General features: G+C 57.3%; 79 protein-coding genes, 1 tRNA gene and 8 pseudogenes (1 of these 88 only partly in view). 47 read left to right on the top strand and 41 right to left on the bottom strand.

The genetic code is table 11. The features are described from left to right. From uvrC to ACZ3HH_RS00585, 10 genes are all read left to right on the top strand, one after another. On the top strand, window positions 1-1482 hold the 3' portion of the coding sequence (gene uvrC / locus ACZ3HH_RS00630; RefSeq protein WP_008066868.1) for an excinuclease ABC subunit UvrC. 342 nt of this gene lie to the left of the window's left edge; the window shows 1482 of its 1824 coding nt (coding positions 343-1824); its start codon lies beyond the left edge, outside the window; its stop codon occupies window positions 1480-1482. Between the two features lie 33 nt (window positions 1483-1515). Continuing rightward, window positions 1516-2076, top strand: a complete 561-nt coding sequence (gene pgsA, locus ACZ3HH_RS00625) for a CDP-diacylglycerol--glycerol-3-phosphate 3-phosphatidyltransferase (protein WP_052964322.1) — start codon at window positions 1516-1518, stop codon at window positions 2074-2076. Between the two features lie 63 nt (window positions 2077-2139). Then, window positions 2140-2215: transfer RNA gene (locus ACZ3HH_RS00620), tRNA-Gly, on the top strand. Window positions 2216-2388: 173 nt separating this feature from the next. Further along, window positions 2389-2709, top strand: coding sequence for an Arm DNA-binding domain-containing protein (locus ACZ3HH_RS00615; RefSeq protein WP_465802155.1), 321 nt, complete (start codon window positions 2389-2391; stop codon window positions 2707-2709). A 330-nt stretch (window positions 2710-3039) separates the two neighbouring features. Next, window positions 3040-6315, top strand: a complete 3276-nt coding sequence (locus ACZ3HH_RS00610) for a non-ribosomal peptide synthetase (RefSeq protein WP_465802153.1) — start codon at window positions 3040-3042, stop codon at window positions 6313-6315. A 45-nt stretch (window positions 6316-6360) separates the two neighbouring features. Next, window positions 6361-8025 (top strand): cyclic peptide export ABC transporter, encoded by a 1665-nt coding sequence (locus tag ACZ3HH_RS00605; protein ID WP_465802152.1) that lies wholly within the window; start codon window positions 6361-6363, stop codon window positions 8023-8025. Window positions 8026-8125: 100 nt separating this feature from the next. Continuing rightward, window positions 8126-10354, top strand: coding sequence for a TonB-dependent siderophore receptor (locus ACZ3HH_RS00600; RefSeq protein ID WP_465802151.1), 2229 nt, complete (start codon window positions 8126-8128; stop codon window positions 10352-10354). Between the two features lie 89 nt (window positions 10355-10443). After that, window positions 10444-10755 carry a hypothetical protein gene (locus ACZ3HH_RS00595; protein ID WP_465802150.1) on the top strand — a complete coding sequence of 104 codons (312 nt, stop codon included), beginning with the start codon at window positions 10444-10446 and terminating at the stop codon, window positions 10753-10755. Continuing rightward, window positions 10755-12302: a PepSY-associated TM helix domain-containing protein gene (locus ACZ3HH_RS00590; RefSeq protein WP_465802149.1), complete on the top strand. Its 1548-nt coding sequence runs from the start codon at window positions 10755-10757 to the stop codon at window positions 12300-12302. The genes ACZ3HH_RS00595 and ACZ3HH_RS00590 overlap by 1 nt, the downstream gene beginning before the upstream one ends. Then, a complete protein-coding gene (locus tag ACZ3HH_RS00585) occupies window positions 12295-12606 on the top strand; it encodes a DUF3325 family protein (protein ID WP_465802148.1) in 312 nt (103 codons plus the stop codon). Before ACZ3HH_RS00590 ends, ACZ3HH_RS00585 begins: the two co-directional genes overlap by 8 nt. Before the next feature lie 49 nt (window positions 12607-12655). On the opposite strand, the gene ACZ3HH_RS00580 is transcribed toward ACZ3HH_RS00585, so the two are convergent. From ACZ3HH_RS00580 to ACZ3HH_RS00555, 6 genes are read right to left on the bottom strand one after another with little or no spacing between them, the layout of a single operon-like run. Next, window positions 12656-17287, bottom strand: coding sequence for an amino acid adenylation domain-containing protein (locus tag ACZ3HH_RS00580; RefSeq protein ID WP_465802147.1), 4632 nt, complete (start codon window positions 17285-17287; stop codon window positions 12656-12658). 56 nt (window positions 17288-17343) lie between these two features. Next, entirely contained in the window at window positions 17344-18396 is a 1053-nt protein-coding gene (locus ACZ3HH_RS00575; RefSeq protein ID WP_465802146.1) for a TauD/TfdA family dioxygenase, read from the bottom strand. Window positions 18397-18399: 3 nt separating this feature from the next. Then, complete coding sequence (locus tag ACZ3HH_RS00570) at window positions 18400-23166, bottom strand: amino acid adenylation domain-containing protein (protein ID WP_465802144.1); 4767 nt, start codon at window positions 23164-23166, stop codon at window positions 18400-18402. Window positions 23167-23189: 23 nt separating this feature from the next. Beyond that, window positions 23190-26306, bottom strand: coding sequence for a non-ribosomal peptide synthetase (locus ACZ3HH_RS00565; RefSeq protein ID WP_465802142.1), 3117 nt, complete (start codon window positions 26304-26306; stop codon window positions 23190-23192). Window positions 26307-26314: 8 nt separating this feature from the next. Further along, complete coding sequence (locus ACZ3HH_RS00560) at window positions 26315-35248, bottom strand: amino acid adenylation domain-containing protein (protein WP_465802141.1); 8934 nt, start codon at window positions 35246-35248, stop codon at window positions 26315-26317. 1 nt (window position 35249) lies between these two features. Next, window positions 35250-36236, bottom strand: a complete 987-nt coding sequence (locus ACZ3HH_RS00555) for a TauD/TfdA family dioxygenase (protein ID WP_465802140.1) — start codon at window positions 36234-36236, stop codon at window positions 35250-35252. Between the two features lie 200 nt (window positions 36237-36436). On the opposite strand from ACZ3HH_RS00555, the gene ACZ3HH_RS00550 reads away from it, so the two are divergent. Beyond that, window positions 36437-36652: an MbtH family protein gene (locus tag ACZ3HH_RS00550; protein WP_007895672.1), complete on the top strand. Its 216-nt coding sequence runs from the start codon at window positions 36437-36439 to the stop codon at window positions 36650-36652. A 26-nt stretch (window positions 36653-36678) separates the two neighbouring features. Further along, a complete protein-coding gene (locus ACZ3HH_RS00545; protein ID WP_465802139.1) occupies window positions 36679-38079 on the top strand; it encodes a diaminobutyrate--2-oxoglutarate transaminase in 1401 nt (466 codons plus the stop codon). 158 nt (window positions 38080-38237) lie between these two features. Here the strand turns inward: ACZ3HH_RS00545 and ACZ3HH_RS00540 are convergent, their stop codons facing one another. Then, complete coding sequence (locus tag ACZ3HH_RS00540) at window positions 38238-38666, bottom strand: hypothetical protein (protein WP_465802137.1); 429 nt, start codon at window positions 38664-38666, stop codon at window positions 38238-38240. A 52-nt stretch (window positions 38667-38718) separates the two neighbouring features. Here ACZ3HH_RS00540 and ACZ3HH_RS00535 point away from each other — a divergent pair, with 52 nt between their 5' ends. From ACZ3HH_RS00535 to ACZ3HH_RS00520, 4 genes and pseudogenes are all read left to right on the top strand, one after another. Next, window positions 38719-39300, top strand: coding sequence for a tyrosine-type recombinase/integrase (locus tag ACZ3HH_RS00535; RefSeq protein ID WP_465802135.1), 582 nt, complete (start codon window positions 38719-38721; stop codon window positions 39298-39300). Continuing rightward, a complete protein-coding gene (locus ACZ3HH_RS00530) occupies window positions 39267-39962 on the top strand; it encodes an MFS transporter (RefSeq protein WP_465802134.1) in 696 nt (231 codons plus the stop codon). The genes ACZ3HH_RS00535 and ACZ3HH_RS00530 overlap by 34 nt, the downstream gene beginning before the upstream one ends. A gap of 4 nt (window positions 39963-39966) precedes the next feature. After that, window positions 39967-40233, top strand: a pseudogene (locus ACZ3HH_RS00525) (DUF2946 domain-containing protein); the annotation flags it as partial. Between the two features lie 266 nt (window positions 40234-40499). Beyond that, window positions 40500-40851, top strand: a pseudogene (locus tag ACZ3HH_RS00520) (tyrosine-type recombinase/integrase); the annotation flags it as partial. Window positions 40852-40864: 13 nt separating this feature from the next. Here ACZ3HH_RS00520 and ACZ3HH_RS00515 read toward each other — a convergent pair. After that, the gene (locus ACZ3HH_RS00515; RefSeq protein WP_465802133.1) at window positions 40865-42142 is read right to left on the bottom strand and encodes a sugar MFS transporter; all 1278 of its coding nucleotides are present in this window, start codon (window positions 42140-42142) and stop codon (window positions 40865-40867) included. Window positions 42143-42427: 285 nt separating this feature from the next. Between ACZ3HH_RS00515 and ACZ3HH_RS00510 the strand changes: the two are divergent. The 4 genes and pseudogenes from ACZ3HH_RS00510 to ACZ3HH_RS00495 all read left to right on the top strand — a co-directional run. Next, window positions 42428-42634 (top strand): annotated as a pseudogene (locus ACZ3HH_RS00510) (transposase domain-containing protein); the annotation flags it as partial. Window positions 42635-42703: 69 nt separating this feature from the next. Then, entirely contained in the window at window positions 42704-43111 is a 408-nt protein-coding gene (locus tag ACZ3HH_RS00505; protein ID WP_465802131.1) for a DUF3224 domain-containing protein, read from the top strand. A gap of 294 nt (window positions 43112-43405) precedes the next feature. Further along, window positions 43406-43666, top strand: a complete 261-nt coding sequence (locus ACZ3HH_RS00500; protein WP_465802129.1) for a DUF6988 family protein — start codon at window positions 43406-43408, stop codon at window positions 43664-43666. 155 nt (window positions 43667-43821) lie between these two features. Beyond that, window positions 43822-44292, top strand: a pseudogene (locus tag ACZ3HH_RS00495) (transposase); the annotation flags it as partial. A 2-nt stretch (window positions 44293-44294) separates the two neighbouring features. Here the strand turns inward: ACZ3HH_RS00495 and ACZ3HH_RS00490 are convergent. Then, window positions 44295-44588: pseudogene (locus tag ACZ3HH_RS00490) on the bottom strand (MFS transporter); the annotation flags it as partial. Between the two features lie 175 nt (window positions 44589-44763). On the opposite strand from ACZ3HH_RS00490, the gene ACZ3HH_RS00485 reads away from it, so the two are divergent. Genes ACZ3HH_RS00485 through ACZ3HH_RS00475 form a run of 3 tightly spaced genes read left to right on the top strand, consistent with a single transcriptional unit; the run spans window position 44764 to window position 47355 of the window. Next, window positions 44764-45198 carry a nuclear transport factor 2 family protein gene (locus ACZ3HH_RS00485; RefSeq protein WP_465802128.1) on the top strand — a complete coding sequence of 145 codons (435 nt, stop codon included), beginning with the start codon at window positions 44764-44766 and terminating at the stop codon, window positions 45196-45198. Between the two features lie 16 nt (window positions 45199-45214). Then, window positions 45215-46702: an FAD/NAD(P)-binding protein gene (locus ACZ3HH_RS00480; RefSeq protein WP_465802126.1), complete on the top strand. Its 1488-nt coding sequence runs from the start codon at window positions 45215-45217 to the stop codon at window positions 46700-46702. After that, entirely contained in the window at window positions 46699-47355 is a 657-nt protein-coding gene (locus tag ACZ3HH_RS00475) for a glutathione S-transferase family protein (RefSeq protein WP_465802125.1), read from the top strand. Before ACZ3HH_RS00480 ends, ACZ3HH_RS00475 begins: the two co-directional genes overlap by 4 nt. 16 nt (window positions 47356-47371) lie before the next feature. Here ACZ3HH_RS00475 and ACZ3HH_RS00470 read toward each other — a convergent pair whose 3' ends face one another. Beyond that, window positions 47372-48100, bottom strand: coding sequence for an ArsR/SmtB family transcription factor (locus tag ACZ3HH_RS00470; RefSeq protein WP_465802124.1), 729 nt, complete (start codon window positions 48098-48100; stop codon window positions 47372-47374). A gap of 140 nt (window positions 48101-48240) precedes the next feature. On the opposite strand from ACZ3HH_RS00470, the gene ACZ3HH_RS00465 reads away from it, so the two are divergent. From ACZ3HH_RS00465 to ACZ3HH_RS00440, 6 genes are all read left to right on the top strand, one after another. Next, window positions 48241-49614, top strand: coding sequence for an MFS transporter (locus ACZ3HH_RS00465; protein WP_465802123.1), 1374 nt, complete (start codon window positions 48241-48243; stop codon window positions 49612-49614). A 98-nt stretch (window positions 49615-49712) separates the two neighbouring features. Beyond that, window positions 49713-51053, top strand: coding sequence for a lysine N(6)-hydroxylase/L-ornithine N(5)-oxygenase family protein (locus ACZ3HH_RS00460; RefSeq protein WP_465802122.1), 1341 nt, complete (start codon window positions 49713-49715; stop codon window positions 51051-51053). Window positions 51054-51069: 16 nt separating this feature from the next. Then, window positions 51070-51423 (top strand): cupin domain-containing protein, encoded by a 354-nt coding sequence (locus ACZ3HH_RS00455; RefSeq protein ID WP_460145630.1) that lies wholly within the window; start codon window positions 51070-51072, stop codon window positions 51421-51423. 23 nt (window positions 51424-51446) lie between these two features. Beyond that, window positions 51447-52547 carry an NAD(P)/FAD-dependent oxidoreductase gene (locus tag ACZ3HH_RS00450; protein ID WP_465802121.1) on the top strand — a complete coding sequence of 367 codons (1101 nt, stop codon included), beginning with the start codon at window positions 51447-51449 and terminating at the stop codon, window positions 52545-52547. A gap of 4 nt (window positions 52548-52551) precedes the next feature. Then, a complete protein-coding gene (locus ACZ3HH_RS00445; protein WP_465802119.1) occupies window positions 52552-54174 on the top strand; it encodes a methionine--tRNA ligase in 1623 nt (540 codons plus the stop codon). Further along, window positions 54167-55297, top strand: coding sequence for an NAD(P)/FAD-dependent oxidoreductase (locus tag ACZ3HH_RS00440; RefSeq protein WP_465802117.1), 1131 nt, complete (start codon window positions 54167-54169; stop codon window positions 55295-55297). Before ACZ3HH_RS00445 ends, ACZ3HH_RS00440 begins: the two co-directional genes overlap by 8 nt. Window positions 55298-55466: 169 nt before the next feature. Here ACZ3HH_RS00440 and ACZ3HH_RS00435 read toward each other — a convergent pair whose 3' ends face one another. Further along, window positions 55467-56687 (bottom strand): HEAT repeat domain-containing protein, encoded by a 1221-nt coding sequence (locus tag ACZ3HH_RS00435; protein ID WP_465802115.1) that lies wholly within the window; start codon window positions 56685-56687, stop codon window positions 55467-55469. A 464-nt stretch (window positions 56688-57151) separates the two neighbouring features. Between ACZ3HH_RS00435 and ACZ3HH_RS00430 the strand changes: the two genes are divergently transcribed. From ACZ3HH_RS00430 to ACZ3HH_RS00420, 3 genes and pseudogenes are all read left to right on the top strand, one after another. Next, complete coding sequence (locus ACZ3HH_RS00430; RefSeq protein WP_465802114.1) at window positions 57152-57307, top strand: hypothetical protein; 156 nt, start codon at window positions 57152-57154, stop codon at window positions 57305-57307. Window positions 57308-57657: 350 nt separating this feature from the next. Then, window positions 57658-57908: pseudogene (locus ACZ3HH_RS00425) on the top strand (Arm DNA-binding domain-containing protein); the annotation flags it as partial. A 461-nt stretch (window positions 57909-58369) separates the two neighbouring features. Further along, window positions 58370-59002, top strand: a complete 633-nt coding sequence (locus ACZ3HH_RS00420; RefSeq protein ID WP_465802112.1) for a LysE family translocator — start codon at window positions 58370-58372, stop codon at window positions 59000-59002. An 83-nt stretch (window positions 59003-59085) separates the two neighbouring features. On the opposite strand, the gene ACZ3HH_RS00415 is transcribed toward ACZ3HH_RS00420, so the two are convergent. The 4 genes from ACZ3HH_RS00415 to ACZ3HH_RS00400 all read right to left on the bottom strand — a co-directional run bounded on the left by ACZ3HH_RS00415 (window position 59086) and on the right by ACZ3HH_RS00400 (window position 63851). Then, window positions 59086-60342, bottom strand: coding sequence for an aminotransferase-like domain-containing protein (locus ACZ3HH_RS00415; RefSeq protein WP_465802720.1), 1257 nt, complete (start codon window positions 60340-60342; stop codon window positions 59086-59088). 63 nt (window positions 60343-60405) lie between these two features. Further along, window positions 60406-61551 (bottom strand): trans-sulfuration enzyme family protein, encoded by a 1146-nt coding sequence (locus ACZ3HH_RS00410; protein ID WP_465802110.1) that lies wholly within the window; start codon window positions 61549-61551, stop codon window positions 60406-60408. Next, on the bottom strand, window positions 61548-63032 hold the full coding sequence (amrS, locus tag ACZ3HH_RS00405) for an AmmeMemoRadiSam system radical SAM enzyme (RefSeq protein WP_367375300.1): 1485 nt from the start codon (window positions 63030-63032) through the stop codon (window positions 61548-61550). Before amrS ends, ACZ3HH_RS00410 begins: the two co-directional genes overlap by 4 nt. Window positions 63033-63131: 99 nt before the next feature. After that, the gene (locus ACZ3HH_RS00400; RefSeq protein WP_465802107.1) at window positions 63132-63851 is read right to left on the bottom strand and encodes a YczE/YyaS/YitT family protein; all 720 of its coding nucleotides are present in this window, start codon (window positions 63849-63851) and stop codon (window positions 63132-63134) included. 198 nt (window positions 63852-64049) lie between these two features. On the opposite strand from ACZ3HH_RS00400, the gene ACZ3HH_RS00395 reads away from it, so the two are divergent. Further along, window positions 64050-64481, top strand: a complete 432-nt coding sequence (locus ACZ3HH_RS00395) for an Lrp/AsnC family transcriptional regulator (RefSeq protein WP_367375302.1) — start codon at window positions 64050-64052, stop codon at window positions 64479-64481. A 46-nt stretch (window positions 64482-64527) separates the two neighbouring features. On the opposite strand, the gene ACZ3HH_RS00390 is transcribed toward ACZ3HH_RS00395, so the two are convergent. Together ACZ3HH_RS00390 and ACZ3HH_RS00385 are read right to left on the bottom strand one after the other, a co-directional pair. Continuing rightward, window positions 64528-64716, bottom strand: coding sequence for a hypothetical protein (locus ACZ3HH_RS00390; RefSeq protein WP_465802105.1), 189 nt, complete (start codon window positions 64714-64716; stop codon window positions 64528-64530). 10 nt (window positions 64717-64726) lie between these two features. Then, window positions 64727-64936: pseudogene (locus ACZ3HH_RS00385) on the bottom strand (TolC family protein); the annotation flags it as partial. A gap of 2 nt (window positions 64937-64938) precedes the next feature. Between ACZ3HH_RS00385 and ACZ3HH_RS00380 the strand changes: the two are divergent. The 4 genes and pseudogenes from ACZ3HH_RS00380 to ACZ3HH_RS00365 form a co-directional block, all read left to right on the top strand. Next, window positions 64939-65440 (top strand): annotated as a pseudogene (locus ACZ3HH_RS00380) (phage integrase central domain-containing protein); the annotation flags it as partial. Between the two features lie 125 nt (window positions 65441-65565). Continuing rightward, window positions 65566-66828, top strand: coding sequence for a serine hydrolase domain-containing protein (locus tag ACZ3HH_RS00375; protein WP_465802104.1), 1263 nt, complete (start codon window positions 65566-65568; stop codon window positions 66826-66828). Between the two features lie 117 nt (window positions 66829-66945). Then, on the top strand, window positions 66946-68283 hold the full coding sequence (locus ACZ3HH_RS00370; protein ID WP_465802102.1) for an alginate export family protein: 1338 nt from the start codon (window positions 66946-66948) through the stop codon (window positions 68281-68283). A 39-nt stretch (window positions 68284-68322) separates the two neighbouring features. Next, complete coding sequence (locus ACZ3HH_RS00365; RefSeq protein ID WP_465802100.1) at window positions 68323-69426, top strand: polyamine ABC transporter substrate-binding protein; 1104 nt, start codon at window positions 68323-68325, stop codon at window positions 69424-69426. Window positions 69427-69978: 552 nt separating this feature from the next. Here the strand turns inward: ACZ3HH_RS00365 and ACZ3HH_RS00360 are convergent. The 7 genes from ACZ3HH_RS00360 to ACZ3HH_RS00330 form a co-directional block, all read right to left on the bottom strand. After that, complete coding sequence (locus ACZ3HH_RS00360) at window positions 69979-70239, bottom strand: aldo/keto reductase (protein ID WP_465802099.1); 261 nt, start codon at window positions 70237-70239, stop codon at window positions 69979-69981. A gap of 150 nt (window positions 70240-70389) precedes the next feature. Then, a complete protein-coding gene (locus ACZ3HH_RS00355) occupies window positions 70390-71001 on the bottom strand; it encodes a TetR/AcrR family transcriptional regulator (RefSeq protein WP_465802098.1) in 612 nt (203 codons plus the stop codon). 312 nt (window positions 71002-71313) lie between these two features. After that, window positions 71314-72684, bottom strand: coding sequence for an OprD family porin (locus ACZ3HH_RS00350; protein ID WP_465802097.1), 1371 nt, complete (start codon window positions 72682-72684; stop codon window positions 71314-71316). A 117-nt stretch (window positions 72685-72801) separates the two neighbouring features. Then, window positions 72802-73806 (bottom strand): MBL fold metallo-hydrolase, encoded by a 1005-nt coding sequence (locus ACZ3HH_RS00345; RefSeq protein WP_465802095.1) that lies wholly within the window; start codon window positions 73804-73806, stop codon window positions 72802-72804. 71 nt (window positions 73807-73877) lie between these two features. Next, a complete protein-coding gene (locus tag ACZ3HH_RS00340) occupies window positions 73878-74531 on the bottom strand; it encodes a hydrolase (RefSeq protein ID WP_030130686.1) in 654 nt (217 codons plus the stop codon). Window positions 74532-74978: 447 nt separating this feature from the next. After that, complete coding sequence (locus tag ACZ3HH_RS00335; protein WP_465802719.1) at window positions 74979-75341, bottom strand: response regulator transcription factor; 363 nt, start codon at window positions 75339-75341, stop codon at window positions 74979-74981. A 44-nt stretch (window positions 75342-75385) separates the two neighbouring features. Further along, the gene (locus ACZ3HH_RS00330) at window positions 75386-76378 is read right to left on the bottom strand and encodes a response regulator (protein ID WP_465802092.1); all 993 of its coding nucleotides are present in this window, start codon (window positions 76376-76378) and stop codon (window positions 75386-75388) included. 353 nt (window positions 76379-76731) lie between these two features. Here ACZ3HH_RS00330 and ACZ3HH_RS00325 point away from each other — a divergent pair, with 353 nt between their 5' ends. Beyond that, window positions 76732-81783 carry a trifunctional serine/threonine-protein kinase/ATP-binding protein/sensor histidine kinase gene (locus ACZ3HH_RS00325; RefSeq protein ID WP_465802718.1) on the top strand — a complete coding sequence of 1684 codons (5052 nt, stop codon included), beginning with the start codon at window positions 76732-76734 and terminating at the stop codon, window positions 81781-81783. A 56-nt stretch (window positions 81784-81839) separates the two neighbouring features. Here ACZ3HH_RS00325 and ACZ3HH_RS00320 read toward each other — a convergent pair whose 3' ends face one another. The 6 genes from ACZ3HH_RS00320 to ACZ3HH_RS00295 form a co-directional block, all read right to left on the bottom strand. Then, window positions 81840-82337 (bottom strand): helix-turn-helix domain-containing protein, encoded by a 498-nt coding sequence (locus ACZ3HH_RS00320; RefSeq protein ID WP_465802091.1) that lies wholly within the window; start codon window positions 82335-82337, stop codon window positions 81840-81842. A 187-nt stretch (window positions 82338-82524) separates the two neighbouring features. Next, window positions 82525-83463: a carbohydrate kinase family protein gene (locus ACZ3HH_RS00315; RefSeq protein WP_465802717.1), complete on the bottom strand. Its 939-nt coding sequence runs from the start codon at window positions 83461-83463 to the stop codon at window positions 82525-82527. 130 nt (window positions 83464-83593) lie between these two features. After that, complete coding sequence (locus ACZ3HH_RS00310; RefSeq protein WP_465802089.1) at window positions 83594-84232, bottom strand: nucleoside/nucleotide kinase family protein; 639 nt, start codon at window positions 84230-84232, stop codon at window positions 83594-83596. A 165-nt stretch (window positions 84233-84397) separates the two neighbouring features. Next, window positions 84398-85324 carry an ABC transporter substrate-binding protein gene (locus ACZ3HH_RS00305; protein WP_465802087.1) on the bottom strand — a complete coding sequence of 309 codons (927 nt, stop codon included), beginning with the start codon at window positions 85322-85324 and terminating at the stop codon, window positions 84398-84400. A 45-nt stretch (window positions 85325-85369) separates the two neighbouring features. Then, complete coding sequence (locus ACZ3HH_RS00300; RefSeq protein WP_465802086.1) at window positions 85370-86392, bottom strand: ABC transporter permease subunit; 1023 nt, start codon at window positions 86390-86392, stop codon at window positions 85370-85372. Beyond that, window positions 86389-87948 (bottom strand): sugar ABC transporter ATP-binding protein, encoded by a 1560-nt coding sequence (locus tag ACZ3HH_RS00295; protein ID WP_465802085.1) that lies wholly within the window; start codon window positions 87946-87948, stop codon window positions 86389-86391. Before ACZ3HH_RS00295 ends, ACZ3HH_RS00300 begins: the two co-directional genes overlap by 4 nt. 517 nt (window positions 87949-88465) lie before the next feature. Between ACZ3HH_RS00295 and ACZ3HH_RS00290 the strand changes: the two genes are divergently transcribed. From ACZ3HH_RS00290 to ACZ3HH_RS00270, 5 genes are all read left to right on the top strand, one after another. Further along, window positions 88466-89476, top strand: a complete 1011-nt coding sequence (locus ACZ3HH_RS00290; protein WP_008073818.1) for a LacI family DNA-binding transcriptional regulator — start codon at window positions 88466-88468, stop codon at window positions 89474-89476. A 333-nt stretch (window positions 89477-89809) separates the two neighbouring features. Further along, window positions 89810-91474, top strand: coding sequence for a glucose-6-phosphate isomerase (pgi, locus tag ACZ3HH_RS00285; RefSeq protein WP_465802084.1), 1665 nt, complete (start codon window positions 89810-89812; stop codon window positions 91472-91474). A 239-nt stretch (window positions 91475-91713) separates the two neighbouring features. Then, window positions 91714-92940, top strand: a complete 1227-nt coding sequence (locus ACZ3HH_RS00280) for a carbohydrate porin (RefSeq protein ID WP_465802083.1) — start codon at window positions 91714-91716, stop codon at window positions 92938-92940. Between the two features lie 665 nt (window positions 92941-93605). Beyond that, window positions 93606-94625: a substrate-binding domain-containing protein gene (locus ACZ3HH_RS00275; protein ID WP_465802716.1), complete on the top strand. Its 1020-nt coding sequence runs from the start codon at window positions 93606-93608 to the stop codon at window positions 94623-94625. Next, window positions 94613-97630 (top strand): EAL domain-containing protein, encoded by a 3018-nt coding sequence (locus ACZ3HH_RS00270; protein WP_465802082.1) that lies wholly within the window; start codon window positions 94613-94615, stop codon window positions 97628-97630. The genes ACZ3HH_RS00275 and ACZ3HH_RS00270 overlap by 13 nt, the downstream gene beginning before the upstream one ends. Before the next feature lie 11 nt (window positions 97631-97641). Here the strand turns inward: ACZ3HH_RS00270 and ACZ3HH_RS00265 are convergent, their stop codons facing one another. Then, window positions 97642-98295: a LysE family translocator gene (locus tag ACZ3HH_RS00265; protein ID WP_465802080.1), complete on the bottom strand. Its 654-nt coding sequence runs from the start codon at window positions 98293-98295 to the stop codon at window positions 97642-97644. Between the two features lie 97 nt (window positions 98296-98392). Here ACZ3HH_RS00265 and ACZ3HH_RS00260 point away from each other — a divergent pair, with 97 nt between their 5' ends. Continuing rightward, the gene (locus tag ACZ3HH_RS00260) at window positions 98393-98614 is read left to right on the top strand and encodes a hypothetical protein (RefSeq protein ID WP_465802079.1); all 222 of its coding nucleotides are present in this window, start codon (window positions 98393-98395) and stop codon (window positions 98612-98614) included. A gap of 145 nt (window positions 98615-98759) precedes the next feature. Here ACZ3HH_RS00260 and ACZ3HH_RS00255 read toward each other — a convergent pair whose 3' ends face one another. Then, a complete protein-coding gene (locus tag ACZ3HH_RS00255) occupies window positions 98760-99344 on the bottom strand; it encodes an anthranilate synthase component II (RefSeq protein WP_465802078.1) in 585 nt (194 codons plus the stop codon). Continuing rightward, window positions 99341-100810 (bottom strand): anthranilate synthase component I family protein, encoded by a 1470-nt coding sequence (locus tag ACZ3HH_RS00250; RefSeq protein WP_465802077.1) that lies wholly within the window; start codon window positions 100808-100810, stop codon window positions 99341-99343. Before ACZ3HH_RS00250 ends, ACZ3HH_RS00255 begins: the two co-directional genes overlap by 4 nt. A 657-nt stretch (window positions 100811-101467) precedes the next feature. On the opposite strand from ACZ3HH_RS00250, the gene ACZ3HH_RS00245 reads away from it, so the two are divergent. The 3 genes from ACZ3HH_RS00245 to ACZ3HH_RS00235 are packed head-to-tail and all read left to right on the top strand — an operon-like array spanning window position 101468 to window position 103853. Beyond that, entirely contained in the window at window positions 101468-102820 is a 1353-nt protein-coding gene (locus tag ACZ3HH_RS00245; protein ID WP_465802076.1) for a phenylacetate--CoA ligase family protein, read from the top strand. A gap of 8 nt (window positions 102821-102828) precedes the next feature. Further along, entirely contained in the window at window positions 102829-103251 is a 423-nt protein-coding gene (locus ACZ3HH_RS00240; RefSeq protein WP_465802075.1) for an alpha/beta fold hydrolase, read from the top strand. Next, complete coding sequence (locus ACZ3HH_RS00235) at window positions 103239-103853, top strand: acyl-homoserine-lactone synthase (RefSeq protein WP_465802073.1); 615 nt, start codon at window positions 103239-103241, stop codon at window positions 103851-103853. The genes ACZ3HH_RS00240 and ACZ3HH_RS00235 overlap by 13 nt, the downstream gene beginning before the upstream one ends. A 436-nt stretch (window positions 103854-104289) precedes the next feature. Here ACZ3HH_RS00235 and ACZ3HH_RS00230 read toward each other — a convergent pair whose 3' ends face one another. The 8 genes from ACZ3HH_RS00230 to ACZ3HH_RS00195 form a co-directional block, all read right to left on the bottom strand. Further along, complete coding sequence (locus ACZ3HH_RS00230) at window positions 104290-104988, bottom strand: outer membrane protein (RefSeq protein ID WP_465802072.1); 699 nt, start codon at window positions 104986-104988, stop codon at window positions 104290-104292. 84 nt (window positions 104989-105072) lie between these two features. After that, window positions 105073-105549 (bottom strand): SRPBCC family protein, encoded by a 477-nt coding sequence (locus tag ACZ3HH_RS00225; protein WP_465802071.1) that lies wholly within the window; start codon window positions 105547-105549, stop codon window positions 105073-105075. A 59-nt stretch (window positions 105550-105608) separates the two neighbouring features. Then, on the bottom strand, window positions 105609-109031 hold the full coding sequence (locus ACZ3HH_RS00220) for a beta-ketoacyl synthase N-terminal-like domain-containing protein (RefSeq protein ID WP_465802070.1): 3423 nt from the start codon (window positions 109029-109031) through the stop codon (window positions 105609-105611). Between the two features lie 84 nt (window positions 109032-109115). Then, on the bottom strand, window positions 109116-110201 hold the full coding sequence (locus tag ACZ3HH_RS00215; RefSeq protein WP_465802069.1) for an acyl carrier protein: 1086 nt from the start codon (window positions 110199-110201) through the stop codon (window positions 109116-109118). A 117-nt stretch (window positions 110202-110318) separates the two neighbouring features. Further along, window positions 110319-112082: an FAD-dependent monooxygenase gene (locus ACZ3HH_RS00210; protein ID WP_465802067.1), complete on the bottom strand. Its 1764-nt coding sequence runs from the start codon at window positions 112080-112082 to the stop codon at window positions 110319-110321. 3 nt (window positions 112083-112085) lie between these two features. Further along, entirely contained in the window at window positions 112086-112697 is a 612-nt protein-coding gene (locus tag ACZ3HH_RS00205) for an HAD-IB family hydrolase (RefSeq protein ID WP_465802066.1), read from the bottom strand. Then, window positions 112687-114207: a class I adenylate-forming enzyme family protein gene (locus ACZ3HH_RS00200; RefSeq protein WP_465802065.1), complete on the bottom strand. Its 1521-nt coding sequence runs from the start codon at window positions 114205-114207 to the stop codon at window positions 112687-112689. Before ACZ3HH_RS00200 ends, ACZ3HH_RS00205 begins: the two co-directional genes overlap by 11 nt. An 80-nt stretch (window positions 114208-114287) precedes the next feature. Further along, a complete protein-coding gene (locus tag ACZ3HH_RS00195; RefSeq protein WP_465802063.1) occupies window positions 114288-115301 on the bottom strand; it encodes an SDR family oxidoreductase in 1014 nt (337 codons plus the stop codon). Window positions 115302-115343: the final 42 nt, after the last annotated feature.

The following is a 115343-nucleotide window of genomic DNA, read 5'->3' as shown; positions in this document are numbered from 1 at the left end:
TTGAGCATCCATCGCGGCGCGAAAAAGGCCAAGGGCAAATATTTCGGTCCTTATCCCAGCGCCGGTGCGATTCGCGAAAGCCTGAGTCTATTGCAAAAGGCTTTTTTTGTTCGTCAGTGTGAAGACAGCTTTTACAAGAACCGCGCGCGACCTTGTCTGCAATACCAGATCAAGCGCTGCAAGGCGCCGTGTGTGGGGTTGGTGGAGCCCGAGGTGTATGCCGAAGATGTACGCCACTCGGTGATGTTTCTTGAAGGGCGCAGCAACGCCCTGGCGGACGAGTTGTCTGCGGCCATGGAGGAGGCGGCGGTCAACCTTGAGTTCGAGCGCGCCGCCGAGCTGCGTGACCAGATCTCATTGCTACGTCGGGTCCAGGACCAGCAGAGCATGGAAGGCGGGACGGGCGATGTCGATGTGATTGCGGCGTTCGTCAATCCAGGTGGCGCCTGCGTACACTTGATCAGTGTGCGCGGTGGCCGGGTGTTGGGGAGCAAGAACTTCTTTCCACAGGTGGGTATTGAGGAAGACGTTTCCGAAGTCATGGCAGCGTTTCTCGGCCAATACTTCATCAGCAGTCCCGAGCGCGACTTGCCGAGCGAGCTGATCGTCAACGTGGTTCACGAAGACTTTCCGACCCTGATCGCAGCCATCGAAGAGCTGCGCGGTCGTGAATTGACCATCAGCCATCGAGTACGCGGCACCCGAGCGCGCTGGCAGCAATTGGCGGTCACCAATGCCGAGCAAGCGCTGGGCGCACGTCTGGCTAACCGACAACACGTTGCGGCACGTTTCGATGCCTTGGCCGAAGTGCTGAAACTGGACGAACCGCCGCAACGTCTCGAGTGCTACGACATCAGCCATTCCAGCGGCGAGGCCACTGTAGCGTCCTGTGTGGTGTTTGGCCCGGAAGGCCCGATCAAATCCGACTACCGCCGCTATAACATTGAAGGCGTCACCCCGGGCGATGACTATGCCGCGATGCACCAGGCCCTGACCCGACGCTTCAGCAAATTGAAGGACGGCGAGGGCAAGTTGCCGGATATTCTGCTGGTCGACGGCGGTAAAGGTCAGCTGTCCATGGCGCGTGACGTGCTTAATGAACTGGCCGTGCCCGACCTGATTCTCTTGGGTGTGGCCAAGGGCGCGACGCGCAAGGCCGGTTTCGAAACCCTGTACCTCAACGACGCGGCCCATGAATTCACCTTGCGCGGCGATTCTCCCGCGCTGCATTTGATCCAGCAGATCCGCGACGAAGCCCACCGTTTCGCCATTACCGGGCACCGCGCACGTCGTGGAAAAACTCGCCGTACGTCTACGCTTGAGGGCGTTGCCGGCGTCGGACCGACACGTCGACGCGATTTGTTGAAACATTTTGGTGGATTGCAGGAGCTGTCTCGTGCCAGCATCGAAGAGATCGCCAAAGCACCCGGAATCAGCAAAAAGCTCGCAGAGTTGATTTATGCAAATCTGCACAGCGAGTAGAATGCCCAACTCACCTCGTAGCCAGTTGTGCCGATGAATATCCCTAATCTGATTACCGTTCTACGCGTCCTGCTCATCCCGATCTTCATTTTGCTGTTTTACTTGCCTTACCACTGGAGCTATTTGGCGTCCGCCTCGGTCTTCGCATTTGCCGCCGCGACCGACTGGCTCGATGGGTATCTGGCCCGTCGTCTGGAACAAAGCACACCGTTCGGGGCCTTCCTCGATCCTGTTGCGGACAAGCTGATGGTCGCCGTTGCGCTGGTTCTGCTGGTGCAAGAGCATGGCAACCTGTGGCTCACGCTGCCGGCCGCCGTTATCATCGGTCGCGAAATTGTCGTCTCGGCACTGCGCGAGTGGATGGCCGAACTTGGTGCCCGCGCCCATGTAGCGGTGTCAAACCTGGGCAAATGGAAAACCGCCGCGCAAATGCTGGCGCTGGTGATCCTGCTGGCCAACCCTTCGGACTTCACCTTCTGGGTCCTGATGGGTTACGCCTTGCTGCTGGTGTCTGCTGGCCTGACGTTGTGGTCCATGGTCCAATACTTACGGGCTGCCTGGCCGCATCTGAAGACGGACGTGGAAAAGAAATAAAACTTTTTTGAATCAAGGGGTTGACGGGGCATCAGGATTCTATAGAATGCGCCTCACCAAGACGCGGGAATAGCTCAGTTGGTAGAGCACGACCTTGCCAAGGTCGGGGTCGCGAGTTCGAGTCTCGTTTCCCGCTCCAAGCATTAAAAATGGATCTCTGAAAAGAGGTCCATTTTTTTTCGCCTAAAGAAAAGTCTTTCTTTGACTTTTGCCGCGCCCCCCCCTGAAAACACTCAGATCCAGCCCCAATGGGCACATTTTCCAGTACATCAATCCGGTGCTCGGCCGATCGGTTTTCTCGTGGCGTGTGCGATGGCTTTCACCAAGACCGCGGTCCGACACGCCAAGCCCGGAGCCAAGGACTACACCCTCCCTGACTACAACGGCCTCGCCCTTTTCGTGAATACGAAAGGCGCCAAGTGCTGGCACTTCCGCTTTTCCTGGGCGGATAAGCAACCCCGTATTTCTCTCGGTACCTACCCTGAAATTAGCTTAGGAGATGCTCGTGCTCTGCGTGATGTTGCGCGGGCACTGGTCGCCAGGGGCATCGATCCGCGTGTCCATCGGCAGCTGGAGCGTAATGCCAGGCGCCTGGCCACGGAAAACGCCTATGAAGCAGTTGTTCAGCATTGAAAGTGGTACGCAAAGTTGAACATCGTGTTTCTGGAATTGTGCTGAAGTAGGGCGCCATCTGTCACCTGCCCGAAGAGCTGCTTCCCTCTCTCATCATTGGCAGGCGGAAAGCTATTCCCGGGCGTGGTTATCCGGAAGAGTCCGCAAACGACCCGGAGCCTATCGGGACCTATTTACAAGCTTTGTCTGAAGATCTGTCAGCAGGGTTTAGTGATCTGAGCTGCAAATGAGCATGAAAACCTTTCACTGCAATTGACATTAATTATCATTGGCACCTAGTATTCATTCCCCTTTGTGCCGGTCGGACCGTATAAGGATATAGAAGCGCCGATGAAAGACTTTGATGATGCTTTGCTTGCCTTGCTCCAGGATGACGAATTACAGCTGCCAGACAGCCTCCAAAGGCAGTCAGGTGGTGGGCCGCAAGTCCTTTCCTTCGCTCAGCAGCGTCTCTGGTTCCTGCAACGCCTGGAACCGAATGCCACGGCTTACAACCTGTCCCGCGCTTTTCTGTTCACGGGTACCTTGAACGTCTCGGCATTGCGTCTGGCATTCGAGGCGCTGATCAAGCGACATGGGGTATTGCGCACACGATTTATCGAAGTCGATGGCGAGCCTCGGCAAGAGCTGCTGGATGATGTGGTGTTCGTCATGCAAGAGCGTGAGGTGCCTGGAGTCGATCGCGCCTCACGGCATGAGCATCTGGCGTCGTTGCTGGCGATTGAGGATCAGTCGGCGTTTATTCTTTCCCAGGCGCCCCTGCTCGAGGTCAAGCTGATTCGCTATGACGAATTCAGCCACGCTCTTCTCTTGAAAATGCATCACATCGTGACTGACGCCTGGTCCAATCCGATTCTCGTGCGCGATCTGGCGACGGCGTACAGCCAAGCCATCCGAGGTGAAGCCCCGACGCTGCCCCCATTGCCCGTGCAATATGTGGACTACGCGGTTTGGCAGCGTCGTCGCTTGCACACTGACGTGGTGCAGGCTGATCTTGAGTACTGGAAAAACTATCTCGGCGCGTCGGTACCGGTGTTGGAGTTGCCCACCGATTTTCTGCGCCCCGCGCAGCAAAGTCAGCGCGGACAACGGCTGCGGTTCGCACTGGACGATGTACAGTCCGCCCGGATCCACGCGTTCTGTCGCGATTACGCATCGACCCCTTTTGTCATCCTCCTGGCGGCCTGGCAGCTGCTGTTGGCGCGCTATAGCGGCCAACAGACATTTGCCGTGGGCGTTCCCCACGGCGGGCGCAGCCGTGAAGAGCTGGAAGAGTTGCTGGGCTTTTTCGTCAATACACTGGTTTATCGCGTTCAGCTGGACCCGCAACTGACAGGCCGTGCGCTATGCCATCGTTTGCGCGGTGAGTCGCTGTCTGCACTGCAGCACGCCGAACTGCCGTTTGAGTTGTTGCTCGAGAATCTCGCGATCGAGCGTGACGTCAGCCGCACACCGGTGTTCCAGGCGATGTTCAACTTGAGTACGGGGTCGGCAGTCAACCTTGCGTTACCCGGGCTTGAGGTCGAACGTGTATTGCCGACGCAAGACAGCGCCAAATTCGATCTCACCCTGGACGTAGCGGTTCGACCAGACGGTGTGTATTGCGAGCTGGAATACAACCTGGACCTGTTCTCGCCTGCCACCGCCGAGCGTCTCGCCGGATGTTATCGTCAGTTGCTTAACGGGTTGTTGACCCAACCTGACGTGCCGGTCTGGCATCTGCCGATGCTTGATGAGGTTCAGCGCTTGCAGCAGCTGGATACCTGGAACCAGACTGAGCGAACTCTGTTACCGAATCAGGACATGCTGGGCTTGTTCGAGCGACAGGTCAGTGCAAATCCTGATCGCTGCGCGTTGATCAGCGGCGAGCAACAGTTGAGCTACGCAGCGCTCAACGCCCGTGCCAATCGACTGGCCCATTGGCTCATGGCGGCCGGTGTTGTCGGGGATCAGCGGGTAGGCGTTTGCCTGGATCGCGAAGCTGATTTGCTCGTGACGTTGCTTGCCATTCAGAAAAGCGGCGGCGCCTATCTGCCGATCGACCCCGGACAACCAGCTGCACGCAATGCCGATATCATCGAGCAAGCCCGACCGGGCCTGGTGCTGACCCGTGAGGCTCTGCGGGGCGTCGTCGGTTCCGCCGCGCGGGTGGTCACCCTCGAAACGCTGGCCGATGCATTGCCGGCGTTGCCCGATACCAACCTGGCGCTGGCCACTCATCCACGACAACTGGCCTATACCCTTTATACCTCCGGCTCTACAGGACGACCCAAGGGCGTCGACATTGAACGCCAGGCGTTTATCAATTTCCTGCTGGGCATCCAGGAACATGTGCAACTGACCGACACCGATCGGCTCCTTGCGGTGACTACCCTGGGCTTCGATATCGCCGGGCTGGAACTGTTCCTGCCGCTGATTCAGGGCGCGACGGTGGTATTGGCCAGTCGTGAAGCCAGCCTGGACCCACGGGCATTGATCGACTTGCTCGAGCGTCACGCCATCAGTGTCATGCAGGCGACACCTGCCACCTGGCAAATGCTGGTCGATCACGACTCACCCGTCTGGAAAGGGCTGCGAGTGCTCTGCGGCGGCGAAGCACTGGGGTCAGAACTGGCCGAACGCCTGCTGGCGCGCCAGGTCAGGCTGCTGAATGTCTACGGGCCCACGGAAACCACAGTGTGGTCGGCGGTGCATGCGGTAGAGCAGGTGGACAGTGCTGTCATCCCCATCGGCCAGCCCTTGGCCAACAATCGCCTGTATGTCCTGGATGAGTTTCTTGAGCCCCAGCCGGTTGGCGTTGCCGGTGATCTGTACATCGGCGGCAGTGGTGTCGCCCGAGGGTATGCCGATCGGCCTGAGTTGACCGCCGCGTCCTTCGTTCCCAATCCATTCGTACAGCCTCATGCACCGGGCGTCCAGGCAGGCAGTCGGTTGTACAGGACGGGTGATCGTGCGCGTTATCGCAGTGACGGTAGCCTGGAGTTCCTGGGGCGCAGCGATTTTCAGGTCAAGCTGCGCGGCTTTCGCATCGAGCCAGGTGAGATCGAGGCGGCATTGTCCGCGTTGCCTGGCGTGGCTCAGGCGGTGGTGGTGTTGCGATGCGGCCCCGGCCATCAGGATGTTCTGGTGGCGTATCTGTGCGGTGAAATCACCGAGGTGGACAGCGCTGCCGTTGGGCAGCGACTGCGTGAACGGCTACCGGCCTACATGGTCCCGGGAGCGTTTGTCGTTTTGGCGAAGCTGCCACTCAATGCCAACGGCAAGGTCGATCGCAAGGCGCTGCCGGAGCCGCTCTGGAGTGCCGGGGAGCCGGGCGAGGAACCGGTAGGGCCGTGGCAGACCAGCCTCGCCGAGATCTGGAAAGAAGTGCTCGGGGTCTGGCCCATCGCATCTGATGCCGATCTGTTCCGATTGGGCGCCCAATCGCTGCAACTGGTCAGGATTCAGGCTCGGATCAGGCACCAGTTTGGTTGTGAAATCGCACTTGCGCAGTTGTTCGCTCACCCGGTGCTCAGTGATATGGCCGCGTTGATCGAGCAAGCCTGCGGTAAACCTGAGGTTGATGAACTGACCGCTATTGAAAATCTGTTGCTGGCCTTCGAATAAACCATTCGATCCGCCGCACGCGAGTGCTGCCTGCGAGGAATTTGCATGACCCTGTTCTTATCTCTGCTCAAGCGTCACCGTACGTTGTTGAGTCTGGGCCTGCTGGCCAGCCTTGTCAGCGCCGCTGCCGGCATTGGACTGCTCAATGAGATCAATCGCCTGATTTCAGGCACTGCCATCATGAACACGCTGCTGGCCGCACAGTTTCTTGGTTTACTGGTGCTGCTGTTTGCCTGCGGTTTCGGTTCTCAGGCCTTGTTGACCGCGCTGGGCCATCGAGTGGTTTACGAGTTGCGCTTGCAAATGGTCAAGCGCTTGCTGGACACCTCCATCGAACAGCTGGAGAAAATCGGCGAAGCCAGTCTGTATGCGACCTTGAGCAAGGACATCGAAAGCATCGGCCAGGCCTTCAACCGCCTGCCGTTCGTGTTCTACAACACCGTCCTGATGCTCGGCGGTTGCCTGTACATGGCCTGGCTGTCCTGGCAGCTGTTGCTGATCTGCGTCGTCGGCTTGAGCCTGGGAACCTGGTTGGCCCATGGCTGGTTCACCAAGATGCGCCAGTTGATGAAGCGCGTACGGGAAACCGACGACCGCTTGTACGCCGCCTATCAGGGCGCGATCGAGGGGCGCTTCGAACTGGCACTCAATGCCCGGCGCAAGGAGCGTTTCTATTCACTGGATCTGCAGCCTGCTGCGGAATATGCCCGGCGCAATGAGGTGCACGCCGATCGTTACTGGACCTTGAGCCTGAACTGGACGGTGACCCTGATCCTTGCACTGGCGGGCGGCTTGTTCGCTGCCGGGGCCTGGTTGGGTCTGAGCAATGGCATCATCGCCGCGTTTGTTCTGGTGCTGATGTTTTTGCGCATGCCCCTGAACGACCTGATCGGCAGCCTGCCGACCCTGGTGGCGGGCAATGTCTCGCTGGCCAAGATCGAGACCCTGTCCTTTGCCGATTACCGTACCGAATTTTCGACCCGGACCGGTCAGCCGGATGTCCGGCAGCCGATGCTCGAACTGCAGGGGCTGGGCTATGACTATCCCCATGCTGCCGACGAGTACGGATTCCGTCTGGGCCCTGTGGACCTGAGTGTCGCGAAGGGCGAGATCCTGTTCATCGTCGGGGGCAATGGCAGCGGCAAGTCGACCCTGGCCAAATTATTGACCGGGCTGTATGAGCCCAGCACCGGGACCCTGCGTCTGCAAGGCGTGGAAATCACCCCTGAGTTGCGGGACTGGTACCGGGCACATTTCTCCACGGTGTTTTCCAGCTTCTATCTGTTCGAGCGGCTGGTCGGTCCGAACGGCGACTTCGACATGACCCTGGCCCAGGCATGGCTTGAGCGTTTACGCATGGAATGCAAGGTCACGATCGATGAACAAGGTGGCCTTTCCACCACTCGCTTGTCCCAAGGACAGCGCAAGCGGCTGGCGCTGCTGGTGGCGTTGGTGGAGGAGCGGCCGATCCTTTTGCTTGATGAGTGGGCCGCTGACCAGGATCCCGGTTTCCGTGGGTTTTTCTATCAAGAGCTGCTGCCTGAACTGAAGGCTCAGGGGAAAACCATCATCGCGATCAGTCATGACGATCGTTACTTCTCCATCGCCGATCGGGTCCTCAAATGCGATGGCGGTCAGCTCTATCCGTTCGATCATGCCGGGACAGATATCGGACAGCTTTCCGAGCAGGAGCATTGCATTCCTGTTTGAACGGTTTTCTCTGCATTGTTTCTTGGCGAGCAGTGGTTTTGCACCACAACAAATTAAAAAAATGATGGCCCTGAAGGGGCCACACATAGGAGCGAGCGGCATGCAACAACGGGGTAAAGGTCGGCCAACGGCCAAGATGGGGAATCTGCTGTTGGTGCCGATAGTGAGCGGGGGCATGTTGCTCACGCCGTCGGCATGGGCGCAAGAGAACGAAGCCGGGCAGGCGCCAACCGAAACAACGAGCACCATGACGCTGCCCGAGCAGTCGATTGTGGGTATGCAGACCGAAGCGCCCACCGTGTCGGTGGGGACCAAAGTACCGTTGCGTCTTCGCGAAGTGCCGCAGACCATCAACGTGATCGGTCAGGAACGCATCCAGAAGCAGAACCTGTATACCCTCGAGGATGCCCTGGGCAAGGTCGGCGGTGTCACCGTGCAGCGTATCGACGCCAGCCGCTTGAGTTTTTTCTCCCGTGGCTTCGAGATCACCTCGTTGCAGCTGGACGGCACGCCGACCACCATGGACAACCGGATTTTCCTTTCACCTGATCTGACGATGTATGACCGCGTCGAAGTGCTCAAGGGACCGTCCGGCAGCCTGACAGGCGCCGGCGGCCCCGGCGGCAGTATCAACCTGGTGCGCAAACGCCCATTGGCCGAGGCGGCGGTATCGGCTGAAATCAGTGCCGGCTCCTGGGACGACTATCGGGGCATGGTCGACGTCACCGGCCCGTTGACCGACAGCGGCAACGTGCGTGGACGCCTTGTGCTCAGCGATCGCAAGCAAGGTTTCTACTACGACGGTGGCGGTAAACGCGAGTCGAACCAGATCTATGGCGTCGTCGACATTGACCTGACGCCAGACACCGTCTGGACCATCGGTGCAAGCAACCAGAATACCGATATCCAAGGCGCCCAGCGCTCCCTGCCAGCCTATCGCTACACCAATGCTGCCGGTGAAGCCGCCATGTCGCTGCCGGATGTTTCGCGCAAGAATTTCTACGGCGCGGACTGGAACCGCGATTACTTCTGGAGCACTGCGGTGTTCACCGAAGTCGAGCACCAGTTGGGTGACGGCTGGAAAACCAAACTGGCCTTGCGTCACGCCGACAACAACTATGACCTGACCCAGGCTTATGCCCGCAATGGTGGAGGGATCGACCCTGCCGATAACCTGGTATCGATGAACTCGATCATGTTCGATTATCGGGAAAAGCAGGACGAGGCGGACCTGTACCTCGACGGGCCGTTCAACTTCCTCGGTCGTGAGCACAAACTGTTGGTAGGCGCCAACTATTCGCGCTCCGAGTTTGCTTCGAACGGTGGTTACTTCTCCGACTTCCTCGGCGATGTCGACCTCAACGACCCGCAGGCGGACTTCCCTTATCCCGCGTTCCCTGATTCGGACAAACTGCCGACCAGCGTGGCCAACACCCGCTCCAAAGCGGTCTATGGCAACGTGCGCCTGAGCCTTGCGGACCCATTGACGCTGGTGCTTGGCGGGCGGGTGACCTGGCTCGATATGCACCGCAGCCAGCATCAACCCACTGCAGGTTCGCCGTCGGAAAAGGTTGGTGATAGCGTTTCGCAAAAATTCACGCCGTTTTATGGCCTGATCTATGAACTCAACGACACCTACTCGCTGTACGGCAACTACGCCGGGGTGTTCCAGCCGCAGCCCATCAGCAACCTGGACATCAACAACGGGATCATCAAGCCGCGCGAAGGCGAGCAGTACGAGCTGGGCATCAAGGGTGAATTCCTCGACGGTGCCTTGAACGCGTCGCTGGCGGCGTTCCAGATCGAAGAAAAAAACCGTGCGGTTCCGGACATGAACGACCCGAACTCCCGGGCAAGTGTCGCCAGCGGCAAGGCCAGAACCCGTGGCTTCGAAGCTGAGCTAAGTGGGCAGTTGACGCCGGACTGGTTCCTGACCGCCAACTTCACCCACACCTACAAGCGCTATGACAGCCCTAACGAACAGTTGCAGACTTACCTGCCGAAAAACATGTTGCGCGTCTGGACGCTCTACAAATTGCCAGGCGAGCTGGAAAAATGGAGCGTGCAGGGCGGCGTCAGTGTCGTCAGCGAAACCTTCAACAAGCTGGACGTGCCCCAGCTTGATATGAACGGCACCAAACTGCGTCAGGGCGGCTATGCCTTGTACGATGCCGGTATCGGTTATCAGATCACGCCGAACCTGTCGGCCGACCTGCTCGGTACCAACCTGGCCGACAAGAAGTATTTCCAGCGTATCAACACCTTCCAGGACGGGAACATCTATGGTGACCCTCGGGCTGTGTCCATGACATTGCGCGCCAAGTTCTGATCGGGACGGCCTGAAACAAGCCCGGCATACTTCGGTATGCCGGGCTTTTGTCGTTAACGGGTAGCTGCATGAGTGGTCAAGGAGGGTGAGTGAGGCATCGATCTGTAAAACAGAACAAAAAGCCGCTGGATCGACAGCGAGCGATGTGGCTGGTGCTGGCGTTGTTGATCGGCTATCTGTTCATCTGGGCACTGACGACCCTGTCAGGGCTGAGTCTGTTGCAGCTGGGCCTGCAGCGAAGTGAAGCGGTGCTGGTCAGCACGATGGCGGGTTTTGTGATCTACCCGTTGTTGGTGCTCTGGTTATTCTGCGCTCGACGCGCAAGGCGCAATGGCGTGCTGGTGGCTGGCGCATCGATGCTGTTGCTCGGGATGGTTCATTATCTGGTGGGAGGAACCTGATGTTCGACAGTGTTCGTCAGTCCATGCTGTGGCTGCACCGGTTCATCGGTGTCGGTTTTTCAGGACTGTTACTGATTGCCTTTTTCATGGGCAGCCTGGCGGTGTATGACCGAGAGCTGGACAGCTGGATGCTGCCGCAAACCCGCCTGGTGCCTGTCGATGTGCCGATATCCCTGGACCGGCGCGTGGTTCCTCATGTCGCGAGCTTGAGCGAGGGCAAACCGCTCATGCAGTGGTACGTCGAATTGCCCGATGCGCGTCGACCGCTGTTGCGTTTTCAAGCCTGGACCCTTGAGGGCGATGGCTACAGTCGATTTCTCGCTCCGACGGGTGATCAGGTCTTGCCTGAAGCCGGCAGTCGCGGCGGTGATTTTTTCTATCGACTGCATTACACCTTGAACATAACCACCTGGAGCGCCGGTGCCCGCTTGCTCGGTCTGGCGGCCATGTTGGGTTTGATGGCGTTGATTGTCGGCGTTTGCATCCATGCCCGACTGCTTCAGGATCTGTTTACCTTGCGCGTCGACAAATCGCCAAGGCGCTTACTGGACCTTCACAACCTCACGGGGGTTTTCGCCCTGCCTTTTCATTTCGTCATCATGCTGACCGGCTTGCTGATTCTGTTCCCGCTGTATTTGCCTGCCAGCGTCCTGGCGGTGTATTCGCAGCAGGCCGATCAGTTCGGTGCCGAAGCCAGCGCGGCGTATCGCCGGGAAGCTTCAGGCACACCGGGGCTTCTGGCGTCGCTCGATCAGATGATGGCGCAAGCCCGATTGCACTGGGGTAACGGCGAGCCTACGTTCGTCAGGGTCTGGCACCCGGGGGACGTCAATGCCTATGTTGAGATCAGTCGCTCTGCCGGTGACCGTCTAAGCAAGGATGAGCAGACCTTGTATTTCGACGGTGCCAGCGCCAGCCTGCTGCACGAATCTCGATTGCCTGCCGCCGCCGGGACGTTCAAGTTTCTGGCGGGTTTGCATGTCACACACTTTCAGCAGCCATGGTTGCGCGCCTTGTATTTTCTCGCCGGTTTGAGTGGTTGCGTGATGCTGGGCAGCGGTCTGCTGTACTGGCTGGAGAAGCGCCGCCTGCAAAGCGCCAATGGGCAGTGGGGCGTGGCGTCGATGACGCTGTTTACCAGCGCACTGATCACCGGGATGCCGCTGGCCACCTTGGCCATGCTCGTCGCCAATCGCTGGCTGCCAGTCGAACTGAGCGCGCGAGCCGATTGGGAAATTCAGGTGTTCTACGGGGCCTGGCTGTTGGCGACCGCGCATGCCGCGCAGGCTGTCTGGCGCTCGCCGCAACGGCGCGCGCCGTGGGCTGCGCACTGTCTGGCGATCAGTGTGTTGGCAGTGCTGGCGGTGATCTCCAATGCCTGGAGCACCGGCGATCATCCATGGCAAGCCATCAATCAAGGCTTCACGGCAGTGGCGGGGGTGGACCTGGCGCTGTTAGCGGTGGCGCTGCTCGCGGCAAGTATTGGCTGGCGTTTGCGCAGTCGCGCTGGCGTAGTGGTTGCGCTCGGTGAGGTGAAGAATGGCTGATGGATTGTCGAGCCTGATGGTGTTGATCTTGCAGGGTGTGGGGCTCAGCACGCTGGCGCTGAGTCAGATCGTTCATTGGCGCAAGGTCATGGCGGGTGAACCGTTCCCCGGACCCCGAGCGTTGCGCTGGGCCGCGCTACTGGCGTTGACCCTGGGGTTGGTGTTGAGCCTGGCCGTTCTGGGTGTCGCCATGGGCACGGTCTTTTGGTTTATGGCGCTGGTGCCTTGCGGCATGGTCGTGACGCTGCTGCTGTGCTGGCGTGGTTCGTGGCTACGCGGGTTGGGGCGCTTGTTCAGGGCTTGAGGCCTTGCGCAAGTTGGCAGGCCCCGAGGTATTCCCCGGGGCCTGTTATTCAGCCAGCCACCGCTTTGGCGTAACGGCTCAAGACATTGGCCAGATCAGTCAGTATCGGGTTCAGGAACACCAGGTGAGCGGGGATTTTCGTGCCCCACAGTTCCTGTAGCCGAGCGCACAACAACACTGCCTTGAGCGAGCTGCCACCGACTTCGAAGAAGTTCGCCTGCTCGTCCGGATCGGTGTGTTCAAGCACCTCCTGCAAGGCGTCGAAAACCTGCGTGCGGGCGTCCGCCAGAGGCTCGACCTGTGGCCGGTTCATCGGTTTGAGCTGCTGCAACAGCGTTTCGAAGGACGGCGATGTCTGGCCCAGGACGGTATCGAGCAAGGTGCGGAAATCTTCGCTCAACGCCACGATGCTGTCGTGCTCGAACAGATCGGTGCTGTAGGTGAACGTCGCGATCAGCCCTTGCTCGCGCTCACTGATGTCCAGCATCAGGTCAAACAGGGTACTGCGCTTGCCATTGTCTTCCTTGACCGGCTCGATTCTCAAATCACCAAACTCGGAGGAGGTAAGAATGCGCTCGCGATGCAGATCGAACATTACCTGGACCAACGGCGCACTGTGTTGTTGCGCGCTGGGCAGTGCTTGCAGCAGTTGTTCGAACGGTAGGTCCTGATTGGCGTGAGCCGTCAGCAGGTTGTCCCGGACCTGTTTGAGTACGTTGTCGAATCCCGGGTTGCCCGCCAGGTCCGTGCGCAAGGCCAGGGTATTGACGAAGAAACCGATCAAGCCCTCCAGCTCCTGGCGATGGCGATTGGCGATAGGAATGCCGATCCGTATGGCCTGCTGCGCGCTATGGCCGGCCAGCAGCACGTTGAACACGGCGAGCAGCGTCATGAACAGGGTCGCGCCCTGTTCCCGGCTGTAGGCGTGCAGCGCTTGCGTGATCTCCAGGCCCAGTTCGAAGGTGTATTCAGCACCCCGATGACTGGGCAGCGCCGGACGCGGCAACATGCAAGGCAGTTGCAAGAGCGTTCGGTCGGCGCCCAGGTGTTGCAGCCAGAAATCCAGTTGCGGCTTGAGCACGTCGTGATTGAGTTCACGGCGTTGCCATTGAGCGAAGTCCGTGTACTGCAAGGTTTGCCCGGTCAAGGGCGAAGGCTGCCCTTTGCTCAATGCGGTGTAGAGCTGGGTCAATTCACGGGTGAACACACGCATCGACCAGCCATCGAAGACGATGTGGTGCAAGGTCAGCCAAAGTACATGCTCCTGGGCAGACAGCCGAACCAGGCCTGCGCGGATCAAAGGCCCCTGCGCCAGATCGAACGGGTGGGCGGCCTGGGCCCGGAGTTCGGTGTGCAGGTGTTGATGCCGATCACTTTCGCCCAGATGACTCAGGTCAATCAATGGCAGCGTGAAGCCCTGCGCTGCGCTGATGCGCTGCACCGGTTGATTGTTTTCCAGTGTGAAGGTGGTGCGCAGGGCCTCATGGCGTTGCAGCAATAGCGCAAAACTGCGCTCCAGCGCCAACACGTCCAGGTCGCCGTGCAGGCGCACCGATTCGGGCACGTTGTAAGTGGTACTTCCCGGGTGCAGGCGATCGAACAGCCAGAGCCGTTCCTGGGCGTATGACATCGCCGTTGAAGGCTGGCGGTGTTGGGCCGTGATCGGCGGCAACGTCGAGGCATCGGCCTTTGGCAGCGCCTGGTCAATGAATTCGCCCAGCGTCGGATGCTGGAACAGGGCACGTACCGGCACTTCCAGCCCCAGGCTGCTGCGCAGTCGCGACACCAGTCGGGTCGCGGTCAGGGAATGGCCGCCCAGTTCGAAAAAGTTATCGTCCAGGCCGACACGCTCCACTCCCAGCACTTGCGTCCACAGCGCTGCCAGCAATTGCTCGCGTTCGTTGCGTGGCGCCCGGTAGCTGAGCTGGCGATCGCGAGCGGGGGCCGGTAATGCCTTGCGGTCCAGCTTGCCGTTAGGGGTCAAGGGAAATGCCGACAGCATCACATAGGCGTTTGGCAGCATGTAGTCAGGCAATTGCGTGCCCAGGTATTCGCGCAACGCAGTGGCGCCAGGGCATACCTCGCGCGCCACCAGATAAGCGACCAGCTCGGTATCGCCGACTTCGTTCGGGCGGGCGATGACGACGGCTTCCCGTATCCCGGGATGGCTCAGCAGGCGGGCTTCGATTTCCCCCAGTTCAATCCGGAAGCCGCGAATTTTCACCTGGTCGTCGACACGCCCGAGGAACTCGATGTCGCCATGGGGATTGACCCTGCCGATATCGCCGCTGCGATACCACTTGCTGCCTTGGGGATCGAGCGGGTTGCTCAAGAAGCGTTCGGCGGTCAGGTCAGGTCGTCCCAGATAGCCCTGGGTGATGCCTGCGCCACTGAGGTAGATTTCACCTGCCACGCCGGCCGCCACCGGGCGCATCTGCTCGTCGAGTACGAACACCTGCATATTGGCGATGGCCTTGCCGATCGGCAGCACACCGTGTTCGTCGCCCCGGGCGCGGTAGTAACTGCACCATACGGTGCCTTCGGTCGGACCATACTCGTTGTATAGCTGGGCGTGCTCGCATTGCTCGCGATGATGTCGGGCGAGGGCGGCCGGACAGGCTTCGCCGGCGACGATGGCGCAGCGCAGGCTGCCCAACTGGTCGGCTGCCTGCTCCAGTACCTGGGCGTAGAGCGACGGCAACATCAAGGTGTGGCTGATGCGCTGGGTTGCGATCAAGCGGCCCAAGGCTAATGCATCCTGTACCTGGTCGTCCTGGGGCAGGCACAGTCGACCGCCACGGCCAAGGGTCCAGAAAAGACCGGCCACCGAACTGTCGAACGCCAACCCGGACACCAGCAGGAAAGACTCCAGGGGCTCTTCGTAGGCCAGCTGGCGCGCCGATGTCGAATGCACGGCATTGCGATGAGTCACCATGACCCCTTTCGGGCGTCCGGTGGAGCCCGAGGTGAAAATCAGGTAGGCCAGGGTGTCGGCATCACTGATGGGTTCGGGACGCTGATCGAAGGCGCTGTCGCTACCCGGCTGGTCGAGCCACACCGTTTCGTAGTTGCCCCTGGGCAAGCGCGTTTGCAGGCGAGTCAGACTCAGCAGCAGTGGGGCCGCGGTCTGCTCGAGCATGTCGCTCAGGCGTTCGGCGGGGTACGTCGGGTCCAGTGGCAAGTAAGCGCCGCCCGCTTTGAGAATGCCCAGGATGCCGACGAGGGCTTCACTGCAACGTTCGATGAACAACCCCACCGGCTGCCCGGCCGTCAGGCCTGCCTGGCGCAGTCGGTGCGCCACCTGGTTGGCCTGGCGCTCTAGCGTTTGATAACTCAGGTGAACATCACCGTGGGTAACGGCGATGGCATCAGGTTGTACGTCGACCTGTTGCTCGAACAGATGGTGCAGCAACGTCGGGGTCGCCAGGTGCGTGGCAGTCTGGTTCAAGGCCGCCAGCCAATCCTGATGAGCTCGACTGATACCGTTGGCATCGCTCAACGGTTGTGAACTGGCAGCGCAGGCCTGCACGCATAGGGTCAGGTACTGATCGAGCAACAAACGTGCGGCATCGATGTCCAGCGCCGAGGCGTCGAAGTGCAGGCGAAAATCAAACCCTTGTGCGTGTTCGGTGACGTCCAGCAGCAGTGCATGCGGACATTCCTCGCCTTCCAGTGCCCGCACCGTCCAGGCCGAGGGCGCCGGTTTGCGCAAGCGAAAGCCGAACGGCGTTTGCGCCGACTGAGCGGGCCACGCTTCTTGCCAGGTGTCGGCCTCGGTCAACAAGGAGGAAAACTCACCGAGCAGGCCGGCCAGCGACTGGCTGTCGTCGAATGCCAGCAGCAGCGGCAGGCGCTTGGCATAGGGGCCCATCGCCGTCGTTGTGGCGCTGTTGCGGCCCGGATGTTCCCAGCCGAGCACCACCTGAGGCTGGCCCAGATGGCGTCTGAGCAGTACCGCCCAGCACACGCCGAACAGATTCTGTGCCGGGGTATCAAGGCCGGCGAGGGCGCTTTTGAGTCGGTCTTGAAGATCAGCGTCCAGCGTCTGTTCGACCTGGGCCATTTGCCGTTCACTGTGGGTCGTGGCGCGCTGGAATGGATGCAGTACTGCCAGCAGGTCCGGCGCCTGTTGGCGTTGCCAGAAGGCTCGACCGGCATCGCTATCGCTGCCGCTGGTGTATTCGAACTGCCATTCGGCGAAGTCGGCGAACTGGACGGTGTCTTCCGACAGCTCACTGCCCAGATAAAGCGCTTGCCACTCCAACAGCAGGCGTTCCAGTGTGGTGGCGTCGGCATTGGCGGCAGGCAGCGCGACCAACAAGGCGGATGGCAGCAGGGCAATGGCCAGGGCCGGTGGCGTGGCCTGGCTCAAGACGTCGCGCAGTGTTGATTTCAAATCGTCGACAGAAGACTCGGGCGCAGTGATTTCCCGCCAGTCAATGTTGATGTGTTCGGCGATCACCTGCACCGGCAATTCCATGCCGGGTGCGGCCACCAGACGGGTGCGCAGAATTTCGTGGCGCTCCAGCACTTGCTCCAGGGCGGAACGCAGGCGTGCGCTGTCGATAGCGTCAGGCAAGGCCAGGGTCAGGAACAGGGCGGCGCTGCGATCAGTGGCGCGCGACCAGTACAGGTTTTGTTGCAGGGCAGGGCGAAAACCCTCTAAGGCATTACTGGACATAGGATTGAGGCCTTGAACAATAGGGGCAAGTCAGGGACATCGAACGAGCGAGCGATTCAGGGCTTGAGCGCCACGTCTGTGCTGTTCAGTGCTTCGGCCATGGAGACCAGGATGCGTCTGGGGCCGTTGTATTCGTTGCGCGCATGCACCGAGAGCATGTTGTCGAGCAACAACACATCGCCGCGTTGCCAACTGAACTCGATCATGTTTTGCAGGTACACGGCGCGCAGATGCTCAAGCACCTCGGGTTCGATAGGGCTGCCGTCGCCATAAAAGGTGTTTTGCGGCAGATCGTCGTCGGAGAAGTCGGCCTGCAGGGCATCACCCACGCTGGCCGGCAGCGTGCTGACGTGGAAGAACGTGGCATGGTTGAACCAGAGGATTTCGTCGGTGCGCGGGTGCCGGACCAACGCGGGGCCGACCTGGCGCGTGCGCAGGCGATTGTTCTCTTTCCATTGTGTCTGGATGCCGACACTGGCGCAGTAGGCCTCGACCTGCGCCCGGTCCTCGGTCTGGAACACGGTTTGCCAGGGCAGGCCGAAGCCGTCTCCGTAGTTACGCACGTACATGATGCCCAGGCGGGCGAAGCGTTCGCGTACCTGTGGATCGATGCCACGGGTAATGGCGCGGGTATCGCCGATCGGCGTTTCACCACGCCATTGCGGGGCGACATCGCACCACAGGAAAATCTTCAGCGGGAACACCGGTGAGTAAGAGTGTTCGTTGTGCGGGAAAATGCGCTGGTCTTGCGGGTAGTCGGTGGAGGTGTAGATGTTCAGGCGTGGATCGACCTGCGTCCTCGGCGAGGCCCTGAATTTGTACTCCAGCGCACCGCCCGACAGCGAGCTGATGCATTGGTCGAAGGCCGTGGCGTTGTCGACCTGGAAATTACGAAACAGCAACGCACCGTGTTCCAGGAGTTTGCGCTCGATCAGCTCCCGTTGCCGCTGCGCCCAGGCGATCAGGCTGACACCGGGGCTGGCGGGTTCGCACAGCAACGTGTAGTTCTGACCGTCATTGAGCGGCTTGAAGGTGACCAGTGCGTCTTCATCCAGGCGAATCGGCTTGCGGCGCATGCCGCCCAGGGTAGGTGTCGCGGGACCATTCATGTCTTATCCCTCCATAGAGTCAGTGGTGAATCGAGTACGCCGACGTGCGCTGCCCAACCGTGCCAGGCTCTGCTCGTTGCGTGCGCTCAGATGCTTCATGCGTTGTTCTTGCGTTTGCCGTTTCAGGTCCTGGGCGAGGTCGTCGATCAGTCGCTCCGGGTCCGTGACGACGTGCTCCAGCAGCGCGCTGAAGGCATTGGCGAAAGCCTCGGCCGTTGTCGCGTCGAACAAGTCGGTGCTGTATTTGAGGGTGCAGGCCAGGGCGTCCCGGTCTTCTTCCACGGTGAGGTGCAGGTCCAGTTGTGACTGGCCGTGCTCGATGCGCTCGGGCAGCACTTCCAGCCCCGGCATTTGCAGCACGCTTGCCGGTTGGTTCTGCAGCACCAGCTTGACCTGGAACAACGGGTTGTAGGCGAGGCTGCGCGGCGGGTTGAGCGCTTCAACCAGCTTGTTGAAAGGCAATTCCTGATGTTTGAAAGCGTCCAGTACCTGGGGGCGCAGGCGCTGGATCAACCCACCGAACGTCGGGTTGCCGGTCAGGTCGCCGCGCAGGGCCAACTGATTGATGAAAAAGCCGATAAGCCCTTCGGTTTCCGCGCGGTTGCGGTTGGCCACGTCGGTGCCGATGACCGGATGCTGGCGACCGCTTTGGGCATACAGGCACACCTGCAAAGCCCCCAGCAAGCCCATGAACAAGGTCGCCCCGTTGGTCAGGCAAAGCTGTTTCAGGGCTTGGGTGGTGGGCTCGCCAATCTGGAACGACCAGCGTGCACCTTGTCCGCTCATGGCCGCCGGGCGCGGTCTGTCACTGAGCAGGTCCAGCGGCGGCTGAGGTTCGCCAAGCGCCTGCTTCCAGTAGCCAAGCTGACGCTCAAGCATCGCCTCATCCAGGTATCGCTGCTGCCAGGCTGCGTAGTCGCAATACTGGATGGGCAATGGCACCAGCGTTGGGGTTTCACCGCTCAGGGCGGTGCGATAGAGGTGAGTCAGTTCGCTCACCAACAGGCCCATGGACCAACCGTCGGAAACGATATGGTGGAGCACCAGCAACAGCAGGTGCTCATTGTCCCGCAGCTTGATCACATGCAAGCGCAGCAACGGAGCCTGGCGCAGATCGATAGGGCGTGTCGCCAGGTCGATCAACAACCGTCGTGCCGCGTTTTCGGCCGCTTCGACAGGCAGGGCGCTGAGGTCATGCAATGGCATCGGCAGATCGATATCTGCCCGCACTTGAACGAAGAGTTCCGCGTCCCGTTCGTGGAAGCTGCTGCGCAATGCTTCATGGCGCTGCACCAGCCCTCGGAATGCCTGATGCAACGCGTCGATCTCCAAGTGACCGCGCAAGCGCGCCGCGCTGGGGATGTGATACGCCGCGCTCTCGGGTTGCATGGCCTGCACCAGCCACATCCCTTGTTGGGCGTGGGACAGCAACCGCCGGCCATGAGACGGGACAGGGGCGGGCCCTATCGGTTGCTCGCTGCTGGCCTCGGCCCTGGACAGCGCAAGCGCCAATTGCGCGATGGTCGGTGCTTCGAAAAGCGCCCGCAGGGGCAGTTCGATGTTCAGCGTCAGGCGAATTCGCGTGACCAGTTGAGCGGCCAGCAACGAGTGCCCACCCAGGGCGAAAAAGTTGTCGTGCAGGTCTATGGATTCCAGCCCGAGTACTTCTTGCCAGAGCATCAGCAACTGCTGTTCCTGCGGGGTATCTGCCCCCCGCACCTGTGTGGCTTGCAGCGAATAATCGGGGGCCGGCAGCGCCGCTCTGTTGAGCTTGCCGCCCGGGGTCAGCGGTATGTGCTCAAGGGAGACGAAGGCGGAAGGCACCATGTAGTCAGGCAAATGTTCGGCAATGTGTTCGCGCAAGGCGGTGAGTGCCAAGGGTTCTGTCTGATAAACCACATAGGCGACCAAGCGACGATCGCCAGGCCGGTCCTCACGCACGATCACCAAGGCCTGGCGTACCTCTGGATGACTCTGCAAGCGTGATTCGATCTCGCCCAATTCAATACGAAAGCCCCGCAGCTTGACCTGTTGGTCGATCCGGCCGAGGTATTCGTAGGTGCCGTTGGGCAAGCGCCGCACCCGATCACCGGTGCGGTACAGGCGGCTGCCCGGCGGGCCGAACGGGTCGGGGCAGAAGCGTTCGGCGGTCAGCCCCGGAACGTCGTGATAACCGCGGGACAACAATGAGCCACCAATGCACAGCTCCCCGGGCACACCGGCAGGCGCGAGGTTGTCATCGCGGTCGAGCAGGTAATAGGCGCGGCCGTGCAAGGGTTCGCCGATCGGCATTTGCAGTGGCAAGTGTTCACTGGCCAGCAGTTCGGTGCAGTCCTGAATACTCGACACCACGGTGATCTCCGTGGGGCCGTAGATGTTCAGCAGCCGGACATGACTCAGCCCGGCCTTGCGCCAGGCGTTGAGCCCTTCGGGAGGCATGGCTTCGCCACCGACGCTGACCAGACGCAGGGCACCATAGGCGTTGGCCGGGTCCAGGGCGAAATCCTGGGCCAGTTGGTACCAATAGGCGGTGGTCAGGCAGGCTGCCACGGTGATGCCATGGCGATACAGTCGGGCGAGGAATTCGCGGCTGTCCCATAACTCGGGGCCGCGTACGACCAGGCTGGCGCCGCACACCAGTGGAGGAAACAGCTGATCGACGAAACCATCGAAGTTGAACGTGGAGAACTGCAGCCCCCGATCTTCGGCGCTGACACCGTAATAGGCGCGAGCGACTTCGGTATAACCGGCCAATGAACGGTGAGTGACCGCGACACCCTTGGGCTTGCCCGTGGAGCCGGAGGTGTAGATGACATAGGCCAGTTGTTCGCGATGCACGGTCCGGGCCGCCGTGGCGGTCTGAAGTCCAGGCATTGGCGGGAGTGCGCAGACGTCCAGGCACGGCCGTTGATAAGTCTTGACCACCGACGCTGTGGACGCGTCGACCAACACCAGGCGAATGTCGGCATCGTCGATCATGTGAGCCAGGCGTTCGGCTGGAAATTGTGGGTCCAGCGGCACAAAGGCAAGCCCTGCTTTCAATGTGCCGAACACTGCCGCGATGATGTCCAGCCCCCGGGGCAGGCACAGCCCGATGCGCGCTTCCGGTGGCAGGTCGAGCGCCAGCAGATGTTGGGCAATACGGTCAGCCCGGCGTTGCAGTTCGGCGTAGGTCCAGGTCTGGTCATCGTGGATCAGCGCCAGGCTGTCCGGGGTTTTCGCCGCTTGCGCCGCCAGTCGCAGATGGACCAGCTCGGGCAGCGTCGAAAGCGTCAATGAAGCCTGGCACTGCGCCAACAGACGCTGCTCGGCTTCGGCGTCGCGTATCGGCAGATGAGCGATCATGCCGTCGGGAGCCTGTACCAGGCCCTGCAAAAGGGCGCTGTAAGCCAGACCATGGTTGACGATGCTGTCATGTTCGAACAGATCGCCATTGTAGGTGAAGCACACCTCAAGCCGGTCGCTGCGCTCCGACACGTTGAGCACCAGGTCCAGTTGCGCGGTCATCTGCTGGCGCTCGATTTCCTCGATCTCAAGCCCTGGCAGTTGCAGTCGACGCGGCGCGTGATCGTCGAGCAGGTTGAACATCACCTGAAACAAGGGGGAGTGGGAAAGATGGCGTTCAGGTTCGAGTGCCTGGACCAGTCGCTCGAAGGGCAGTTGCTGATGTTCCAGGGCACTGCGCCGCACGTTGTTGACGTCGTCCATCACCTCATTGAAGGTGCGCCGGCCGTTGAGTTCGCAGCGCATGACCAGCGTGTTGATGAAGCAGCCGATCAGACCTTCGGTTTCCACGCGCGTGCGGTTGGCCACGGGCACGCCGACACGCAGGTCGGTCTGGCCGCTAAGGCGATACAGCAGAACGTTGAGGGCGCTCAACAGCACCGTGAACAACGTGGTGCCGCGCGCTTTCGCAAGCTGTCGCAAACCTTCGGTCAATGTCGGGTCGACGGTGAGGTAATGGCGGACGCCACGACCGCTTGAATGTTTCTGGCGAGGACGGTCGGTCGGCAGTTCCAGCAAGGGTTGTTCTCCCGCCAGATGTTCGCGCCAATAGTTCAGTTCCGGTGCCAGTGCGCTGTCACTCAGGCATGTCTGTTGCCACAACGCATAGTCGGCATATTGGACCGGCAACGCGGGCAGTTGCGCCTCGATGCCTTCCAGGGCGGCGCTGTAGAACGCACTCAGTTCCTTGACCAGGATCCCCAGGGACCAGCCGTCAGCGACGATATGTTGTGCGGTCAGGATCAGCACATGCTCGTCGTCGCTGAGTTTTATCAGTAGGCAGCGCAGTGGCGCCTGTTGCAGGTCGAAGGTGCGGTTGGTTTCGCTATCGATCAGGTATTGCAGGCGTGATTCGCGATCGCTGCCGGGCTCATCTGAAAGATCGATCAGCGGCAGCGCCAACGGCAACTGCTCGTGAATGATCTGATGCGCCTTGCCCTCGGCTTCGTGAAACGTGCTGCGCAAAATCCCATGCCGTGCCACCAGTTGATCGAAGCCGTGTTGCAAGGCGCCCACGTTGAGTGCGCCACGCAAGCGCAATGCGGCCGGCATGTTGTAGGCGCTGCTGTCGGGGTCGAGACGGTGGAGAAACCACAGTCGCTGCTGGGCCCAGGACAGCGGGCGCGGCCCCTCGTCAGGAGACGGGACAATCGGCAAACGATTGAGTTGTATGCCTTGTGCCGCCAGTGCCGCGGCAAAGGCTTCGCGTTTGTGGGGCGTGAGCCTGGCGATGCGCTCTGCCAGTTGATGCGGGTTGATTTCCATAGCGTGATTGCGTCCTGGGGTCATCAGACAGAAGGGCTGGCGGACTTGGCGCGTGCCTGCAAGGCGGCGCGTTCCTCGGGCGACATCGCGGCCAGGGTGCGGCGCAGCTCGGCGATTTTCAGCAGTCGCCCCGGCTGGCTTTCCTGGGCGCGCAACGCCTGCGCCAATGTCGCGATGCTCGGGTTGTCGAACACCAGCCCCGGCGGTACTTCCAGTTGCAACAGGCTGCGCAGGCGCGTGCAGAGCTTGATGACCATCAAGGAATGGCCGCCCAGATCGAACAGGCTGTCGGTGATGCTCAGGCTGTCGCGCTCCAGCAGTTCCTGGTAAAGATCTGCCAGCAGGGCTTCGAGCGCATCCCTTGGCGCGAGCTCGACTCGGCGTTCAGCCAGGCTGTCGGGTGTGGGCAGTGCGGCGTAATTGACCTTGCCGTTGGCCAGGCGCGGCAACGCAGGCACGCGCAGCACGTGCGAAGGGGTCAGGTAGTCGGGCAACGAGGTGCGCAACTCGGCGAGCAAGTCAGCGCTTTCACAGCTGCTGACGGCGTAGGCCAGTAACTTGCCGCCCGTGAAATGCACCACCGCCTGACTGACGCCGGCCAGCTTCAGGAGTGCCGCCTCCAGTTCACCGGGCTCGACACGAAAGCCGCGAACCTTGATCTGCTGGTCGCTGCGGCCCGCCAGGTGCAAGCGCCCGTTGGGCGACAACCTTGCCAGGTCTCCCGTGCGATACAGGCGCTGGCCCGGCTTGAATGGATCATCGATAAACGCATCCGCCGCTCGGTTCAGATAACCACGGCTGACTTGCGCGCCGCCCAGGTACACCTCACCCAAGGCGCCCAGCGGCGCGGGTTGCAGGCCCGCCGGGGTCTGCTCGAGGACATAGGCGCGGGTGTTCGCCAGCGCCTGTTCCAGGGCCAGCGGTGCAGCGCTCTCGAACGCCTGGCTGAGACTGAACAGTACGCCGACCGTGGTTTCGGTCGGGCCGTAGTGATTGTGTACCCGGCTATTGGGGGCCACTTGCTGGATGCGTTGGCGCAATGCGCCCGGGCAGGGTTCGCCACCCAGTATCACGACATCCGGCAAGACGCTGTCCTGGTCTTCGAGCAGTGCCGCCAAGTGTGACGGAACGATTTTCAGGCAGTCGATACGTTGATCGCGAACATAACGCGCGAATGCACTGGCATCGCGGCTGGCTTCGTCACTGGCCAGCACCATGCAGGCACCGTTCCATAGCGCGCCGTACAGCGTGGTATTGCCCAGGTCCGCGGCCACCGAGGAAATCAGCGCGAAGCGTTTGCAATCGGCCAGGTCCAGCGCTTCGCTGACCGCCGCGGTGTAGTTGAGCAAATGACCGTGTTCGATGATCACGCCCTTGGGTTCACCGCTGGTGCCAGAGGTATAGAGCAGATAAGCCGCGTCGTTGAGCGAGATGTTATCGGTCGAAGACACAGTGACAACCGCCGAGTCTTGCAGCTCGGAGATGCTCACGCCCTGGGCAGAGCCGATGAGCAGTTGTGGCTGCGCATCGCCGAGGATTTTTTCCAGGCGAGCGGCCGGCCAGGTCGGGTCCAGAGGGATGTAGGCCGCACCGGCTCGCAGCACCGCGAACAGACCCAGCAGCAAGTCCGCCGAGCGCGGCAGTAGCAGGGCCACTTTCGACTCACGGCCAATACCTCGCGCGCACAAGGCACCGGCCAACTGCTCGACCTGTTCGTGCAGTTGTCGATAGCTCAAGGTTTGGCTGTCGGTCTGTAATGCCGGTGCATCCGGCGTGTTGTGCGCCCAATGGAACAGCCGCTGAGGCAGCGCCTGGGAACCGAAGTCTCGGCTGGGGCCGTACAGCTGGAATTGGCGGGCCCGATGCTCGGCGTTGCTCAGCGGCAGCTCGAGCATGGCGCGGGTATTCAGCCCTTCGGGCAAGGCACGTAGCAGGCAGTTATATTGCTCCAGCAAGCATTGCAGGTCTTCGTCGCCATAGTGCGCGCCGGGCGCCTGGACGCTGACTGTCAGCCCCGGACCGTGCTCATCCAGCACGACTTGCAGCGCCAGCTCGAAGCATGAGTCGACACCTGGCAGCGTATCGACCTGCCAGCGCAGGCCTGCGTTGTCGATGTCCTGGCAGTGGCTTGCCAGGTTGAAACCGACTTTGCGATGACGGGTATGGGCCGGGTCGGCGACGTTCCAGTATTCCTGTTGTTGAGTGTGTTCGTTGAGTTGACTGGCCAGGCTTTGCAGCCACTGGTCGAACGTGCCGTTCAGGTCGAGGTTGAGCACCAGCGGCAGGATCTTTTCATAGACGCCGATTCCGTTGGCCAGGGTGTCGTAGTCGACACGGCAATCCTGTTGCCAGCCGGCGGTGTACACCGAGTGCCCGCCAACACGTGCCAACAGTAACCACCACGCCGCTTGCAGGACTGTCCCCAGCGGTTGCTGGGATTGATCGGCGAGTTGCTGCAGCGTGTGATGCAATTCGACGGGCAGGCGTTGACTCACCGGCGGGAGGCTACGCTGCCCCATCGGCTCGCGATACGATCCCAGGTGCATTGGCGGCGTGTCCGCAAGTTCCAGCGCGGCCCAGTAAGCGCGACCGTTCAGGGCTTCGTCATCGGCATCAAGGTCGTTGCGCCATTCCACGTACTGCGAGTACTGGAACGCTTCCTCCAGCACGGTAGCGGGGCGTGCATAGAGTTCGGCCAATTCACTGAACAGGTTTTGCAGGCTGAGCCGGTCGCTGGCACAGGCAGCGACCAGCAGGTCGAGGCGCCATTGGGCCGGTGCCAGTTGACGCAAGATGCCGCGAACCAGGCAACCGCTTTCAATGGCAAACGGCGCTTCAAGCAGCGCAGCGCTTTGCTGTTGCTGCTCGGCGTCGGACAAACCAGACTCCAGAACATGCCATTGCAGCGCAGGCGCCACGACGTGCTGGCGCAGGCTTCGATACAGGCTCGAAGGACGCAGCGCCGTGCGCAGGCTGGTATGGCGTTCGATCACTTGCAGCAACGCTTCATGCAGTTGCCCTGGGTGCAGCGGGCCTTCAAGGGTCATGCCCAGATGCACGGACGGGCGGCTGCTTTGCAAGGCGATGGACTGCTCCGCGCTGAGGGGCAGATCGTGGTTCGTTTCCTGGTTATTGCTCATGGTAGGGCTCAATCCTGCAGTTCCATTGCGTTGTTGTAATTGGCCAGGCGAGCCGGCTCATGCAGATCTCCCATCGCGACGACAATTTTTCGCGGGCCCTCAAAGGGGTCGCGGGCGTGAGCGGCCAGCAAGTTGTCGAGCATGATCACATCGCCCTGTTGCCAGTCGAAACGCACCGCGCATTCTTCGTAGAGTCGACCTATCAGCGACATCGTTTCGTGGTCGATTGGGCTGCCATCGCCGAAGTACACCTGGCGTGGCATACGTTCCTGACCGACCATTCGCAGCAGGTCTTCGCGTACCTGAGGGTCCAGGCAAAAGGTGTGGTGCAGTTGAATCTGATTGAAGAAGCTGCGCTCGCCGCTCAACGGGTGGCGGATCACCGCCGGGCAACGGGTGCGGGTTTGCAGCTCATCGTTGGCCAGCCAGCGGAACTCGGTGCCGCTGGCCCGGCACTGGGCCTCGACCTCGTCGCGATCTTCGGTCTTGAAGAACTCCCGCCAGTTGACATCCAGGCGCTCGGTGAACGTACGCACATAAAGCAACCCTTTGCTTTCGAACCTTGCGGCCAGGGCTGTCGGCAAGCGACGGTACAGTTCGCGGCAGTCAACGATGGGCGTCGCACCGCCCACAGGCGAAGGTTGTTCACAGAAGAACCACTGTTTGCGTGGAGAGCGCGGCAGGTGCGAGCTCTCGTTGTGGAACAGGATCATCTCCCGCTCCGGATAAGGCGTGGAACGGTAGATATTGCGTCCGCCTTCCTTCTTCGGCAGGTCGCCATAGCCACCGAACAGACCGGGGTGGATGGCCTCGGCGAAGGCTTCGAAGGCCTTGGCGTCGTCCAGGGCAAAGCCGCGAAACAGCAGGCCGGCGTGCTGGCACAGCAGGGTATCGATCAGGTCCCGGGAGCTTTGCGCCCATCCCACCGGATCCAGGTCCGGCACACAGGGTTCGATCATCAAGGGGAATTCCCGTCCCGGCAGCAGCGGTGCGGTGCGGATCAGCGGCTTGGGCGCTGTGGCGCGGGCCGGCATCTTTTTCAACTTGTCGAGTTTGCTCGATGGCGAGGGCGAATTAGCCAAGGCGGATGACTCCACAGAGGGCAATGTGACGGTGAAATGAGAGAGGGCCGCGTGGGGCTGCTCGACGACTTGTTGCAGCAGGCTCAGCCAGGCACGGATCAAGGCGTCGATACGTTCGCCCTTGAACAGCGCGCGGGCGTAGACCCAATCGCCGCGCATGACATCGCCCTGGCGCTCGAGGAACAGCGCCATGTCGAACTTGCTGGTGCGTTCCGCCGGGGGTTGCTGGCGCACTTGCAGACCGGGGATGGCAAAGTCTGCCTGGGGCGTGTTCTGCAGGACGAACAGGGCTTGCACCAAGGGGTTGCGGCTGCGTTCGCGGGGCACTTGCAAGGCTTCGACAACACGATCGAAGGGCAGCGCCTGATGCTCGAAGGCTTGCAGACAGGTATCGCGGGTACGGGCCAGGAAATCGCTGAAGCGCTCGTTGCCCATTCGACGCGAGCGCAACGGCAGGACGTTGACGAAGAAGCCGATCAAACCTTCAAGGCTGGCGTCGTCGCGACCGGCGACGTCAGTGCCCAGTAACAGCTCATCGCTGCCAGTCAAGTGATGCAGCAGCAATTCGAAGGTGCTGAGCAGCACCATATACAGGGTGACCCCTTCAGCCAGGGCCAGTGCATCGAGGCGTGCCAGCAGTGGCGCGGGTATTTCCAGGGCTTTGGCAGCGCCCCGTGCATCGGCCTGGGCCGGGCGCGGCCAATCGGTCGGTAGCGCGAGTACGTGTGGCGCACCGCGCAGCTGTTCCTGCCAGAAGGTCACTTCGTTATCGAGGCTTGGACCTTGCAGACACTCACGCTGCCAGTGCGCATAGTCTGCGTATTGCACCGGCAATGGAGCCAGTTGCGGGTCTTTGCCGGCATGGAACGCAGTATAGAGATGACTGAGCTCATTGATCAGCACGCCGACCGACCAGCCGTCAGCGACCATATGATGCAAGCCCAGGAACAATAGGTGCTGATGCTCGTCGAGCTTGAGTACCCGCGCCCGGATCAAGGGCGCCTGTGCCAGGTCGAAGGGGCGTCGCAGGTTGTCCAGGCTTTCCTGATCGGCCACGGACTGGCGCTGCCCGGCATCAAGGTGCGAGACATCGCGCAGCGGCACGTCCATTTCAAGGTGGGCCGCGATCAAGGACACCGGTTCGCCGTCGATGTCCGAATAGGCGGTTCGCAGGACCTCATGACGATTGAGCAGGGCATTGAACGTAGCGCGCAGGACGCTCATGTCCAGCGCACCTTGCAGGCTGAGGGTGGCGGCCATGTTGTAGGCCGCTGATGGCCCGTGCAGGCGATCGATCATCCACAGACGATGTTGGCTCAGGGACAGAGGCATGTGCACCTGGCGCTCGACGGGTCGCAACACTGGCGCGCTGGCGGCGGTGTTGACCGGTTGTGCCGACAGGACGTCCAGGCACTGCGCCTGTTGCCACAGCAGCGGCGCGTCGAAAACGCTGCGCAGCGCCAGCTCCAGGCCGCAACGTTGGCGAATGCGGGCGATCAGGCGGGTAGCCAGGAGTGAGTGCCCACCGGCTTCAAAGAAATGACTGTTGCGCCCCAGTGTCTGGGGCGGCAGCAGCGCCGCCCATAGCTCGGCCAGCACGTGTTCGTTGGCGCTGCTCGGGGGATCGACCTCGACGCTGTCCAGGGTGGGTGCCGGCAGGGCCTTGCGATCGATTTTGCCATTGGCGTTCTGTGGCCAACTGTCCATCTGCACCCACAGGGAGGGCACCATGTAAGCAGGCAAACCATCGCGGACAAATTGCGCCAGCGCGGCATCAGTGAGTGCGTGCCCGTGACGCCCCTGCCAATAGCCCACCAGCATCTCGCTGCTGCCCAGTCGTTGCAGGCTGACCATGGCGCGAAGGATGTCTGGATGACGCTCCAGATGCGCTTCGATTTCTCCCGGTTCGATGCGGAAGCCTCGCAGTTTGAGCTGGAAATCCTTGCGTCCGAAATATTGCAACACGCCGTCGTCACCCCAGCGCGCCAGATCGCCGCTCAGGTAAAGACGACTGCCGGCCTCGCCGAACGGGTTGGGAATGAAGCTGGCGGCGGTGCGCGACGGGTCCGCCAAATAGCCGCGACTGACGCCGATGCCGCCGATGGCCAGTTCGCCGACCACGCCTTTGGGTAGCGGTTGAAGGTCGTGGCCCAGAACGTACAGTTCGGCATTGGCGGTGGGCCGGCCGATCGCCACGCTGGTGCCTTGATCGGGAGCGTTGCGCAATGGCTGGAAGGCCACGTCATCCGAACACTCGGCTGGACCATAGGCGTTCATCAACGGAATGTGCGGGTAATGGCTGAACCACAGTTGGGTGGTTGCCACCGGCAGGGCTTCACCGGTGGGCAGTACCCAGCGCAGATCCGGCAATGACACTGGCTGGTCGACCTGGCTTTCCAGCATCGCCTGCAACAACGCCGGTACCGGTTCAAACAGGCTGACGTGGCGCGTGCGCAGGACCTGGAGCAGTGCCTGGGGATCGCGTACGACGCTGTCGCCGATGATCTCCACGCAAGCACCGAACAGCGGTGCGGTGAGGGCTTGCCAGACAGAAATATCAAAACAGGCCGGTGCGGTCTGAGCGATCACATCGTTCTGGTTCAGACCCAGCGGTTCCAGCTTGGCCAGCATGTTGTTGAGCATGCCGGCGCGAGTGACCATCACGCCCTTGGGCTGACCGGTGGAGCCTGAGGTGAACAGCACGTAGGCCAGTTGATCCTGACGTGCCGGTTGCTGCGGCAGACGTCCGAGCGTACTCATTTCCACCAGGTCGTGCGGCAGGGCGTGCTTGCCCTGATAGACCGAAGCCAGGCGCTCTGCGTACTCGGGCGTGCAGATCACCATCGGCTGTTCGAGCCGTGCCAGCACCTGTTGCCAGCGCGCCGGGGGTTGAGAGGGCTCCAGCGCCAGCCAGGCACAGCCTGCGCGCAAGGTCGCGACCATCAGGCACAACCAGTCGATGCCCCGGTCGGCGAGCAAGGCGATCGGCTGGTCGGGTTGCGCACCCAATGCCTGGAGACCACGGGCCATGACTTCCGAGCGTTGCCAGAGCTGGGCATACGTCAGGGACTGATCGGCACAACGTGCGACCAATCGCTGAGGGTGGGCGGCGACTTGGGCGGCCACCCGTTGCTCCCAACTGTCTTCGAGGCTGTAATCGGCCCGATGGGTTCCCCAGTCAAGCAGGCGCGCGCGTTCGTCGGCGGTCATGATCGACAGCTGCTCGAGACGGGTGTCGGGCGCGGTGTCCATGGCGAGCAGGAGCCGGTGCAGATGATCAATCAGTGTCTGTAGCGATTCGACCGGCAGGCGTCGGGTGTCGGCGCTGAAAAGCAACTCCAGGCGGCGTCCGGGCAGGGCCTCGACCGTGAGGCCGTAGCTGGTCTGCTCAAGGTTATCCATGACCTTGAGCGTCAACTCACCGGATTGCAGTTGCCGCTCACTGAGGGCCGGCAGATTCTGGAACACCAGCAGCGTGTCGAACAGCCCGGCGCCTCGCGAGTGCTGCTGGAGGATTTCGGCCAGCGGCGTTTGCTCATGTTCGCGCATGGCGACGCTGATTGCCTGGACCTGATGCAGGTAGTCGCCCAGGGTCAACCCGGAGTCAACCTGCAAACGCAGCGGCAGTGTGTTGATGAATACGCCGAGCATCTGCCCGGCATCTGGCAGGTCACCCGGCCGCCCGCTGCTGGTGACACCGAACATGACGTCAGGCTGGTTGTTATAGCGCGCCAGCAGCAAACCCCAGGCTGCCTGTACCAGCGTATTGAGGGTGACCCGGGTGTTTTTCCCGAGGTTGTTCAACGCTGTGGTTTGCGCTTCGCTCAGTTGCAGATTGCGGGTGTAGTAAACCGCTGTTGCCCCGCTTTGCGCAGCGTTCAGGACGGGCAGGGACCCTGCGCCTTCGAAGCTTGCCAGGCGCTGCTGCCAGTAAGCCTGGCTCTGGGCGTCCGGTTGCGCGGCGAGCCAGTCGATATAGTCGCGGTAGGGCGGCCGGGTGTTGACCGCGATGCCGTTGTAACGGGCGAGTATCTCTTCCATCAACATCACCGAACTCCAGCCATCGGCGATCAGGTGATGGCGGCTCCACACCAGCCATGTGCGCTGCTCGTCGAGCTGGATCAGCGCGACGCGTTGCAAGGGCGGGCGCTGCGGATCGAAACCCAGCGCACGGTCAGCCTGGCAGTAATCGGCCATGGCTTGCTGGCGCTGGGTCTCATCGAGTGTGCTCCAGTCCAGTTGTTGTACCGGCAAGTGCAGGTCGCGATAGACCCCTTGCATGGGTTCCTCCAGGCCCTGCCAGAGGATCCCGGTACGCATCAATGGATGCGCGGCGAAGGTATCGCGCCACGCGGCCAGGTAGCGCGCAGGCTCCAGCGGGCCTTGCAACTCGGCTTGCAGTTGGTTGACATAAACGCCATTGCCGCCCTCCAGCAGGCTGTGGAACAACAGCCCTTTTTGCAACGGCGAAAGCGGATAGGCATCCTCCAGTTCGGTACCGGCCAGGGCGTTGAGCGCCTCGCGTTCGATAGGGCTGAGAGAGAAAGCCGTCGGTGGATTCGCCGGTGCTTGAGGCGCCGGAGCCGCCACCGCCGGTGCGCGGCAATTGATCAAGCTGGCCAGCGCTTCGATGCGCGGGTGGGCGAAAAGCTCTTTTGGACTGAATCGCAGGCCTTGCTTGCGTGCCTTTGCAATCAATTGCAGGGCAATGATCGAGTCCCCGCCGACGGCGAAGAAATCATCCTCGCGGCCCAGGTCGGTGCATTGCAGGACGTCACGCCACAGGGCAGTTAATTGTGCTTCCAATTGCTTGAGGGGCGAATCCAGCGTGGCAGCCAGTTGTGCAATGGTGGGGTGAGCGAAGAAATGTTTGGGGGTGAACTTGAGTTGTGCCTTGCGCGCGCCGGCGATCAATTGCAGGGCGAGGATCGAGTCGCCGCCCAAGGCGAAGAAATCATCGTGGATCGACAGCGAGGACTTGCCGAGCAGGGCGCACCACAGTTCCATCAACAACGCCTCGACCGGATCGCGGGGGGCGATGTTCAGCGTGTTTTGTCGCTGACTCTGTTCCGGGGCGGGCAGGTTGTGTCGATCGACTTTACCGTTTGCCAGGCGCGGCAGTTCGGTCAGTTCGACATACAGGCTCGGTAACATCGGCTCAGGCAGTTGCGCCGCCAGTTGCCGGCGCAACTGTTCGCGATCCAGCCCGGTGTCTGGCACCAGGTAAGCGATCAGTTTTGCGGCATCGTTGTCGACCAATGTCCGGGCGATCACGACCGCCTCGCGCACGCCATCACAGGCCCTGAGGCACGCTTCGATTTCCCCTGGCTCAACGCGAAAGCCACGGATCTTCACTTGATCATCAATACGTCCAAGGAACTCTACGACGCCTGAAGGCAGCAGTCGTGCGCGGTCACCGGTGCGATAAAGACGTTGACCCGAGCCACTGAGCGGGTTGGGGATGAACCGCTCAGCGGTGAGACCGGGCTGCCCCAGGTAACCATCGGCAACGCCCGGGCCACCGATATAGAGCTCGCCGGCGCTGCCCAGTGGCATCGGGTCCAGGTAGCGATCGAGCACGTGAACGTTGACATTGGCCAGTGGCGCGCCAATCGGCGCAAAACCTGAAACGGTATCGTCAGACTCGGTCACCGGTTGGGTCAGGCAACCGACGGTGGTTTCCGTGGGGCCGTAGTGGTTAACGATCCGGCAGCCCGGCGACAACGCTTGCAGGCGCTTTACCAGCGTCAGGTCCAAGCCTTCGCCGCCCAGCACCAGGCATTGGCGCGGGAGCAGACGCTGTGGGTCGGCGACTGCGAGCAGGGCGTTGAGGTGCGAAGGTACGATCTTCAGGCAATCGACTGGCGACGCGGCCAGGCTTTGCGCCAACTCTTCGGGGTCAGCGGCCAGTTGTTCATCGATCAGGCGCAAGGTTCGCCCAGTCAACAACGCGCCAAACCAGGCGGTGTAGCCCAGGTCCGCGGCCACGCTGGCCAAGGCTGTCAGGCTGGCGTTTTCGCTCAGCACCAGACTCTGCATCACCCCGTCGACGTAGTGAATCAGGTTGCCCTGGGTCACGCGCACGGCTTTTGGCGTGCCTGTGGAGCCTGAGGTGTAAATCAGGTAGGCCAGTTGTTGAGGGTGGGCAGGCGCGGCATTCATGGGAGCGACGCCTGTGCCTTGGGCCAGGCAACGCACGGTTTGATCGGGGCCGATCAGTACGCTGGCAGCGCTGTTATCGAGCAACTGCTGACGTCGTGACTCAGGCAATGCCGGGTCCAGGCATAGATAAGCCGCGCCCAGTTTCCAGCTGGCCAGCATGGCCGTCATCAGCGTGCGGCCCCGGGGCAGGGCCAAGGCGACAATCTGGCCTGTGCCTGTTCCGGTGCTACGCAGCTGTTGTGCCAATGCTTCGGCCGCCTGGTCCAGCTCGGCGTAAGTGAGTGAGCCGTTGGCATCGCTCAGGGCAGTTCGATCGCGGCGCGTGCGTACCTGGTGTTCGAAGGCTTCGACAGCGGTTGCAAAGGCAGGCTGGCTGTTCGAGCCCTGGTAGCGCGATGCCGCTGAAGGCGGACAGGCCGGCAGGTCGCTGACCCTCGCCTCGGGCATCTGCTGAGCCTTGCCGGCAAACCAGACGAAATCTTCGGCCAGACGGGCGATACGCTGCGCATCGAACAGGTCGGTGCGATAGCGCCATTGCGCGAGCAATTGGACACCGTCGTCCTGCCAGCGCAGGTTGAGGTCGTTGGCCGCGCCGCGTTGGGTGAACAGATGCTCTTGCACGCTGTATTCGCTAAAGTGCTCGTCGCGACGGCTGGGCATGTAGGTCAGCATGCAGCGAAACAACGGGCCGTTACCGACGTCTTCCTGCATGCGCACCGCTGGATAACGGCGATGACGCAAGCCTTCACGCATTTGTTGCGCGATGTCGCGCAGGCAATCGGTCAGGGTCGGGTTGTGCTCGAAACGGGCTCGCAGCGGCAGGCTGTTGAGCGTAAAGCCCATCAGGTTTTTGTATTTGGCTTTGTGCCGGTCCATGGTCGGGGTACCGATCAGGAAGTCGTCCTGATCGCTGCAGCGATGCATGAACACCTGAAACAGCCCGGCCAGTAACACAAACAGGCTGACATGATGGGTGTCGGCCATTGTTCGCAGATGGCTGCTCTGGGACTCACTGAGCAGTAATTCGAATTCGTCGCCTTCGTAGTCGGGGGTGCGCGGGCGAGGGCGGTCCGGTGTCAATTCCAGGGCCGCAGGGGTCCCGCTGAGTTGTGCCTGCCAGTAACTGGCCAGGGACGCGAGCTTGCTGTCTTCCAGCAACTCACGGTGATCGTTCAACCATTCGAAATACAGGCCTGGTTCTGGCAAGACCAGCGGTTCGCCAGTGACTTGGGCATGGTAGGCGGCGAAGGTCAGCTTGAGCATCCATTCAACGCTCAGGAAGTCTCCGCTGATGTGGTGCGCCGCCATGCATAAATAAAGTCGACCTTGATTGCGCAGCAGCCGCAAGCGACAGATGTTTGCCGATGCGAGGTCGAACGGCTGGTCGGCATGACGCTCGATCCACGCCTTGACCCCTGCCGCATCGAGGTCGTCGAGGCGCTCCCAGGTTGCACTGACCCGGATCTGTTCGGGGCGCAACATCCACAGTTGCCCATCCACTTCCCGATAGCCGCAATGCAGCGTTTCGCAGTGTTCGACGACGCGTGTGAAGGCCGCGCACAGTGTGGCGGCGTCCAGGTCCGCCCGCAGCTCGCGAGCGGCAACCATGTTATAGGCATGACTGGCCGGGTTGAGTTGGTGAAACTGCCATAGAGCCTGCTGACCGGGGCTGGCCAGATGTAAGGGGGTGGACGTCATGTCAGTTTTGCTCCTGGGCAGGTTCGGCCATGGCGACGATCACTTGTCGGGGCCCTTTGAAGCTGGCGCGCCCATGGGCGACCAGCATGTTGTCGAGCATCAGGACGTCGCCTTTTTCCCAAGGGAAACAAACGCTGTTTTCGGCCAGCACCCCACGAATTTCCTCCAGTGCACTTTCTTCCAGCTCAGTACCGTCGCCGTAATAGACATTGCGGGGCAGATCGAGCGGATCATCATCGACAACCGCCATGAGGCTTTCACGAATCGCCGGCGCAAGATTGGAGACGTGGAACAAGTGCGCCTGGTTGAACCAGACCCACGCCTGGGTTTTCGGATGACGGGCAACGGCCTGGCATATCTGGCGGGTGCGCAGTTCGCCATCGTCTTTCCATTCGAACGCAATGCGATTGGCCCGGCAGTAAGCCTCGGCCACCGCAGGGTCCTCAGTGTTGAAGGCCTGCTCCCAGGACAAATCCAGGCCGTTGCCATAATTGCGCACGTACATCAGGCGTTTATCACTGAAGCGCTGGCGCAAGGCGGGATCGAGCTGCTGGAAGATACGACGACTGTCAGCGATAGGCGTTTCGCCACCCTCGACACTGGGCTGGACGCAATGGAACCAGATCTTCAGAGGCCATTGCAGGGTGTAGGACTGCTCGTTGTGCAGGGGAATGGTTTGATGGGCGGGGTATTCGGTAGAAGTGTAGACACCTTGCTCGATCGCTTTACGGGGTGTCGAGCCGAATTCGTAATTGAGTAACTCATGGCCAAAACCGCGAACCAGGTCTTGAAAGGCATGTTCCCCGAGAACGTCGAACCCGCGCAGAAGCAGGGCGCCGGCCTCGTGCAATTGATCCTCGACCAACGCGTGAAGCTCGCTCAGGAACGGGAGCGTACGCTCGAGCGGTTCAACCAGCAGTGGCAACGTTTTGTGCTCCAGAAGTGGGCGCACGGATAACCCTGTTGCGTGCTCGACTTCCCGTCCCATGCGCTTGCTCCTTCAATTCTGTCATGTGTCAAAACGCCACTTTGTAGTGCGTTTTCTTGAGGCGAGAAATACTATCCGATACTACTGACAGTTGTTAATAATATTTATTAACATTCGCATTATTGATTTTTGGCTGCCAGAATCATCCGCTCTCGCAGTCGTCAGGCTTCATTGGATAACGCTCGTACAAGGAACTGGGAATGAGTTGGGACAACGCTGAAAGCGGTTTTATCGTGGTGGTCAATCACGAGGAGCAGTATTCGATCTGGCCGGATTACAAGGCGCTACCCGAGGGCTGGCGTGCGGCCGGCCAGCAAGGCAACAAGGCGCAATGCCTGGCCTGGATCGAGGAGCAATGGACGGACATGCGTCCGCTCAGTTTGCGTATGGCCCTGCAAGCCACCCCACAGCGCTGAACGCTCGCCTATACAAGGACATTCGTATGGAAAGTCTTCACCGCTGGACTGAGTCCGGCTCGATTTTTACCCTCGAACATTTCCGCCAGCAGCCACCGCGTGAGTTCAAGCCGGACGACCTGCTTGAACGCCAGGCCGTTCGCGAATCCAATGCCCGCTCTTATCCAAGACGTATTCCGTTGGCCCTTAAAGAAGCCCATGGACTCTATGTGCTCGACACGCGCGGTCAGGTGTTCATGGATTGTCTGGCCGGGGCCGGGACACTGGCGCTCGGTCACAACCATCCGGTGACCATCGACGCGATGCGAGCGACGCTCGATTCCGGCTTGCCCTTGCACACACTCGACCTGACCACCCCCGTCAAGGATGCGTTTGTCGAGGCCCTGTTCGCGGCATTGCCGCCGGCGTTCGCTGCGCAAGCACGCATTCAATTCTGTGGGCCGACGGGGGCTGACGGGATTGAAGCGGCCCTCAAGCTCGCGAAGATCGCGACGGGTCGCAAGGGCATTTTCTGCTTCTCCGGTGGTTATCACGGTATGACCCAAGGTGCATTGAGCCTGATGGGCAATCTGGGGCCCAAGCAATTGCCCGGCTCGCTGATGGCCGACGTGCAAGTGTTGCCCTATCCCTATGACTACCGCTGCCCATTCAATATTGGCGGCGAGGCGGGTATAGACGCAGGGCTGAGTTACATCGAGCAATTGTTGACGGACCCCGAATCCGGAGTCCTTCCACCCGCCGCGGTTGTGGTGGAGGTGGTACAAGGGGAAGGCGGCGTGATTCCAGCGCCGGCTCGCTGGCTTCAGGGGTTGCGCAAGCTGACCCAGCAGCATGGCGTCGCTTTGATCGTCGATGAAGTCCAGACCGGATTAGGCCGTACCGGACGCATGTTCGCGTTTGAACAGGCGGGGATCGAACCCGATATCCTGGTCCTCTCCAAAGCCATCGGCGGCGGTCTTCCGCTGTCGGTAATGGTCTACCGTGAAGCCTTGGACCTCTGGAAGCCGGGGGCCCACGCAGGTACTTTCCGCGGCAACCAGATGGCCATGGCCGCGGGCACGGCAACATTGCGCTATATCCAGGAGCAAGGCCTGGCGTCCCACGCCGAGGCCATGGGCGAGCGCTTGATGACTCAGCTTCGGCAGATTCAGCGTGATTACCCGTGCATCGGGCAGGTTCGCGGACGTGGCCTGATGGTGGGCGTCGAAATCGTCTCGACGGCAACTGAAGGCGCGCGCGTGGCACCGGCCGACGGCGTGATGGCAAAGGCCATTCAACAGCAATGCCTGCGAGAGGGCGTCATTATTGAATTGGGTGGGCGCCACGGGGCTGTCGTACGGTTCTTGCCGCCGTTAACAATCCAGGCTGCCGAGATTGATCTGCTGGTGCAGAAGTTTCAGTTCGCGTTGGGTAATGCGGTGGCTTGATTCGGAGCTTAGGGGGGGAGCCAGACCCATCACGGCGGATTTTCTCAGAAGGCACGCGTAAAAGGCGAGTGGCCGGTCAAGCTTCCGGACGTCTTCTCGACCAAGGACGCAATGGCTATCGGCACGGCTGTCTGTACTGGCGCTGGAACATGGCGGTCTCACCTGCCGCAGGAACCTGGAACTGAATCGCCGTCGGCGTCACATGCGCTGACGTTTCGATGGGTTGGCGCAGCTTGATTACCATTCCTCCGATTGGCTATGGGCAGACCCCAGTAGCGTGCCTTGGATAATTCCATTTTTTGTTCTTGATACCCCAAAAAACAAGTCCATTCCTGCTTCAGGAATGAAAGAAACCCCTTGGAATTCAATGGGGTCGGACACCAGATGCGAGTCTCGTTTCCCGCTCCAGATGTTGATCTACAGATGTCTACTGAGATCTGTAAGTCATTGAAAATAGAGGCTTCGGCCTCTTTTTTCGTTCCAGTGATTTCTACTGAAAACCACCCCCAGCCACGCTTTTTTTGTACATCAAAACGTACATCGAAATCCGGGCTCAGGATGTGCCAGTTTTCAGATAGATGATGCATTGCTGGAACCCGTACATCTCTCCTCAATCGATCGAGACGAGGAGATGTACATATGCCTTTGACTGATACGGCTGTTCGCCACGCAAAAAACCTCGGAAGAAATTACAGCCTCAAGGATATGGACGGCTTGCACCTATTCGTCAGTTCGACGGGTGCCAAGAGCTGGCATTTTCGTTTCACCTGGTTAGGCAAGCCGGCTCGCATCTCCTTGGGAATGTATCCGGAGTTAAGCCTTAAAGACGCTCGTTTTGCTCGCGACAATGCGCGTACCCAAGTCGCGAAGGGGATCGATCCTCGAGCCGCTCGAAGAGAGGATCGTCTCGCTGCCTTGGCTGCTGATGAGAATTCTTTTGCTGCAGTCTTTCTTGCCTGGCGAACCTTCAAGGCGGTTACATTGAAGCTCGGACGCCAAACCTCGCTTTCTCAGATTGATCGTATTTTTGCCAAAGACGTTTTGCCTTTGCTTGGGCCTCTACCTATTGCCGAGATTTCTCGTCAGCACTTGATCGAATTGCGATGGTGGCAGGAGCGGGCACCGGGCCGCTATTGGCAGGGGTCGTTGCGCAATATCTTCCGAACCCGATCCACACGGTCTTTCGAGTGGAAATCGCGATTTTGTGCGTGGCGCTCCTAGCGTTACTCAATCAAAAGAACCAGAAGCTTGGGGTCGGTACGTTTAAACCGCGCTTGCCCACCGTCGCTAAGGAAAACCTCGGCATCGTGCTATTGGGGATAGCGTTCTTCGGCCCTGGAATAACTTCGACATCGTTCATCCTGTCGCTTGGCCCCAAGCTGATAGCGACTTTTCTAGGCGTGAATAGTCCCCTTGTCACGGGTTGTATGGCCTTTTCAATGTTCCTCGTCGCCGTGGGCGTGCAGTTTGCGGCGAAGCGATACAGCAACCGTACCGTGTTTTCGCTTAGCGGAATCGGTACTGTCTTCTCAATGATTTTCGTGTGGATCGCGCTGGAAACCGGTTCCGCTCCATGGCTGATCGTTTCCGCTCTGTTGGCAGGCGCCGGTCAAGGCTTGGGCCAATTAGGTGGACTGACCCTTATTGCTGACCGCGTGCCTGCGCAGCGCAGAGCCGAAGCCAACGCAGTGTTCAACATGGGGGGGTACGTGCCCGCTGGGGCGATCCCGGTGTTAATAGGTTACTTGATCGACTTTTGGGGGCTGAGCATTGGAATAAGCTCACTTGCGCTCATTATCGCGAGTTTTGCTTCTTTGGCGCTCATGCAGCTTTGGAGGCACGTCCCCAAGCAAAGTCAAACTCGTACACACGGCGAGGCTTAACGAGCTTTGGGGGGGATTCTGCTCATGAGGCGCTTCACAAATATTGCCTCCGGGGTTCGACAAGCGGATCGACACCCTCCAGCCGACTCCGTCAAAAACGGTAATGCAACACGATGATTGCTGCTGTGGTCATGCCGGGTTGGCAGCGTTGCCATCGAACTACTACAGACATTTCCTACCGCGATACACCTGACACCTCCCTCGACTGCCAGCGCTGCATCCCAGAATCCGCTGGCCCAGCCTGAGCCCGCGCGCGTTTCCCCTTGCCTGATGACCAACACCGCCGACATCAGTACGGCGTTGTCATCACTACTTATATTTAGTGGCCCTCCCGTGGTCGCTAAACGCCCTTGAAGTTTCTTGGCTGTCAGGAAATGTGCGTTATGCCTGCTGCAATTACTTTGCCTCGTGCAAAACCTTTGTCTGTGTATCTTCCCCTCTGGCCCCTTTTGTCGATTGGTCTGTTACAGCCACCGGCACCTTTCCCATCCTGGCCACTGATGGGGAGTCCGCTGGAAGGTGTTTGAAGGCTGTGGAATGAGACGGATATTCGCAACAAAAGACCTGCCGTTAGCAGGTCGATCTTTCGAAGGTTTTCCGCTGTTGGTTGGCTCAGATGGCTGGCCTGTTGAGCCCGTGCAATCCTTCCTCAGGCATATTCTCGTGGAGTCCGGTGAGGCACGAAGCGAACTGACTTGGGAAGCCTACGGACGTCGCGACTACTTCGCCTTCTTGGAAGCCAATGGCCTGGGATGAAGAGAGCCCTGCTAACGGTCTGAGCGTCCTATCTCGTTACCGGGACTGGTCTCAAGGCGAGCTGGGGCTCGATCCTGGCACGGCCAACAAGTGGTTGAATCTGATCGTTAGCTTCTACCAATGGGCTAGCCGCGCGCCAGGGAATGCTAGTGCTTCGGAGCGCGGGCATACCAACCGTAGATTGCGATGCCGGCATAACAGGTCGCTGGCACGCTTAATGCCATCGCGAGCGTCGAGAGGTCGGCCGCATACCCTGTCAATGGCGGAATAAATGCCCCGCCAACAATGGCGCAACAGAACAGGCCCGAACCTTCCGCCGCGCGATGACCAAGCCCTGCGGTCGCAAGGGTAAAGATCGTCGGAAACATGATGGAGTTGAACAGCCCGACGGCCAGCAGCGACCATCCGGCAACAACGCCTTGTGTGGTGGCAGAGATCGTCAACAGCACAATGACTGCCGTGGCGGCAAAGGCCAGCAGTTTCCCGGGCGCGAAAGTGCGCATCAGCGCCGAGCCGATAAAGCGGCCAACCAGGGCGCCACCCCAATAGAAGGCAACATGCTTGCCTGCGGCTTCGGCGGGAAGGGCCAGGGTTGTCGGCAGCATGAGGTAGTCGGTGATGAGGCTGCCAATCGTGACTTCGGCGCCGACATAGAGAAATATGCAAACGGTGCCGAGTGCAAAGCGCGGCTGCTTTAGAAGGTCGAGCGCAGCGAGTGGATTGAGACGTTCAGGTCTTGTTGACGGTTGCAGCTCATTTCTTTTCAGCCAGACGATCAAGGCGACGATGCAGATGAAGAGCGTAATGCTTGCATAGGTGTTGCTGATCACGCTGGCTTCCTGCGACAGGAAGGACGTCAGTTCTGCTGGCGACAATGCGGAGGTATCTACCGCATTGAGGGAGCCCAGGATCAGTATGGCACCCAGGTAGGGTGCGATCGTGGTTCCCAGCGAATTGAACGCATGGCCGAGGGTGAGGCGGCTGGGGGCCATTGCGGCGGTTCCGAGTAGTGAAAGCAGCGGGTTCGCAACGACCTGAACGGTTGTCACGCCAATCGCAAGCACAAAGAGGGCGCCGAGGAAGGCTGGAAACAATGCGGACTGGGTGGCAGGAATGAAGAGCAGGCATCCACCAGCCATCAGCAGCAACCCGAGGACGGCCGCTCTCATGTAGCCGATTCGCGAAATGAGCAGGCCTGCGGGTATGGCGAAAATGAAATAGGCAAAAAAGAATGACGACTGCACAAGCATGGCCTCGGTATAGCTGAGGCTGAAGAGGTGCTTGAGTTTTGGCACCAGGACATCGTTAAGGCTGGTGATGCTGCCGAGGATGAAAAACAGCGCGAACACGTAGGTGCTCATCCGTTGGGCGTGGGGTGTTGCCAAACTGTTGGTGACAGTCGCACTAGCACTAGCATTCGTCATCACGGGCTTCCTTTCTTGTGATTGTTACTATCAAGGAAAGCTCTATCGAGCTTCGGGCACCTTGACAGTGAGACAGCGCTATCTTTGTGCGGTGAAGTACTCGCCAAAGGAGGATGCGCTGCCATCTGATTTTTTGTCTGTAGCCGCTACCGCTCACCCAAAGTCCGGGGCCAGTCGTTAGAGGGCGCTACCTTAGTGCCTGACTTTTCGTTTGGCAAGCCGCTGGATCTCTTGGGGGTTATGCCGAGATAAGGGGTAAATTCGCTCATTTGGGCTGCAGCAGGGCCGTGGGCACTTGGACGCTCGAACTGGTTGTTCGCCGGGTCGCTACGCAGCGGTAAGCGGGCAGCTGCGATCATGAGCTTGATCCAGTCAGCCCGCATGAATGGGCATGATCCTTATGCGTATCTCAAAGATGTGCTGACGCGCCTGCCGACGCAGCGAGCGAGTAAGATCGACCAACTGCTGCCACAGCATTGGGTCTCGGCCTGACGTTCTCAACGTGAGGCTGCTCTTGCATTAGAATGACCGCTCAACTCATATGGAACAGGACTGATCCGAATGGAAGCGCGAGCCACTTTTTCCTCCAAGAATTTCAAACCAACTGACCTGACTCCCACGCCCGAAATTACAACAGGCTTACCAGTGTCGATCAGCTCCATGGAAAAGTCCTATACAGGAGCTATCGATGGTATTTCTTCAACAGCCTTTACTGCGGCGTTCGACCAAGCGTCAAGAAGGGGCAGCTACATCGCGATGGAGAGCTTCAAGGGTACGGTGAATGGGGTAGAGGGTTCCTTTAACTTCATTCATTCCGCCTCCACGACCGGAATTGATCGGGCAGATGAGTTTTTCTGCATAGTTGGAGGCAGTGGTACGGATGGTTTGAAAGGGATATCAGGGTCAGGAGGGATCGCAATTGACATCGATGGAACGCACCATATTTGGTTGAATTACCACCTCGAATAATTTAACAAGCCGTAAAGGGCACCGCCCCTGACGCATCAGGGAGGTGTCTTCGCTAGGTGCTTACCGTGGCTTTGCCGGACGCTTACGCAGAAAAGTACGCGAGTGAGATTGAAATTCGTGTTTTGCGCAGAAGGTTCACGGCTCATATTTGACGTAGTCATGGGTAGCCAGGCCGGATCGACTTTTTCAACACAATCGGCCAGAAGCAGCCTGTATCGCTTCTGATTTCCTCAACACGTGCGGCTGCCTCCATTCCCCGGCACACGGCATGAGGTCGCAATGGTGGCTTGCGGCATGGCGCTGGAACACGCTCTAAGCCTGCGCCTGCTGGTAAGAACTCAATGCTACACGTCAGCTCTGGCGATGATGCGTTTGCAGTATGAAGCCCTTACAAGGGCCGTTTGGCTTCTGTATGCGGCTAAGGATCAGCAGGTCGAAACCTTCGCGGCAGCACTCACACTGGAAGCCGAACACAGCGCAAAGAAACTCCCGATGTTCTCGCAGATGCTCCATGAGATCGTCGAAAGGGCGGCGAGGGGATCAACACCGGGCTGACCTTTATCACGGCTTCCGATGAAGTGCTCACTGACCCGCTCAAGCGCAAAGCGCTTAGCGACGTATTGCAGCGCTTCGCCAAGGCATTCGAATGGGCCCGGCAGAATCCTGACAAGTACGCGCGAGTCTTCGCCAAGGTCAACGATATTCCCCTGGACGTCTCGCAGCGAAGCAACGATTTCCACTGGAATGAAGAGGCTGAGGAATACCGCTGCCCGGCCGGCAACGCATTGCGCAGCGAATGGCGAGCCTTCAAGAATGAACGCTCGCACGTCACCAAAGCCAACACCATCATCTTCCGATCCAGGCAGACCGACTGCGTAACGTGTCCGATGAAAGCCAAGTGCTGCCCGAACACTGCGATTCGCAAGATCGCCCGCAGCGTCCATGAAGCCGCTCGTGATGCGGCCCGGCGCATTGCAGCAACGCCGGCGTATCAGCGCTCTCGCCACGAACGTAAAAAGGTCGAAATGTTGTTTGCCCACCTCAAGCGCATCCTGAAATTGGATCGCTTGCGACTACGTGGCATGAGTGGCGCGACCGATGAATTCACGCTGGCCGCTGCGGTGCAGAACCTGCGACGGTTGGCCAAAATTACATCTCAAGGGCCGCCAGCTACGGGGTAGGTGCCTGCTTCAGCAGCGTCTGGCAACGTTCTTGCCAGCCATGTCCACCATCCCACGGGCGCAGCAGTCGCAACCAGTCCCCAGAAGCCCAGCAAGACAGTCGTGGTGACCGCCGAGCTACCGAATGAAACAAGCGCCAGTGCAATCACCGCCATCAAGATAGGGATGACGACGAGGGTTCGATGCAGGCTATTTTTCAAGAACGCTTCAATCAGGAAGGTTCCCGCAAGGCCCGCCAGACCCAGGACGAGCAACATCAGCGACAGCATGGAAACACTGACGTGCGTGACTGTTTCGTTAAGTCGAACTGTTGCTTTCTGAAAAGCTTCTGAATGACAAAGGCCTGTTGCATAGGGTGCAACCAGGCAGCGCCTCGGACATGACACTTCGGGCCAGGTCGAAACATATAGCACCTGGAGGCAATTATAGTCCTGCCATCTTACAGCGCTGCCCGTCATCTCAGGAGAGACCATGACCTCGTCCATCGATCCCGGATTAATCCATATCTATGAAGCGTGGCACGCAACGGTCCGAGTTCGCGACCTAACTGCGACAGCGGCCCTGTACGCTGAGGACGCGGTATTCGAAACACCGCTGGTGCTGGCGGTCTATCCCGACCATGGCAGTGGCATACTAATGGGGCGCGCCAATATACAAAGGTTCATGGAGGACAGTGTGCGTCGATTCCCCAGTGACCTCGCCGAGTGGTATCGCAGTGATAAAGCGTTCATCAACGGCAGGCAACTGACCTGGGAATACCCGCGGAAAACCCCTAAGGGTGAACAGATCGACCTCATGGAGATGATGGAAATCGATAATGGATTGATCACCTGTCACCGTGTGTACTGGGGTTGGTATGGCATACGATTGCTATTGCCGGCACTGGCCAAGGCGCAGGCGCTCTAGGGTGCAGGGGACAGCTATGCGTCAAAATCCGAGCGGCAAAAAAGTAGCCATTATTGGTGGGGCAGTGACCGGTGTAGCCGCTTTTATCAAGCTTGTACGGTCAGGCACGGTCAGCAGCATCGAGATCATCGACTCCGACGGCATCGCCAACTCGATGGCCTTCAACACGTCCCATGACCTTTTCTTGTGCAATACCTCGGTGCAGACCATGTCGGTTCTTGACGAGGATATGAATGACTTCCTGCACTATCTCCAGGAGCAGGGGATCACTGTCGACGAAGATGCTTTTGTTCCGCGCTCCTGGGTCTCGGATTACCTCAAGGAACGGTATGCCCAGTATCGCGATCTCGCCCAGGTCAGGGGCATCGAGCACAGGGTCATTTGTTCTGCGGTGCGTCGTATCAAGGTGATTGCCCAGGGTAACTATCAGTTGCAGTTGGACGAAGGAGACGCTATCGAGGCGTCGGACGTGCTGATCTGCACGGGAAATGGCACTGCCTTCGTGCCGCCCCTGGTCAGTGCGCAGGCCGGTGCACCAGGTATTTTTTCCACGCCTTATCCCGCAAAACGCTTGCTTGATTTCTTCCAGCGTCCCTCCCGGGTATTGGTCCTGGGCAGCCGGCTTTCGGCGATCGACAGCGCGTTGCTACTGTGCGGAGCCGGCCACCAGGTATTGATGGCCTCGCCATCCGGACGCTTGCCCGGGGTGCGCACGGGCACACCGCGGGTCTGCAAAGTGGCCTTGGATGAAGTGCGTTTTGCGCAGCTGAACCTTGAGAGTCCTCGGTTGTATTGGCATTTACTGCGCATTGTGGCGCGCTCTGCCAAGGCAATCAGCGGCCGCTCGCTACGCGAGCAGATTGATCGGGCCACTGACCCGACGCAACGATTGCGCGGCGAAGTGGCCTTGGCCAGCGGTGGCGCGACAGACTGGCAAAACCTTCTGGTGCATTGCATGGATCTTGCCGATATGAAGCTGCGCAATGCCCCGCCGACGGTGCGGGTTGCCGCCTTGCAAAATTGCTGGGAGGCGATTGGCCGCTATCTATTTGCCGTACCGCTGCAAACGGCAACCACTTTGCTGCGATTCATCGATGAAGGTCTCCTGCAACTTGCCTTGCAGGTGCCGCAGAAACTTGAGTGGCAGGGCAACTGGCAGGTTTACGACAGCCATGATGGTATTGAAGAGGTGGATGCCGTGGTATGCGCCACTGGTTTTCACAAACAGCACTTCCATGCCACCCACGACGGCCTTGAATTGCAGGTGGACCCGTTGATGCCGTGCACACCGCCCTATGTCTCGGTGCAGCTGCAAGTCAGCCTGCCAGGATCCAGCCGTCCGGAAAGAGTCTGGATGCTGGGTGTGGCTTCCTATCTCGCAGCACCCATGGTCAACTCGGTTTACCAATCAGTGCGCCAAGCCAGCGAGACGGCACAGATGATTAGTGACTTGCAAGACAGTACAAGGCTAATGGATCAGTGCGCAGTGGGGGCAGCAGTATGAAGATGTATGGCGACAGAGGTTCGAGCAATACCCGTCGCGTTCTGGCGACGGCCGCTTACCTGGACCTGGAAGTCGAGTTCGTCTTCCTCGATCTGTTCAGCGGACAGAACCGCACGCCGCAGTATCTGGCGCTCAATCCGAACGGCACGATCCCAACATTCGTCGACGGCGACGTGGTGTTGTTCGAGGCCTCTGCAATCATGATTTACTTGGCAGAGAAGGTGGGGGCGCCCTTATTGCCCGCGGGCAACGCGAAGTACGAAACCCTAAAGTGGATGTTCTGGGCTGCCGAGCATTTCCGCCGAGGGCCAACGGTACTGATTGAGCAACGTTTCATGGAGCGCCTCAAAGGGCATGTCGAGGATGAATCGCTGGTTGGGGAAGCATTGCGGGCAATCAATCGCTATACCTCTGTTTTGGATGAGCATCTGCGTACTCGGCAATTCGTGGTGGGCGATGCATTGACGCTGGCGGATTTCGATCTGGCCGCGCCGTTGAGCCATATCCCGCGCACCCAGGCTCCCTTTCTTGAGTATCCCCACGTTGCTGCGTGGTATGAGCGAATGAACAACATTGTGGCGTGGCAGGCGACAGGGTTGGACCAAGAGCGCCGCATCCGCGAAATAGAGAGGTTTTTTTCGCCTGCGCAGTAGTTTGCATAGCTGGTTTTCAGGAGGAAACAAGTGGGCGCGCCAGCGTTTCAAGATCATGCAAGTGTTGGACTCCTAAATGGTGCTTGAGCGCTCTCCAGCCATCACCGGTGATGGTCACGGCGCGAGTGCCTGTGGATCGGCGCATCCAGCCCAGGTTGCAGAAGGTATCCAGCAGGTGTGCACCCAGCGGTCCGGCTATGTGGTGCTGCCTTTCGGTCCAGTCCAGGCATCGGCGAGCCTGGCCATGAGCTTCGAAACACAACTCGCCGCTGTCCAGATTGAGGGATTGCATCCATTCAATGCCGCGAGGGGTAGGCGCATATTCACGCTCATTGCACTCGACGATGAACTCGCGCTCAAGCATGCCTTGAGCCACCGCGACGCCAACTTGACCGGCCAGATGATCGTAACAACAACGGGCAAAACGCAGTTCATGGGCGGCGCGATTGGGCAGGCTGCGCCAGGAACTGGTTTGTGGGGAGACGGCTGCGAGGCTTTCCAATACATGGGAAACGTCGGGGCCTGCCAATTGATAGAAACGGTTGCGCCCCTTTATCTCAACAGTCAACAGTCCGCCATCGAGCAGTTTTGCCAAGTGCGAACTGGCGGTCTGTGGTGTGACACCGGCGGCGTCCGCCAGTGCGCTGGCTGACAACGAGCCACCGTCGGACAGGGTGATCAGGATGACCGCCCGCACGGGTTCAGCGATTAAGTAGGCGATGGAAGAAATTTTAGGCTGGGTCATTCCTTTGAGCTCCATGGGTGTGTCGGATCACCTCGGCTTTCAGGATGACATGACTAGACACACTTCGACACGCTCCGAAGCATTTTTTGCAAAAAGCTGCTTATAGTCAATCCGCCGCCAGGGAAAGGAAATGCGAAGTCATGGAAATCAAGAGTAGCTACCAACGACAGGTTCTGATCGCTACAAGCCTCAGTTACGTCGTTGTCATTCTCGATACTTCAATCGTCAACGTGGCACTGGAATCCATTTCTCAGACATTTGATTCGGATATCACCGGGCTGCAGTGGGTGATCAACGCTTATACATTGACGTTCGCCAGTTTACTGCTGACGGGCGGTTTATTGGGCGACCGTTGCGGGGCAAGAAAGATCTACGGCCTTGGTCTGGTCTTGTTTGCGGTTGCTTCTGCATTATGTGGTCTGGCAACTGACCTGCTTCAACTGGTCGCTGCCCGAGTGCTGCAGGGGGTGGGTGCGTCCATGTTGGTGCCGTGCTCACTGATGCTGATCAACAATGCCTACCCGCAGACCCATCAACGGGCGAGTGCCATCGGTGTCTGGGCAGGTTGTGGTGGTATTGCCATGGCGGCCGGGCCTCTTGTTGGCGGCGTGCTGATCGAGTTGTTTGGCTGGCGCAGTATCTTTTTGATCAATGTGCCCATCGCTCTGGTCGGCGTATGGCTGACGTCGCGTATTCCTCCTTCGCCTCCATTGGCACCTAATCGCCATCTGGACTTCACCGGCCAGGTCGCCGCCATCGTCGCCCTGGCCACTTCGGTGGCGGTGCTGATCGAAGGGGCAAAGCTGGGGTGGAATTCGGAATGGGTGTATGCGGGCATAATCCTGGCCTGTGCAGCCTGGTGTGTATTCCTGGTGACCGAAAGCCGGCATAAGGATCCGATGCTGCCGTTGCACTATTTCCGCAACCCGGTGTTCACAGGTGCAACCTTTCTGTCGTTGATTTCCGCGCTGGTGTTCTACGGCCTGTTCTTTCTGTTGAGCCTGTATTTCCAGACGAATCGCGGATGGTCGCCTCTGGATACCGGATTGGCATTCCTGCCGTTGACGGCAATGGTCACTCTCGGCAGTTTCACCTGCGGCCGGTTGACCCGTGCCTATGGGCCCCGAGCTGTGCTATGCACCGGGTTCGGGTTGTACACCTTGGGATTCATCGGGCTGTTCGCCCTGGCAAGTGACGCGCTGTACTGGCGGATCGCACTGTGTTACCCGGCCGTGGGTTTTGGCGCCGGGATCATCACCCCTGCCGCCACTTCGGCACTGATGAGCGTGGTTGACCGCGCCAAGGCAGGGGTGGCGGCCGGCACGCTCAATGCCAGTCGACAGAGTGGCTCCGCGTTCGGCGTCGCGATATTCGGCGCGTTGCTGACCTCGATCCAACCGCTCAACGAGGCCATCTATATCGCAGTCAGCGTTGCGATTGGCTTGTCGTTGCTGGCCATGGCGGTGTCCGCATTGGTGCTGAAAACACCGGCGGCCCAAACCGTGGGAAGTTGATTTACCTCCACCTGTAAACAGAAGTCGCTCAGCACGCGTCTGCGAATGTCGTGAGGCGTTGCTGCACCTGAAAAACATCATCACTAGGGATAATGATCATGAGCTTGCACTCTGCGGCTGAAGTAATAGATCTGGCGGGTATCGGTATTGGGCCAGCCAATTTGAGCCTGGCTGCGCTGGTTCAACCGTATCCGAAAATAACGGCTAAGTTCTTTGAGCGCAGCAGCGAATTTCAGTGGCACTCCGGGATGATGGTGCCTGAAGCGATGTTGCAAGTTCACTACCTCAAAGACCTGGTCAGTCTTGTGGATCCGTCCAATCCATTTTCATTTCTTGCCTATCTTGCCAAGAAAAAGCAGCTGCTGAGTTTTATCAACGCCAATTTTGATCAAGTGCTCAGGCGCGAATTCAATCAGTACTACCGCTGGGCCAGCAGCCAATTGCCAAGCCTGCAATTCAATAGCGACGTGCGTTCAGTTGAATTTGAAAATGGTCTGTTTATGCTCAAGGGCGACCATTGGGTTCAGCCGGCACGCAACCTGGTGTTGGGCACCGGGCAGCAGCCGTTGGTACCGGAATGCGCGAAACCTTTTGTCGGGGACACGCTTTTTCATTCGTCGCAATATATGACCCGTAATCGCTCCCTCAAAGACAAGCGCGTGGTGATAATCGGTGGCGGCCAGACCGGGGCGGAGATCATCCAGCACCTGCTGTCCGATACCAACGCGCTGCCAGCCAGTGTGACCTGGGTGTCGCGACGCTGGAATTTTTCCCCGTTGGATGAATCGCCTTTCACCAACGAGCTGTACACCCCGCAGTACAGCGACCACTTCTTCGAGTTGCCCCAGCATGTGCGCCAGCCACTGCTGGCCGAACAGAAACTGGCCAGTGACGGCATCTCGCAATCGCTATTGCAGTCTATTTATCGGCGTATATACGAACTTCAAAACGTGTTGCAGCACCCCTGCAAGATCCGCCTATTGCCGGGCCGCGAGCTGACGGCTATTCACCAGCGCCACAATCATTGGAGCCTGGCGATGATCCATGGGCACAGTCAGGTGCGCGAAGAACTGAGCGCTGACACTGCAGTGCTGTGTACGGGCTACGCCTATCAGGTGCCTGAATGCCTGGCGGGGCTTGAGTCGCGGATTACCAGGCGTGAGGGCGAATACGTGGTCAAGGATGACTATTCCATCGCGTGGGATGGCCCCGAGGGTTCGGCCATCTATGTGCAAAACGCCGCCCGCAGTCAAAAGGGCATTGCTGACCCGAACTTGGGGTTAATCCCTTGGCGTTGCGCGAAAATCATCAACAGCATTTGCGGGCAAGCCCTGTATGACCTTGTCGAGCCTGAGGCCTTTGTTCAATGGGGAGCAAGTGAGGTCTTTGATGAGGTCACGGATGCCCGCTTTGACCGCCTGAGCGCGGTGGCCAACTAGATCCAGGAGCTTATCAATGGACCCGATAACACTAACCCCCAAGGGCAATGCCCCGGTGATTCGCGAAACCGAAGAACAGGTAACACAGCAAGGCGTACGTCTGTTCATGCACAACTACGCTGGCAAACTGGCCAACGCGCCCATGCTGTCGTCACGTTTCACCCTTGATCCTGGTTGCGGGACGGAGGAAGACAAGCACGCCGTCAGTGAGATCTGGTTCATTTCTCAAGGTGATCTGGATGTCTTCTATGACGGCATCTGGCACAGGGTGAAAAACGGCGAGAGCCTTTATTTTTCACCCTTTAAGCCGCACTTCGCACGCAATAACGGCGCGGGCCAAGTTCAGGTATTTTCAGTGTGGTGGGCATGAGCATGACGCAAGATTTCGATCTAGTGATCATCGGTGGCGGCATTATTGGTGCTTGGACCCTGCACCATGCAGTGCAGCGCTACCCCGACTGGAAAATCCTGTTGATTGACCGCTACCGGATCGGCGACGGTGCAACCTCTCACTCGGCAGGCGTGCTACTGGCGACCGGAAGATCGGAGCGCGAACGTCGGCTAGCCGGGCAGAGTGCCAGGCTTTACCGGGCGTTTCGCGACCGGTTTTCAATCCGTACCACGCAAGCGCCGGTGTTTTGGCTCGCCGATGGCGGGTTTGCGGCCGATATCCAGCGTGCGGTAGTCGATTTCGACGTCAAGTCTGCCGATGTGTCAGCGCTTGCGCTGGGCGATCGCCTGGGGTCAAGGCTCAATGTCGACGCCGCGCAAAGCCTTTTGAGTGGCGGTTCGGCCGAAAGCTACGAGCCGCCCTTGATCGCGCGGATGTTGATTAGTCACAGCCTTGCATCGGCTAATGTCAGCTGTATCGAAGGGTTGGGCGTCAGCCATATCGATAACGTCGACAGCGGGACGACGCGGCTCACCTTGTCAGACGATTCCATCATCTATGCCCAGCGAACCCTGGTGGCGATGGGCCCTTGGATCAACGAGTCCCCCTTTGGGTCGATTGCCGCCCAACACGGGCTTCGGGTCAAGAAGGTGGTGGCCCTGCATATAGACGGTGCTCCACCTCCTGATGCTGCGGCATTGTTTCTCCCACAGGCCGATGCCTACCTGATGCCGCTTGCGGCGCGTAATCAATGGTTGTTCAGCTTTCGCTGCGAAGAGTGGGATGTTGCGCCGCGCAAACATCAACTGGAGATCAACGACCACGATGTTCAGGTGGCTAAAGCCGTCCTGGCGAAGTATCTGCCCGACCTCGTTGGTCGGTGTCGGGGTGGCCGGGTGTTTTGCGACAGCTACAGCCCTGGCGGCGAATCCCTGGTGACTCTCGACTACGCGACCAATGTGGTCGTTGCCGGTGCCGGCAGCGGAGCGGGATTTCGCTTGGCCCCTGGGATTGCCAGCGAGGCCCTTGAGTTGATCGTCGCCCATCGTCCCGACCGTGTCACTGCCCATGGCCAAACACATCCGCCTGTTTTTATGGACTGAAAAGATGATGCCTATCACTGCAAAAAAATTCTTCCTGATGCCGATTCCGCCGACCCCAAATGGTCGCCTTCACTTGGGACACATTGCCGGGCCTTATCTGCGCATGGATATGCTGGGTCGCTACCTGCGGACCCAGGGCCACAGTGTCGACGTCGTATCGGCGGTCGACGGCTTCGACTCCTATGTTCTCTGGAAGGGCTTGCAAGAGCAGCGCTCGCCGGAAGAGGTTGTTCGCGACTATCACCGGCAGATTGCAAACGATCTACGGGCAATGGATGTGCAGGTCGACGACTTTCTGGATCTGGTACAAGGCCCTTATGCGCAACGTCACGCCCGCAATGCTCAGCGCACAGTGGAGCGTCTGGTGGCGTCGGGCGTCACTGAGACGGTGACTGAACGGGTACTGTATTGCCCTGAAACCAGCCGCTATTTGGCCGGCGCCTGGTTGCTGGGGCAGTGCCCATACTGCCAGGCAGGTGCCGGTGGTTACTTCTGCGAAGCCTGTGGGGCGCTGTTCCGCCCGGAAGCCATGCTCAATCCTCAGCCGCGTATGGGCGACAGCCCCCTGAAATGGGTTGAGGTAGAGAGTCTGTTTCTGAAGGTAGCGAATCCGGACAACCTGCTGCGGCGTATGCATGCATCGGGTGCGCCGCCGTCGATTATCGAGGTGATTTCACGGTTCCTGGAACGGGAAAACAATTTGATCCGCCTGACCGCACCGGGTGACTGGGGCGTCGCCTGGAGCCCGGATCGCTTTGCCAACCCTAGGGTTTTGTTTGAGTCTGGCTGGGAATATGCGTTGACCTGCGCCGATCGTTCCCAGGAGAAGGATCCTGATCACGGCCACGCTATGCTGTGCAACAGCGATGTCACGACATTGGTCAGTTTCGGTATCGACAATGCGGTGTTGTTGCTGGCCGGTAGTGTCGCAGTCATGGACGCCCTGCAGGATCACCAGTCGTTTGATTACGTTCTCACTAACTATTTCTACAAGTTGCAGGGCACTAAGTTTTCCACCAGCCGCCTGCATGTGGTCTGGGCCGCTGACATTGTGGAAAAGACCCCAGCCAGCAGTGACGGCGTGCGGTATTTCCTGTGTCGCGAAAGCCCTGAAAGTGGTGAGACTAACTTCGCTGTGGAAGAGTTTGTCGAGGTGGTCAACGTGGACTTGGCAGGGGCGCTCGACGGCCGAATCGACATGGCGTTGGCCAGCATCGGTGCCGGGCAAATGCTGACGATTCCATCGGCGTTGCGGCCGGCCCTTGAGACGGCTGTCGCCCAGTTAGATCAAGCACTCCAACTGGATGCGGTTTCGGTGCGCAATGCCTGGGAAGTGCTGCACCAGTGGATGCAGCGACCGGATCTGGATGTCATGCAGCAGGAGCAGGCCTATGCCTGGCTCAAAGGTTTGGCTTACCTGGGGGCCCCGATCATGCCGCGACTGTCCGAGTATCTGTGGCAATGTTTGGGCCATGATGGATTACCGGCCCGGCAGTCATTGTTCGCCGCATCGCAGCCTCGGGAGTCCACCCTGTCACGTAGCCGCTTCCTGCCGCTGTCCCCGGCGTTGTTGCACCCTTGCTTGCCACATAGCGTGGTCCTTGAGCGCGCGACCAACGATGCATGAATATGCCGATGTAATCGTGATAGGCGCCGGGACCACCGGCTGCAGCATTGCCTGGCATCTGGTACAGGCTGGACTTTCCGTTCGCCTTCTAGACAAAGGTGCAATTGCCTCGGGGTCTTCAGGCGCTTCGCCGGGGATCGTGCGCCAGTACTATGCCGACCCGGCACTGAGCCAGTTGGCAGCCCAAGGCGTGCGGGCTTACCGTGATTGGTCGCAACACTATCCGGGGGAGTGCGGCTATCGACCAACAGGTTTCTTGACCGCGATTTCCAGGCAAGAGCAACAGGCGACCGAGGCTAATGTTGCGTTATTGCAAGCGCATGGGGCTGCGGTGCGATGGCTATCACCGGCCGAGGCGCAAGTGCTGGTTCCTGACCTGCGGACGGATGGCTTGGTAGGAGTGGTGCATGAGCCTGATGCTGGATATTGTGACCCGATTCGGACCGCCGAAAGCTTCGCGACAGGCGCGCGCAGCCGCGGCGCGGTAATCGAAGAGGGCCGGGCAGTAAGACGGATTGTCTGCCGGGCGGGGCGAGTGGCTGGGGTGCAAACGGACAGCGGGTTTATCGCCAGCAGTTATGTTGTCAATGCCGCCGGACCTTGGGCGGCCGTGCTGGCGGCGGATTGCAGAGTGCCGCTGCCAATCAGCGCCACGCGACAATGCGTGGGCATTGTCACCGTGGCATCCCCAGATCAAGATCAGCTTATGCCGGGATACGGTGATCGCAGCGCGGGGTTTTACCTGCGCCCGGACAGTCCGGGAACCTACTTCATCGGCTCGTTGCTAGCGTCCGATAGTTATGCAATCGATCCGGACGCTTTTGATCGCAGCATGAGTGACGCCACTGTGCGTAGTTATCGAGATAGGGCAGTCAGGCGATTGGGCAGACTGGAGGGCGCGCAACCCTTGGGGCGTCGAGTGTCGTTCTTTGACAGCACACCCGATGGTAACCCGATTGTCGGTGCCGATCCGCGAATGCCTGGATTGATCGTGGCGGCCGGGCTCAGCGGGCATGGCTTCAAATTTGCCCCGCTGTTTGGGCAGGGCATTGCGCATTGGGTGATGAAAGGGCAGGTGCCCCAGTCGTTGGCGCTTTTCGCGATGGAGCGATTCCTGCGGTAGGCGCTGACTGACAGTAGAGTGGACAGCGACCTTTTGATGAGCTTGCGGATACGCAATCTTTCAAGCTGTTGGGATCCCCAAAATACCTCGGGTCAGACGGTTCCTTGAGTGCATGCTGAACGATTTAGCCAGTCTGTTGCATCGACCGGTTGAATCCACGTTGTGGAGCTCACTTAGCCGCTGCCTGGATAGTTTTAATAAGAGCGGATGTTGCTTCATCTTTCGGCTCGACTGATGTGGCAACCGTAGCGGCGTTTTGTTTTTGCTGGTCATCGGCAAGGGGCACCGTTTGACTGAGTACGACTAGCAAGTTGTGCTGACCATCTACGCTCGAATCCGGGAGCTGTTGGATGACCAGGGGGATCGCCCGCGGATCCTTGAGGTTTACCAGAACATTGGTGGCGAACGATCGAACGGTGCTGTCATCACTTACGGAAGCTTTAGTCAGAGCCTTCAAGTCGTTTTCTTCAACAACTGCTTTCAGTTCTCCGTTCTGGTTGGCATTTGACTCTGCAATTTCATTGAGTGAGACAAGCGCACCAAGCTTTGTACGATAACTACTGTCGGTGCTCTGTACCTTGGTTAACAGCGGTCTTGCGGCGGGCATACCTTTTTTTCCAAGCTCAGAGCGCGCATCGCGCCTCACGTAGGTACTGTCGGAGTTCAGGTTCTCGATCAGCTCTTCAACGTTTAGAGTAGGCTCATCCGCGTTGGCTGTTGGCACCAGTGACCAAGATGAATTATCAATAGAGGGTGTTAATTCAGCGACAACATGGTTGGTAGTGGCTCCACTTCCGCACGGGCCAACCTTGGCAATTACGGTATTTGTCTCATCGTAAAGGCTCTCTTCCCGGGAAATGTAGCTCCACTGAATGGTATCTCCAGAGCCTAATTTCGGTTTTATCAAAGCAGAATCGATGCAGCTAAATACTTGCTCTTTATCACCAATGTTAACGATGAGAGTCAGTTTTTTACGAACAATATCTTTGTCGAAAACCACAAAATCATAACTATTTTTTAGTCTGGATCCGAAAAAATCGTTATCGCCCTCGAATACCATAGTTGCCTCTTTTGTAAAGCCATCTATGTTTATGCGTAAGTAGCCCGTGCGGCCAGAAATGATAAAAAATATTGCGATTGCAAGTGCTGCGGACCCTATGATGGTCATTGATTGGCCTGGTATGGTGAGGCTGGCCTTAGAACCAAACGCACCAAGGATTATTCCGAGACCTGCACAGAACATGAAGATTTTCAGTGAAAAATATCCAAGGTGCATCACTTCGAAGGAGGTTCCTATCCCGATCATGACTAAGCCCATGACAAGAGCAGAGTAAAAAATAGGACCAACGCCGACTGATTTGTTATCGGTAACGTCTGACTTGTCGCTCATGATTGCTCCGGATTGCTGATTTACCAATGAATCACCACTAGACTCAACAACCCAATGAGTGCCTATGCTTAAAGTGGTGGTGAGAACAAAGCTAGACGGCACCTAAACACTTGTCCAATAGGGGGGTGGTCAGAATCGTGTGCGAAAGTTCTCATCTGTATAAAAGTTAGCTAACTAACTTGCCAGCACCAGCAAAGATCTTAGTTGTGTTTAGTGCTTAGTGAAATGCAGCATGGTTTTTCCCATGCATTCCGCTATCAAGAGGTCTTCCCAATGCTTATTGGAGCCCAGCGCTCACGCTAGTGATCAGTCGTTTCCGAATGGTGGAAGCATTGATTTCTTGTCATAAGTTATTACAAATTAACGAAGTCTTGATGGCGAAATAACGACGAACCTCAGCCCTGTCGCGACAGGATCATTTTTGATCAAGAGTCTTTAGAGCTCGGGTTGAGGTAGGAGCAAGGATGGCCCAGTCCAAGAAAATCAAGGTCATGCTTTCGAGTCGTTGCAATGAGCGTTTTCCTGCAGAAAGCGATCAAACTCTCACGGCTATCCGCGAGCAGCTCAAGCGCGAAATTGAAGCCACTCAGCTGTTCGGCAAGCAGGTGTTTGAAGTCTGAATCAATGAAAATGCTCCCCCCTCCGATGCTATGGACGACAGCTGGGAAGCCTGCCTACAGGCCGTTCGGGATTGCGATGTAATGCTCGTGTTGTTCAATGGCAATGCAGGTTGGGCCAAACGCTCCGGTGACATTGGTATTTGTCATGCGGAATACATGGAGGGCCTTGCCATCACTCGCGGAAAGGTGCGTTTGATTGCTATGCCCAATCTTCCGGTAACTGACGGACATGCTGCCGAGGCTGCGCGCAAAACTCCTTCGGGAACCCTTGCTATGGTTTCGGAGGATTTCATCGCAAGGATCGTCCATGATCCGGTGCTCGGCAGATCGGTTTTCTCGTGGCGTGTGCGATGGCTTTCACCAAGACCGCGGTCCGACACGCCAAACCCGGAGCCAAGGACTACACCCTCCCTGACTGCAACGGCCTCGCCCTTTTCGTGAATGCTGGCACTTCCGCTTTTCCTGGGCGGATAAACAACCGCGTATTTCTCTCGGTACCTATCCTGAAATTAGCTTACGAGATGCTCGTGCTCTGCGTGATGTTGCGCGGGCACTGGTCGCCAGGGGCATCGATCCGTGTGTCGATCGGCAGCTGGAGCGTAATGCCAGGCGCCTGGCCACGGAAAACGCCTAAGAAGCGGTTGTTCAGCATTGAAAGTGGTACGCAAAGTTGAGCATCGTGTTTCTGGTCGTGGGTCTCGATAGTCAGTATCCGTCTTGGCCCTCAACCCTCAAGGTCAACTCCATCAGGGCTACCTCTAAGGCCAGCTGACGGGCAAACTCTCGCAATCGGTAGATCGGTTTCGTCTCTGATGCATTGGCTGGTGCTGGTCTTCGGATCAGCATCCGCCAGCCACTTCAAATGTCCATCGGACGGACTTCCAGTGCCGGATAGGTATCGAGAGTATCCGGTGCCCAAGACACTGCTACACCTTAGTAATGAAGGAAAAACAAGAATACTTCGTGCAAAATTATCGGAAAAGCCCGTGTGAAGATTAATAATTAATTCATAAAAAAGTGCGCTTCCCCTAACCTTTCAGTATCAATTACGGAGGTGCATCTATGTTGATTTTCGTTAAGTCAATGGTCATTGGGCTTTGTATTGCAGCCCCTGTGGGACCCATTGGGCTGTTGTGCATACAGAGGAGCCTTATGCTGGGATGGAGAGCAGGTTTCGCGACAGGATTGGGGGCGGCTACAGCTGATTCGATCTATGGATTTGTCGGTGCGCTGGGGATTACAGCTATCATAGCGACGCTCATTAGCTTCAAACCATGGTTGTGTATTTTCGGGGGAGTGTTCCTCGCGTACATTGGTTATCAAACAATAAGATCGAAAGGGAGCACAACAGCCCTGGCGGGTGAACGAGCCAACCTGTTCAAAGCCTACTCGACTACACTGTTTTTGACACTGTCAAACCCAATGACCATCTTGTCGTTTATCGCGATATTTGCCGCCATGAGTGACGGTATGGTCAATGATCAAAGCAGTCAGCACTCGGTGCTGCCTATGGTGTTCGGTATATTTCTAGGCTCGGCTGTCTGGTGGCTGGGGCTGAGCGGATTCTCCTCCATATTCAAGACCCGGATCTCCCAATCAAAGCTTAGGTTGATCAACTATTTTTCCGGGTCAACCATAACCATCCTGGGTGCCTATCAGGTAGCCACTGGCGTTTTACTCGCCACAGGTACCTGAGCGGGAAGTCATACAAGGCTTGTTTCTCATTGACTGATCAACACGCCTTGGCATCAATCTCCTAAGGCCCACGGGAGAATGCTTTACTGCATTCTAAATTCAATGTACGCCCTGAGGCGGCCTATCGCTTGTTGGATTTCTGATTCTGTCGCATTACTAAACGACAATCTGACCTGAGTAACAGCCTCATTCGTCAGTGAAAACAAGGAAGTGGGAAATACAATAACCTTGAAATTCCTGGCGCACTCGCACATTTCAGAATATTCAAAGGTGAAAGGCAACTGTACATTGATGAAAAAACCACCTGTCGGATGGTTCCAGGTGACAGGTCTTCGAGAATTAGCCTTGAACGGGAATTCACGTTCAAGGCATTCAATCATGCAGTTTCTTTTTTTCGTGTAAGACAACACTCTTGGTTGGTTCAGGTTTTTTAAAGAGTAATTATTCTCTATCAACAAACCACCGACAACCGCTTGACACAGGGCAGGTGTATTGACCGTGATCAAGCTTTTGGCTTTGCATAATCTACTGCTAAAGGACATCACCCCGGCGCCCTCAGGAGCGACTAGATAGCCCATACGCAATCCCGGAAAAATCGACTTTGCAAAAGAGCCAAGAAGGAACACTCGACTACTGTCGATCGACTTCATCGAAGGGATTTTATCTCCCTCGTACCTGAAGTAGCTGTAGGCATTGTCCTCCAGGATTAAAAAGTCAAATTCATTGGCCAAGGAGAGCATAGCCTTCCTGTCTTCATAGGAAAGGCTGTCAGCAGTAGGGTTACTAAAATCTGAAATCGCGTACAGCGCTTTTATCTTTTCCCCCCTGGACTCCAGCTCCTTAGCTACCTTACGCAGGGCAGAGGGATCGAGGAAGGTGTCCATGGGAACGGGTACAATTTTTATTCTTAATAATTTCGCAATGCCGGTTATCCCGGAAAACACAGGATCAGGCACTAATAAAACACCGCCCCCTTCAAAAATGGCTAACAGTGTCAAGGTGGCAGCTTCTTGAAACCCCATGCACACGACAATACTTTCAGGGTTGAAAATCTTTATCCCTTCATCCACCTGCAAGTATTCGGCGATTATCTCATTGATAATCCCGGTGGTTTTTCCATATTGGCAAAGGAGTGTCGCAAGTGAATGTTCCGTATCGGCGATGTATCGTGCATAGCTGGCCAGCCCCTTATCGATGAGGGAGTGGTCGCATTGCTCATCATCAGGTCGACCGGAAGCCAGAGAAATAGCCTCTGGGTTTTCATTGGAAATGGAATTTAGAAGATGGATAACGTTCAGAGTAGGGTCTTCGAATATCGTTTTTTCGAATGCAATGGACAATTTCGCTTCTCCATAAAAAAAGCAACGAGCCGTTGAAAGCTCGTTGCTCATGATTAACATCAACTACGCAGGTTTAAGTGCACGTTCTCGATTCGCCATGTTTTCCATGGTTTCGAATGCTTGAAGCAGATCCTCTTTAAGATCCTCAAGGGCCTCTAAACCAAAACACAATCGAACCAAACCCTTTTCAATCCCCATGTCCGCTTTTTCCTGCTCAGTCATCGAGGCATGGCTCCCACTAAAGGGTTGCGCAACCATCGACGTGACACAGGCCATTCCCGTGCCCGTTCCAAACCATTTGAGGGCGCTGGTGAAGGTTTTGTAAAAGGGAACCAGATCGGGCCGAATATCAACAAACACAATGCCACCATATCCGGTCAATTGTTTGCCATCGATTCGCGGATAATAAACATGCTCAATAAAGGGCAGTTCCCGCAGGTAGTTGAGCATGCAGGAGGTAGTGTTACTGTGTTTCTCCATGCGTAGGTTAAACGTCTGCATGCTTCTGCGAAGCAACCATGCGCTATAAGGGGCTAATATTGAGCCTGAATAAAAACGACCTTCGAGCAGGCGCTTGTAAATCATTTCACTGTTGACAAGCACCAGGCCGCCCATCACATCGCTATGCCCGGAGAAATACTTCGTTGCACTGTACAGAGAAATATCGGCGCCAAAGTTTAGAGGTTTTTGAAAGATCGGAGTGGCCCACGTGTTATCAACGACTACCAGGGCCTGTGGGTTGTTTTGTTTAACTGCCCTGCTGACCGCATGAATATCAATATCTTTCAGGAAGGGATTGGTCGGCGTCTCGAAAATGACCATGTCCACGTTCGATGGCAACGCTTCCAACCCACTTTCTGTGGTGAGATCCAGAATCGTCAGTTCCGCACCGATACGTGCAGCATATCGCTGAAACAGTTTATAAGAACAGCCATAGATGTATTTGTTGATCACCAGCGACCCGCCCGGTTTCAGCAGCTCCAAAACCATGTAGATGGCACTCATTCCGGTGCTGTAGGCCAAGGCGTATTCGCTGCCTTCCAAGGAAGCGACAACCTGTTCCAGCTCGGTCACGTTGGGATTGGCTTTTCTCGAGTAGAAGAACGCCGAGTCAGCGCTAAAAGCGCTGCACTGATAAATAGGCGTCACAGATGGATGGGCCTCTCGGTCATCGACCTTGATATGGAGTATTTCAGTAGACACATTCATGACTTGTTGACCAGTTTGATAATCTGCTCATACATGTTCTGCTTGCCTTCATAACCAATTGTCGGCGTGATGTCATTTTGCGAAATACCAATCTCTTCAATCGACTCGGTTGGGAAGTGAGCCCTGTCGAATACTTCATGAAGATTTGAGTTCACCCCCTTGGGAAGCCAGACCTCAGGGCCTGATTCATCAATTCGCGCCTTGGCGACAATGAATCGATAGCTTTCATACGGCCGCAATGTCAGTGATTTCCAATCACTGTTAAGCCCGTCGGTATAATTGCGCCGCAGGTAGACGGTCTGTTCAAAGCCTTCAGTATTCAGCACTTGGGCATGCAGCGATACGATATCCCCATGCCACTCGAACTTTCGCTTCTCGTAAGCGGTCAGCGCATCCTCTTGCAGTTCAACAGGAATGTTCGCTTTGTGTTCGCCAAGTAACTTGAAATGTGCATCGTGCCCACACTGAGTACAGCAACCGTTGCTATCCAGTCCGATGATGTCAGCATTCAAACCGTAGCGGGTAACGAGTAGAGCGTTACAGTTATTGCAACTGGTATTGGTGCCCTCGACATCATTCACGTTACCCAGATAAACATGCTCAACCCCCATGCTCCGAGCGATGTCCCGAGCCTTCAAGAGTCTGTCCACGGGGGTCCGGATGCTATTACTCATTTTATAATCGGGGTGAAACCTTACAAAGTGGAGCGGTACATTCGGGCCCAGTTCATCCAGTACCCACTGGCTAATCTTCCTGGCGGTATCCTCATCGTCACTGATGTCGGTCACCATCAACGTGCTGACTTCAACGTATTTACCAGCATCGTATACTTTCTTGATGCCGGCCAGAACGGGCTCTACCCAGCCTGTTGTGACTTTTCGATAGTATTCAGGGGAAATGGATTTTAGCGAAATGGAGAATATATCAATGACCGGCAATAGTTCATCAATAGCTTCTTCACTGATAAAAAATGCAGATTTATATAAGTTGATCAACCCCGCTTCTTTTGCCAGCTTTGCCGTGTCGAGGATGAACTCATGCCAGACAACAGGATCGTTATAAGTCCAGGAGATGACGCGTATACCATGCTTTAGTGCAGTTTCCACCACCTGTTCAGGGGTGTAGTAGTACACGTCTTTGTCTGTCACATATTTGGCCTGGGAGGTCTTCCAGTTGTGACAGTAGCCGCAGTTAAGCATGCAGCCGATATTGCCTAAGGAAAGGATTCGCTCTCCGGGAGCAAAGTGGAATACCGCCTCGGTTTCGATCGTCTCTTCGGTACTGTGAACGCCTTTACCGTAATTCAATGTAACTAACCGACCCCCTCTGTTTCCGCGCACCTTGCAAAAACCTACCTTACCTTCCTGGATGACACAGTTACGAGGGGAAAGATGACACTTTACACTACCGCCAGGAAGTATTTCTTCCAGCTTCGCGGGCATGCTTTCCAAGGTCCAGTTTTTATTTTTTGTATTTTCCATTACTCACTCCTCATCTCGGAAGTTACTGTCAACATCATCGGTTAAAATAGTCGAGGCAAAGTAATCCCACAGCCACGGTGGCAGCAATCCCTCTCGTCGTTATGGGTAGGCAGAAGAAGCGCTGGTTAATCCATAATTCTTAAGTGAAAAGCGCCTGGCGTTTATGTTCATGAATGGCTGTATTAGAGGGCCTATGACCAACAAGAATGCAATCGTTCCCACACCGAACGGCCCACCTAAAAGCCACCCGGTCGAAAAAATTCCAACTTCAATGATCATTTTAGCCTTGGTGAATGACCATGCCCATTTGGAAACCATGGTAAGCACCACAAGGTCCATGATTCTGATACCAATACCGCTCATGATGATCAATGCGGATGAATAAGCACACAAGATCAGTCCCATCGCCAATATCGTGTATTCATCCACTCTGACAATCAAATACTCTCCAAGCCCCAGCACGGACCAGAGGTCTATTAGCAGACCGGTAAGCGTAGTTGTAATAAAGGGACTTATCGGAGGGTACTTCTTGTTCCAGAGCATCCACCACAGCAGAAAGAATATAGCAACGATGCCCGAACAAACACCCATTCCGAGCATGAGTATTTTATTGATTGAAATGATCAGGACATCTAAAGGATCAGTTCCCAGTCGACTGACTATGAAAAACTTGGCACCCACCGAGAACAGGGTGACGCCAGCCAGATACATGAAAACCTGATCCATCTTGAAGTTGCGAAAACCTAGGACATTCGTTCCAATATAATTGGTGAATGATGGAGGGGGCTTTTTTGCACACTTTATTTTTTCATCTTCCATACGAACACCATCCCTGAAGGAAATTTTTTATTATGCGGTGCGTAACGCTAAAGATTAGGGCTATTGATTTCCCGGATTCTTTTTAGGCTTTGTCGGGCTGTAAATAGACTAGCACTGTGCTTTATTTTGGTGCATTATTTTTTAATGAAAAACACATGCTTTTCATTAAAATTTATACTTTTTACTGGGGAAACGTACATGGATCGTATAGACACAAAAATCCTGGGAAAGGTGCAGGACTGTGGTCGCATTTCCATCACAGAGCTGTCCAGGCACGCGGGTCTTTCTATTCCCGCCACCACTGATCGGCTGCGAAAGCTCGAAGACTCCGGGGTCATCAAGGGCTATAGCGCTCAGTTAGATCCAACCAAGCTAGGGTTTGGCATATCTGCTGTCGTCGGCATCACCACCCTCAAGCCGGCGAAATCCAAATTGATAGCGACGCTCAACGACATACCCGAAGTCGTTGAGTGTCTACACATCACGGGAAACGACTCCTACCTGATCAGGATCTATGCCAAGTCAATGGCCGATATCGAGAATGTCATTGCGAGGATCAACGCGTACGGTGAGACACGTACAAGCATTGTTTTGTCAGTCCCTATCGAGAGAAGAACGCTTGCCCCTTGAATTGCGCGACATCCTCTGACTATCTATTTTTGGTAAGTAGAAGGACCTACATCCGCCATTCCAGCCCAACGAACAGGCTTCGGCCATCGCCGGGCAGAAACTGTGCACTGTCCTGCCCCTTCGCATCGGCAATCACCCCGGTAGTGGCGACGTAGGTCTTGTCGGAGAGGTGTTTCTCGCAGAAAAAAAACGGTCGGTTAAGGCCGTAAAGCGAGATGAACCATGTGTGGCACATTCAAAGGTAGCTATTGTGCACTGGAGAAAAAGCGAACAGCTGATAAGTCGTGCTGCCAGCCGCCGCCCAATGCTTTGAATGTGGCCACTGCAGCGCGAGCCGATTCAGTTTGTGCTTGGGCTCTACCATCAGATGTCGCTAAAAGGTTTTCATCGGCATCCAGTACTTCTATCAGACTGGCCACGCCTTTTTCATACGTGGCAAACGACATCGCTCGGGCTTATGGCACTCTCGGTTACCACCGTTCGGCAAGCCAGAATTACCGGCAACGATTATTCCCTCGGCAACACGGATGGGCTTGCGCTCAATGTGACGGCCCGTGGATGCCGCGATGAGGCGCGTGCCTTGGTTACTCAAGGCATCAATCCTTATGAGTATCGTAAACAGCAGCGTCGCTCGTTCGTCATGCGCCAGAGCACACACTCGCAGATCTTGAGAGTCTTCAAAAAGGACGTCCTGCCAACGCTCGGCCGGCGGTCTATCTACGACATCAATCGCCACGACTTGATGCACCTACTGAGCGGAATCGAACAACGCAAGGCGTTAACGACACGCGCTTCGAGGTAACGGTGGTGCAAACCAAACGCGACTAGTTCTTCGCTTGTTGCTGCTAGCGGGGGGGCGTACCGGAGAGCTGCGCTTGGCGACGCCCGACCAGTTTGATCTGGAGCAGCGGTTGTGGATGATCCCGCCGGAAGTGGTGAAGCAGCTTCAGATGGGAATCCCGCAAAAACACCGCAACCACAAAATATGTTAATCCTGAAAAAAGGTTTATTGACTAAAAAATAATATCGGGTAATTCTTTTCCTGCATCTGCTTTCACGCAGAGTCATTTTCAGGGTCAACCCGATGAGTCAGAACACCGTGCCTTCACTGGCCAGTCTTTACGTCGAGACTAATGAATCGTCATTCGACGCACGCTTGGCGTCTTCGCTTATGCAGGGCTTCCCGGCAGAGCCGCAACGCCGCGTCACCTGGAACAACTGGATGCGCCCACCGTTCAACCAGTGGGGTTTCCGTAATCTGGCGCGTCTGCGTCCCTCCATTGATGTGCAGGCGGGTTCCGGGCTGGTCAGTACTTTGCAAGAATCTCCACAAGCGCTGGATGAGCTGCACTTCAACAGTGAGTGTGGTCTGGGAGTCAGCGTCATCGATCACTTGGTGGCCAGTCAGACCGATGCCTTTTTGGTGATGCAGGGCGACACGGTGTTGTTCGAGCGCTACTTCAACGGTCAGCGGCCCCGAGACCGGCACGTCATGTTCTCGGTGACCAAGTCGCTGATTGGCACCCTCGGTGAGCAATTGGTCTGCGATGGCGTGCTCGATCCGCAATTGCTCGCATCGTATTACGTGCCCGAACTGGCAGGCAGCGCGTTTGGCGATGCCACCGTACGTCAGCTGTTCGACATGGCGGTGGGTATCGATTACAGCGAGGTCTATGACGATCCCAACTCCGAGAGTTCGCAGTACGGCTATGCCTGCGGGTTTCAGCCTGCACCCACTCAGTACGCTCAGTTCGAGTCGTTGTACCAGTACTTGCCATCGTTAAAAAAACGCGGCAGTCACGGCGGCTTTTTTCATTACGTGACCGCCACCACCGAAGCCTTGGCCTGGGTCATGGAGCGCGCCTCGGGCAAGGCCTGCGATCAATTGCTGCAAGACATCTGGAGCCAGTTGGGGTGTGAGCGCGACGGCTATTTTATGGCCGACCCTTGGGGGCGTAGCGTCGCCGGAGCCGGTTTCAGTGCCACCTTGCGAGACATGGCGCGGTTCGGTCGGCTGCTGGCCAACGATGGCCGCCAGAATGGCCTGCAACTGCTATCGACCGAGACAATCGCGCGCATTGCCGCCGGCTCTGATCCGGCGATATACGCCAAAGACTCCGACTTCTCCAAATGGACTCCCGGTGCTTCCTACCGCAGCCAGTGGTACGTCTTCAACGACCACAGCCAGGCAATCATGGCCGGTGGTATTCACGGCCAATACCTGTTCGTCGATAAGCCGTCCGGTGTGGTGATCGTCAAACAGTCATCGCTGACCGATGCCGTTAGTCCATTCGATACTGACAGCGTGCGCATGCTGCGTGCCATCGCCGCGCACCTTAGCCACTGAAACGCCCCATAAAGACAAGAGTTTTGCGTCCTTTCACTTGGCTCGACCAGGTGTTGGCGGCGCTCTGTGCCGCCATTTCACTGCCCTGTTACAACAATAATCACACAGGAGCTTCATATGGTTTCCATGATGCGTTTCTCTCGAACGCTCTTGGCGTTCGGCTTACCCCTGACTGCCCAAGCCGCGTTGGCGGGCTACACCTTCGAGGACGGTAACCTCAAGGGTGAGGTCAACCTCACCGCCGGTGGTGCGACCCTCACCACCCGCAATGTCAATTTTGGCGGTGGCCGCGTCGATGCGCGCAGTGGCAAAAAAGGCGGCACGAAAATCGACTGGCAGGAGTTCTACGTCAAGCCCGGCGTCAAGCTGGAGTATGCGTTGCAGCCAGACTTCAGTCTGCTGGCCGGCGGCTCGCTGGTGGCGGCGACCACCTTTGGCGATGGCGATGCCGGCGGCTTCACGCGCAGCTCTGATGGTGAGGTGGCCACCGAAGAACTCTACGGCGGTTTCCGCGCCGGGGAATGGACGCTGACTGCCGGGCGCCAGAACTACATGATCGGTACTGGCTTCATCGTCATGGACGGTAACCTCGACCAGCTCAAGGACGGTGCCTACTGGCTTGGCCCCAGAACCGCCTTCAAGGATTCGGCGATCCTGGCCTGGGATCATGGCGCGTTGAAGACCCAGGCCTTCACCTTGCGCACCGACGACGATCTGGGTGATTTCCGCATGACAGGCGCCAACCTGGATTACAACCTGGATGACCAGGTGACGCTGGGGGCCATGGCGATGAAGGTCAATGCGCTGGGCCCCAGGGGCAGCACGCTTCCTCGACGCCGGGACGGGATGTTGGTGTACAACGTGCGTGCGTTGAAGGCCAAAGTACCGGGCGTGCCGGACCTGACGCTGAATGCCGAATACGCGGTGGAACGGGGCAGTGGTGAAGGCGTGGATTACGATGCCAACGCCTGGTACGGCCAGGCGGATTACGCCTTCAACACGCTGCCGCTGACCCCGGTGATCGGCTACCGCTACGCCAGTTTTTCCGGCGATGACAACCTTACCGACAACCGGCAGAAAGCCTGGGACTCGCTGAGTAAGGGCTTTGTCGACTGGAGTACCTGGCTGGTGGGGGATGTCGTCGGCAACTACCTGTTATTCAACAGCAACGAGAACGTTCAGCAGTTCTCACTCAAGACCCACCTCAACGAAACACTGACCCTCGGTGCGATCCACTATCAGTTCTGGCTGGACGAGAAAAACTACATGGGGGCACCCGTCAGCGATCGGCGTTTTGCCGATGAGAGTGTGGTTTTCCTCGACTGGACCCCGACGCCGTCGTTCTATACATCGCTCTCCTATAACTGGGTCAAGCCGCTGGCCGCTGCCAAGCAGGTGTTCGGCGATGATGAAAAATTCAGTGCACTCGAACTTTATTTCACCTACCGCTATTAAGTGTCGCGAGCCAACGCGGCCGCGGAGGAGTGTTTCACCATGAACAAGAATGTACGCAATGCCCTGTTGTCCGTTGCGCTGTCATTGCTGACGGCGGGCGTTTCCCTCGCTGAAGAGCGCACGGTGCGGATCTATAACTGGATCGAATATTTGCCACCGGAAATCCTCAAGAGCTTTCAGGAAGAAACCGGGATCCGTCCGATCTATGACGTGTTCGACAGCGTCGAGACCCTGGAGTCAAAATTGCTCACCGGCAACTCTGGCTATGATGTGGTCTATCCCGGCAGCGCCAACCTGAGTCATCTGATCGCTGCGGGTGCCGTCCAGGCTCTGGATCGCAGCCAGCTGCCGAACTGGCAGCACCTGGACCCGGAGTTCATGAAATCCCTGGAGGCGGTGGGTGACACCGGCAACCGCTACGCGGCTCCGTACCTTTGGGGCACCACGCTGATCGGCTACAACGTCGACAAGGTTCAGCAGATTCTAGGTGCCAATGTGCAGATGAACACCTGGGACATGATCTTCAAGGAAGAGAACCTCGCCAAGCTGGCCAGTTGCGGTGTCGGCTTCCTCGATGCAGCCAACGAGATCGTGCCCATCGCCTTGCACTACAAGGGGCTCGACCCGAACAGCCAGAAGCGCGAGGACTACCCGCAGGCCCAGGCCGCGATGATGAAAATTCGCCCTTACATCACCTACTTCAACTCGTCGCGCTACGGCATGGACCTGGCCAACGGTGACATTTGTGTAGCCGTGGGCTGGTCTGGCGGCGTGGCGCTGGCCAAACAGCTGGCTGATGCCGCCGGAAAAGGTGTCAAGGTCGAGATGGCACTCCCCAAGGAAGGTGCGCCGATGTGGTCAGACGTGATGATGGTGCCGACCAATGCTCCCCACACCAAGGAAGCCCACGAGTTCATCAATTACATCCTGCGTCCGGATGTGATCGCCCGGATCAGCAACAAGATCGGATACCCCAACCCGAACAAGGATGCCACCGCGCTGGTGAACGCCGACATCCGTAATAACCCCAACATGTATGTGCCGGACGAAGCGCGTAAAACCCTGTTCGCTTTGCAGCCCATGCCGTCAGCCATGGAGCGCATCCGCACTCGCACCTGGACCACGATCAAGACCAATCGCTGATCATCGTGGCCCGGCACTTTTGTGCCGGGCTCGACAGGGCTGCACCCAACCTGCCGTTTCTATTGATGCCCCAGTAACACCTCTGCTGTTGAGTACGGCCTCTGTTAACCCTTGTCGCTGGCGCGCATCGCCAGTCGGACGCGTGTGGATGACAGGCAGCGCAGCAGGGTGTGACGGGCTCTTCCTCTGATAGGCGACAGGCATGTCGCCATTTTTTTGTGTGAACGCTCGGCACAGGAGACGCGCCATGTTTGTCACTTTACGAGCCAGAATTATTGTACTGGTCGGGATATGCCTGACACTGCTGGCCTTGGCCCTGATCGGCACAGTAATCAAGGAAATGAGTGGCTTGAGTCAGCGCGCCGAGGGGGTGACTTCTGCCAGCATGACCCAGGCTATCGAGGCGCGTGTGGACGAGTCCGTTCGCTTCCAGTCCTCTGGCGTCCAGGTGTTTTTCCGCGATGTCCTGCGCGTAAGACCTGAGGTGAGCGGGACTTCGTTTTGTGGCGGGTCATGCCAGCCACGTGCCTGGGCTATCGCGTACAGCCAGTCTCAAATGAGACTGGCGAGGTCCAGTCGTTCAAGGGTTTGAGCATCCAGCCCCAGCAGGGTCGAACGCGCCAGGCTATTCAGTTGCACCAGGTTGGTGGCACTCGCGATGGCAGAGGTAATGCCGGGTTGGTGCATGACCCAGGCCAAGGCGATTTCCGCTGGTGAGACCTGCTGCTCCTGCGCCACCTGATGCAGAACGTGCAAAATGCGCATGCCGCGCTCATCGAAATACTTCTCCAGGTCCTCGCGGCGAGAAGACATTGCCGCCCAGCACCAGGCGCGAACTCTCCATCGTTGAATTTCCCAAATAGTCTTTTTTCATACCGGTCCGCCGTTCGATTTAGTAATCAGCCCTCTGATGTTTGGTGTTCAGCCAAACACCTCGCGAGGTGAATGCATCTGTGTGTTTTCTCAGGCCCGCATGCCGTAAAAGAGCAGCTCGGTGATGTGCCTTACCTGAGCGGAGTGGGACTCGACATCCGGTTGCTCCTGGTTGACCAGCCTGAACAACTGCAGGTGTGAGTAGTCGTTCAACAAAAAGGCGGCCAGGTCGACGTCGAGGTCGGCGCGGAGTTTGCCGGCCTGCTGCAACTCTCTGAGCAATCCGCTGATTTCAGCCCTGAGCGCATCGTTCATGGCGCGATAGCCTTCGGGCAGCCCGTTGTCGCCGCCAAACAGGATCAATGGCAGCAGCTCACGCCAGAGGCTGGGGTGCATGACTTCCAGGGCGTAACCCGTCAGCAGCTTCTCCAGGTAACACATGGCATCGACCGGATCTTCTATTTCAGGGATCTGGCTGCGGGTGTCCTTGAGTGCACGCTGGTCGGCGTCGTGCAGGATTTCCAGGATGATTTCCTGCTTGTTGCCGAAATACTTGAACACTGTGGGGGCTGATACCCCAGCCTGGTTCGCGATCTGTTCGATGGTGGTGTTCTGGAAGCCCTGACGCTCAAACAGTTCGATCGCTGCCTTGCTGATGGCTTGGCGTCGTTCGACTTTCTGACGTTCACGTAGTCCGCTCACGGGAGATCCTTTGTCGCTATGAATAAGGGGGCGGATGTCGCCCAATCATCCATGCAAAATACTTAATCGAGTAAAACTTTTAAAGCGCTAATTTCTGTAGTGCGTTGTGTGTTCGGCGCGATGACAGGTTACCTGGATACCTTTGTTCACCTATTTGGGGCGCGCTGGACCTTGTTCCCTTGAACAGATGTCCTGACCGCTGCCAGCGTGGTTCAGGCGACTATCAGAGCCGCGTCATCAATCGCGCGGAGAACGGGCTTTCTTGCCGGCGCGGAAGGCACGAGGCTGCTGAGGGGTCAATACCGTGAAAGCTCAAAGCGATCCCAGCTTGAGCGGGTACTCGATAACCACATAAGTCCGGTCGATGTCATCGCCGGCCTGAGCGTTATTGGCTCGATGCGTCACATGGGACAGCTGCACGGACAAGTCCTTGGCCCGGCCCGACCGCACGATGTAGCGTAGGTCTATATCGCGTTCCCAATGCCGGCCGCCATCCCCTTGTTGGGGTTGGTAATCGCCGGTGGTCGGGTCGAACGGGTTATACGCACCGCCCTTGGGTGCCTGGGTGCCATCGATGCCACGCCCGGTCACGTAGCGGGTCATGAACTTCAAGCCGGGCAGGCCGAAAGTGCCGAGGTCGAAGTCGTAACGCACCTGCCAGGAGCGTTCATGGGGGCCGTTGAAATCAGCGTACTTGATCGAGTTGGCGAGATAGATGGAATCACCACCGACGAAGTCGAAGGGTGTGTCGCCGTTGATTTTCTGATAGGCGAGGGTGAAGGCTTGGGCACCGGTGGTGTATTTGCCCGACAGGCTGTAGGCGGTGTTATCGATCGCCCCTGTCACGGCCTCGCCATAGTCCTGGGTGCGGTAAAGATTGCCATCGAGGAAAAAGCCGGACTGTTTCAGGTGCAGGTTGGCGTAGTACTGACGCCAGGTGTCGCTCAGTTCCGAGGCATAAAGGGCACCGCCCACCAGGCGATCCTCGAACAGGTTGACCCCGATAAAATCAATGCCGCCCGTACCGGTGCTCACACCGTAGCCGGAGAAGTCGCCCTTGTGGGTGGACGCATCCTGATTCTTGAAAGCGGTGAAGTGACCGGCCAACAAATGCACGTCGTCGATTTCACGGCTGTCGATCAACAGGCCCGTGGCGTATTCCGGTTGCAGGCGTTTGTCCGCCGTGTCGAACACCGGAGTTTCCACACTCATTTCACCGAACGCCAGGGTGGTGCGGGAGGCTCGCAGCTTCAAGGCTCCAGCACCGCTGGAGTAGCTGTCTTCGCTGCGACCGTCATGATCCAGAGGTAACAATCCCGTCCCGGAACGTCCCTTGCCGCCGTCCAGTTTCAAACCGAGAAATCCATGGGCATCGATACCCACTCCAATCATGCCGGGAGTGAACCCGGACTCGAACGAAGTGATGAAACCTTGAGCCCATTCCTGTTTGTAACTCTTGTCTGTCGACGAAGGCGATCGATAGTCACTGTTGAGGTAGAAGTTTCGGCTGAGCACCTCAAGCGTCGACCCTGCCAGCAAACTTTGTGCGGTTTGTACGGGCTCGGCGGCTATCGCGGTTCCGGCTGTGCTCGTGAGCAACATGCACAGCCAGAAGGGCATCAGGGGATCAGTCGCGTTGCCCGGACCTTGAATTGCAACAAGGTCGTTGGATGCATACATCATATTCATTCACCGCGCGAGAAGTGGCTGCGCAGCCAGCGAGTCGAGCGCCAGCGGCCCGGCACCTTCACCGCTGAGAAGGTTCCCCGCAGTGAAGTTGGCTTAAGTCCGGGGTTGTGATCACTGGATCAGCGGGACATTTTTCGGTCGCTGGTAAGGGCCGTATTCGACGGGCACCCAGGCGAAGGCTTTTTCGCGATTGCTGATATGCCCGATACCAGGGAAGGGCAAGTGAGCACCGGCAACCCAGGTGCGGTCATGAGCGACTTGTTTGAACAGTTTTTCGCGAGTCTCGACGGCCTGTTTGCCCTGGACATCGAAGCCGATGCTCACTTCCGGATGCTGGAACTGCACGGCGAAACTGTGGACCAGGTCACCCATGAACAGAATGCTCTGGCCGTTGGAGCTGAACGTGTAGCCGCTGCTGCCGGGTGTGTGGCCGGGCAGGCTGACCGGGGTGACGCCAGGCACCAGCGACTGCTCGGGGGTGAAGGTTCTAAAGCGGTCGGCGGCGACATAGGGAGCCACCGATTTACGGGCAATCTCGAAGTAGCCACGGGCATCTGCAGGGGCCTTGTCCAGGTTTGCCTGGCTGAGCCAGTAATCGGCTTCCAGTTTGGCGGCATACACCGTGGCATTGGCGAACACGGGTTCACCCTTGGTGTTGATCAGGCCGCAGACGTGATCAACATGCATATGGGTGAGCAGTACGGTATCCACTTGCTCAGGCTGATAACCGGCAGCGCGGATATTGTCGGGCAGCCAGCCGGCGGTTTCACCGAAACAGGCACCGGCACCGGCATCCACCAGCACCAGGTTTTTGCCAGTGTTGATCAGGAATGCGTTGAATGCGGTCGGCATGCCTTGAGTAGAAATGAACTTGCGTTCGAGCATGGCGCGAATGTCTTTCTGCGAAAGGCCTTTGAGCAGCGTTGGCCCGAGGTCGCTGTAGCCATCGAACAACGCGGTGACTTCATATTCACCCACCGCCAGGCGCTGATAGCCAGGGACTTGAGTTTGTACTTGCGGCGGTGGCGCCGCCAGAACCTGACTGGCTGCAAACGTGAGACCGAGGGCTATCAGTGAGCCCTTGAAGTGGGCGGGGAGGTGCTTGAGAAGGCTCATGGCTTGCTTCCTGGTTGCAATAAAAAAGGCGTGAGAAAGCGGCTACGCATATGCGCAGCCGCTGTCGTCGCTCAATGGCCTTCAGAGGCGTGGAACATGGTTTTGGCGTAGATCAGACCCAGGCCGTAGGCGCCGCCATTGGCGATCGAGGTCTTGACGGTTTCCTCGTAGGTTTCAGTACGAGCCCAGTCACGTTGGAGCTCCAGCAGGTATTGCAACGCCGTCATCGGGCGGGCGCCGATCTGGATCATGCGTTGCACGGCCATTTCATGGGCTTCGATGGAGACATCGCCGCAGGCATCGGCGATGAAGTAGACCTCAAATCCTTGGTCGATAGCTGACAGCGCCGGGCCGACGATGCACACGGAGGTCCACAGACCGGCGAGGACGATTTTCTGTTTGCCGAAGGCGTTCACTTCGACGGCGATGCGTTCGTCTTCCCAGGTGTTCATGCTGGTGCGGTCGATCACTTTGTGGTCCGGAAACACCGACTTGATTTCGTCGAAGATCGGGCCGGAGAAGCTTTTTTCGGCAACGGTGGTGAGGATGGTCGATACCTCGAAGCCCCGGGCGGCCTTGGCTACCAGCGCGGCGTTGTTACGCAGGGTGACGGCATCGATCGACTTGGTCGCGAAGGACATTTGCGACTGATGGTCGATCATGATCAGGGTGTGGTCAGTTGGGGTAAGAAGGGTTTTGCCTGGAGCTGCTTTTGCGAGAGCCATGATATTTTTCCTTACGTATTGACTGAGGGTTACTTGGGTTGCTCGACGACGTGTGCCGTTGATTGATGAAAAAAATCATCGGGTTTTTCGTGGAATCAGTCGCCAAGGTTTTACGGCAGGCGAGCAACTGCACCTGACCCGCGCCGCCGCCCACAAGACGACGGGCTGGAGGAGCCGTCGCCTCATTGGTCAAGTCGAGGAAATTGTCACGCATCCCACATGGCGGGGATTGAACGGTTGTGCTGAATTTTTGGATGTTTGTGCGATAGCGGGCGGTTTTCGATAGGGCAGCGGTCTGACGCCAGTTTATGGCGTCACTTGATGATTGCCGGGGAGGGAAAATGATTCAGGAAATGGCAAGGACAGGATTGGAGGCGACGATTTTCAGATTGAGCGTTTGACTCAGCGCATTTCTCGCAACCCCCATGTCACGGTCGCAGGGCAGGCCTATTTCGGTTGAAGCGCAATCTCGATAGCCGTCAATAACGCGTCGCCGCTGAAGGGTTTACGCAGACATTCGTTGGCGCCGTAGCGGCTGGATTCGGTCAGTGTCGCTTCATCCCAGTATGCCGACATGCATATCACCGGAAATTTTCTGTCCAGGAGTGCAAGCGCTTGCATGACCTCTATTCCCGAGAGACCCTTCATTTTCAGATCCAGCAGCAGACAGGCGACGTCATCAAAGTTGTCGAGAGTCAGGAATTCCTCTCCCGAGGCGAATACCCGACAGCGGTAGCCAGCCGACCGGAGCAGGTTGGCCAGGCTTTTGCGCACGGACGCATCGTCGTCCACGATGCAGACGATGATCATGACGTTGCCGGATGATCCGGGGGCGGCGCAGCCAGTGCCGATAGTCATGAAGACCCCTGCATGACTGACGCCGCTTCCGCGCTGATCAAGCCATACAGGCTGACCAGGCTGACCAGCGAGCGCGTCTGCATCTTCTCCATGATGTGTTTTCGGTGGACCTTGGCGGTGACTTCACTGGTGCCCAAGCGGTTGGCGATGTGCTTGTTGGACAGCCCCGCGACGATTAGCGGCAGCACTTCGCGCTCACGGGGTGTCAACAGGGCTGCCCTTTGACGGGCGCTCTGAATGCGTTGCCATTGCTCGAACGACTTCGCTGCACGCTGACGGGTGGTGCGCAGGATGCCCAGCAATTGGTCGTCATTAAAAGGTTTGGTCAGGAATTCGACCGCTCCCGCTTTCATGGCCTGCACCGACATTGGAATGGTGCCGAAACCGGTCATGAAAATGACTGGCCACGGATGCCCGCGTTGTCCGAGCGCCGATTGCAGTTCCAGCCCTGTCGCCTCGGGCAGGCTTATGTCCAGCAACAGGCAAGCGGGGCCGATGTCGAGGTCAGCGCCAAGCAACTCCTCCGCCGAGGCAAATATCCGGTGCGCGATGTCTTCGGCTCGCAGCAGTCGGCTTAGCGCTGTGCGCACGGAGGCTTCATCGTCCACGATGAACACCGGCACGCTGTCAGGATCGATCCTCTGCTGATCCTCGGACGCCAAAGGGCCCAGCGCTGTCGGATGGAACAGGGGCAGGGACGGTTCACGTTCTTTCAATAATCGGTAACCTCGGCGCGGGACTGTCTGGATGAGCTCTTTTTCTCCGAGCAATTTTCGCAGCGAGGAAATCTGCACCTGCAGATTGTTTTCCTCGACGACGGTGTCAGGCCAGACCTGTGTGATCAATTCATCTTTGCTGACGATCCGGCCATCGGCCTGCATCAGCACCGAGAGGATTTCGAACGCCCGGCCCCCGACACGCAGCGGTCGTCCATTAAGAAAGGCTTCACGCCGTTCCAGGGAAATAGTGGCTTGGCCGAGTCGGATCATACGTTCCTCTGCACAGCGTTGACGGGAGTGACGCCGGAACGTCGTTTTATCAGGGCTACACGCTAGGGGACGGCCCGACATATTGCAATTATCCCGAGGGATAACACGCGATGATTTTCAGGTGCGCAAACCACCGGCAGTGGGGCCTCTCAACGGCCATCCTGATGCCGATTACGGACAAGATGGTTCGCCCGCAGGCATCTGGCCAGAGCGGTGCGTATACTCTCGAGGCTCAGCCAGAAACGAATTTTCAGCGGTGATTGTTCATGCCCAGCAGTCCTCTCTCAGCATCCGGTCGCCACAGTCTTGATGTCGTACACGATGAAGCCTGGCTGGAACGTTGCACCTTCATCATGCTGCGCCGGGAAAACGATCTGACCTGGTTTACGCTTCAGGATCCGCAATCTGGAACCTCCTGGCTCGCCGCCCGGGCGCCGATTCAGCGGCCTGCGACATGCCAGCGGCTGGAGCGCGATTTTCACCGGGGCCTGGATCCGGCCTGGGCGATTGCGCCAGTCGCGTTCATCCGCTCGGCCGAGGGGCCTTTGTTGATCTATCCCTCGTCGGGGACGCCGCTGACGGATCTGATCAGTGATACAGGGCTGCCACTGGGGCGAATGCTGGCCATCGCCGTAGCGGCGGCCAATGCGCTTTCATGTGCGCAGAAAGTGGGCGTGCGACATGCCTATCTGCAACCCCACCACCTGATGGTGGATGCCGCCAATTCGGTCAAGCTCCTGGGTTTTCACAGCCATTGCGGGGAGGCGTCCGCGCAATTGCCTGGCCTGGAACAATGGCCGTATCTGGCCCCCGAGCAGGTACGGCGCGATGCCGCCAGTTTTGACGCGCGCAGTGATGTGTACGCCCTGTCTGTGATTCTTTATCAAGCGTTGACCGGCAATCTGCCGCTCACCGCCCGAGACCCGTCCCAATGGCTGCACGTGCATGCTGCCGTCCAACCGCAATCACCGGCGATTCATGTCGCCGATCTGCCGGAAGGCATCTGCCGATTGCTGTTCAAAGGCTTGGCGAAAGAGCCGGGTGCCCGCTATCAGAGCGCCGCATCGATGGCCGCGGATCTGGCCTGGTGCCAACAGCAATGGCTGGAGCATGGGCGCATCGAAGCGTTTCGGCTGGGCGCTTTCGATGCGTTGCCTTCCGTGGCCCGCAGCGGTGCGCTGTTCGGTCGAGACAGTGAGCGCGCGCAGTTGGTTGAACTGCTGCATCAGGTACGCAGCGATGGCATCGCCCGGGTCCTGCTGGTCGGTGGCGCGCCGGGCGCCGGCAAGTCGACGCTGATCCATCAGGGTGTCCGCCCCCTGGCGCCCGGCTACTGGGGCAGCGGCAAGAGCAATCTGCTGCAGCAGGAAACTCCCTACGCACCATTGTCGGAAATTATCAGATCGCTGATGACCCAGTTGCTGGGCAAGCCGGCTTTGGAGCTGGAGACGCTTGGCGAACAACTGGTCGAACGGCTTAAGGGGCGGGGCAGGGTCCTGGTGGAGCTGGCGCCCGAGGCTGAACTGGTCATCGGTGTCACGCCTGAGTTGCCGAACATGCCGGCGCGGCATGCGCTCGATCGCGCCAACCGCACCCTGCTCGATGTATTGGAAGTCTTCGCTCAGCCGGGAAGACCCTTGGTGCTGTTCGTGGATGATGTGCAGTGGGCGGACGATTCGACCCTCTCGTTCCTTCAGGCCTTCGTCGATCGGCGGCCCAGGCATCTGCTCCTGTTCCTGGCGTACCGCGAGGCCGAGTCGCAGGCTCTCGAGCGTGAGGGCGGATTGCTGGAGGTGCTCGGCCGTGGGCAATCGGTGCCCTGTACACGCGTCATGCTGGGTCCATTGTCGGAGCCCGCGGTCGCTGAACTGATCGCCGCTGAACTGGACACTGGCACCGCGGGTATTGAAGCGCTCGCACAAGTCGTGCACTACAAGACGGCCGGCAACCCTCTTTTCGTCCGTCAGGTGTTGCGGGCGTTGATCGATGAGCGTCTAGTGCGCTTCGACGTGCTGAGTCGCCGCTGGGTCTGGAGCCAGGAGGAGGTGGATAGTTATCGCTATGCGGACAATGTCGCCGACTTGATGGTGCAGCGACTCGAACGGCTGTCTTCGATGGAGCGCGAAGTGATGCGCACGGCCGGATATGTCGGCGGGCGCTGTGACGAATCGCTGCTGCACCAGCTAGTGCCATGTGAGCCGCACCAAATCAGCATCGATGTGCAAAGCCTGGTCGATGCGGGATTATTGCTGCGCGAGCGCGAGCAACTGGTGTTTCCCCACGACCGTGTACTAGAGGCAGCCTGCCAGCTTCCAGCACAGTCGGGACGCGCCGCCGAGCATGCCCGTATCGCCGGCGCCATGCTGGATCAGTGGGGCGAGCAAATCCATGAGCGTGTGTTCGAAGTCGCCAGCCAGATCCAGCGTATTGACGTCGATACACTGGAGGAATATCGCCGTACCGCGTTCGTTGAACTGTTGGTCGAAGCCGCCGAGCGCGCGAGGGATACCGCTGCCGTCGAGCAGGCCGTGGGTTTTCTGCGCACTGCCGAGAATTTGCTCGGCCAGTCGGGTTGGTCCGACCTCTACACCCAAACGTTCGCTACCCAATGGCTGGCTGCCGAGTGCGACATGCTTCTGGCCGATCTGGCCGGCGCCCAGCGACGCCTCGATGATTGCCTGACCCACGCCACCACAGTGCTCGACCGCGCGAAGACCTATCGGTTACGAGCCACCTTGCGCACGCTGCACTCCGATTACGAAGGGGCGATCACCGAGGCGCTGAATGGTCTGACCCTGTTGGACATTCCCCTGCAGCGCAAGCCCTCGCAGGAACAACTGACCCTGGCGTTTTCCCAGGTGCGCACACTCGTCGGCACACGTCAGATCGCTGATCTGGTGCATTTACCCAAAGCGAATGACCCGTTTGTCGAAGCGGCCATGGAATTGCTCAGCACGCTGACTTCTTCGTTCTTCGTCAACGACGGTATTCGTTTGTTGCATCTGGCGAAAATGGTTGAACTTACACTGCTGCATGGCACGACGCCGGGCAGCGGTTACGGGTTTGCCTGGTTTGGCGTGATGATTGCCGAACGCTACGGCGAATATGTGGACGGACAAGCCTTTGCTGAATTAGCGCTTGAGCTCACCGACAAGCATGGCTATGAAGCAGGGCGCACAGGCACGCTGGTAGCGCTCGATCAAGTCAGCCCGTGGACCCGACCGATGGCCTACGCTCGACAGAAGGCGTTCGCCGCATTCGAATGCGGCCAGGCCGGTGGCGACCTGGGCATGTCCTGCTATGCCTGCAACCACATCGGCTCCGACCTGCTGTTCATGGGCGAACCCTTGCAAGGAGTGTTGAACGAACTGGATCAGGGTCTGGCCTGGGTGCGGCAATTTCATTACATCGATATTGAACGCATCCTGCTGGCGCAACAGGCGTTCGCTACCGATCTGCGCGACGGGCGTGCGCAACGGCCGCTGGCCGAACTGGACGGCACGGAGCATGACAGGTTCGGCCCCATCGATCGCCGCAGCGTGTCGCAACCGACACTGTTCTATTTGTGGCTGTATTCCGGCATGTCCGCGTTTCATTTCGGTGATATCCCTTACGCATTGCGACGTTTCGAAGAAGCTGCCGCGCTGGCCTGGTCCATTCCGGCGCATATCAATCTCGCGGATTACTACCTGTTCTACAGTTTGGCGCTGGGCAGTGCGCAGGCGCCCGGCGAGGTGGTCGAAAAGCTGCAAAAGCTCGAGCAGCAACGTCAGCGGTTTCAGTCATGGGTCGAGCTCAACCCGACGACCTTCCGCAGCAAACTGCTGCTGATCGAAGGGGTGATTGCCCGTTTGCGCGGTCAGGAGCTGGTGGCCATCCGTTGCTTCGATCAGTCGCAGATCGCCGCAACGGCGGCTGGCTTCATCCATGAGCAGGCGCTGGCCCACGAACAGCTGGCCGATATCTGTTTACCGAACGGACTGGTGTCTGGCGCCAACCACCATCTGCGCGTCGCGCGCGACTGCTACAACCTGTGGGGCGCCGGCGGCAAGGCACGTCAGCTGGAGGCCTTGCATCCGTTTCTGAAGGCGGAGTCGTCATTCGACTCGGCCCGGCCCGTGACCCAGGTCCGGCTCGATCTTGAAGTGGGGATCGAGGCGGCGCGTGCGCTTTCGCAGGAGGTGTTGCTCGAACGTCTGGTCGAAACCCTGATGAATCACCTGATGATTCAGGCCGGCGCCGACAATGGCGTGCTGATGATCGTCATCGGTGCCGAACTGCAACTGGCGGCGACGGCCTCTGTCGAGGCCGGCAACGTGCGGGTCGCACTGGACGCCGGGCAACCGCTCGAACAGTTGGCGCCGACCTCGGTACTCAACGCGACCATGCGCACGCGCATACCTCTGGTACTCGATGATGCCGGGGCCGATTGTCCCGAGGCCTATAGCGCCGATCTGCAACGGCGCCAGACGCGTTCCATGTTGTGCCTGCCGTTGCTCAAACAAGGTACGTTGATCGGTCTGGTTTATCTGGAGAACAGTCTCGTCCCTAATCTGTTCAGCGCCGAGCGCCTGACCATGCTGGAAATTCTCGCCTCCCAGGCCGCCGTGTCACTGCAAACCGCCCGGCTGTATGCGCGGCTGGTCGAGGACAACCAGCTGCGCGCGCAGATGGAAGCGGACTTGCGCAGCTCCCGGGCTGAACTGGCGCGTAGCTCGCACCTCAAGGTCATGGGTGAGCTTTCGGCTTCGATTGCCCATGAAATCAGCCAGCCGCTGCTGGGTATTTTGTCCAACGCCTCGGCCAGCCTGCGCTGGCTCAAGCGTGATCAGCCCGATCTGGAAGAAGCCATTCAGGGGCTCGAAGACATCCGCTCGGACAGCGCCCGCGCCGCGGACATTGTCCAGGCGCTTCGCGCGCTCGCCAAACAAGCGCCGTTGCAACGGCTGCCGGTGCAGGTCGACGATTTGATTGGCGAGGTCGTGCGCCTGATCGCCACCGACCTGGCGAACCGCAACGTACGACTGCAAACCCGGCTCGATGCGCAATGCCCTGTGTGGGTCGATGCGGTGCAGATCCAACAGGTGGTGTTCAATCTCATCACCAATGCGCTGGAGGCCATCGCCGAAGCCGCAATCACGAATGGGTGTCTCATCATCGGCTCTTCGATCAAGGACGATCATGTCCAGGTCTGCTTTCAGGACAACGGACCGGGAATTGGCGCGCAACAGCGCGAGCAGATTTTCGATGCGTTCTACACCACCAAAGGCAGCGGCATGGGTATGGGGCTGGCCATTTGCAGGTCGGTGATCGGCGCGCACGGCGGGACGCTGGTCGTTCAGGACAGCGAGCAGGGTGCCAGGATCTGCTTCAACCTGCCGCTCGCGCCGGCCAGCGCCGTATAAAAAAGGGCCGCATGAGCGGCCAAAGGGAGGAGTTCATTTTGTCGACCTCGATCAGTTCACACGTGCAGCTCCTGCACGCGCGACTGTCCCATGCCGTCGACCAGACTATCGCGAATTCTCCAATCGGATATGTCCCGATCGATCACTGACGGCTGGGGAAGATGGCTCGTTGCACAATCAAAGGCCCGACGCCATGCCTTGGGCGTCATCCCTTCCAGACGGCTGAAGGTGCGGGTGAAATGCGAGTGGTCCGCGAAACCGCATTCATAGACGACATCGGTGATCGGCATCGAGGTGATTAGCAGGCTTTTGGCTTTTTCGATTTTCATCCTCACTAACCAGCCTTGCGGCGAGTAGCCGGTAACCTTTTTGAATGCCCGGGAAAAATGGCTACGGGACAGGTTGCAACGTTCGGCAATCTCGCTGATGCGAATGCAGCTGCCCATTTCACGGAGCATCAGCTCCTTGGCGCGGCGCTCCTGCCAGCCGGACAGGGCGCCCAACGGTCGGACAAGGGTGCATGGATGGTTTGAATTCACCGATTGCGGGTTCATGGCGGCTCTCCTGATCGTTCAGGAAAGTCTGTCCCTCGGCGATATTTAAAGTCCTTAAGCAAACCTTAAGAGTTATGAAACGCTGCCCCCGCTATCTATCTATCTGACGGCTCGGATTGTTGAGCCGTCCAGTACCCGACTTGCTCGCGAAAACTGCAATGCCCGCGATACAGATCCTGACCAGATATCAACCCAACTGATGCCGATAAGGCAAGTCCGGCCCGGTCTTGCCGCAGGTCAGGGCAGCGGCGCTGACGGCGAAGGTGAGCATCGCGTCGATCTGTTCGCGACTCAAGCGCTGCAAGCCCTCCACCGAATCCAGCTGCTGCTCGGTCAGCCAGGCGATCAACGCCGCCTGGAAGGTGTCGCCGGCGCCCACGGTATCAGCCATCACCACCGCGCAGGCCGGCGCCGACCAGCTGCCATGGCGGCGGCTGAATACCGTTGCTCCCTGGCCGCCACGGGTGAGGAATACCAGCTGGCAGCGGTGTTCCAGCCAGCCATGGATCACGCTTTGCGGATCACGCTCGGGGTAGAGCAGGTTCAGGTCCTCGTCGCTGACCTTGATCAGATCGGCATGCTCGACCAGAGTGCTGATGCGTTCGCGCCACAGTTCGATATTCGGTTCTGGATTGAGTCGCACGTTGGGGTCGAGGCTGATCAGGCGTTTGCCGCTTTCCCGTCGGACCAAGGCCAACAGGGTGTCGGCAATCGGCTGCACCACCAGCGAGAACGAGCCAATATGCAACCCACGCACCTCAGCGCCTAACTCAGGTAAATGCCCCGGCAACAGCTGGCGATCGGCACAGCCTTCGCCTCGGAAGCTGTAATGCGGCGAGCCGTCGGCACCGACGGCGACCATCGCCAGGGTGGTCGGTGCGTCGAAGTCCTGCAGGTAGTCCGGGCGCACGCCTTCCTCCTGCAGCACTTGCTGTAAACGCCGGCCGAGGTAGTCGCTGGACAGCCCGGCGAACAGCGCCACGTCGATGCCCAGACGGCGCAAGCCGATGGCAACGTTGAACGGCGAACCACCGGCAATCGCTTTGTAATTCACTTTTGAAGCTTGAGCGTTGGCGTCGTTTTCACTGAAAAAATCGAACAGCGCTTCGCCGCATACCAGATACATAGTCATTCGCTCCTTGAAGGTTCGCTATAAGTTGTTGATAGCGTTAGTAGGCCTGTTAGCCGTAAAAAGCTAGCCAAGCAAAGCGCTTGGTTAACGCGTGATTCTTTCTCAAAAGAGAGGAAGTGGGATCTTAATTTGCGATCGTGAAGTCAGCGATATTGCTGGCCGAAATCACAATGTCGGCATTCGGAAGGTCGTTGCGATGAACTTTTTCATAGCAAGTAGACTCATCGAAACCCAATGATCGCCATCGATCAAGCAGGCGCGCTTCCAGGGTTTTGCGGTCAGCCTGCAGCATGATGGTGGCGTCAAAACAGTCTCTTAAGGACGACCATGGGGCGAGGTCTAATAGAAGGTAGTTTCCTTCCACGATGAGATATTTCACGTCAGAGGGAATCAATTGTCCTGCAGCACGGGATATCTCCAGGATTCGATCGAATACCGGAACGGCAACCGCTGGTTCGTTGTTTGCACGAAGCCGTAGCAGCAGACTCCTGAAGCCACCCACATCGAATGTATCAGGTGAGCCCTTACGATCTAAAAGGTTCAAGGATCCAAGAACCGCGTCATCGTAATGAAAGCCATCCCCGGGAACGACAGCTGCGCTCCCCGGCATAACACTATTAAGAGCCTCTACCAAAGCCTGAGAGACGGTGGACTTACCGGCACCAGGCGGCCCCGCTAGCGCAACGACAATTCGATTACCAGACAGTGCCTTAACGTAGTTGAGCAGCTCTGTACTTACTATTGTGTCTGTGTTGGTAAACATGCCAAATCTCTCTTCAGCAGCCGTCGTTCAGGTTTTCCGTAGGTTCGCCCCTCTAGGGTTTTTCATGCCGTTCGGCTGCTGCGAGCATCTCGCAGCAGCCATTCCCCGCATTACAGAGGGTGGCTAGAGACCCTATGTCACTTGACTCAACCGCTTAGTGGTCGGTCAGTGGGCAGCTTGCCAGCCTTTGTACTCCATGACATTAGTCCGGGTTACAAGTGAAGGTTGAAGCAGTACCGTTGTGCTTTCCAAAGATTTGCCATTCAACAGGTCATAACCCATCGTTACGGCCTGTTGTGCCTGGCCCCAAGGGGATTGAGAGGCGGATGCCTGGATCTGTGTATCGCTTTTGAGGGCAGTCTCTATATCGGGAGCCCCATCCACCGATGCGATAATGATGCCTTTGCGCTTGAGTTGTTTTGCTGCCAGGTCTGCACCTATGGCCTGGGGATCATTGATCGCGAACACCGCGTCGACTTTTGCAAAGCGAGTCAAGTCGCCTTGCATCACGCTGTAGCCACCTTCGCGCGAGCCTTTGGCATCCTGATTATCAGACAGTATCTTGATGTCGGGTGCCTGTGCGAAAACACTCTTGCAGCCATTGACTCGGTCCAGGACTGCTGAAGTCTGCGTACCATTCTGGATAATAACGTTACCCTTGCCACCCAGCTTCTCAGAGATGTACTGACATACAATCCTGCCGGCTTCGACGTTATCGGTTTGTACCGTGGCGTTGGCACCTTGCACCATGACATCTACGCCCACAACCACTATGCCTGCCTTCCTTGCTTTCGCAATCGCAGGCGCGATTGCTACAGGGTCGACGGCGTTGACAAGAATCAAGTCTACGCCCGAAGAAATGAAGTTATCGATTTGAGTGAACTGCTTATTCAAATCGTAATCTGCCGACACTGAGATAAATTTTGCGGCTGGATTGATATGCAGTGCCTCGGCTTTGGCGCCATCTACCATCGCTACAAAATAAGGATTACCCAGCGAGCCAACAGTTATGCCGACGGATTTCAACTCTCGCGCTTGAGCGGTGCTAAATGCCAGTAGTGTACAAACAGCGGTAAATATTATTTTTTTCATGAGAACTGTCTCTTGTTATTGGAGTGTGGGGGGGTTATATACGATTCAGGTTCGTGCACCCGACTGCCGAAAGCGATCGAGGGCTACCGCTCCGATAATGACAACACCTTTGATAATGTATTGCCAGATATCCGAAACTCCCAGCAATATCAGGCCATTGGAAAGAGTAGCGATAATCAGGGCGCCAATTAGTGTGCCGACGATAGTGCCGACGCCTCCTGTAAAGCGCGTGCCTCCCAGAATAACGGCGGCGATAGCGTCGAGTTCATAAGACTGTCCCATTTGCAGTCCGTTAGCAGCCATCAGTCGAGCGGAAGTCATGATAGCCCCCACGCCCGCCAACAAACCGGATAGGGCATAAGTAAATAACAGGACTTTCCAGACTTTGATTCCCGACAACCGTGCGGCCTCAGGATTGCCGCCCACTGCGTAAATCTGTACGCCTAACACCGTACGTCGAAGAATAACCCACGAAAGAGTAACCACGACTACAGCGATTACAACCAGCCATGGCACCCCGAACAACGTATCGTTTCCAATGTAAGCAAAGGACAGTTCGGGATTGAAAACCGTTTTGTCTTCGCCGATGAGGCGTGCGATTCCACGCATCGCAGTCAAACCGCCTAGCGTGACTATAAATGCCGGTAGCTTTCCAAAAGCGACCAATACACCATTGACGAGCCCTAGCAGCAGTCCGACGCCAAGCCCCGCAGCGATGGCCAGGGGAGCAAAACCCGGAACTTGCGATACCAATAGCGCCACTACTGCGGAAACAGCCAGAATCGAACCAACCGAAAGATCGATTCCACCTGTTAAAATCACGAAAGTCAGACCTGACGCCAATACCACATTGATAGACGCTTGCTGACTGATGATTGAGAAATTCTGAACCGAGAAAAAGCTCTCGCTCATCAGGCCAAAGCCTACACAAAGGAGTAACAATACGGGCAGCATGCCCGCCACTCTCATCAGTTGGCGCATTTTATCCTGCGTGGAAGCTCCGGCGATGCTTCGTACACCAGGCGTGGTGAAGTCACTTGCTACTTTGCTTTGCAGTGGGGAAGTCATTGGACTAAGTCTCCGTTGGCTAGAGTCAACCTGTCGCTGCCTGTGGCAGACGCGATAATGGCTTCAGGTGTGATATCAAGACCGCTATGGCCACCGAGTTCGGTGACAAGTTTACCTTCACACATGACCAATACACGGTCGGCAATTCCAACGATCTCTGGTAGTTCACTTGAAATTATCACTACGCAAACGCCGGATGCTGCTAATGCATTGATGATTTTATATATTTCTGATTTAGCGCCAATGTCGACACCCGATGTAGGCTCGTCGAGGAACAATACTCTGGGCTTCATCTCCAGCAGACGAGCCAGCAAAACTTTTTGCTGGTTGCCTCCGGACAGCGCTCCAACATTGATACCTGAGGACGCTTTGATATTGAGTGCCTGGATTGCTTGTTCGGTACGTCCAGTTCCGGCCGTTCGGTCCACAAACCCCGCAAGTCGAGCATCACTTCCCACAACACATACATTGATATTGTCGTGGACACTCATGTCGAGAAAAAGGCCCAGTGCTTTGCGGTCTTCTGTCAGATAGACGATGCCTGCGTTACCTGCATCGCGAGGAGAGCGTATGACTACAACTTCGCCGTCCATTTCAATCTTTCCGCCTGAGTACGCATCGACGCCTGCGATTAATCGGGCAAGTTCGGTTCTCCCTGAGCCCACCAGTCCTGCAATCCCGAGAATTTCGCCGGCATACAGATCGAAACTGCAATCCTGAATTTTGAAGTCATCTGTAAGATTGCGAACACGTAGTATCGGTTGCTCGTAAGAGCACAAAGGACGCTCATGGGCGTAGAAGCCGGAAACATCGCGGCCAACCATCATCCGGACCAGGGTTTCAGCTGACAGCGTGACGCGATCCAGCGAACCAACGTAATGACCGTCCCGGAGCACCGAAACAAAATCGGACAATGCGTATATCTCGGCCATTCGATGGCTGATATAGATGATCGCGACGCCATCATCACGTAGCTGGCGAATCAATGTGAAAAGACTTTCGGTCTCTTTTGTGGATAGCGGCGTTGTAGGCTCGTCCATCACCAGAATTCGCGTATCGGCATGAATTGCACGCGCGATTTCAACAAGTTGTTGGTCCGCAATCGACAAGGTGCCGACCAGTGCGTGCGGATCAAATGTGACGCCAAGTCGCTTTAGTACTATGAGCGCGCCTTCGGTCATTGCCTTGCGGTTTATAACTCCGCATCGACGAATCTCTCTACCCAGGTAGATGTTCTCCACCACGCTCATATTTGCGCACAAGCTGAGCTCTTGATAGATGACCGATATGCCATGGCGCTTCGCATCATTCACGCCATAGTTTCGAATATCACATCCGTCGATTCGTATAGTGCCACTGTCGGCGACATAGGCCCCCGATAGTATTTTCATCAGAGTGGATTTTCCGGCGCCGTTTTCGCCCATTAGCGCGTGGATTTGTCCAGGGAAAATACTGAGGTCAATGTCATGCAGGACGCGCACCCCATTGAACGACTTCGAGATGGAATGCATTTCCAATAGGGCAGGAGGGGGGCTTTCAGATCCAGTGCTCAGCATAGCTGTTAACTCCTTATCTACCGATTTGAGAAGCAGTTGAAACCTCTCATCGGTGTTCTTGTTTGAGCAACATAGTCGAAAGGAAAGCGCTTGCGCAAGCGCTTTCCTTTTCGTTCGAGGAATTCTCAAAAAAGCACTTTCACGTCCATCCCCTAGGGAAGCCCCGGTCAAAGAGAACATGAAAAGGATGTTAGAAAAGCGCTTGCGCAAGCGCTTTCGTCTCGGCTATGCTTTTTTCAACAAGCGCTGCTGCGTCCATCAATTGGTTCGCAGGATGATCGCTACGATAATAAAAAGGAGTGCCCGGCTATGCTGCATAGCGGATTCCACCATCTCGATTCACAGACTTCAGATGCGCTGCGCACCTCGCTGGGTCTTTCACGAAATTGCGGGTTCGTCCCGGCGTCAATTCCGAGAGCCATCGACGCATTTTCTCGCCGTGAGCTTTACAATAGGTAGCAACTGGACATGAGTTCAGCGCTATCCATCAAATCACGTGAGAAAGGAGTGATGCACATTGGGCGCAAAGATGAGCGATGTCGCGAGAGCCGCGAACGTATCTATGTCTACGGTATCTCATGTACTCAACGGTACTCGTAAAGTACATCCTGACACCGTCCGTAGCGTGAATCAGGCTGTAGAGTCCGTAGGCTATATTCGAAACTCACTCGCTCGGTCTCTGGCTCGTTCCTCTTCGGGTTCGGGTGCCATCGGTGTGGCGATTGCTACGCTTTCAAACTATTACTTCAGTGAAACAGTACGTGCCATCGAAGCGGCATGCGCGAAAAGCGGTTTGATGATGATACTGGTCAATACGCAAAGAGATCCGGAACAGGAACTCAAAGCGGTCAAGGCACTGCATGAGCGACGTGTTGACGGGATTGTACTCGCCTCGGAATATGATCCGGAAAATCGAGTATTTAATTACTTAAAAGCCAACAAGATACCCACGGTTCTCATCGATCGACTTCTCTCGACATCTTTCGATCAGGTGGGAGTAGAGAATAAGCACTCCTCTCAAGAATTGATTGCACATTTGATTAAGCTTGGTCATCGGCGTATCGGGATGGTATCCGGACGATTGACTCAGTCTTCTTCTCATGAGCGAATTGACGGCTACCGTGCGGCTTTAGCTGACGCTGGAATTGAGTACGAAGATCAATTGGTTTGCTGTGGTGAATCGGCAATTGCGCCGGCAATGGAAGCCACTCGCCGTTTGCTATCGCTAGAGCACCCGCCCACCGCAATAATGACTGCAAACAACTTGATGACCATTGGTGCAATGCAGGCCCTTCGTGAGGCGGGGCTTGAGGTGCCAAAGGATATCGCGCTGGTTGGCTTTGACGATTTCGACTGGGCGGATGCTTTTAGCCCAAGATTGACAGTTGTAGCGCAACCTCTCGAGGAACTCGGAGCCCAGGCTGTGAAGCTTTTATTGAAGCGTATCAAGCAACCTGAGGGTAGACGCCAGACTATTAGATTGAAACCCTCTTTAATCCAGCGAGATTCTTGCGGCGCTCCCAAATGACTGTACTCAGGGTTTCGTCCTGAGGATCTAGCGGCGCAGACGTGAATTATTTGGCTCTTGTCCACGTCTCGCCGCCTGGATAACTTTGAAACTAAATGACTGGCACCTGGTTTCAATTTGTCGTGCACGTATATGTATGTTTTCAGTGTTTTCTGCTTGAGTGTCCCACGTTCGGTTTTGTTTTTTCAGGTAATTGGTTGTAACTACAAAATGCAGAGCTTATTCCTGTGATGGCGCTTCTGCGTTCGCAGAATTACGAAATGCTTAAATTTGAATGGCAAGACAAGAGTCGATTGAGACGGCACAAGCCGTATTGGCGAAGAGGGGCTGGGCATGAATAACTACAACAAAACGAATGATGTGACTGCACTGCCGGCATGGCGCAATCTGCTCGACCATCGGGAGAGCATGAAAAATTTTAGTATGCGCGATGCCTTTCGAGATGACAGTAAACGCTTTCAAGACTTTTCCTTGGCGGGCTGCGGGCTTTTTTTGGATTACTCCAAAAACCTGATCACTCACGAAACGCGTTCATTGCTTGTAAACCTTGCTCGCGAGGCAGGCGTGGAACAGGCAGCGCATGCCATGTTCAGTGGAGAAAAAATCAACGGTTCCGAGGGACGTCCAGTGCTGCATACCGCGCTGCGGCGACCAGTGGGGGACGCTTTGATGGTCGATGGTCGCAACTTGATGCGCGATGTGCATGGCGCCCTGGCGCAGATGACTGACGTTGTGAGTCGTATCCATAACCATCTGTGGCGTGGTTACAACGACAAGATCATCACCGATGTCGTAAACATTGGTATTGGTGGCTCATTTCTGGGTCCGGAACTTGTCTCTGAGGCACTCGCGCCTTTTGCTCGGCATGGGGTGCGGTGCCATTATCTAGCTAACATCGACGGCAGTGAATTCCGAGAGGTTACAGCCGGACTGAACGTAGAAACAACGCTGTTCATCATCTCCAGCAAAACCTTCGGTACTCTTGAAACTTTAAAGAATGCACAAGCTTCTCGTAGCTGGTACTTGGCTAAGGGCGGGACGGAAGAGAAGCTATATCGCCATTTCATTGCTGTGACAAGTAATCGCCAGGCAGCGCTGGATTTCGGCATCCGTGAAGCAAACATTTTTCCTATGTGGGACTGGGTCGGTGGCCGTTACTCACTATGGTCTGCCATTGGCCTGCCGATTGCTCTGGCCATTGGCATCGCTAACTTCAAGGAACTGCTATCCGGCGCGTACGCGATGGATCAGCATTTCCTGAACGAACCATTGGAACAGAACCTTCCTGTTCTTTTGGCGGTACTCGGCGTTTGGTATCACAACTTTTGGGGTGCGCAAAGCTATGCTTTCTTGCCCTATGACCATTACCTGCGCAACTTCGTGAAGCATCTGCAGCAGATGGACATGGAGTCAAATGGCAAAAGTGTTCGTCATGACGGCACGTCAGTGTCCTGTAGCACGGGCCCAGTAATCTGGGGCGGTGTGGGGTGTAACGGACAGCACGCTTACCACCAGTTGCTGCATCAGGGAACGCCTCTGATTCCCGCTGACTTCATTGTGCCTGTGGTCAGCCACAATCCAGTGGCTGATCATCAGGAATGGCTGTACGCCAATTGCTTGTCTCAAAGCCAAGCGCTGATGTGGGGAAAAACCCGCGGTGAAGCTGAGGCAGAGCTAAAAGCCAAAGGCCTTTCATCCAGTGAGATTGAACGACTGGCGCCGCATAAAGTGATCCCCGGTAACCGGCCAAGCAATACAGTTGCTCTTGAGATCATCAATCCACATAGCCTTGGTGCGCTGATCGCCCTTTATGAGCACAAGGTCTTTGTCCAGGGCGTAATTTGGGGAGTCAACTCGTTTGATCAATGGGGCGTGGAACTGGGTAAGGAGCTTAGCAACAGCGTCCATAGCCTCCTGACGCGCTATGACGCGCAACCGGCTGATGATTCCTCGACGCAGGGTCTTATAGATTTCTTCCGAGGACGTCATCGGGGGTAGAGCCTCATAAGATTGGACGGAACTAATGCCTTATCGTTAGTTCGTCGTGGTCACTTTGCACTGCCTGGATTTTTCGCATGCTTTTGGTTCAGGTAATGCAGTGCCTTTTTTATTCGATTTAACTTGGTATTTCCCTGTCGGAAACCGGTGTGTGGAGTGAGTCGCGTATCTGAATCAAAAGCGTGCTGTTCGCGTTATCGGCCTTGTTCAATAAATATAAAAAACAAAAGGTGTTATGAATGAACGTTAAAACTCTCAGCGCAGTTCTGGGTGCGTCCTTTGCTGTCGGCTTTTTGCCCGTTGATGCGAATGCAACAGACTTCAGTGGGTATTTCAGAACCGGAGTAGGAGATTCGACTCAAGGAGGGAAACAGTCGTGTTTTCAGCTACCGGGCGCGCAATCCAAATACCGTCTTGGCAACGAATGTGAGCAATATCTGGAGCTGGATTTGCGTCAGGATCTGCTTTCACTGGACGACGGCTCGGTGGTCAGCGTGGAAGGCATGGCACAGTTTTATAACGAGTATGGCCATGAACCAAAATTTGACGGGGAGCACGGCTATACGCGGATGAGTCAGCTCTACGCTGAGTGGAGCAAGATGCCGGCATTGAATGGCGGTTCTTTCTGGGCGGGCCGTCGTTACTACAACCGAAACGACATCAATATTTCCGACTACTTCTACTGGAACCAAAGCTCAACGGGCTTTGGGTTCGATCAAGTCGCGTTGGGAGATCTAAAGTACAGCTACGTGCTCTCACGCAAGGACAACGTCTTCCAAAAGGATTTTGTCACCCGTCATGATGTGACCGTCAGCGGATTCAACACAAATCCCGGTGGCGAGGTTCAGCTGGGCGTCAGTTATCTGGACAAGCCGAGCCGCGAGAATGCTCATCAGGGCTGGTCGGTGGTGGCTCAGCACAAGCAGGTCGCGTTTCTCGGCGGAGTCAACAAGTTCGCTGTTCAATACGGCCGAGGGCCGGGCACCGCATTGGGCTACACCGGTGATACCACGTTGGATGAGAGCAACAAGAGTTGGCGGCTCGTGGAGTTTTTTGACTGGCAAATGACTCATGCTTTCAGTGGTCAAGTTGAATTGGTCTATCAAAAAGACACGCGCCCTGATGGTGATGATCAGAACTGGTTATCCATTGGTGTTCGGCCAATTTATGCGTTCACGGATCAGTTCAAGTTGATCACCGAAGTTGGGCGCGACCAGGTTGAAGCCCCAGACGGTACCCGAAAACTCACTAAGTACACCATCGCGCCTACTTGGTCACCGAAGGGCCCGGGATTCTGGGACAGGCCGGAATTTCGTCTGTATTACACCTACGCAACCTGGAACAAGGCTGCGCAACGCGCCGCTATCTTGCAATCTCCGGGATCGGCGTTGTCTGATACCGGTGCGTTTGGTACGGACCTGCACGGCTCCAACGTAGGGGTTCAGGTCGAGTATTGGTGGAAATAAACTCCTCAAATGACAAAGTCGCTACTGTGATTGTAACGCTCACGCAGTAGCGACTTTCGGCAGTGACCAGCGCGGGTCACTGCCCCTGATACAACAGCGTCAACGTGAAGGCGACCAAGAGGAAGGCTGAGATGTAATCTATCCACTTTAACCAAGAGGCGTTCAATCGCTTCACGACTGACGAACATGCTCCCGCCAAGCCCGCCCACCGAGATGGCCAGAATCCGGTGCGCTGAATGCAGGAACAAAAAGCGCTGCGGGTGCCGTTTGTTTTGCCTGGTGTTTATGCAAAGTCGAAGCCTTGTAAAACCACTCAATGTAGTCAACGATACAATTGGCCTTCGTCCCTTGTTTTGTGCCATGGACCTTGTCCCATTTCCTGAATGTTCAGGACTAAAGTTCGCGCACTTTACCCACAAAAGACCTGATGGCAGCAGAACCGACTATCCTTTCGGATAGTGAACGCAGCACTCTTGGCAAAAAGGGACGCCATGCCAGACTATGATCGCGCCATCGGCTTCAGACCCGGCATCGCATGCGGTGATCGAACCTGTCTGCTCCGGCCCTGGATACTCAGGTCCAGGCTACTCTGGATGGCTTCAATTACGGTTTTCTGTCTTTTCACGGCAACTCCTGGATACGCTGTCGAAAACGCCACGGTTACGGTGATTCAAGCGCAGGAAATCGTTTCCAGGGCCACCCTCGAAGCCGTTCGCTGGAGCGGCCCTGAATCCGGCCCGCAAGCGCTGCGGGGCAAGAGCATTGCCCTTGTCGCAGAAGATTTGCGTAACGGAGGAATTGTCGGTGTCGCGCAGGGCGCTCGCGAGGCAGCCAAGGCGATGGGCTGGACGCTGAAGATATTCGATGGCGCTGGATCATCGGCCGGGCGCGCAAAGGCCTTTTCCGATGCCTTGGCGGCGAAACCCGACGGCCTCATTTTGTGCGGCTCCGATGCTCTAGAGAACAACGCGGCGCTGATCCTCTTCGCCAACAGGGATGTGCCGGTGGTTGGTTGGCACGCCGGGGCACGCCCCGGGCCGATTGACGGCACGCCGGTGGCCATGAATGTCACGACCGACCCACTCGAAGTGGCTCGCCTCACGGCCATGGCGGCAGTGGCACAGTCAAACGGACGCGCAGGCGTGATCATCCTGACCGACTCCAAGTACAGCATCGCCATGGCGAAAGCCAAGGCCATGGAAAACGTCATTCGGGCCTGTCAGGAATGTACGTTGCTGGAAGTGCGCGATGTCGCGATCTCCGAAAGTGGCGAGAAGATGCCGGCGATCACCAAGGAGCTGCTTCAGCACTATGGAAAGCGCTGGACCCATACGCTGGCCATCAACGATATCTATTTCGACTACTCGATTGCCTCATTGACCAACGCCGCAGTACCCAGTGATGGCATCAGTCTGTTGTCTGCCGGTGATGGCAGCGCTTCGGCTTTCTTGCGCATACAGGCAAAAACCTACCAGACCGTCACCGTGGCCGAGCCGCTCAACCTACATGGCTGGCAAGTGATGGATGAATTGAACCGGCTGTTTGCAGGTCAGCCGGTGAGCGGCTTCGTAGCGCCGATTCACTTGGTCAATGCCGACAATATCGCCTTCGATGGCGGGAAGAAATTCCAGTACGACCCTGACAATGGCTATCGAGACATCTATCGCCACCAATGGAATCCCTGACATTGGACGTTACTTCCCGGCTCGGACGCCAGCTATTGCCGCGATCGCTTCGCGCACAGTTCACCCTGGCGTTTCTGACGCTGGCGCTGCTGATCCTGGCGGGTGGTGCAACTGCGGTCTACGCGTTGCGCACGTCAAATAGCGCCACCCGCCAGCTGACGGATGAACGACTGGTCCGCATGCAAGATGGGCAAGACATGCTGCAGCGTACCTTGCTGATCGAACGCCAGACCGATCAGCTTCTGACAACCCGCTCCTCCGATACCCTGCGTTCAAGCTATGCGGCGACCGTCGAACAGCTTGAAGCCCTTGATCAACTGGTGCAGCAGCTGACTGCCGCGAACAGTGGCGTGGCGATACTCGACATGCATCAGTCGAGTCAGATGTTCCGCAATACCGCCAACATCGTTGCGCAGCTGCGCGAAAGCCTGCTGCAAACCGAGGTCACCTTCGAGCAAACCCTGGAGGATTACACCACCCGGTTAACCGCGACTCAGACCCGGGCCAGCCTGGAACTGGCGGTGTTACTTTTCGATCTGCCGCAGGCTGTTGACAGTGATGCCGTGCAACGGCTGAGCGTCCGATATGAGCGCCTGTCACGCACCGCAGGCAAGTTACCCGACGATGTGCAGACGCCCGATCTCTTCTCCCTGCGCCTGAGACTCATCAATCAGCACAGCGTCATACAACGCTTCAATGAGGAACTGAAGAATGAAGCCGGGGTTCTGGTCGCGGTGGCCCGTGCGCAATCCAGTGCTTACACCGAAGACTATCGCGAAGCCGTGCAGCACCTGGTCCAGGCCTCAAATCGTAGCCAGCAATGGGTGCTGATCATGTTGGGCGCCAGCCTGGTGTTCGCCTGGTTTGTGACCCGGGTCTTCATGGGCCGTCACGTGCTCGTACGCCTGAATGAAATAAGCCGGCAATTGCGTCAGGAACGCACTGACAAAACGCATTTGATGATGGCAGAACATGGGAAGGACGAGATCGGCAACATGGCTCGCGCGGTGAATCAATTCCTCAAAGACCGACTTCAGCTGGAAAAAAGAACGGTCCAATTGAGTATCGCCACAGAACGGCTCGCGTTGCAAAACAGCCGATTAGAGCAAGAAGCCGTCATCCGTGCCGGACAAGGTCATGTCCTGGAGTTGATCGCCAGGAGCACCGAGCTTGCAGAAGTCCTCGACAGCCTGGCTCACCTGGTCGAGTCCCAACTGGAGGGGATGATGGTGTCCATCCTGGTGCTGGATGAGGATGGCAAGCACCTGCTGCACGGGGCTGCGCCCAGTTTGCCGAAAGCCTATAACCAGCTCATTGACGGGATTGCGATCGGTCCGAACGTCGGTTCATGCGGCACCGCGGTGTATCGACGAGAACCGGTCATCGTCACGGATATCGAGCAGGATCCGCTGTGGGAAGAGTACCGTTCAATCGCTGCGCCCTATGGATTTCGCGCCTGCTGGTCGACGCCGATTCTGTCCCATGAGCGAAAGGTACTGGGTACGTTTGCCTTGTATTCCAGCACCGTACGCAGCCCTAGTTCGACCGAGACGCGCCTGATCGACATGGCGACACCTCTTGCCGGCATTGCGATAGAACGCCAACTTACCGAAAAGCGCATTCGCTATATGGGTGACCATGACGCACTGACCGGGCTGCCGAATCGCACACTGCTCGAAGACCGTCTCAAGCAGGCAATACTTTATGCTCAGCGCTATAGCCGGCTGGTGACGGTGGTGTTTCTCGATCTGGACAAATTCAAACTGGTGAATGACAGCCTTGGGCACAGTGCTGGAGACGAACTGCTGAAAACCGTCGCCCAGCGCATGCTGGAGTGTGTGCGCCGCACCGACACCGTCGTGCGACTGGGTGGCGACGAGTTTGTGATCATCCTGTTCGACCAGCCCTCAGACCTCGACGGCGTTACTCTAGTCCTGCACAAAATCCAGGAAGCCATCCTGCGGCCGATTCAGCTCAGCGGACATACACTCCACGTCACCTGCAGCATGGGGTTGGCCACTTACCCTGCCGACGGCAGCGATACCGAGACGTTGCTCAGCAATGCGGACGCCGCCATGTACCGTGCCAAGGAGCTGGGTCGCAACAGTTACCAGTTCTATACGAGCGAGATGAATAATAAGGATCAGGGCAAGCTCGCCATGCAAGACGGGCTTCGAAACGCACTCAACCATGATGAGTTCCTGCTGCTATACCAGCCACAGGTGGATTTGCAGTCAGGTCAGATTATCGGCGTAGAGGCACTGATCCGCTGGCAGCATCCCGAGCTTGGCATGGTGTCTCCAATCAAATTCATTCCGCAGGCCGAAGAGACCGGGTTGATCGTGCCCATCGGCGACTGGGTGATTCATACCGCGTGCAGACAGAACAAGGCCTGGCAGGATGCGGGCTGGCCGCCGATCACCATGTCGGTGAATATTTCAGCACGCCAGTTCATCGAAAGGGACCTGATCGACCGGGTGATGCATGCCTTGCAAGAAACCGGACTGGACCCGATGTACCTTGAGTTGGAACTGACCGAAAGTCTGATCATGCAAGACCTTCAGCAAGCCATCAGCAAAATGAAGGAACTGCAATCAATGGGGATCAGTCTCTCGATCGACGATTTCGGCACCGGCTACTCCAGCCTCGCAGCATTGAAAAGCTTCCCGATCGCGAGACTCAAGATCGACCAGTCTTTCGTGCGTGATCTGCCCGACAACGAGAACGACAAAGCCATCGCCACCGCAGTGATTTCGTTGGGGCACAAACTGAACCTCAAGGTCATCGCCGAAGGTGTCGAAACCGAAGAGCAGCAAACCTTCCTGCGTGAAAACGGCTGCGATGAAATTCAGGGCCATTTTTTCAGCAGCGCGATCAGCTGCGATGAAATCAGTCTGTTACTGCGTACGTCCCGGTCGCCTCAACCGAGCCGTATTGCGAGCCCTGACCCGGTAAGGCGAAAACGCGATGAAAAACGCCCGAGCAGTCCAATACCCGGGCGTTAATGACTCAGCGTTCATTTCTGGCTAAGAGCAGCGATGGAAAGTCCTGACACGATGAAGGTCAATCCCGCGCCGAGGTTGAGGCCGTTGGCAAGGCGCGGGCGTTGACATATGTATTGCGACAGGCGCGTGGCGAAGATGCCCATCAACGAGAACCCCACGGCTGTCAACAGGGCGAACCAGAACCCGTAGACCAGCATCTGTACAGTGACCGAGCCGAGTGTGGGGTTGATGAATTGCGGGATGAACGCCAGTACGAAAAACCCTGGCTTGGGATTGAGCGCCGCCGAAAGGAAGCCTGTGAGTAAAATGCTGCGCAGTGGCTGCCGTGCGGCGGGAGCGAAGGTCACCAGGCTTTTGGAGCGCAACACCTTGACCCCGAGCCAGAGCAGGTAGGCGGCCCCCACCAGCTTGACGACCCAGAAGGCGACCGCCGACGTCTGGATCAATAGCGTCAGCCCGAGCGAAGCGGTGGTAACGTGAAACAGGATGCCCATGCCAGACGACAGGCCTGACACGATGGCTGCCAGGCGACCCTGGCTTAGTCCGCGCCCTATCGCCAGAAGATTGTCAGGGCCTGGAGACAGGACCAGCAGTACGCAGGCTGTAGTGTAGGTGAACCAGATATCCATCGGAAACACGGTGACGCTCCCTGTGAGGTATGTCATTAGGTTTGCTCCTCGTCGGCTGATAGAGAACTCGCTCACTGTTTCTCCAGAGCCTTGCTGTCGGCGCTATTCCAAACTCATTGATGGTGGTCGATCCATGCTCGAAGAGATTGTCAGATACAAAGTCCAGGAAACGGCTCAGCGCAAGCAGGCACACGGTATCGATGCCCTGCTCAAGCGGATTCGTGACGCACGACCGCCCCGTCACTTTGCCGGCGCCCTGGCAGGTGAGGGGATCTCCCTCATTGCCGAAGCCAAATACCGCTCACCGTCGAAGGGCGTACTGCGTGCTGACTATGATCCTTGGCGAGACTCATGAAGGCAGTCAGCGGTGCGGCACGCCCGGCCTGGGTCCGGCCGCAGACGGGGGAGTTGGGTTTGTCCATAAACGAGTCGCTCTTGTTGTAGCAGGAATGAAACAGCCGGAGCACGGAAAAGAAGGGACGTGCGCCCCTTCTGGCAGATCACTGGCGCACGTAACACCTGATGAAACTGCGGAACAGCTCCAGACCGTTTTCGGTCAGGATGCTTTCAGGGTGAAACTGCACCCCCTCCACCGGCAGGTGGCGATGACGCACGCCCATCACATAACCATCATCCGTCGACCTCGAAGTGACCTCCAGGCAATCGGGTAGCTGCTGGTCGCTGATCATCAACGAATGATAACGGGTGGCCTGTATGGCGCGTGCTTGCGTGTGGTCATAAACGCCCTTGCCATCGTTCTCAATCGTGCTCACCTTGCCGTGCATCACGTGAGGGGCCCGGCAAACCTGGGCACCAAAGGCCAGACCGATGGCCTGATGACCCAGGCAAACGCCCAGCAGCGGTAAACGCCCCTGCAAGTGCCTGATCACTTCGATATAGCCAACGTCGGCCGGATGCCCAGGCCCAGGGCCCAGCACGCAGAAATCCGGCGAGAAAGCCTCAATGCGCTGGATGAGGTCCGGCACGTCGTGACGCTCGACGCGGGTTTCCAGCCCCAGTTGTTCCAGGTACTGGCTGATGATAAAGACGAAGCTGTCGTACGCATCGATCAGAAATACTTTCACAGTCCGATCTCCTTGCCGGTCACCGCCCGGTATACAGAACCCATCTTGTACAACGTCTCTTTCCACTCCATCTCGGGTACCGAGTCGGCGACCACCCCGGCGGATGCCCGCAAGTGGTAGGTTCCCTCGTCAAAGACCGTTGAGCGTATGCACAAGGCGGTATTGACGCTGCCATCGAAACCCACCAAGCCCAAGGCTCCGGCGTAGATGCCCCGGCGGTTGCTCTCCATCCCCTCGATCAGCTCCATGGCTCTTACCTTGGGAGCGCCGGACATGGTTCCAGCGGGGAACGAGGCCTTGATCACGTCATAGGCATCCAGGCCGGGGCGGAGCAGGCCGCGAACGTTCGACACCATGTGATAGAGGTGCGAGTACTCCTCCACCAGCATGAATTCATCGACTTCCAGCGAGCCGGCCTGGCATACGCGACCGATATCATTGCGACACAGGTCGATCAGCATCAGGTGTTCGGCGCGCTCCTTCTCTGAGCGCGTTAACTCCAGGACCAGCTGAGTCGGATCGACGCCAGGCTTCTTGCCGACGGTACCGGCGATCGGACGCATCTCTATCAAATCGTCCTTGATCCTGACGAACAGCTCAGGACTGGCACCGATCAGGTCGATACCGCCCACATGGGCCAGGTACATGTAAGGAGAGGGGTTGCGAAGTCGCAGGTTCTGGTACACATCGAACGGCGAAACCTTCGAGCGGATGCGAATCTCATGGCCGAGCTGGATCTGATAGACGTCGCCAGCGCGAATGTGCTCCATCGCTACTTCGACACGTTCGAAGAATTGCTCCGGGGTGACCGTGCGGACTTCCTCGAATGTCTCTGGATACGGTGGTAGATCCAACGCCTCAGACGCTGGGGTTGTGGTCAGGAAAGGGTAATCCTCCAAGGTGCGGGGCGCCCACAGGGGGTGGTTGTTGATCAGGGTTTCGACAACGCCATTGCTGTGGAAATAAACCAGGGTCTGATAGACCGAAAGGGCGATGAGTGGGTAGCTGTAGGTCTGTTCGGCCAGATCGGGTAGCCGCTCAATCAGGCGAACACAGTCGTAGGAGAAATAGCCAAAGAACGCCAAGCTGGAAGGGGCGTCAGGCGCAGGCTGGAACGTAGCCTGAATAGCCCTGAGCAGGCTCCACGCGGCCTCGCTGTCCGGTAGATGAATTTTGTACTCATGATCTATCTGCACGCCCGATTGTGTCAGGCCGACGGACAAATATTCACAAAGCGCAGGGCACCCTCGCAATTGTGCCTGGCCCTCATCGATGCAAACTTCGAAAAGGGGGTCGAGCCCGATGATCGTCGCCCTGCGATCACGGCTTGGACCGGAAAGTGATTCAAGAATAAAGACAGACTCGCGACCCAGTTGTGCCAGCGCATTTGCATATATGCCAAGTGCATCCGTAGATCGACGTTCCTCACGGCGAAGAACATTCACGCAAATTAAATTGTTATTCACGGTTAATACCATTTTCAAGGTGCAACGATTCAGGCACTCCATTAAGAGAGCACCACGGGAATATAAAGTGCGCAGGCACTTTAAATACGTGTTGACGGATATCCTGAGTATTCGAGACGGACGCTTTTCATGCCGCACGCAATACAAGACTTGCAACGGATTGCAGTCAAGCGATGTGCAGGGCACAAGGCGCGAGCGCCTTCGATTTCATGGATGAATGATCAGGACGTTGCTGGCAGGCAGCAGACAGGCTCCGGTCTTCGCTTGATTAGCGACGCCAGATATTGCTTTTAAAGATGGCCAGAATGGCCCGGGAACAGCTGTCGGGATAGCTGTGGGAGGAACTGATAGCAGAAAGGTGATAGTACATTTTAGACATCCCAGTCTTGGCTAAGCACTGCGGGGAATGGTCGGCAGTGCAGCGAAATTACCAGTGCGCCCCAGGGCTGTCAACTGCTGTGCGGATATTAATCTTTCATTCATTTTTTAATGTCGACGGGACGGAAAACTATTCCTGCGCATAGGTAATCGCGCGTGCTTTTAACAAGAAACTCGGACGCGCACAACTGTGGGATACCGCAGCTGGGTATTTGTAACTTCTGTCACTAACGTGGCGGCCGTTGAGTTCCAGTAACCCATCAAACCTGAGCGGCTGAAATGAAAGAGCATTTAGAGACATTCAAGAAGCGGTACGATCCGATTCATCATGCCTATTGGACTGATGTCCTCAGCGACACTGCGCTGGCTGCATGGCACCAGGAACAATTGCGGGAAGTGATCGGCCATGTGAAGTGTTCTTCGCCGTTCTATTCCAGGCACCTTGCCCAGGTCGACGAGCGTTCGCTGACCTTGGATGACCTCGTAACCTTGCCATTCACGACCAAGGATGACTTGCGCGAGGCCGGCTTCGACATCTTGTCCGGCCCGCTGGAAGACAGCATCTTCTACTACGAGACTACGGGTACCACTGGGCCTGCCACGCCATGCCCCCGGGACCGCAAGGAAAGCTACGCGAGCAATCGCCAACTGGCCATGGCCTACCAGGCAGTGATCGAAAAGCATTTTCCGGGTGAGAAGACGGTGGTCGGCATCATGGGGCCAACCGAGGTCCATTCCTTCGGTGACACCTTGGGCGATGTCTGCACCCAGCTCGACCTGTGCAATGCCAAGATCTGGCCGCACTCACCGGTGATTGGTTGGCCCAAGGCTCTCCAACTGCTCAAGGACCTGCGCATAGGGGTACTCGCATCCGCGCCGGGTCTTTTGCTGGCCATGGCAAAGGAAGCCGAGCGACAGGGCTTCAATCCACGCGAGGACTTCGCCCTGCGCGCCTTTATGATGAGCGGCGAGCTGTGCACGCCTGCGTTGAAGAACAACCTCTATAGCCTGTGGGGCGCGCAAGCCTACAACAGTCTGTATGGCTCCCAGGAAGCGATGATTATCGCGGCCTGTAACGCCAACGACCAGCTAGTGCCTCATCGCCTCAACTACATCATCGAGGTGCTCGATCCCAAATCCGGGGAAAGCCTGGGCAGCACCGGCGATGGTGAGCTGTGCGTGACCATGCTGATCCCTGGCAGCAAGCCATTGATCCGCTACCGCACGGGTGACCTGGTTTCGATCCAGTCGCGCCCGGGCTATCCCCAATCGATGCGCCAGACCGTCAAGGTCGTCGGTCGAGTAAAGGATGCCGTGCAACTGAACGATCGCGCCTTCTCGGCCGCGCAAATCGAGCAGGCGCTGCTTGAAGGCGTCGAACAGTGCCTTGGCTATCAGATCGTCCTCAGTCGCGCCAATGATCGCGATACCGTCATCGCCAAGCTGGAGATGTCGCGCTTCTTCGATGGCGATCGCGGGCGTCTGGTGCTGCTGATCAAGGAACGCCTGCGCGAACGGCTGGGGGTCGAAGCCACGGTCATGGTGGTTGGCGATCTTGCCGAACACGTGAACCTTGGCAGTTGGTTCAGCTGGAAAGAAGCCCGCATCGTCGATCAGCGCCAAGGTCAGTGAGGTCACCGATGAGCTTGTCTGTTCGCGTGATCGACAACGCAAGTGATCTGTTCGAGTCCGTCAGGCAACTGCGGAGTCGCTACCTGGGGACTAACCCCGCAAGGGAGGATGACTTCGAGCGAAGGGAGCAGGTGCGCGACGCCTTGTCCTATCACCTGATCGAGGACTTTCGCCGCGAAGGCCTGGACGTGCTTCTCGAACGGCTTCCGCAGATCGCTTCGAGGACGCTGGTGATCTGGGGGCGGCATGACCAGGTGTTCCTGCCTGCTGCCCTGGAGAACCTGCTCCAACAACTGCCCGACGCCCGCGGCCATGTCATCGAGGATTGCGGGCATGTGCCCTATCTTGAACGAGGTGCCGAGGTCGTCGCGGCCATCACAGGGTTCATATCAACGTCCCGTGCCCGGGAGGCTGGATCATGCTCGAAGTGATTGTCAGCACTCGCAGTGATATGTCCCCGGCCCTGTTTAACGCATTGGCTCGCTATCGGTATGAAGTGTTCGTCAAGAGCCTCGGCTGGGCATTGCCCTGCGCCGAGGGCTTCGAGGTGGATGCCTTTGATCGACCGGATACGGTGTATGTACTGTCCCGCGACCACAGGAAGGAAATCGTCGGATGTGCACGTTTGATTCCTACCGATCGTCCCTTTCTGTTGGGGGAGGTATTCCCCCAGTTGATGGGTGACACTCCGTTGCCGTCCTCAAGTACCGTCTGGGAGCTGTCCCGGTTCGCCAGTCGGCGTCCCCTGTCGCGACATGCACAGGTCATTCGGGCCTGGCATGAAACAACATGGTTGATGAGCAAGGTCATCGGCATCGCGCAGACCCTTGGCGCACGTCGCTTGATTGCGTTCAGTGCACCGGGAAACGAGCGTCTGCTCAGGCGCATGGGGGTCAGTACTCACAGGATTGCGGGGCCGCAAATGGTCGATGACTTTCCAGTGGTGCCTTTCTGGATCAATGTGGCGGGCTATCGCCATCGTATAGCGGCAGCGCCGGGAATAAGAAAGGGCGAAGTGCCCGCCCCAGATTAGGTCGCGACCCTGCGCTGACATTGACGAGTGTCCGCTCAGGGGTGTGGATTCCGGCCCATCACGGCCAGATAGGTTCCACTCTCGCCGAATCCTGCGTTTGACGTCGGGGCAAAGGGAGGGGATCAATTGAAAGCACTCAACAGAGCGAAGAGGGGAAAGAATGTTTGCCTGGGCTGGGGCAGCTTTCGGTATTTGAGAGTGCTCGTACGGATGTGCTGGAGGTGACGCGCATGATTGAGCGCGCAGTGATGACGGCGGCCCGGCACAAGCTCATCGCGGTCGTGATTGGAACAGGGCGGGAGATCTCAGGGACTGTTGTGCCACTCGGATCGGGGCTCGAAAAATGGCAGTCGACAGTGAGACCCTGCATCGAAACTTTTCACCGGCTTGTCGTAGCGACGCCTTACCAGTGCAAGGCGCCGATCGGTTTAGCTGCTTAGAACCAGTAATGCAGGCCGAGCATTAATGATTGGGCGCTGTAGTCAGTGCGCACATCGCCTTGGGGCAGGCCTTGAATGTCACCGAAGTTCGCCTCGCGAGTTTTGAGGTATCGATAATCCAGGGACATGGACCATTGCTCGGTGAGCTCGAAACCTACCCCGGCTCCGAGTTGATAGGCCGATACGGTGTCGCGATGAGTGCCGCCGAACTGAACACCGCCGGCTTCCAGGCCACTGACCGTCAGGGTGGTGTAGCCCAGGCCGCCGCCAATGTAGGGGGTGAACCGACTGAAGGGGGCTGGCAGGTTCAAGACGTCATACCAGAGGTTGGCCATCAGGCTGGTGGCTTCCTCTTCGCCTTTGCCGTCGATGCTCCCGCCGCCTTCGTAGACCCGGTTATTGAACTGGGTCAGGGTGTTTTTGCGATAGCTGATTTCCACTTCAGGTCTGAGCCCGACGGGAAATCGCCAGCCCACTGCCAGTCCGGTGGCGTAGCCGGAGTGTAAAGGTTGATTGAATTCCATCTCGACAAAATCGAGGTTGTTCTGGTTAAGGTCCTGCGCAGCAACCCAGTTCAGGCCGCCCATGACACTGATGTAGGGGCCGAGCGTGTCGGCGGAACTGGACGCTGGGGCGATTAAGCCCATGCCAATGACGCCCATCACGAGATACTGAGGTTTTTTTAGTAGGTTCATGCTCGGTCCGAAGTGTGCCGTTATCGATGAGTAAGCGAAGCGTGTTCGGGAGCGAGCATTCAACACGCTCTCTCCCGGGATATTTCATATTCGGTGCAAATGCTTGCCGGTTTTTTCGAGCCTTGGGGTGCCGACGGTATTCGCTCGTTGTTCAGCCAAAGTGCTTAGGTTGGCCAGTGCGGTGGTCATTGCCGCGGTCAGCATTTTGCGTAGCGGCCCGCGGTATAAAAAACTCAAGGGGCCAGCGATCTTCGCGCTATGGATGACCTGGGTTTCATTCGGCGAAAGTCTGCGCATCTGGTGATCGAATTCGAGGTCGATCCAAAGCAGTTTTGCCGTATTCCGATAGCTTTCATGCACGCTCACCGTTTCCAGTTTCAGCGGCATGTTCAGGCCATTTTTGAGGACGCATTTGCCTCGGGTTCCCGGTTGAAACGGGCCATTGAGTTCACAATGGCGGACGTCGGTATCCCATAACGGCGCTTCTGAAAAATTGCTCCAGATCTTCCATATTTCAGAAGGCGGCGATTTGACTATGACTTGCACTTTGACATCGTTCACGGCGACACCTTGGTTGTTTGGGGGCAGGGTCATGCTGAGGAGTGAAATCAATTTAAGCTTCAAGCGGCGGGCGCGGATTGACTCAGCACTTGAGCGGTAATACTGGCTTGTCCGATTTTTTCGCCCCGGTTGAACAGGTCGATATAGATGCGGTTGGTTTTGAACGGCTGATGCTGCGCGTCAAACCCGGCTTGCGGTGCCAATGACAACGGACTGTTCCTGGGGATTGGCCGATCCAGGGTGAAACTCAAGGCCAGCAGGTTCATCGGGGTGTTGAGTGGAATCCGCAGATAGCTGTGGGCAATCTGCATGTAGCACTGGCGGGCAACTTCGAGGAAATACACCATCGAATAGTGCTCGGGGTCGCCCTCCTGGAAGAAGTGCTCATCCGGCAGCTTGAGTGTGTCCACGCTCAAGCCCTGAGCGACCCCGCTCATGTCACTGACGATGACGTTTTCGTCTCTGGCCTTGTGCAGCAAGGCCTTGTCGCGGCAACGAATGGCCGTGAACTCGCCGGCGGGCGATGTCTCGAATGCCGAGCTGTAGGCCATCCCAAGGATGCAGGTGCACATCAGCTTTCCGGCCTGCATGACCTTCGCATTGAATACCTGGGGGTCTTTGCCTTGTTCCAGATGCAGATCAATCACACCCTGTTTTTGTACGTATTGCTGGAACTTGATAGTCAGGGTTTTGACATAGGCGGCTCGTCCACTCAGTGGGGGCATGGCGAGTTCAATCAGTTGCAACACGCCCTCAAGCAATAAAATGCCGGGAATGTGATCAAGCGGGTGATCGAAGAAATAGGGGTGCGCTTCATTCACCACGAGCTGGGCGTGCAGTGATTGAGGGCCTCGCTGGACGTTGGCGATCACGATATTTTCCGGGCAACGTTGCCAGTGCGCCGGGCGCTGGGCTTCAGCGCCACGGTGCAGGGCGAACAGACCCTCCATGGCGCGAACTCTGACACGCAGCCCTGAGAGCAGGGTATCGGTCAGCATGTCGCTGAGTTGCAGCACATCGACGCCGTCGTGTTGCGGCTCGCGGACAAGACTGACAGGGCGGGCAGGCGAGTTGACCTGCTGCAGTTCGTGGGGGGCCGAGTGAGCAAATCGCAACGTGAAAGGATGCTTGATGGCAGGGGCGGGTTCGGCCGCCGCCGGGCTCCATTCCTGAAGCTTTTCGGTCAATAGCCACATCACTGCCTTACCGGCTTGGCGAACTTCGATCACCGTGTGAGCCGATGTGCTCAACATCACCGCCAGCAGGGTTTCAATGCCAGTGGCTTCAGCCAGGAAGCCGGTCATCTCTTGCAGTGATCCACTTGCAGGAGTCGTATCAGGCTGCAGCTCGCAGATTTCAATATTCTGCAATTGACTGCGCTCTTTGCCCAGCAGCTGGCAAGCCTCTTCAAGCGAGTTCGCGGCATGGGCGAGGACCGCTGCGCGGATCACCAGCAAAGGTTTGTCGCTGGCGTCTGGTTGATAAGGACGCAGGGCAATCAGCCCAAGTCCTTCACCTTGCGTGGTTGCGGAATGCCGGGCGCGTTCGATCTCGATTTCACCGCTGATAAAGCGCCCCGCACCGAGCAAGAGAGTGGTGATGCCCTCCTTGAACCATTGCCGGGATGCCAGCAAGGTTTGCCAGAACAATCCCGGAGTGCCGACCAGCGTCTGATGGAAACCCCTGAAGTCAAAAATCTGCGCCGGGTAGCCGGACAACATATTTGGCAACATGGTTGCCACGTCCGATACCTCCACGCCAGGTGGCATGCCATGAGCCCCGGAGTAGTAATTGTGAGCGCTGCTGTACGCATTGCTGAAGCGTTCCCCACCCATGTTGCAGCACATGACCATCGCCGTGCCGGGTGAGCCGGCCACACCGGGCAGGCGTCGCAGTAAATGGTTGACGCGATCGGTGATCAACAGCTTGAACGGATCGACATGGGCCAGAGGTTTGGGACCCATGCCGAAACCGTCGATATCAATGACGCGATCCTGCGCCAGGAATTTTCCCAGTAAGGGCTGAGCGGGAGCAGGGGTGTAATCAACGAAGCGCCCATAAGGGAAAATGGCTGAGGGTGCTGCTGGCTGATTGAGCTGTTGCTTGAATGATTGCAATGAGCTGTGACTGCCGATCGCGGCTTCAGCCTCGACAATCGCAAGGTCCAGCCTCAGCACGCCGGGGTGAGGAATGGCCATGGCGGCGGCGGGGTGGTTGTCGGGAATGTATTCATCCACCACCAGATGCGCATTGGCGCCGCCAAAACCAAAGCTGGAGATGCCTACCCGGATCGCCGACTGACGATCAGCGAGGGGCTGTATCTGCTCTGTGGCCAACTGCAGGCAGGTCTCGTCGACTTTTGCGCTGGGACGGTAGTCGGGCTGAGGTGGGATACCTTTATGACGCAAGATCATCAACGCCTTGGCGAGCGAAGCGCCGCCGGCGGCGGCCAGGGGGTGACCAATGACGGACTTGATCGAACCGATCGTAATTTTTTTGTCGTCTGTGCGGTGGGGGGCGAAGAAGCTGTTCAACGAGCCTAGCTCTGTCGCATCACCCAGCGGTGTACCGGTGCCATGGGTCTCGATGTAGTCCACGTCGCCGGGATCAAGACCGATATAGGCACGCTGATAAGCCGTGTACTGGGCCTGTTTGCCAGGCGCAAACACTGAGCCTTCGGCGCCATCGGCGGAAAGCCCCAATGCGCGCAAAACGCCCAAAGGACGGCGTTGCGCAATCAGGGCCTGCGAGACGGGTTCGACCAGAAAGGCGACCGCACATTCGCCTGGCACAATACCGTCAGCGTCCTGGCCGAACGCCTGCATTCGGGCCCGGGCGGAAAAGGCGGTCAACTGCGAGAATCCCAGAAACAGCGCCGGCGGCAGCACGGTGTTCAATGCCATGACAATCGCGTTATCCGCCTGTCCACTGTTGACCAGGGCCTGGGCCATATCGATTGCATAGGGGAACGAACTGCAGGCGGTATCCACTGATAACGCCGGACCACCCAAGGCAAAAGCCGCCGCCAGTTCAGCGACTTGTTCACCCGGTGTATAGCCCTGCGGGGCATCGGTTTTTCCGGACATTCCTGTGACGAAATAACTCTCGTCACTCCAGGACGTCGCGACCACCAATGCGGTGCGTTCCTTGATCAGCGCCGAGCCTTGTCCGGCAAGCTGTGTGAGGAGCGTCTGGAGTACTTTCTTACCGATGGCGACCTGCCGTCCTTCATGCCGTGACGGGGTTGATACGTCATCGGTCAGGCAAAAAGCACTGTCCAGGTAAACGCGATCCTTTTCTCCTGCCTTTGCCGAGTATATCGACGCTTTATTCAGTTCCCAGCGTGTCAACATCGACTGGATAGGCGCTATCTGCCCTTGCGAGAGCAAGTGCCAAAGCGCATCCGTTGACGGTGCTCCTGGAAACTCGCCAGCCATTGCGCTGAAGCAAAAATCGCCTTCTGTTGTTACCGCGCCACTCATACCCAATCTCCTGATTGCCAAAATGCGGGGTGATCTGTTCGATCACCCGGATTCCATGCCATTTTTTTGCAGTGGCTCAGTGCATCAGCTCAGTCTTGTCAGAAGCGACAAGGCGTCCTGCGGCGTACGCCGCGACATCAGTGCTTCACCGGCAAACTCGCTGGCAGAACACTGTTGCGCCATTGATTGGCAGAGTGCTTCTCGGGCAAAACCGTTGAGCCCCAACTGTGCAAAGGGCGTCTCGATGTCGATCGACTGTGGCGCGTCCGGGATCAGGGGTGACAGGGTATTGAAAAGCAGATTGCTTATTTGCCCTTGGGAGTCCGTTGTGGCAGGTGATTGCACTTCGGTGGAGGGTGTTGATGTCGACTCGGGGCTGGCCAGGGCGGTTTTAATCAGGGCGATTGTTTCCTGCGGGAACTTGGCGTTGACCAGCTCAGTGCTGTTGGCCTTGAGTTGCGGCCACAATGCGACGACCGACTCCAGGAAGTCCAGCTGCACCAGGGAGTCCAGGCCCAGGCTTTCATAGCTTTGTTTCTGGTCGATCTGGTCAACCGTGAAACCGGTGATACTCGCCAGTTGTTCAAGTACCCACGCTTCGATATCCACGCCAGGCGCCTGCGGATTGGCTTCAAGCCGTGCCAGCAAGGCGGTAGGGGTGGGAGCATCAAAGAGTAGCGAGGTAAGCTCTTTCTTTTCTGGGAAGTGCTGGGCCAGGGATTCGAAAATATCGACCAATCCCAGGGAGTCGATGCCCAGACTCTCGAAACTTTGATCGAAGTCGATTTGTTCCTGTTTGAATCCAGTGACCGAGCTTATTTCGGCGCGCAACCATTGGCCGTAACTGAGCGCAGGCGTTTGTTCGGCAACGGGTGCCGATGCCTGTATTACCGAGTTCGAGTGTACGGGCTCCAGCACCGAAAGGTTTTTATTGATGGGCGCCTCAATCCCATGGGCATAAACGCCCTCGAGAACTTGTTGATGAGCATTGAAGTAATGTGCCGTGACGGATTCGGCCTGCTCCAGCAAACGCATCAATATTGATTCTTTTGCAATGTTGGATTCGCACAATGAGTCAATGATTTTCTCTGAGAGAGAGAAATAGCTATGAGCTATTTTTCCATTGGACACGATGAATTCCTGCACAACATCATTGAGTTGGACGCGCATGAGGTCTCCTAACCAAAGTCGGTATAAGTTTTCTATAAGTAAGAAATCAAAAGTCATGGCCCACGGGTGGGCCTTGTGCGAATCAATGAACCAAACTGGCAGTAGTCATAGAGAGACTTATAGTTGGAGTTGCACTGCGTCGATCTCGGAAGATGTTGTTTTTCTGGCGCCCTTGAGCAGCCCGGATCTTACGTTCAGATAAGTGAAGAGCGTCATTGCATCAGCCCCCTGGAAAGCGATATAGCCGTCAGGACGAATCAGCATCAACGTGCCCTCTTTGGCATGGTAACGCTTGTGCAATCGCCAATCGGGGTCCAGCAACGTCGAGTGCCAGAACGGCAGCTCGGCGCTATTCAGTGCATCAATAACGCAATAAGCCTTGATGCCCGGGTAGTCCTTCTCCACCGACTCGGCCAGCGTGTAATAGCCTGGCAATAGAGGAGAAAACTGATCGGCTGCGCTAAAAATCAACAGCGTGAACGTTCCGTGGAACAAGTCGATCAAGCGTTTTGGCGGCAAACCTTGCAGTTGCCACAATTCGACATCGGGAGCCAGTTGACCTGCGCGAGGCGCAGCTGTCTGGAATTCGGGTTTTTTGCCTTTTTTATCCCAATTCTTGCGCTGCTTCTTCGTCAGCGATTCTTGAATGTAATCACTTTTGCCGTAGTGATACTGGTGACCGGAAATCATCGAGGGCAGCTTGCGCTGAACCTTGCGCCGGTTGCTCAGCAGTGGCAGAACATTGTCGCGCAGCCAAACGAGGGCGCGTTGCTTGACGGTAATCAGTCCGGTCAGTCGGTGTGCCGTGTTCTCGACTTCCAGGGCAACCGGGTAGCGCTCTTCGTTGTAGCTCTCCAGCAATGATTGATCCGCCAGGCCCTGATCGACATAAGCCATTTTCCACGCCAGGTTATAGGCCTCGGAAACCCCCAGGTTCATCCATTGCCCACCAATCGGGCTGCCGATATGCGCCGAATCGCCCACCAGAAACACAGAGCCTTGCTGCAGCGACTGCACGCGACGATGTTGAAAAGAGGCGATGGTGGTCGATGAAATATTGGACAGCGTCATCTTTTGCCCGCGCCCTTCGCACAACCGCTGAAAGTTCTCCAGGCTCAAGGACGGGCGCTCACCTTCTGGCGGCAGGTTGTACGGCATCTCGATGAAAAGTCGATAACGGGATTGGGCGCTGATTGGCGCGACTGCCACATAACCGTCCTGTGCACCGAGGAAGAAAGCCCCCTCATCCTTGCTTCCAGACCACTCGATATCGGCGTCGGCGAGCATGAAGAACCGATCGTAGGATGATCCTTCGAAGGTCATATCAAGACGTTTTCTGATGTTGCTGCGAGCACCGTCGCACGCGACCACCCAGCGACTGGAAAAGGATTCGTCGCTGCCGTCCGCATGATGAAGCGTCATGCGCACTGATCCCGGCTGGTTCTCTATATCGACCAGCTCGGTATTCCACTCAACATCTGCGCCCAACTGGTTCAGTCGCTCAAGCAGAATTTTCTCTGTTTGCGGCTGTGGCAGGCTGAGAAGCAGGGGATAGGTGGCGTCCAGGTAGGAGAAGTTGTAGTTCAGTACCCGTTTGGCGTTCGACTGCACCGAAAACTGGTTGATCGTGAACCCGTCGCTGATGGCTTGATCGGCAACACCCAGATCTCGAAAAATTTCCAGGGTTCTGGAATGGATGGCCATCGCTTTGGTCGCGGTCGAGGGACCGGCATTCTTTTCAATAATGCGAAAAGAGACGCCCCACTTTTTCAGCATGATTGCCAGGGACAGGCCAATAGGGCCGGCGCCTACGATCATGACTGTCGGGGTGTTACCGGGTTGCCTGAAGTGCTTGGGGGCCAAAGTGCTCAGAGTGTTCATCTGTTAGTACCAGTTTCTATAGAAGGGAGAGTTGGCAATGCTGAGCAGGGCATCGTCACCTGATGAATCCCCGTAGGCATAAATGTAAAAGTCATCAAGATTGCTCAAGCAGCCTTTCAGCCGTGTGACTTTTTCTCTCTCAACACAGTTGGTACCTGATATCCCGCCAGTCAGTTTGTTCTTCGCAGTCGCCAGGCGGGTGCCGCAGACATAGTCAAAACCCGCTGCCTGGCCCCAGGGGATCAGGTAATTCTCCGGCGAGTTGCTGACCAGCGCAGTGATATGCCCCATGGATTGATGCCATTGCAGCCGGCGCAGGGCCTCGGGCCTGAGCCAGAGTGGTAGCTGCTCGGTAATGAAGTACTTGGCATGTTCGCGCTCTTGCTCAACTGACAGACCGCCCAGATAACAGGCAATGAACGCCAGTCGGGCTTGCATCAACGGCGTGATGCCAAGGATCACACTTAGCATTTTGGGTAGCAGGGGAATGATCCTGAGCCAGAACGGTTTGGTTCCCACGATAAAACGCATGTAGCGCCAGAACGTATGTCTGTCGGTCAATGTGCCGTCAAAGTCAAAAACGGCCAGTACCGGTTGTGTGCCATTAGCTTGCATGAATCTCTTCCTTGAGAGAGATGATCTCGATAGTTTTGGGCAACTTGAAGCCCGAGAGAAAGCGCGAGAGCAGGGTAGAAATAGCGCTCTGGGTCAGGTCGCCACTCCCTTCAACGCACAGGTGCAGTACATTGACCTCCTTGTTGTCCGGGACGATGTAAGCTTTCGCGCGCGCCACGTCCGGATGCTTCAGGGCAATGGATTCGATTTCCGTCAGGTCGACCATTTGCGCTTTGATCTTCGAGATTCGCAGGCGTTGGCAATAGAAGAACACATGTCCATCGTCGTCCCGCCAGACCAGATCACCCGTGTGTAACCAACCATCACGGAAGAACCGGGCGTTGGCGTCCTCCGCATCGTTATAGCCGTCAATCACCATCGAGCCGCGTATCAGCAGTTCGCCGATACGTCCAGGTGCGACATTGCGCCCCTCGGCATCGACGACCCGCAGTTCTACGCCACTAATCGGTTGTCCCATGGCGCCGCGATGGACCTTGCCAATCGAGCTCTGGACAATCACCGGCATGCTCTCGGTCAATCCATAGCCTTGCAGCACCGGATTGCACCCCAGCAGCCTTCCCAGCTTCTCGGCTTCGTCTGCCGGAAGATGGCTGCCACCCGAATAAATCATCAGTTGAGGGTGCATTGGCAAAAGCGCGCCTTTGCGTTTGGCCAGTCGCGTATTGAAGTAGCGAATGACGTCGGGCACCAGGCAGGCAAAGGTGACCTTATGCTCAGACAAGACTTCCGCCAGATCCCTATTGAGCAGGGTGTTGGTCATTAGTAGGGTGGCGCCCACGCTCAACGGAAAAACCATCATCACGGACAGTCCGAAAATGGCATACAGCGGCAGCGTCACCAGATGAACGGACCCGACGCCTTGAAGATGAAACTGCTCATGCAGCCCATCGCTCGATTGCGTCAGGTCAAGGTAGCGGTGAGAAACGGCCAGAGGTTTACCGATGCCCCGATAAGTGAACTGTACCGAGACGATCGGATTGCCCTCCGGCAATAACAAGGGCTCGGCCTGTCGGGGAAGCCGAGAGACAGCCGTTGCATTGTCGGGCAGGAGCGATGACGTCTCGCTTGCGGCGTTCAGCACCAAGGAGTGACGAACGCCGTGGGCGGGCTGAAATATCTCGCTATGTTGCTCGAATAACGTTTCGGTCGTGACGACCAGCGTCGGCCTGGCGATGCTGATGACACTGGTCATTTCGAATGGCGTCAGTTTGTAGTTGAGGATGACCGGAATCGCACCACTTCCGATGATCGCCAGATAGTAAGCGATGAACTCCACCCCGTTGGGTAGAACAAGCGCTACTTTGTCACCTGGCAATACATCTAATGCGTTGAGGGCACCCTTGCACTCTTCAGCCTTGGTTCGCAATTCACGGTAAGTAACAGTGTCTTCTTCCGCGTCCAGATTCCTGATAGCAATGTGGTCGGGGAAAGACTTTGAAAAACCGACGAACCGATGCAGAAAACCTTCTTTATATGAAAGGCTTTTCATTTACCAACCCCTCTCAATCCTTGAATTTATGGTCAGACAAAAAAGTACTACAGAGGCAGGCTATATATGAATTGTTTCAATTAAGCATCTGTGTAATTATTTTTTCGATACCAGTCCAGGGTATCGGTCAATGTTTCAGCTACGGGGCGGAACTTGCACTTTAATTCCTTTGAGCTTTTGTTGTGGCTGAAATGGGTGCGCCCTTGTTCTTGCTCCATGAGTTTGACAGTGGAGGTGCTGATGAGTACCGGTTTTTTTGTAATTCGGTAATAACCTTCATAGATCAACGCAATTATACGCAGCATGAACAGTGGTACTTTGCGCTCCGGCGCTTTTACGCCGCTGACACTGGACAGTGCCTGGAAAATGCTTTTCATGTCCATATGATTGCCGGCTGCCAGATAACGTTCTCCGGATCTGCCGTGTGTGATTGCCGCGAGCTGATGTTCCGCCACATCCCTGGCGTCTACAACGGAAAAACTTCCAGGTAATACGCCAGGCAACTTCTTTCCGACAAAGTCGAGCAAGAACTGTCCTGATGAGGTGGGGCCGATATCCCCGGGGCCAAACATCCAACCGGGCAATACCATGGCGACGAACATGTCCGGGTGTTGCGACAGAAACTCCTGAACTTTCTGCTCAGACAATATTTTACTCAAGTAGTAATCGTCAGCCTCCAATTCACTGCGAGACATTGTTTCATCGATCACTTGATCTTTATCGCCCTTCAAAACCGCAATGGAGGAAGTATGGACTGCGCGACGAATGCCGGCGGTATAAGCGGCTTGCAATAATCGTTCGGTTCCCGTCACATTAGTGTCATACAATTTCTGCCAGTGCTTTCCGCCTTTGTAACTGTCGCGGAAATAGGCGGCTGTATGAAACAAGGCATCACAGCCTTGCAAAGCATGGCTGAAGGCGTCGACATTGAGCATGTCGCCTTCGACAAATTCGACAGGCAGGTTGCCGAACTGCTTCTTGGCTTTTGCGACGGAACGAACCAACGCTTTTACTTTGATGTTTCGTTTTAAAAGCGCATGAACGACATTATTGCCGAGCAGGCCAGTAGCGCCTGTAACGAAGGCATATTCCATTAAAATCCAGCTCCTGTGAGGTATCTGCTGCATTGAGATTGA

This window comes from Pseudomonas sp. PME37.24/025 (assembly GCF_055556615.1).
Note: the sequence above shows the minus strand (reverse complement) of the source record. Positions and strands in the feature narration are given on the sequence as shown.

Excerpts from the sequence above, each read along its gene's own strand:
- ACZ3HH_RS00485 (WP_465802128.1), top strand. The coding sequence starts at position 44,764 with ATGACCTCGTCCATCGATCCCGGATTAATCCATATCTATGAAGCGTGG.
- ACZ3HH_RS00505 (WP_465802131.1), top strand. The coding sequence starts at position 42,704 with ATGGAAGCGCGAGCCACTTTTTCCTCCAAGAATTTCAAACCAACTGAC.
- ACZ3HH_RS00295 (WP_465802085.1), bottom strand. The coding sequence starts at position 87,948 with ATGCTGAGCACTGGATCTGAAAGCCCCCCTCCTGCCCTATTGGAAATG.
- ACZ3HH_RS00280 (WP_465802083.1), top strand. The coding sequence starts at position 91,714 with ATGAACGTTAAAACTCTCAGCGCAGTTCTGGGTGCGTCCTTTGCTGTC.
- ACZ3HH_RS00320 (WP_465802091.1), bottom strand. The coding sequence starts at position 82,337 with ATGAACCCGCAATCGGTGAATTCAAACCATCCATGCACCCTTGTCCGA.
- ACZ3HH_RS00565 (WP_465802142.1), bottom strand. The coding sequence starts at position 26,306 with ATGAGCAATAACCAGGAAACGAACCACGATCTGCCCCTCAGCGCGGAG.
- ACZ3HH_RS00315 (WP_465802717.1), bottom strand. The coding sequence starts at position 83,463 with ATGTATCTGGTATGCGGCGAAGCGCTGTTCGATTTTTTCAGTGAAAAC.
- ACZ3HH_RS00365 (WP_465802100.1), top strand. The coding sequence starts at position 68,323 with ATGAACAAGAATGTACGCAATGCCCTGTTGTCCGTTGCGCTGTCATTG.
- ACZ3HH_RS00540 (WP_465802137.1), bottom strand. The coding sequence starts at position 38,666 with ATGCATCATCTATCTGAAAACTGGCACATCCTGAGCCCGGATTTCGAT.
- ACZ3HH_RS00370 (WP_465802102.1), top strand. The coding sequence starts at position 66,946 with ATGGTTTCCATGATGCGTTTCTCTCGAACGCTCTTGGCGTTCGGCTTA.
- ACZ3HH_RS00325 (WP_465802718.1), top strand. The coding sequence starts at position 76,732 with ATGCTGCGCCGGGAAAACGATCTGACCTGGTTTACGCTTCAGGATCCG.
- ACZ3HH_RS00500 (WP_465802129.1), top strand. The coding sequence starts at position 43,406 with ATGGCGCTGGAACACGCTCTAAGCCTGCGCCTGCTGGTAAGAACTCAA.
- ACZ3HH_RS00480 (WP_465802126.1), top strand. The coding sequence starts at position 45,215 with ATGCGTCAAAATCCGAGCGGCAAAAAAGTAGCCATTATTGGTGGGGCA.
- ACZ3HH_RS00420 (WP_465802112.1), top strand. The coding sequence starts at position 58,370 with ATGTTGATTTTCGTTAAGTCAATGGTCATTGGGCTTTGTATTGCAGCC.
- ACZ3HH_RS00375 (WP_465802104.1), top strand. The coding sequence starts at position 65,566 with ATGAGTCAGAACACCGTGCCTTCACTGGCCAGTCTTTACGTCGAGACT.
- ACZ3HH_RS00245 (WP_465802076.1), top strand. The coding sequence starts at position 101,468 with ATGAAAGAGCATTTAGAGACATTCAAGAAGCGGTACGATCCGATTCAT.
- ACZ3HH_RS00205 (WP_465802066.1), bottom strand. The coding sequence starts at position 112,697 with ATGCAAGCTAATGGCACACAACCGGTACTGGCCGTTTTTGACTTTGAC.
- ACZ3HH_RS00350 (WP_465802097.1), bottom strand. The coding sequence starts at position 72,684 with ATGATGTATGCATCCAACGACCTTGTTGCAATTCAAGGTCCGGGCAAC.
- ACZ3HH_RS00195 (WP_465802063.1), bottom strand. The coding sequence starts at position 115,301 with ATGGAATATGCCTTCGTTACAGGCGCTACTGGCCTGCTCGGCAATAAT.
- ACZ3HH_RS00330 (WP_465802092.1), bottom strand. The coding sequence starts at position 76,378 with ATGATCCGACTCGGCCAAGCCACTATTTCCCTGGAACGGCGTGAAGCC.
- ACZ3HH_RS00300 (WP_465802086.1), bottom strand. The coding sequence starts at position 86,392 with ATGACTTCCCCACTGCAAAGCAAAGTAGCAAGTGACTTCACCACGCCT.
- ACZ3HH_RS00210 (WP_465802067.1), bottom strand. The coding sequence starts at position 112,082 with ATGAACACTCTGAGCACTTTGGCCCCCAAGCACTTCAGGCAACCCGGT.
- ACZ3HH_RS00410 (WP_465802110.1), bottom strand. The coding sequence starts at position 61,551 with ATGAATGTGTCTACTGAAATACTCCATATCAAGGTCGATGACCGAGAG.
- ACZ3HH_RS00265 (WP_465802080.1), bottom strand. The coding sequence starts at position 98,295 with ATGACATACCTCACAGGGAGCGTCACCGTGTTTCCGATGGATATCTGG.
- ACZ3HH_RS00580 (WP_465802147.1), bottom strand. The coding sequence starts at position 17,287 with ATGTCCAGTAATGCCTTAGAGGGTTTTCGCCCTGCCCTGCAACAAAAC.
- ACZ3HH_RS00340 (WP_030130686.1), bottom strand. The coding sequence starts at position 74,531 with ATGGCTCTCGCAAAAGCAGCTCCAGGCAAAACCCTTCTTACCCCAACT.
- ACZ3HH_RS00590 (WP_465802149.1), top strand. The coding sequence starts at position 10,755 with ATGTTCGACAGTGTTCGTCAGTCCATGCTGTGGCTGCACCGGTTCATC.
- ACZ3HH_RS00475 (WP_465802125.1), top strand. The coding sequence starts at position 46,699 with ATGAAGATGTATGGCGACAGAGGTTCGAGCAATACCCGTCGCGTTCTG.
- ACZ3HH_RS00545 (WP_465802139.1), top strand. The coding sequence starts at position 36,679 with ATGGAAAGTCTTCACCGCTGGACTGAGTCCGGCTCGATTTTTACCCTC.
- ACZ3HH_RS00270 (WP_465802082.1), top strand. The coding sequence starts at position 94,613 with ATGGAATCCCTGACATTGGACGTTACTTCCCGGCTCGGACGCCAGCTA.
- ACZ3HH_RS00570 (WP_465802144.1), bottom strand. The coding sequence starts at position 23,166 with ATGGAAATCAACCCGCATCAACTGGCAGAGCGCATCGCCAGGCTCACG.
- ACZ3HH_RS00310 (WP_465802089.1), bottom strand. The coding sequence starts at position 84,232 with ATGTTTACCAACACAGACACAATAGTAAGTACAGAGCTGCTCAACTAC.
- ACZ3HH_RS00550 (WP_007895672.1), top strand. The coding sequence starts at position 36,437 with ATGAGTTGGGACAACGCTGAAAGCGGTTTTATCGTGGTGGTCAATCAC.
- ACZ3HH_RS00220 (WP_465802070.1), bottom strand. The coding sequence starts at position 109,031 with ATGAGTGGCGCGGTAACAACAGAAGGCGATTTTTGCTTCAGCGCAATG.
- ACZ3HH_RS00575 (WP_465802146.1), bottom strand. The coding sequence starts at position 18,396 with ATGAATGGTCCCGCGACACCTACCCTGGGCGGCATGCGCCGCAAGCCG.
- ACZ3HH_RS00200 (WP_465802065.1), bottom strand. The coding sequence starts at position 114,207 with ATGAAAAGCCTTTCATATAAAGAAGGTTTTCTGCATCGGTTCGTCGGT.
- ACZ3HH_RS00305 (WP_465802087.1), bottom strand. The coding sequence starts at position 85,324 with ATGAAAAAAATAATATTTACCGCTGTTTGTACACTACTGGCATTTAGC.
- ACZ3HH_RS00240 (WP_465802075.1), top strand. The coding sequence starts at position 102,829 with ATGAGCTTGTCTGTTCGCGTGATCGACAACGCAAGTGATCTGTTCGAG.
- ACZ3HH_RS00445 (WP_465802119.1), top strand. The coding sequence starts at position 52,552 with ATGATGCCTATCACTGCAAAAAAATTCTTCCTGATGCCGATTCCGCCG.
- ACZ3HH_RS00235 (WP_465802073.1), top strand. The coding sequence starts at position 103,239 with ATGCTCGAAGTGATTGTCAGCACTCGCAGTGATATGTCCCCGGCCCTG.
- ACZ3HH_RS00260 (WP_465802079.1), top strand. The coding sequence starts at position 98,393 with ATGCTCGAAGAGATTGTCAGATACAAAGTCCAGGAAACGGCTCAGCGC.
- ACZ3HH_RS00460 (WP_465802122.1), top strand. The coding sequence starts at position 49,713 with ATGAGCTTGCACTCTGCGGCTGAAGTAATAGATCTGGCGGGTATCGGT.
- ACZ3HH_RS00345 (WP_465802095.1), bottom strand. The coding sequence starts at position 73,806 with ATGAGCCTTCTCAAGCACCTCCCCGCCCACTTCAAGGGCTCACTGATA.
- pgsA (WP_052964322.1), top strand. The coding sequence starts at position 1,516 with ATGAATATCCCTAATCTGATTACCGTTCTACGCGTCCTGCTCATCCCG.
- ACZ3HH_RS00470 (WP_465802124.1), bottom strand. The coding sequence starts at position 48,100 with ATGACCCAGCCTAAAATTTCTTCCATCGCCTACTTAATCGCTGAACCC.
- ACZ3HH_RS00390 (WP_465802105.1), bottom strand. The coding sequence starts at position 64,716 with ATGTGCCACACATGGTTCATCTCGCTTTACGGCCTTAACCGACCGTTT.
- ACZ3HH_RS00465 (WP_465802123.1), top strand. The coding sequence starts at position 48,241 with ATGGAAATCAAGAGTAGCTACCAACGACAGGTTCTGATCGCTACAAGC.
- amrS (WP_367375300.1), bottom strand. The coding sequence starts at position 63,032 with ATGGAAAATACAAAAAATAAAAACTGGACCTTGGAAAGCATGCCCGCG.
- ACZ3HH_RS00585 (WP_465802148.1), top strand. The coding sequence starts at position 12,295 with ATGGCTGATGGATTGTCGAGCCTGATGGTGTTGATCTTGCAGGGTGTG.
- ACZ3HH_RS00440 (WP_465802117.1), top strand. The coding sequence starts at position 54,167 with ATGCATGAATATGCCGATGTAATCGTGATAGGCGCCGGGACCACCGGC.
- ACZ3HH_RS00535 (WP_465802135.1), top strand. The coding sequence starts at position 38,719 with ATGCCTTTGACTGATACGGCTGTTCGCCACGCAAAAAACCTCGGAAGA.
- ACZ3HH_RS00560 (WP_465802141.1), bottom strand. The coding sequence starts at position 35,248 with ATGACGTCCACCCCCTTACATCTGGCCAGCCCCGGTCAGCAGGCTCTA.
- pgi (WP_465802084.1), top strand. The coding sequence starts at position 89,810 with ATGAATAACTACAACAAAACGAATGATGTGACTGCACTGCCGGCATGG.
- ACZ3HH_RS00455 (WP_460145630.1), top strand. The coding sequence starts at position 51,070 with ATGGACCCGATAACACTAACCCCCAAGGGCAATGCCCCGGTGATTCGC.
- ACZ3HH_RS00400 (WP_465802107.1), bottom strand. The coding sequence starts at position 63,851 with ATGGAAGATGAAAAAATAAAGTGTGCAAAAAAGCCCCCTCCATCATTC.
- ACZ3HH_RS00360 (WP_465802099.1), bottom strand. The coding sequence starts at position 70,239 with ATGTCTTCTCGCCGCGAGGACCTGGAGAAGTATTTCGATGAGCGCGGC.
- ACZ3HH_RS00610 (WP_465802153.1), top strand. The coding sequence starts at position 3,040 with ATGAAAGACTTTGATGATGCTTTGCTTGCCTTGCTCCAGGATGACGAA.
- ACZ3HH_RS00555 (WP_465802140.1), bottom strand. The coding sequence starts at position 36,236 with ATGGGACGGGAAGTCGAGCACGCAACAGGGTTATCCGTGCGCCCACTT.
- ACZ3HH_RS00215 (WP_465802069.1), bottom strand. The coding sequence starts at position 110,201 with ATGCGCGTCCAACTCAATGATGTTGTGCAGGAATTCATCGTGTCCAAT.
- ACZ3HH_RS00395 (WP_367375302.1), top strand. The coding sequence starts at position 64,050 with ATGGATCGTATAGACACAAAAATCCTGGGAAAGGTGCAGGACTGTGGT.
- ACZ3HH_RS00435 (WP_465802115.1), bottom strand. The coding sequence starts at position 56,687 with ATGAGCGACAAGTCAGACGTTACCGATAACAAATCAGTCGGCGTTGGT.
- ACZ3HH_RS00515 (WP_465802133.1), bottom strand. The coding sequence starts at position 42,142 with ATGACGAATGCTAGTGCTAGTGCGACTGTCACCAACAGTTTGGCAACA.
- ACZ3HH_RS00605 (WP_465802152.1), top strand. The coding sequence starts at position 6,361 with ATGACCCTGTTCTTATCTCTGCTCAAGCGTCACCGTACGTTGTTGAGT.
- ACZ3HH_RS00600 (WP_465802151.1), top strand. The coding sequence starts at position 8,126 with ATGCAACAACGGGGTAAAGGTCGGCCAACGGCCAAGATGGGGAATCTG.
- ACZ3HH_RS00430 (WP_465802114.1), top strand. The coding sequence starts at position 57,152 with ATGGCCCAGTCCAAGAAAATCAAGGTCATGCTTTCGAGTCGTTGCAAT.
- ACZ3HH_RS00230 (WP_465802072.1), bottom strand. The coding sequence starts at position 104,988 with ATGAACCTACTAAAAAAACCTCAGTATCTCGTGATGGGCGTCATTGGC.
- ACZ3HH_RS00615 (WP_465802155.1), top strand. The coding sequence starts at position 2,389 with ATGGCTTTCACCAAGACCGCGGTCCGACACGCCAAGCCCGGAGCCAAG.
- ACZ3HH_RS00335 (WP_465802719.1), bottom strand. The coding sequence starts at position 75,341 with ATGATCATCGTCTGCATCGTGGACGACGATGCGTCCGTGCGCAAAAGC.